This window comes from Arthrobacter sp. MW3 TE3886 (assembly GCF_041262145.1).
Classification (GTDB): Bacteria; Actinomycetota; Actinomycetes; order Actinomycetales; family Micrococcaceae; genus Arthrobacter.
The window spans coordinates 3,147,855-3,259,916 of sequence record NZ_JBGCAN010000001.1 but is presented as its reverse complement, the minus strand read 5'-3'; the positions used below and the strand labels follow the sequence as shown (position 1 = coordinate 3,259,916).

Here is a 112,062-nt window from a genome sequence, read left to right as displayed (position 1 = left end):
GCTGGAACTGCTGGGTCTGGGACTTGTACGCGAACCCCGGCACCGTGGCGCGCTTGGCGAGGGGCGTGGGCTCGGTCTTGGCGCCGTCGATGACGGTCTGGTTCTCGGCTGAGTAGCTGGGGCCGCTGAGCTGGGTCATGGTCCCGGTGACCGGTTTGCCCGGCAGGTTCAGGGTGACGGAAGTCTGCGCGGCCTTTTCGGGGTCGTTTTCGTTGATGATCACCACGCTGGTGCTGCCGTCCGCGTTCTGCAGCGCGTAGCTGAACGCCGGGCCCCCTCCGGAGCTGTTCACTTTCATGAACTTGCCGGCCTCGAGCTCGGCCACCATGGAGATCCCGAAGAAGTTGGCCCGGCCGGACATCTGGCCGTTGCCGAACGGGTAGGCCCCGGCGCTGCAGATGGCGGACAGGGGCGGGCCGCCCTTGCACGTCAGCAACGAGCTGTGGAAGCCGATTCGGGTGATGCCCAGCTGGGCGGCGGTGAGGGCATAGTCTGCCGCCCACAGCGCAGATGCGTGGGTACGGGAGGTCTCATTGGAACCGGGGCACGCCGAGATCCCGGTTTCCGGAATCCAGGTTTCCAGGCCCGCGGCCTGACCCACCGCGAGGGCCGCCTTCTGGTAGTTGACGCCACGGTCGTGCATCGTTCGGCTCATCGCGTTTGCCAACGTAGGCGAGTCCTGGGGCACGCCGCCGTCACAGTTGGAGAGCGGGTAGTGGTGGAACGTCAGGATCTTCTTCTGAGGGAGGTCCGCGTCGACGAACGGCTGCCACCACTTCTGGTCGTAGGCGCCCGGGCCGGAGATGGGCACGTTGGGCGCCACTGCATAGATTGCGGCCGCGTAGTCCTTCAGTTCCCGGACGTACTGCTCCAGGCTGTAGCCGTTGCCGGCCTTGACGTCGTTGAACACGAAGCCGTTGGGCTCATTGCCCACGGTGATGCTCAGCAGCCGGTTGCCGAGGATCGCCGAGGCGTTCTTGGCCATGTCCGCTGCCCGGGCCGGATTGTAGTGGCCCAGGTCCACGGTGAGGCTGACCGCGGCATCCCCTGCCTCCAGCAGGGTCTTGAGCCGGACCAGGTCTGCCGGGCCCACGGCCTTGACCGGGTGCGTCTTGTCGCCCTTGTAGTCGGCGGGGACGGCCTCGCCGCTGGATGTCCAGAAAAAGCGCCGGTCCACGGCGTTGCCGCCGAAACGCAGGACCGGCTGGTCGATCTCCTGGAGCAGCTTAACCATCGACGCGTTGTCGCTGCTGAGGTCGGGATCGGCCAGATCCGTGGCCTCCAGGGAAATTCCCGTCATGCCCTTGTTCAGGGAGGTGCCCACGAGGTCGTTGGAGACATCGACCTTGAGGGGCTCAACCTTTTCCAGCGGCGACCCGGCCGGCGGACCCGGCTGTGCGTAATAGGTGACGGGCGGTCCCGCCTCGGCAGGGGCGAGCGCCGGTGCCGACGGGGCGGGGGAAGAAGCGGCCGGCGGTGCCGGCGTCGGGTTTCCGAGGGCGAGGGGAATCAGTACAGCTGCGGCGACGGCGACAATTCCGGCGCCGGTGATCAACCCTGCGCGCTTCCTGTTTCCCGCGCTCTTAGCGGCGTTGGCGGGTTGGGCAGGGTCGGGGCTTTCGGCTTTCCCGGGGGAAGAGTCGAATTTGGCCATGGGGGATTACCTCCGGAAGTTTGTGGCACGTGCCCCCAGCTTAGCCAAGGGCGGAGGCCGCCGCTGACCGGCAGGCCCAGGACGACGTCCTGTGCAGGGTCCCGGACAGGGTTCCGGTGGAGGCATTGCCCGGAGCCGACCAGTGGCGGCAACGCCGCAGGTCAGGCGCGGTCGGGCGCCGGCCGGCGGAACGTTTCGCGGGCCGGCAACCACACGGCGGCGGCGGCCAACAGGATGCCGCCGGTGACCCCAAAGGCCCAGCCGTAGCCCAGCCGGTCCGCCAGCAGCCCGGCCACCACCGGTCCGACGATCGCGCCGCTGTCGGAGGCCATCTGGAACACGGCCAGGACGCGGCCGCCCGAGCGCTCGTTGCCGATCACGTCGGCGATGGCGGCCTGCTGGGCCGGTCCCAGCAGCCCGGAGCCGATCCCGGCGCAGGCGGAGGCGAGCAGAAACCAGGGCAGCTGGTGCGTGAACCCGATGGCCGCGGTGGCGGTGCCGGTGACCAGCAGTCCGGCCAGCAGGAGCGGCTTGCGGCCGAGGCTGTCCGCGAGCCGGCCGGAAAACGTCAGCGCCACCGCGTTGCCGCCGGCAAACACCGCCAGGGCCCAGCCGGCGGATTCCGGCCCGGCGCCGAGCGCCACGACGGCGAAGAGCGGCACTGTGGCCATCCGCACCCCAAAGGTGGCCCAGCCGTTGGCGAAGCTCGAAAACAGGCCGGCCCGGTAGGCGCTGTCCCGCAGCGCGTCCTTCAGTGCCATCGCCGGGGCCGCTGCGCCGGGCTGCCGCGAGGCGGCAGGGACATGGCTGAGCTGGGTCTGCACCACGACGGCGGCCAGCACCAGGGCCGCCGCGTAGGCCAGGAACGGCACCCGCAAACCGAAGCTGGCAAGCATCCCGCCGACGATTGGGCCGCAGACGTTGCCGATCAGGAAGGCGGAGGCATAGGCCCCGGAGACCCGGCCGCGGCTTTCCGGCGGCGCGAGCCGGACCACGAGCGCCATGGACGCCACCGTGAACATCACCGAACCGGCCCCGCCCAGGCCGCGGAAGACCAGCAGCTGCCAGTAGTCCTGGGCGAAGGCGCAGGCCGCCGTGGACGCCGCGACGATCAGCAGCCCCGCCACGTAGACCGGCCGTTCGCCGAGCTTCACGATCAGGGCGCCGCCGGCCGGGGCGAAGACGAGCCGCATGAACGCAAAGATGCTCACGATCACGGCCGCCGCGGTCGCCCCGACGTCGAACGTGGTGGCGAACTGGGGCAGAACCGGTGCCACGAGGCCAAAACCGATCGCAATCAGGAAGGCCGCCACCAGCATCACCTTGATGTCCCGGGGCAGCCGGGAGCGGCCCGGGGCCCGGGAGGGCACCTTGGCTGCGGCGTCGCCGGCGGGGCGGGAGGTCTTGCTCATAATGCGTTCGTCCTTGGGAAGATGCGGGGCCGGCTGGCGGCGGGTCCAACGTGTGCGGAAATGATCCGCTGAAACATAACCGTAACAAGTGTGAGATGCACCATTTACGTCCGGGAGGTTCTTGTAACAACCCGGCAATGTAAATCCTCCGCCAGCGAAACACTGCCCCGCGAAACTCTTTCTAGAACGCAAATAAATGCGTTGGGACCGGCGGACTACTCCGCACCTAATAGCAAGAGAGGACGTAGACCATGGAACTCACCGCAGGTCTCGTTTGGCTCCTGGTCGCCGCGGCACTCGTGCTGTTCATGACCCCGGGCCTGGCATTCTTCTACGGCGGCATGACCCGCGCCAAGTCGGCTTTGAACATGATGATGATGAGCTTCGTCGCCATTGGAACCGTCAGCATCATGTGGATCCTGTGGGGCGCTTCGATGGCTACGAGCAACGAAGACAACTTCTACCAGATCTTCGCCAACCCGTTCAGCCACTTCGGCCTGCACGGCTTCACCGAACCGGCTGACCTGCTCAAGGTCGGCTACGCGGCAACCTTCGCGATCATCACGGTGGCCCTGATCTCCGGTGCGGTCGCCGACCGCGCCAAGTTCTCCGCCTGGGTGGTCTTCACGCCCATCTGGGCCACCCTGGTCTACGCGCCGCTGGCCTTCATGGTCTGGGGTGGAGGACTCTTCTCCGCCAGTGGCTGGTTCGGCCAGACGTTCGCGCCGGTCATCGACTTCGCCGGCGGCACCGTGGTCCACATCAACGCCGGCGTCGCCGGCCTGATCCTGGTCCTGATCATCGGCAACCGCAAGGGCTTCGGCAAGGACCCGAACCACCGCCCGCACAACATTCCGTTCGTCATGCTCGGCGCCGCCATCCTGTGGTTCGGCTGGTTCGGCTTCAACGCCGGTGCCGCCGCCACTGTCGAGCAGGCCGGCCTGATCTGGATCAACACCCTGGCCGCCCCGGCCGCCGCCATGCTTGGCTGGCTCGCCGTGGAGCGCTTCCGCGACGGTCACCCGACCTCCCTCGGTGCCGCCTCCGGCGTGGTCGCCGGCCTGGTCGCCATCACCCCGGCCTGCGCCAACGTCTCCCCGCTGGGTGCAATCGCCCTCGGCGTCGCAGCCGGTGTGGCCTCGGCGCTCGCCGTCGGCCTGAAGTTCAAGTTCGGCTACGACGACTCGCTCGACGTCGTGGGTGTCCACCTCGTTTCCGGTGTTGTCGGCACGGTCGCAATCGGCTTCCTGGCCACCCCGACCCAGGGCACCGCCGGCCTGTTCTACGGCGGCGGCACCACGCAGCTGGTCGCCCAGAGCCTCGCGGCACTGATGGCCATCGTCTTCACCGCCGTGATGACCTTCATCATCGCCTTCCCGATTCACAAGCTCATGGGCTTCCGGGTTTCCCAGGAACAGGAAGTTGTCGGTGTGGACCTGAGCCTGCACGCAGAGACCGCCTACGAGTTCGGCGTCGGAGGGCACGGCGGCAGCTTCCAGCCGCTGCACGAACTGATCACGGGCAAGCCGATGAGTGAAGAGGCAGCCGCCGAAGTGCCGGTGGACGCCGAGTCCAACGGCAAGCAGAACGCAACAGGCAAGGAAAGTGTGGGGGCATGAAACTGATCACAGCAATCGTCCGACCGGAAAAGCTTGAGGCTATTCGCGAAGGCCTGGAAGCCTACGGCGTGCAGGGCCTCACGGTCAGCGCAGCCAGCGGCTACGGCCGGCAGCGCGGTTACACCGAGGTGTACCGCGGGGCCGAGTACAACGTGGACCTGCTGCCCAAGATCCGGGTGGAAGTCCTGGCCACCGACGAACAGGCGGATGACATCCTCGATGTCATCATCGCCAGTTCCAACACGGGCCGGGCCGGCGACGGCAAAGTCTGGACGATGGATGTGTTCGAAGCTGTCAGGGTCCGCACCGGAGAGCGCGGTGCGGCAGCGATCTAGCTGCTCCCCGCTCGACTCCCTGACCGGGAGACGGACACGGCACTGACACAGCACTGACACAGCGGGCCGGATACCTGGGAAGGTATCCGGCCCGTTGTGTCGTCTCCGGGTGCGGCCTGGTCGCATCTGCACGGGGGCTCGGGCTCAGGCGCCCGCGCCCTGCGCCGGATCTGCGCGGGCGCTGCTGCGACGGAACTAGGCCGGCCAGCCCTCCGGCCCCGGTGTCCCGGCCGGATATTCCTCCAGCGGGACATGACCGGCGGTCCAGGATTTCAGCACCGGCGCCAGGATGCGCCAGCAGTCCTCGGCCGTGTCCGCCCGCACCGAGAGCAGCGGATCGCCGGTCAGCACGCCCTCGAGCACTTCACCGTAGGGGAGGAGCTCGGAGGCGCTCAGTTCGGCCCGCAGTGTGGTCCGGTCCAGGCTCAGGACATTGCCGGGGCCGTTCACGTCGACGTCGAACTGCAGCGTGTCCGGGCCAAAGCCGATCCGCAGCTGGTTGGGGGCGTCCACACCGGTGAACCCCTTGGGAAGGTGCGGCACCGGCCGGAAGGTCACCACAGCCTCCTTGCGTTTTTGGCCCAGTGCCTTGCCTGAGCGCAGGATGAACGGCACGCCCTGCCAGCGCCAGTTGTCGATCCCCACCTGCACCTCGGCGAGGGTTTCGGTGCCCCTGGACGCGTCCACGCCCTCCTCCCGGGCATAGTCCGGAATGTCCCGGCCGTTGATCGAACCCGCCGTGTACCGGGCCCGGCGGCTGCTTTGGCGGTAGGGGGCCTTGATGCTGCTGGCCCGCAGCACGGTGGCCACGGCATCGCGAAGGTCGCGTTCGTCCACGGATGCCGGCGGCTCGATCGCCATGAGGGCCATGATCTGCAGCAGGTGGCTCTGGATCATGTCGCGGAGCGCTCCGGCGCCGTCGTAGTAGCGGGCGCGGCCTTCGAGGGCCAGGTCCTCGTCGAATATGATCTCGACCTTTTCGATGTTTTGCCGGTTCCACACCGGCTCCAGGAACGTGTTCGCGAAGCGCAGGCCAAGGATGTTCAGGACCGTTGCCTTGCCGAGGAAGTGGTCCACGCGGTGGATGTGGTCCTCCGGGACCAGCGCGGCCAGCGTCGTGTTCAGGTGCCGCGCCGACTGCTCGTCGGAACCGAACGGCTTCTCCATGACCAGCCGGGTGCCGGCGGGCACGTCCGCCGGCGCCAGGGCCTCGCAGGCGAGCTGGCTGACGCGCGGCGGCAGGGCGAAGTAGACGCCCACGGGCCCCTCCAGCTGCGCCAGCAGCCCGGCGAGCTGGCCCTCGGCGGTCACGTCGAGCTGGTGGTACGTGCTCTCCTGGCGGACCCGCTTGAGCTCGCGCCTGCCGCGGGCGTCGGCCGTGGAGCCCTCGTCCGCGAACGACTCCTCGATCCGGCCAAGCCACTGCTCCGGCGTCCAGGGGTCCGATCCCGCTCCCGCCAGGGTGAGGCCGTCGGCGCGGCCCCGGGCCACCAGGCGGGCAAGCCCCGGTAGCAGGAGCCTTCCGGTGAGATCGCCGGAAGCGCCCAGAATGAGCAGGGTTTTTACAGTTGTTTGGCTGGTCACCTACGCCAGCATGCCATCTTGAAGGCGCATCTTGGTACCCTAGATAGTCGAGTCCTGTTGTCGAGGCGGTTCGTCCAGGCGAATACCAGTCGCGACGCTGGCGTGCCGCACCGGCCGCCACCTGTAGATCCACTGAAAGAAGTGCACGGCGCGTGTTCAATTCACTCTCTGACCGGTTGACAGCAACCTTCAAGAATCTGCGTGGCAAGGGCCGCCTGACCGAGGCGGACGTTGACGCCACAGTCCGCGAGATCCGGCGTGCCCTCCTGGACGCCGACGTCGCCGTGCCCGTGGTCCGGGAGTTCACCGGCCGCGTGCGCGAGCGTGCCCTCGGCGCCGAGGTCTCCGGGGCGCTGAACCCGAGCCAGCAGATCGTGAAGATCGTCAACGAGGAACTCGTCGAGATCCTCGGTGGCGAGACCCGCCGGATCCGCCTGGCCAAGACCGGACCCACCATCATCATGCTGGCCGGTCTCCAAGGCGCCGGCAAGACCACCCTGGCCGGCAAGCTGTCCAAGTGGCTCAAGTCCCAGGGCCACAGCCCGATGCTGGTGGCCTGTGACCTCCAGCGCCCCAACGCCGTCACCCAGCTGCAGGTGGTCGGCCAGCGCGCCGGCGTGCCCGTCTTTGCCCCGCACCCGGGCGCCACGTCAACCGAATTGGACCACCCGGCCGGCGACCCTGTCGCCGTTGCCCGCGCCGGCGTCGAGGAAGCCAAGCGCACCCTCCACGACGTCGTGATCGTGGACACCGCCGGCCGTCTCGGCGTCGACGCCGACATGATGGAGCAGGCGCGCCAGATCCGCCGCGCGATCGTGCCGAACGAAGTCCTGTTCGTGATCGACTCCATGATCGGCCAGGACGCCGTCAACACGGCCCTGGCCTTCGACGAGGGCGTCAACTTCACCGGCATCGTGCTCTCCAAGCTCGACGGCGACGCCCGCGGCGGTGCCGCGCTCTCCGTCGCGTCGGTGACCGGCAAACCGGTCATGTTCGCCTCCACCGGCGAAGGCGTGGACGACTTCGAGCTCTTCCACCCGGACCGCATGGCCTCGCGCATCCTGGACATGGGTGACGTTCTCACCCTGATCGAGCAGGCCGAGAAGTCTTGGGACAAGGATGAAGCCGCCCGGATGGCGAAGAAGTTCGCCGACCAGGAAGACTTCACCCTCGATGACTTCCTCGCCCAGATGCAGCAGATCCGCAACATGGGCTCCATGAAGAAAATGCTCATGATGATGCCCGGTGCGCAGAACATCCGCCAGCAGCTGGAGCAGTTCGACGAGCGCGAGATCGACCGCGTCGAGGCCATTGTCCGCTCGATGACCCCGCACGAGCGCGTGGCTCCGAAGATCATTAACGGCTCCCGCCGGGCCCGTATTGCCCGCGGTTCCGGCGTGCACGTCTCCGAGGTCAACGGACTGCTGGAACGCTTTGCCCAGGCCCAGAAGATGATGAAGAAGATGGCCGCCGGCGGCGGGATGCCCGGCATGCCGGGGATGCCGGGCATGGGCGGCGGGGCTCGCAAGGGCGCCAAGCCCGCGCCCAAGAAGAAGGCCCGCTCCGGCAACCCGGCCAAGGCGGCGCAGGAACTGCGCGACGCCGAGGCCAGGCGTGCCGCCGGTCCGAAGGCCCTGCCCACCGGAGCGTCGTTCGGCCAGCAGGGCGGCGACTTCGACCCGTCCCAGCTGAACCTGCCCAAGGGCTTCGACAAGTTCCTCGGCGGCAGCAAGTAGCCGCAGGTGCTGACGGCCGCCGGCACTGTGTCGCCGGCGGCATCAGCACTGAAGTGCCATAGGGTTAGACAATGTTCAAGCAGCGCGTAGTCTTCGTCCACGGGGACGGCAGCTTCGGCGCCGCCGCGTGGCCAAAACAGCACGGAATGGCGCTGGACTACGACGCCCTGTTCCTGCGGCGGCACGGGTTTGACGCCGTCGCCGAACCGCTCGAATCCAACTTCGCCGCCGACGCCGCCATCGTGCTCGCATCGCTGGCCGACGACGGCCGCGGCGAGGCCGGCGGCCACGTGGTGGCCCACTCGCAGGGCGCGATCGCCGCGATGATGGCCGCCGTCGAGCGGCCCGACCTCGTCCAGTCGCTGACCCTGGTGGAACCTGCCTGCTTGTCCCTGACCGCGGAACTCCCGGCCACCGCCGCGCACCGGGCCCTCATGCAGCCGCTCTTCGACGTCCGGCACAACCTCAGCGACGACGACTTCCAGCGGGAGTTCATCCGCCGCGCGTTCGCGGCGGACGCCCCCGGGGCCACGACGCCGGAGGCCCTCCGGGCGGCGCGCCGGCTCCGCCTGCAGGCGCCGCCTTGGGAAGCCCCGCTGCAGATCGTGCCGGGCGTGCCGACCCTGGTCCTGACCGGCGGCTGGGAACCGCTGTACGAGGAAATCGCCGGCTACCTGCGCGAGACCGGCGCCCTGCACCGCACCGCCCCGGGAGGGCACCGGCCCCAGGATTCAGCCGAAGGGGACCGGGCCATCCGCTCCTACATCGCCGAGGTCAGCCGGCGCCAGCACGCCCGGGCCTCCTAGGAAGCTGCGGGCCCTCCCACCGAGGGCTGCGGCAGGTAGACCTTGCCGCCCGAGGCGAGGAACTCGTTGCTCTTCGCCCGCATTCCGGCCGCCCTCTCTGAAAGGGCGGCCTGCTGTTCCGCCGAACCAGGATCCGCCGAAGCGGAGTCCGCCACACCATAGTTGCCGGTGCCGTATTCGTCCCGGATGTCCTGGCTGATCCGCATGGAGCAGAACTTCGGACCGCACATCGAGCAGAAGTGGGCCGTCTTGGCCGGCTCGGCGGGAAGCGTCTCATCGTGGAAGGCCTCTGCCGTCACCGGGTCCAGGGACAGCGCGAACTGGTCCCGCCAGCGGAACTCGAACCTTGCCTTGGACAGGGCATCGTCGCGTTCGTGCGCGCCGGGGTGGCCCTTGGCGAGGTCCGCGGCATGGGCCGCGATCTTGTAGGTGATTACGCCCGTCTTCACGTCGTCCTTGTTCGGCAGCCCGAGGTGTTCCTTGGGCGTGACGTAGCAGAGCATGGCGGTGCCGTAGCGGGCGATCTCGGTGGCGCCGATCGCCGAGGTGATGTGGTCATATCCCGGTGCGATATCCGTGACCAGCGGCCCGAGTGTGTAGAACGGGGCGCCCTTGCAGAGTTCCTGCTGGCGCTCCACGTTTTCCCGGACGAGGTGGAAGGGCACATGCCCGGGACCCTCCACCATGACCTGCACATCGAATTCCCAGGCCCGCTGCGTGAGCTCAGCCAGGGTGTCCAGTTCGGCGAACTGTGCCGCGTCGTTGGCATCCGCCGTCGCGCCCGGCCGCAGCCCGTCGCCCAGGGAGAAGGCGACGTCGTACCGCGCGAAGATCTCGCACAGCTCGTCGAAGTGGGTGTACAGGAAGTTCTCCCGATGGTGCGCCAGGCACCAGCCGGCCATGATGGAACCGCCCCGGGACACGATGCCGGTGACCCGGTTGGCCGTCAGGGGCACATACCGCAGCAGGACCCCGGCGTGGATGGTCATGTAGTCCACGCCCTGCTCGCACTGCTCGATCACGGTGTCCCGGAAGATCTCCCAGGTCAGGGCGTTCGCCTCGCCGTTGACCTTCTCCAGCGCCTGGTAGATCGGGACCGTGCCGATGGGGACGGGGGAGTTGCGGATGATCCACTCGCGCGTGGTGTGGATGTCGTCCCCGGTGGAGAGGTCCATGACGGTGTCCGCGCCCCACTGCGTGGCCCACTGGAGTTTGTCGACCTCCTCTGCGATGGAGCTGGTCACGGCGGAATTGCCGATATTGGCGTTGATTTTCACCAGGAACGCCTTGCCGATGATCATCGGCTCGGATTCGGGGTGGTTGACGTTGTTGGGAATGATCGCCCGGCCCGCGGCCACCTCGCTGCGCACCAGCTCCACATCGCAGTTCTCGCGCAGCGCGACGAACCGCATTTCCTGGGTGATGACACCGTCCCGGGCGTACCGCATCTGCGTGACGGTCCTGCCCTCAACGGCCCGGCGCGGCACCGGCCGGCCGCCCCGCCACTCGGCCGACGCCGCACCCCGGCGCACCGCCGACTTGCCGTCGTCGAGCAGCTCCCGTTCCCTGCCGGCGTAGGGTTCGGTGTCCGCCCTGGCCTCAATCCAGGGCGTGCGGAACGGCTCCAGCCCGCGGACCGGATCGCTGCCTGGTCCTGCCGTGCGGTACACCCGGAACGGCGGGTTCCGGACGCCACCCGGCGAGGGTTCCAGGGCGATTTCGGTCACCGGGACACGGATGCCGTGGTCCGGGTCCGTGGTAAAGGCCAGCGAGTGGGACTTCAGCGACTGTGTGGGGGCCGCAGGCTGGTTGTGGACAGGGCTGTGCTGTGTCAGTTGGGTGTTCACGGAAATACTCACTTCCTTCGCCGGCATTACCCGGACAGGTTCAACGGTCGCAGGCTGCGTCAGCCCGATCTCAGCCCCTGCAGGGGCACCCGTGTGGTCGTAGACGAAGCTACCACGCGCCTCCGGCCGGCCGTCGAGTGTGACGCGGACGGTAGGACCGCGTTGTTAGCGTGGCACTGTGACCCCGCCCAAGGCCGTGCCCCGCATCAGGATGGCGGCGCCGGAAGATATCCAAGCGCTGCCGGCTATCGAGGCCGCGGCAGACGGCGTCCTGATAAAGGAACTGGGGAACCGGGCGCTCCCGGCTCCGGAGTTGACGACACCGGTCGAGCCGCTGTTCATACTGGTCGCCGGAACTCCGCCCGTAGGCTTTGCCCGCGTTGACGCACTCGGCGGCCAGGCCCATCTGGAGCAACTCTCCGTGCAGCCGGACTTCGGCAGGCGGGGGATCGGACGGTCCCTGGTGGAGGCGGCCCTCGACGCTGCCCGGAGTCGTGGCTATCCCTGGATGACGCTTTGCACTTTCGCAGCCGTTCCGTTCAATGCCCCGTTTTACGCGAGCTGCGGGTTCGAGGAAGTCGCCCGGCCGGGGCCCGCGCTGGCTGCCCTGCGGATCCACGAAGCGCAGCTGGGACTCGATGATCTGGGCGCGAGGATTGTCATGCGGATTAGGCTTTAGGCCATGACCAGCATCATCGAGTTCAGCGGCCCCATCCTCACGGCGGCGGACCAGGTCCGCCACGGGCTGTGGTCGGTGGAGGGCCGGTTGACCTTCCACCGGCCCGCGGCCGCGCCGGAGCTCGTGCTCGACGGCTGGGTCATTCCCGGCCTCGTGGACGCGCACTGCCACATCGGCCTCGGCCCGGGCGGGGACGTTACCGAGGACACCGCGGAATCCCAGGCCCTGGCGGACCGCAACGCCGGGACGCTGCTGGTCCGTGACGCCGGCGCCGTCCACGACACCCGCTGGCTCCAGCAACGCGCGGACCTTCCCCGGATCCTCCGCTCCGGCCGGCACCTCGCCAGGACCCGGCGCTACCTGCCGGGCCTGGCCGTCGAGGTCGAGCCGGAGGATCTTGTCGAGGCCGTGCGGAAGCAGGCCCGCGCGGGCGACGGCTGGGTCAAGCTCGTGGGGGACTGGATCGACCGCGACGCCGGCGATCTCGCCGCCAGCTTTCCCGCCAGGACGGTCAAGGACGCCGTGCAGGCCGCCCATGATGAGGGGGCCCGCGTCACCGCCCACTGCTTCGCCGAGGACACCCTCGATGACATGCTCGATGCCGGGATCGACTGCATCGAGCACGCCACCGGGCTGTTGCCGCGGCATCTGCCGCGCTTCCTCGAACAGGGCGTCCCGATCGTGCCCACCCTGATCAACATCGCCACGTTCCCGGACATCGCGGCCCGGGCGGAGGCCAAGTTCCCCCGCTACGCCGCCCACATGCGCTCGCTGTGGGAGCGGCGGGCGGAGCGGATCCTCGAAGCCCACGAGGCCGGGGTGGCGATCTACGCCGGTACCGACGCCGGCAGCGTGATCAGCCACGGCAGGATCGTCGACGAGATCCAGGCCCTGCACGCCGCCGGCCTTCCCGCCGCGGCCGCCCTCGACGCCGCGGCCTGGTCCGCGCGGACCTGGCTCGGCGCTGAGTCCATCGGTGAAGGGGCCAGCGCCGATGTCCTGCTCTGCGCCGAGGATCCGCGGAGCAATCCGGCCACGCTCAGGGAACTAAAGCACATTGTGCTTCGGGGTCATCCCATCCGGTAGGAATAAATTGAAGCTTCAAGTAATTTAGTCTTATGCAAGGGTCACCGAAAGCCGGTGGCTACAGAATCCACGGAGCGTTGCAATGACCGCAGAAGCCAGCACCCAGGACCTCCTTCCTGCCGAACTCACCATGGGCACCGTGATGCTCAAGGTCGGCGACATGAAGCTCATGACCGACTACTACCAGCGCGCCCTAGGCCTGGAGACTGTGGCCGAACAGGACGGCGGGCTCTACCTTGGGCGCCAGCAGAAGCCGCTGGTCCATCTGGCGCCCGCCCCGGGCCTGAATCTTCCCTCCCGCGGCGAGGCCGGACTCTTCCACACCGCCCTCCTCTTCGAGGACCAGCACTCCCTGGCGGCCACCATTGCCAGCGCGGCCCAGTACGAGCCCCAGTCCTTCACCGGCAGCGCGGACCACCTCGTCAGCGAGGCGTTCTACTTCAACGACCCCGAGGGCAACGGCATCGAGCTGTACTGGGACCGGCCGCGGGAGGCGTGGTCCTGGGAGGGCAAGAACGTCGTCATGGACAGCCTCGCCCTGCCGCCGCAGCGCTACCTGCAGCAATACTTGACCGAGGAGTCCGTGACCGGCCAGCGCCAGGCCGCCGCCGGCGTCGGGCACGTCCACCTGCAGGTCGGCGACGTCCAGTCGGCGCACGATTTCTATGTCGGCACGCTCGGCTTCGAGAAGACCGCGGGCTGGCACGGCCAGGCGCTGTTTGTCTCGGCCGGCGGCTACCACCACCACATGGCCATGAACGTGTGGAACAGCCGCGGCGCAGGCCCCCGGCGCGACACGCTGGGGCTGGGTGAAGTCCTCATTGAAGTGCCCTCCGGCGACGACGTCGCGGCCCTGGCCGACCGGCTCAAGGTCGCCGGCGTCGAATCCCACCACACCGGCGCCGAGCTGCGCTTCGAAGATCCGTGGCGCAACCGCATCCGCGTCGCCGTGCGCTAGAAGTTCTGCCCAGGCAAGCTGTTCGCTGGACATGCCCAGTGTGCACAGCTTCCCGCTGGACATGCCCACTGTTCGCTGACGGGACGGCTGGACATGTCCATTGGTCGCGGCCGGGAATGAGCACAGCTGCCATATGTCCAGTGCTGACGGCCGGGGGAGGGCATGCCCGCGGGCGGGCCCGGGTTTCCCCGGGCCAGCGAAGGGCATGTCCACTGTTCGCCGACGGGACGGCCGGGCATGTCCACCGGTCGTGGCCGGGAATGGACACTGCTCCCATATGTCCAGTGCTCACGGTCAGGGGAGGGCATGTCCGCGGGCGGGGCCGGGTTTCCCCGGGCCAGCGAAGGGCATGTCCACTGTTCGCTTACGGGACGGCTGGACATGTCCACCGGTCGCAGCCGGGAATGGACATAGTTGTCATATGTCCATTGCTCGCGGCCTGGGGAGGGCATGTCCGCGGGCGGGGCCGGAGCCGGGGCCGGGAGGGCCGGGTTTCCACGTACCAGCACACAACATGCCCACTGTTCGCTGACGGGACTTCGGAACAGTTCGGAACATGTCCAACGGTCGCAGCCGGGAATAGACACTCCTGCCATATGTCCATTGCTCACGGTCGGGGGAGGGCATGTCCACACGCAAGGGCGGCGAGCTTCGGCCCGTCGCGGAGGGCATGTCCAGTAGCCGGGGCGTCGCCGCGCGCCGAAGCGACTAGGCTGAAGCGACGTCGAAAACAGCGGTCAGCGGACCGCCGAACCCTAAGGACCAGCTGCATGGGATTCACCGAACTCTTTGTGTCCACCCACGAAGAAGCCCTCAAGCGCGCCGGCGCACTGGAAGGCGGCGCCCCGGCCGCGCAGGGGGCCGTCCGCATCCCGGAGATCAGTGACTTCGAGGTGGAGCGGCTGGGCGACCTCGCCGGCGTCGCCGTGCACGCCCCGGGCGCGGACTATGAACTGGCCATGGTTGACGTGGCCAGCGACTCGTTGCTCGGCGTCCCGGCGGCAATGGTCCGCACGCTGGCGGAACTGCTCAGCTATGAAACGGAAGGGGAGGGCGACGTCCTGGAGGATGTCGCCGCCAACTGGGCCGCCGAAGAGGACATGCCCTTCGGTCCGGACGAGGCCCGGGGCTACGTCCGCCGGATCGCCGAGCTCGCCGCCGCCGTCGACCCCGCCGCCAAGTCCGGCCTCTACGTCTGGACGTCCTGACCGGCCCCCAAGGCCGCTGCCAGGACGCGCGCCGGTGCGCCGGGTCCGTGTCAAGTCGAAATCCTGCCGGTGATCTGGCACAATGAACAGGTACTCGATCTGCGTGGCCCCTCTCTCCGCGTCTGGATCTTGTCCTTTAGAACCCCCAAGTACGGCCCGCCCCACGGGTGCAGAACGCCGGGCTCGACCCCGTTTCAGAAACAGGAGTGACCACAAAAGTGGCCGTAAAGATTCGCCTTAAGCGCTTCGGCAAGATGCGCGCACCGTACTACCGCATCGTCGTCATGGACTCACGCTCCAAGCGTGATGGCCGTGCTATCGAAGAGATCGGCAAGTACCACCCGACCGAAGAGCCCTCGTACATCGAGGTCGACACGGACCGTGCCCAGTACTGGCTCGGCGTCGGCGCACAGCCGTCCGAGCAGGTCGCCGCGATCCTGAAGATCACCGGTGACTGGCAGAAGTTCAAGGGTCTCCCCGGCCAGGAGGGAACCTTGAAGACCAAGGCTCCCAAGGCTGCCTTCGTTACCCCGGAAAAGGGTTCCGTGATCATCCCGGAAGCCATCACCAAGAAGGCTAAGAAGGACGAAGCTGCCGAGGCTCCCGCCGACGCCGCCGAAGCAGAGACCACCGAGGCTGAGTAAATTGCTGGCAGAAGCGCTCGAACACCTGGTCCGCGGGATTGTTGACAGCCCCGAGGACGTCAAGGTCAGTGCGAAGAACAACCGCCGCGGGGAAACCCTCGAGGTGCGCGTTCATCAGGACGACCTCGGACGGGTGATCGGCCGGCAGGGCCGGACCGCACGTGCTTTGCGCACTGTGGTTGCGGCGCTGGCGGACGGCGAGCCGGTCAGGGTCGACGTCGTCGACACCGACCGCCGCCGGTAACGCTTTCAGCACTACTTGTCTTGAGTCCGGCCCCTTCACCAGATAATGGTGGAGGGGCCGGACTGTTTTCCCGCATTTCCGCACCAGAGAACACAGAATCACCAACCCCGAACAGAGGAACAGATGCAGCTCCAGGTGGCACGAATCGGCAAGCCCCACGGCATCCGCGGCGAAGTGACCGTCCAGGTGCTCACCGACGCGCCCGGCGACCGTTTTGTCCCCGGCACGCAGTTCATCGTGGAACCCGCCTCGGCCGGGCCGCTGACGGTGTTCAGCGCCCGCTGGAACAAGGACATCCTGCTGCTGGCCTTCGATGAGATCGAGACCCGCAACGAGGCCGAGACCCTGCGCGGCGCCAAGCTGTTCATCGAGACCGAAGACATCGGCGCCGAGGACGACGACGAGGGCTGGTACGAGCACGAGCTCGTGGGCCTGGAGGTCCGGGTGGGCGGCAACGTGGTCGGCAAGGTCTCGGCGCTGCACACGCTGCCGGTCCAGGACCTGCTGGTGGTCACCACGGACGACGGCAAGGAAGTCCTGATCCCGTTCGTCGAGCAGATTGTGCCTGAGGTCAACGTGGCTGAAAAGTACGTCCTCGTCACCCCGCCGCCTGGACTGTTCGAGGTCAACACGGACGAGGCGCCCGAAACCCAGGCGCCCGAAACCCAGGACCCCGAAGCCCAGGGCACCGCCGCCGGAGGCAACGCGTAGATGCGAATCGACGTCGTCAGCATCTTTCCGGAATACCTGGCCCCGCTGGAGCTGTCCCTGATCGGCAAGGCCCGCCAGGACGGCCTGCTGGACCTCAAGGTCCATGACCTGCGGGACTTCACCACCGACCGGCATCGGACGGTCGATGACACCCCCTACGGCGGCGGCGCCGGCATGGTCATGAAGCCCGAACCCTGGGCGCAGGCCCTCACCGCCGTGGCCGCCGGGCGGTCCGAGGACGCCGGGGACGCAACCGACGCCGGCGCAGCGGGCACTCCCGGGTCTGCCGGCAAACCCGTGCTGATCGTCCCGTCGCCGGCGGGGGAGCGCTTCACCCAGGCCACCGCGCACGAACTGGCGGAGGAAGACCAGCTGGTGTTCGCATGCGGGCGCTATGAAGGCATCGACGAACGGGTCCTGGAATGGGCCGCGGAGCACTTCACGGTGCGCCCGATGAGCCTGGGAGACTACGTCCTCAACGGCGGCGAAGTCGCCGTGCTGGCCATGGTCGAAGCCATCGGACGGCTGCTGCCCGGCGTCGTCGGCAACCCCGAGTCCCTCGTGGAGGAGTCCCACTCGGACGGGCTGCTCGAGTACCCCGTCTACACCAAGCCCTCCAGCTGGCGGGACCGGGACGTCCCGGCCGTGCTGCTGAGCGGCAACCACGGCAAGATCGCCCAATGGCGCCGGCATGAGCAGTACCGGCGCACCGCCGAACGCCGCCCCGACCTCCTCATGGAGTTCGACGCCGGGAAGCTGCCGCGCGCGGACCGCACGGCCTTCTCCGACCTGGGGTACGACGTCGTCGACGGCCGCCTGCTACGCCGTCCCGACGCCTAAGCGCCGGGATTGGGCTAACCCGCACAAAATGTGGCAAAATTAGTCCTTGTGCCTGCTGGGTTGCGAACCTGCCACAGGGGGAGCGCTACCAACAGCCCGGCACCCCGGCCCCGTCTACTCCTGACAGGGCCGGATTGACAAACTTTCGGCGGAAATTTCCGGGCGGCGCATGCCACCGGGCTTGGCCGCCGTAACCCAACGTGAGTGACCTGTGGCGTTCACCAGGAGTGGATCAATGCATATCCTCGATTCCGTAGATGCAGCCTCGCTGCGCACCGATGTTCCCGAGTTCCGCGCGGGTGACACCATCAAGGTTCACGTGAACATCATCGAAGGCAAGAACTCCCGCGTCCAGGTCTTCCAGGGCTTCGTCCTTGGCCGCCAGGGCGATGGCGTCCGCGAAACCTTCACCGTCCGCAAGGTCTCCTTCGGTGTCGGCGTAGAGCGTACCTTCCCGGTGCACTCCCCGATCATCGACAAGGTCGAGCTCGTCTCCAAGGGTGACGTGCGCCGCGCCAAGCTTTACTACATGCGTAACCTGCGTGGTAAGGCCGCGAAGATCAAGGAAAAGCGCGACTTCCAGACCGCCAAGTAAGTCTTCCCAGACTTCCAACGCAGTCTTTCACCGCGGATCCACGGACCGTACCCGGTGCGTCAGCTAGTGCGGCGCCGGAGCTATCCGCAACAGCGCACATTAGTTCACGACAGCGCCAGGGGATACGGAACATGGAACAGCCAAAACGCCAGCCCAGGAAACCGGGCTGGCGTTTTGCGTTGCTGGCCCTGGTGCTCGCCGTGGCCATCAGTGCCGTAGTCCGCTCCCTGTGGGTGGACATCTTCTTCATCCCGTCCGCCTCCATGGAGCCGCTCCTGCACACGGGGGACCGGATCGTGGTGGCGCGGGCCGGCTTCCAGGCTGAGCCCCTGGGCCGGGGCGACGTCGTCGTCTTTGACGGGCGCGGCTCCTTCGCCCCGCTCAACAGCGGCAACGGCCCCGTGGTGGATGCCCTCGCCGAAGCCGGACGGTGGCTTGGCCTGGCAGGCAGCGACACCACGTATGTCAAGCGCGTCATCGGACTGCCCGGCGACCGCGTGGTCTGCTGCGATGCCGGCGGCCGGCTCACAGTCAACGGCCAGCAAGTTGCGGAACCGTATGTGTATCCGGGGGACACTCCGAGCGACGTGAAGTTCGCCGTCCAGGTGCCCGCCGGGCGGCTCTGGCTCATGGGCGACCACCGCTCCGTGTCGGCCGATTCCCGGAGCCTGCTGGGCGCCCCCGGCGGGGGCATGGTGCCGCTGGAACGCGTCATTGGCCGGCCGGTACAGATCATCTGGCCGCTTGATAGATTTGCAGCAGTAGCGCGGCCCGAACCGGCTGCGACAACGACGACGACGAACGGACAGTAGATGCCCGAGACCGAACCGCGCACTCCTGATCCGCAGGGCCAGGACCGACCCCGGGTTACCGCCTCGGCGATCCCGGCGGACGACCCGGCGGATCCACCGGCTGGTGCGCCGGCTCCGGCTCCGGCGTCGGCTTCTGCGTCGGCGTTGCAGGACGACAGCGCCGGAGCGCAGCGCGCTGACGGGAGCGAGGCTGACCGTATCCGTGGTGCGCGGACGGAGGCTGCCAGGACGGACCGGGCCGGGGCCGAGGGGGCGGAGCGGGACCGGGCCGACGGCCCCGCCCACGCCGGCCCGACGTCCCGCCGGGCCAGGAAGGCCAAGGCCCGTGAAGGGCGCAGCCCGCTCTTCCTGTGGCTGAAGGAGGTCGCCACGGTGGTCATCGTGGCGATCGTGCTGTCCTTCCTGATCAAGACCTTCCTGTTCCGGGCCTTCTACATCCCGTCCGAATCCATGGTCAACACCCTCGATGTGAACGACCGCATCTTCGTGAACCTCCTCGTGCCCGAGCCCATGGCGCTCCAGCGCGGGGACGTAGTGGTGTTCCGGGACAGCCAGGGCTGGCTCGCCCCCGCGGCCGAGAAGACGAAGGGCCCGTTTACCTGGGTGCAGGACGGGCTGACGTTCGTCGGTTTGCTGCCGGACAACTCCGAACAGCACCTGGTCAAGCGCGTCATCGGGCTCCCGGGCGACCACGTGGTCTGCTGCGACGCCGGCGGACAGCTCACCGTCAACGGCGTGCCGCTGGACGAGAAATACATCAATTCCGCGGAGATTCCCCAGGTCCGCGACTTCGACGTCGTCGTGCCCGCGGGGAAGGTCTGGGTCATGGGCGACAACCGCAACCACTCCGCGGATTCCCGCGCCCATATGGACGCCAACGGCGGCTTCGTCAACGAATCCGACATAGAAGGCAAGGCCGCCGTCATCGCGTGGCCGCTGAACCGGATGTCGGCCCTGGACAACTACCCGGACGTCTTCCGCAGCGTGCCCGCCCCGGCCGGGAAGTAAGCCGCCCGTCATGTCAGCAGCCCCCACCCTCGACTACGAACGCCGCTTCCGCAGCTCCGGCGCACGGCTCCTCGCGGGCATCGACGAGGTCGGCCGCGGCGCCCTCGCCGGTCCCGTCAGCGTGGGGATCGCCGTCGTGGACCTGCAGCAGCAGAAACTCCTGGCCGATGTCCGGGACAGCAAGCTCCTCAAGGTCGCGGACCGGGAGCGGCTGGTGCCGCTGGTCCGGGACTGGAGCGTCGCCTCCGCCGTAGGGCATGCGTCCGCGACCGAGATCGACGAACTCGGGATCATCGCAGCGCTCCGGCTTGCCGGGAACCGGGCCTGGTTTGCCGTGCTCGCCGCCGGTGTCAGGCCCGAGGTTGTCCTGCTGGACGGCAGCCACAACTGGCTCTCGCCGGATCTGCAGCCCTCCTTGTTTGACGATGCCCCCGCCGAACCCGGCTGCGACGCCCCGGTGCACACACTGGTCAAAGCCGACATGCAGTGCCTCAGCGTCGCCGCGGCCAGCATCATCGCGAAGGTCGAGCGCGATGCGATGATGTGCGAGCTGCACACCCAATACCCGGCGTACGGCTGGGACGTGAACAAGGGCTACGGCACCGCAGCGCACAAGGAAGCGCTCCGGGCCGGCGGTCCCACGCCGTACCACCGGGTCAGCTGGCAGCTGCTCTAGCCGCTCCGGCGTGGGGGTGCCGCCCGCCGGTGGCGCGCGGCCGGCACGTCGTGTGGCGCGCGGCCGGCGCCGGATGGTGCAAGATGGAACCATGAGTGCCGAGGACCTTGAAAACTATGAGACCGACATGGAGCTACAGCTCTACCGCGAATACCGCGACGTCGTCGGGCTGTTCAGCTATGTGGTCGAGACCGAACGGCGTTTCTACCTTGCCAACCACGTTGACCTGCAGGCCCGCAGCGCCGACGGCGAGGTCTACTTCGACCTGACCCTGCAGGACGCCTGGGTATGGGACGTCTACCGCTCCGCCCGGTTCGTCAAGAGCGTCCGCGTCATCACGTTCAAGGACGTCAACGTCGAGGAACTGCCGCGCAGCGAGGAACTCGCCCTGCCCAAGGTCGAGGACCTGGGCAACTGATCCACGATTCTTAACCCCTGGGCGGCGCAGGGTTCCCGTTGCTGTCCAGGGCAATGCCCTGCTGCCGCAGCAGGTCCAGCACGCTCTCCGGATACGAAACGCAGCCATCCGGGGTTGCGGCTCCCCGCTCGGCGGCGTGGTCGGCCGCTGTGTCGCCGACGCCGATGGTTGCGACGGCCGCCTTCCATCCGCCGAGCCCTTCGATCTGCAGGGGGACCCACACGTTGGCCGCACCGTTGACGTAGTCCCACACTTTGGGGTGGACACCCGGGCCCAGATAGATGCCGCCTTCCGCCGCGCGGGTGACGAGGGTGGGCAGTGGCAGAACCCCCATCAATTGCGCGGCCTGGTACTCGGACATGTTCCACGGCGGTTCGTCGAAGTAGTACCAGCTCGCCGCACAGATTCCGTACAGGTTTGGACCGAACTGCGCGTAGTTCAGATAAAGCTCCATGATCCGTTGCGGGGTCAGCGTGAGGCTGAACTCGGTCGCGAGGCCCGCCTCCAGGCCCTTCCTCAGGGCATTCGGGTCAGGCCACAGGAAGATGTTCTTCACGAGCTGTTGCGGGACCGTGGACCCGCTCGGGTCATCCTTGCCCTGCAGGTAGGCGACGGCCCTGTCCCGGAAATCATCAACGGAGAACGCGCCCACACGTGTTCCCAGCTGTTGGTCCTCGTGGGCGACGGCCGCGGCAATGACATAGCGGCTGACGTGGTTCAGGGATACGTACTGGTAGGCGATTGGGCCGCCGGTCTGCAGCATGAAGGCAGTACGCGGGGGAGCGAACCAGATGAAGGAGACGGCGGCCAGCTCTGTGATGACCACCATGGCGAGGACGAGCTTGAAGACCCTTGCGAGGAGCCGCCGCAGCCGGTGCGTGCGTTTTGCCGCCGGCTGCTCAGGCTCAGGCTTAGGTCCGGGCGCGGGGCCGTACCCGGGCTCAAGCCGCGCTGGTGGGGGCACGGGCTCAAGCCGCGCTGCTGGGGGCACGGGCTCAAGCCGCGCTGGTGGGGGCCAGCCGGGGCCAGCCTGCCCGCCGGGCGGACCCGGTTCCGTAAGCTGCTGCGTCTCCAGCGGTTGGGCCGCTCGATATTCCATACGCCGATCCTTCGGCCGATCCTCAGGAGAGAATACGGGCGCCCCGCGGAATTCGAGGGGGTTGGGAAAGAGCCTAGGTGGGCCGTGCGGACATTGGCTACGTTTCGTTGCCTGACAATCGCCTCAACACGTCCTGTCAATGCCGCCACGGATTTGATCGCCGGTAGGGCCTGCCGGGATCCGCCCGGATCCCGGGCCTTCGGCAGGCGCTTCGGCGAAGTTTCCCAACGTGGTAGCTGTTCACTCATGGGGTATCTCCTCTGTTTAGAAATTCGGTTACCTGCTGCGCAACCTCGTCGGTGATTCCCGTTTGCCAGCTCGTTTTGAACAAGGGCTGATCGGCATAGAAGTCAGTGTCATCGTCGACGATGGCATACCGCGTGACTTCCGGATGCCGGTCCAGCCACATCTTCACCTCCTCGCCACGAAAACCTGTGTCTGCAGTCGGAGTAACGTCAAAGGTCTTGTAGACGTGCCGGTCGACTTCTTCACGGCCGCCTTGGAAATGCCGCCATGTGGACGTAAGAACAACGGCTGCGTCAGTGTCGAGGATGATCCGGCCGACCTTGGACGCCAGGAAAGGATCGATGCCCGTGAAGCCGCGATAGCGCTGTCTCGTACCCACGCGGTTGACGACCCCATCAATATCGAGGAAAAGTACTTTCATTCCTGTTCCTCCTGCAGCTCTTTTCGTTCTGCCTTGATTATGCGATCGGCAGCGCTGAACGCGCTGCGGATACTCGTCTCATCAGGCTTGTGCGCTTGCAGCCCGGCGACGTTTTCCACATAGCCGAAGTGTGCCCTGTGTTCGTCCGCGGCGGCGCTTCACGCTGGAGGCATGAGAGCTAAGGATGTGCTCGGCCGGCGCGGGGAAGAGCTCGCCGCCGATTTCCTTCAGGCCCACGGCATGCGGATCGTGGAGCGGAACTGGCGCTGCCCCGAGGGCGAGATCGATATTGTCGCGCTCGACGGCGACGCGCTGGTCATCGCCGAGGTGAAAACCCGCAAATCCCTAGCGTACGGCCATCCCTTCGAGGCTGTCGGCGCGGACAAGCTCGCCCGGCTTCACCGGCTGGCAGCGGCGTGGTGCCATGCCCAGGGGCTGCGGATGCCGCTGTGCCGCGTGGACGTGATCGCCGTGGTCGACGACGGCATCGGCGAGCCCGCCCTCGAGCACCTCAAGGGGGTGGGGTAGATGGCCCTGGGCCGGACCTACTCCGTCGCCCTCGTGGGCCTCAACGGCTACATCGTGGAGGTCGAAGCCGACATCGGCCAGACCCTGCCGGCGTTCGTGATCCTGGGCCTGCCGGACGCCTCACTGAACGAGGCCAAGGAACGGATCCGCTCAGCGGCCCAGAACTCGGGCATCCCACTGAGCCGCCGGAAGATCACGGCCAACCTCATCCCGGCATCCCTGCCCAAACGCGGTTCGGGATTCGACCTCGCCATCGCCATGGCCGTACTGCTGGCGGCGAACGACATCCGGCCCACCGGCCGCACGGTCTTCATCGCCGAACTCGGCCTGGACGGCCGGCTGCGGCCCGTGCGCGGCATCCTCCCGGCCGTGATGGCCGCGGTCCGGGCCGGCTACCCCGAGGTCGTCGTGGCCCGGGCCAACGTGGCCGAGGCCGAGCTCGTCCCCGGCGCGCAAGTTCGGGGCTACGCCACACTGGCCCGGCTCGCGTTTGACTGCGGCGCGGACCCGCAGGACCTCGCCCTCGACTTCGAACCCGAGACCGAGGACTCCGACCACGCCGACCCCGGCACAGGTCCCGCCCTGGCGCCGGACATGTGCGATGTCTCCGGCCAGGCGGCGGCGCGGAGGGCCCTGGAAGTGGCCGCAGCCGGTGCCCACCACCTGCTGCTGACCGGACCGCCAGGCGCCGGGAAAACGATGCTCGCCGAGCGGCTGCCCGGGCTGCTGCCGGACCTGGGCGACACCGAGGCCATGGAGGTGACCGCCATTCACTCGCTGTGTTCGCTGCCGTCGGGCTCCGTGCAGCTGCTGCGCCGCCCGCCCTACGAGAACCCACACCACACCGCGACGGCTGTGGCCATCATCGGTGGCGGGTCCGGGCTGCCGCGGCCAGGGGCAGCGTCCCGTGCGCACCGCGGCGTGCTCTTCCTGGACGAGGCCCCGGAATACAACCGCGGCGTCCTGGACGCCCTGCGGCAGCCGCTGGAAAGCGGTGAGCTGGTCATCCACCGCTCGGCCGGGTCCGCGGCCTATCCCGCCCGATTCCAGCTGGTCCTTGCCGCCAACCCCTGTCCCTGCGGCAAGGCGACGGGCAAAGGAGTGGACTGCATCTGCACGCCCACGATGCGCCGCCGGTACCAGGCCCGGATGTCCGGGCCGCTGCTGGACAGGGTCGATATCCAGCTCGAAGTCGAGCGGGTCTCGCTCGCGGGCTTCGGCCAGCCTGCGGCCGAGGAGGGTACCGCCAGCATCGCGGAAAGGGTCCGGGCGGCCCGGACCCGCCAGCTGGACCGGCTGCTGCCATTCGGGTTGGAAACCAACGCGCAGGTGCCGGGGCGGCTGCTGCGCGGGGCCCTCCGGCTCGATGCCCCCACCACCCGCATCCTGGACTACGCGCTGGAGCGCGGAGTGCTGACAGCCCGCGGCTACGACCGCGTGCTGCGCCTGGCCTGGACCATTGCGGACCTGTCCCGGCACGACGCCCCGGACGCAGACGACATCGGGCAGGCGCTGGGTCTCCGCCAGGCCGCCGCGGTCTCACCCTGAGCCGGCCCGGACGAAGCCCACCCCAGCCCCGCGAAAGGAACCACCATGATCGATGACGAACGAACAGCCCGGGCAGCCCTGTCCCGCCTGTTCGAGCCGCAGGACGCGGCGGCGCTGGCACTGGTCCACGCGGCGGGAGCGCAGGACGCCCTGCGGATTGCCAGCGGCGCTCTGGCCGCCGGTCCCGGGCTCGAACAGGAGGTCACCGGAATCCTGGCGGACAGCGGCTCCGGCAGCGGCTGGTCCGGCCTCAGCGAGGGGCTGAAGCGTTGGGCCCCGCGCGCGCCCGACCTCGCACCGGAGCGGGATTTGTCCACCATGCAGCGGCTCGGCGGACGGCTCATCATTCCCACGGATGACCTGTGGCCGCGGCAGCTGGCGGACCTCGGACTGCAGGAGCCCCTCTGCCTGTGGTGGCGCGGCGTGGAACAGGAGCTGCCCCCGGCGGCCCGGTCCATAGCCCTCGTGGGCTCCCGGGACAGCACCAGCTACGGGGCATCGGTGACCGGCGACCTCGCCTACTCGCTGGCCCAGCGTGGCTTCACCATCGTCTCCGGCGGTGCCTACGGGATTGATGCCCATGCCCACAGGGCGGCCCTGGCCGGAAGCGCGGGCGGTGTGCCCACCATTGCCGTCATGGCCGGGGGAGTGGACCGCTTCTACCCAGCCGGCAATGAGGACCTGCTCCGGGCGGTGGCGGACCAGGGCGCAGTCCTGGCCGAGGTCCCGCCCGGCTCCGCCCCCACCCGCTACCGTTTCCTGCAGCGCAACCGCCTCATTGCCGCGTTGGCCTCCGTCACGGTCGTCATCGAGGCCCGGTGGCGCTCCGGCGCCCTCAACACGGCGCACCATGCCGAAAGCCTGGGCAGGGCCGTGGGCGCCGTGCCCGGATCCATCCACAGCGCCAACTCCGCCGGCTGCCACCGGCTTCTGCGTGAAGGCGGCGCGGTGTGCGTCACGGATGCCGGGGAGATCGCCGAGCTCGCCTCCCCGAGCGGCGAGGCGATGCCCCCGGACAAGGCAGACCGGTCCCAGGCCCACGATGGCCTGACCCTGGAGGACCTGATCCTGCTCGATGCCCTGCCGCTGCGGACCACCACCTCGGTGGAGAAGCTGGCCACGGTCGCCGGGCTGAGCCCGGACTCGGTCCGCGCAGGCCTTGGCCGGCTCGGGCTGCTGGGGCTGGCCGAATCCCGGCACGGCGGCTGGAAACGCTCAGGGAAGGCGGACTGAGATGGCTGGCTTCACCGGGAAGAAGCGGCTCGCCGACCGGCTCCTTGAATGCCGGGGGAATACTGCCAGAGTAAGAGGGTGTCTACACAGGATCCCCCCGCTGCCCCGCCTGCCGCGCCCGACGGCGATATGCAGATCGCCGTCGTACGCTTCGGCCGCTACCTGGAAGCCGAGCGGGGCCGGTCCGCCCATACAGTGCGGGCCTATCTCTCCGACGTCGAAAGCCTGCTGGCGCACGCCGCAACCGAGGGGGTCCGCGACCTTGCCGGGCTGGAGCTCGGGACGCTGCGGCGCTGGCTTGGCGCCCAGAGCGAGTCCGGGAAGTCCCGCGCCACCCTGGCCCGCCGCGCCGCTACCGCCAGGGCCTTCACCGCCTGGGCTGTCCGCGAGGAGCTGATCGAAGCCGACCCCGCCCTGCGGCTCAAGGCCCCCAAGCGGGAGAAGTCCCTGCCCGGCGTGCTGCACCAGCAACAGGTCCGGCGGCTCGTCGACGACGCCGAATCCGCCTCGGCCGAGGGGGATCCGCTGGCCCTGCGCAACCGCGCCATGGTGGAGCTGCTCTATGCCACCGGCGTCCGGGTCGGCGAGCTCGCCGGCATGGACGTCGACGACCTCGACCCGGACCGCAGGACCCTCCGGGTGCTTGGCAAGGGCAACAAGGAACGCACGGTGCCCTACGGACTGCCGGCGGCGCTCGCCGTCGACGACTGGCTCCGCCGCGGCCGGCCGGCCCTCGCAACCGGGACCAGCGGCCCGGCGCTCTTCCTGGGCGCGCGCGGCGGACGGGTGGACCAGCGCCAGGTCCGCAGCGTGGTCAAGGAGATGCTGGAACGGCTCGGAGACACCGCCGCCACCGGGCCGCACGCGCTGCGGCACTCCGCAGCGACCCACCTGCTCGACGGCGGGGCAGACCTGCGCGCCGTGCAGGAAATCCTCGGGCACAGCAGCCTGGCCACCACCCAGATCTACACCCACGTGTCCGTCGAGAGACTGCGGCAGAGCTACCAGCAGGCGCACCCCCGGGCCTGAGGATCGCTGGCGCGGCGCGTCCGGGCAGCCGGAGAGGCCCACAATCCGGCGCGGATTCCTGCCCGGGATTCCGCCCGCAAACGGGCCCGGCACCAAGCGGACCAGGGTCCGTCTACAGGTCTGCTGAACGGGGCACGGCGCGCCGCAAAAGACGCGCCGAATCGCACTGGCGTAATTAGGAGGGGTAGGGCAGAATGAAACTCACGCCCGGGAAGTTTCAAGTTGAACTTGAAGCTGGAATGCAACACGTCCCAGCTTTGAACCCGGTTGTATATTAGTAGTCTGGCAGGGACCGCCGGCACAATTTCGGATCCGCGCAACAGACAGACATCCAGGCACAGGTCGTTGGGGAAGACGTACCTACAGCTATGGAGGATGGAATGTCTGTTGCACTGACCCGCGGTGTGTTGTTCGTTCACTCGGCCCCGACTGCCTTGTGCCCCCACGTCGAGTGGGCCATAGGGTCTGTCGTGGACAAGCGGACGGACCTGGAGTGGACCGCTCAGCCTGCCGCGCCCGGAATGTTCCGGGCCGAGCTGTCGTGGACCGGAACGCCGGGCACGGGGGCTCAATTGGCGTCCGCTCTGCGAGGCTGGGCGCACCTGCGCTATGAAGTCACTGAGGAACCCAGCCAGGGGGTGGACGGCGGCCGCTGGTCGCACACCCCGGAGCTGGGGATCTTCCACGCCACCACCGACGTCCACGGCAACATCATGGTGTCAGAGGACCGCATCCGCTACGCCTACGAATCCGGCGCCGGCGACCCCTCGGCCGTCTACCACGAGCTCTCGCTCGCCCTGGGCGAGGCCTGGGACGAGGAACTCGAGCCGTTCCGGCACGCCGCCGAAGGCGCCCCAGTGCGCTGGCTCCACCAGGTCGGCTAGGGCTTCACCGGGCGCACCACCGCAGCAATTCCATAGCTAGGCGCCAAACGAGCGATGGCGGCAATGTTCATGAAGAACATTGCCGCCATCTGCGTTCCGGGCGGGGGAGCGGGCAGGAGCAGCTACACGCTGCGTACCGCGATCACGGCGTTGTGGCCGCCGAAGCCGAACGAGTTGCTCAGCGCGGCGATGCTGCCGGCCGGCAGGTCGCGGGCCGACGTGACGACGTCGAGCGGGATTTCCGGATCCTGGTTCTCGAGGTTGATCGTCACGGGCGCCTTGCGGTCGTAGATGGCCATGACGGTCAGCACGGCTTCCACGGCACCGGAGGCGCCGAGCAGGTGCCCCATCTGGGACTTGGTGGCCGAGACCGCGACGGAGTCCACGTGCTTGCCCAGGGCGGCCTTGAGGGCCGCGTACTCGGGCTTGTCGCCGACCGGGGTGGAGGTGGCGTGCGCGTTGACGTGCACGATGTCTTCGGGCTGGATGCGGCCGTCGAACATGGCAGCCTTCAGCGCGCGGGTGGCGCCCAGGCCCTGGGGGTCCGGGGCGGTGATGTGGTAGGCGTCGGCGGTGACCGACGTGCCGGCCAGCTCGGCGTAGATCCGGGCGCCGCGGGCCAGAGCGTGTTCCTCGGCCTCGAGCACCAGGGCACCGGCGCCTTCGCCCATGACGAAGCCGTCGCGGTCAAGGTCGTAGGGGCGTGAGGCGTGCTCGGGATCGTCGTTGCGGCGCGAGAGGGCCTGCATGGAGGCAAAGGCGGCGATCGGCATCGGGTGGATGGCGGCTTCGGCGCCGCCGCAGACGACGACGTCGGCCTTGCCGGCGCGGATCAGGTCCAGGCCCACGTGCACGGCCTCGGTGCCGGACGCGCAAGCGGAGACGGGGGTGTGGGCGCCGGCGCGGGCGCCCAGGTCCAGGCTGACCGCCGCGGCGGGGCCGTTGGGCATCAGCATGGGCACGGTCATGGGCAGGACGCGGCGGGGACCCTTTTCGCGCAGGGTGTCCCAGGCATCCAGCAGCGTCCAGACGCCGCCGATGCCGGTCGCGAAGGCAACTGCCAGGCGGTCGTGGTCGATTTCGGTGATGCCGGAGTCTGCCCACGCCTCGCGGGATGCGACCACGGCGAACTGGGTGGACGGGTCCATGCGCTTGGCCTCGACCCGGGTCAGGACGTCCAGGGCAGGGGTGGAGGCGCGTGCGGCGAAGTGGACAGGCAGCTCGTACTTGGCCACCCAGTCGTCTTCAAGCGTGTGCGCGCCGGAGACGCCCTTGAGCGCGTTCTTCCACATTGTGGGGACATCGCCGCCGATGGGTGTGGTGGCACCCAGACCGGTAATGACTACTTTGCGTGCCATGGGATCACTCTCTGTCGGTGCGCCTGCCGTATCCGGAACCGCGAAGGGGATGGCCGGGGCCTGCGAGGGGAAAACGTTGGGGTCGTTCTATTGCTGGTGGTCCGGTCCGGGCGCTGCTGCAGCGCCCGGACCGGCACCGGGGTCCGCCGTTGCCGGCGGAAGCCAGACTAGGCCTGGGCGTTGGAGATGAAGCTGACGGCGTCGCCGACGGTCTTGAGGTTCTTGACCTCTTCGTCCGGGATGCGGACGCCGAACTTCTCTTCGGCGTTGACCACGATCGTCATCATCGAGATGGAGTCGATGTCCAGGTCCTCGGTGAAGGACTTGTCCATTTCGACAGCCTCCGTGGCCAGGCCGGTCTCTTCGTTGACGATTTCAGCCAGGCCGGCCAGGATTTCTTCGTTGCTAGCCATTGATGGCTCCTTTTCTGGTTATTGCCCTCGGCTGCCGGCGAAATGCCGGCAGCCTAAGGGCGGAAATGATTCAAACCGAGGGTTCGGCTTGGTGCGGGAATGCTTGCGAGCACAGCATGCGGGCGAGCCCTGAAAGAAGGACATGCGGTGCAAGGGTGAAACGGGTGAAACGTATTTAGTTCGGAAAAGCGGTGGCTGCCTAAGGAAGCACGACCACCTGGGCGCCGAAGACCAGACCGGCTCCGAAGCCGATCTGCAGCGCCAGCCCGCCGCTGAGCTCGGGGTTTTCCTTAAGCAGGCGGTGGGTGGCCAGGGGGATGGACGCCGCCGACGTATTTCCGGCGTCGGCGATGTCGCGGGCGATCTTGACGGTCTCGGGCAGCTGCAGCTTCTTGGCCATCTCATCGATGATGCGCATGTTGGCCTGGTGCGGGATGAACGCGGCGAGGTCCTCGGACCGGATGCCGGCGGCATCCAGGGCCTGCTGGGCCACCTTGGCCATCTCCCACACGGCCCAGCGGAAGACAGTCTGGCCGTCCTGGCGCAGGGTCGGCCACAGGGACGCGTCGGTCACGGCCGCTTCCTCATCGCTGACAGCGGCGCCGTGCTTGCCGGTCAGGGCGAGCTCGCGGATGTCCAGCATGGAGTGGGTCATGCCGATGGCATCCCACTTGCTGCCGTCCGAACCCCACACCGAGGGGCCGATGCCCGGGGTGTCGGAGGGGCCGATCACGACGGCGCCCGCGCCGTCGCCAAGCAGGAAGGAAATGGTCCGTTCCGTGTTGTCGATGACGTCGGAGAGCTTTTCGGCACCGACCACCAGGACGTAGGAGGCCGCGCCGGAGCGCACCAGGGCGTCGCCCTGGGCGATACCGTAGCAGTAGCCGGCGCATGCCGCCGAGATGTCGAAGGCCGGGGCCGGCGTCGCGCCGAGGCGGTCGGCGAGGCTCGCTGCAGCGGACGGGGTCGCATACGGGTGGGTGACCGTGGAGACGATCACGGCGCCGAGCTGGGAGGCCTCGATGCCGGCCTTCTGCAGGGCTTCACGTGCGGCGCCCTCGGCCATGTCAATAACGCTGACATCGGCGGGTGCGCGGTGCCGGGTGATGATGCCCGTGCGCTGGCGGATCCATTCATCCGAGGAGTCGATCCACTGGCACACGTCCTCGTTGGTCACGATCACGCTGGGCCGGTAGGCGCCGATACCCATGATGCGGGTGTTTGCCTGCACGGGTGCCTGCTTCAGAGTGGGAACGCTCATGCCCCTCCCTCCAGTTCTGCAAATAGGGCCAGGGCCGCGGAAAGGTCGTCCGGGGTCTTGACGGTGACTGTCTTGACGCCGGGCATGCCGCGCTTGGCCAGGCCGGCCAGTGTCCCGGCGGGAGCCAGCTCGATCACGCCGGTCACCCCGCGCTGCACCATCGTCTCCATGCACAGGTCCCAGCGGACCGGTCGGGAGACCTGGGCGATCAGGCTGTCGACGGCGGCGGCGCCGTCGGTGACTTCCGCGCCGTCGAAGTTGGACAGCAGCGGTACCTGCGGGTCCTTCGGGTGCAGCGACGGACGCAGGGCCTGCAGGGCCGCGCCGGCGGGGGCCATGTGCGAGGTGTGGAACGCGCCCGCGACCTTCAGCGGAATGACCCGGGCCTTGGCCGGCGGGTTCTCCGCCAGGGCCTTCAGCTGCTCCAGGGTGCCGGCGGCGACGGTCTGGCCCGCCCCGTTGACGTTGGCGGCCGTGGCCCCCGCGGCGCCAATGGCTGCCAGGACCTCGGCGGGGTCGCCGCCCACGACGGCACTCATGCCGGTCGGGGTGGCGGCAGCAGCGGCCGCCATGCTGTTGGCGCGTTCGCGGACAAACGTCATCGCTTCGGATTCCGACAGGACACCGGCGAGCGAAGCCGCGGTGATTTCGCCGACGGAGTGGCCGGCGAGGATGACGGGAAGTGTGCCGAGTTCGACGTCGAACAGCGACTTTGCGGTCACCAGGCCCGCAGCGACGATCAGGGGCTGCGCGACCGCGGTGTCCTTGATGGTCTCCTCATCGGAGGTGGTGCCGTGCGCGGTGAGGTCGATGCCTGCTATTTCGCTGAGGGAGGCCAGGAGGCCTGCGACGGGTGGCAGTTCCAGCCAGGGGGCCAGAAAACCAGGGGTCTGGGAGCCCTGTCCAGGGCAAACGATTGCAAGCACGTAACCAGCTTTCCAAATTACCGCGTGAACATTCGTGTTTTCATGCACCAAGCTCACTGGGTCAGTTTGTAGGAAGTCTACAACGGTTCAGGAGCCGTTGCGGGGAGGCTGCCGCTCGATGGGGGCCTTCGGCGGGGCGGAAAGCCGGCCCACGACGAGGGCGGTCTGGAGCACGAACGCCTCCCGCGGCAGCAGCGGATCCCAGCCGGTGACGTCGCAGACGCGCTTGAGCCGGTAGCGCACCGTGTTGGCGTGGACGAAGAGTTCCCGGGCCGTGGCTTCGAGTGAATGGCCCAGTTCGAGGTACGTGCCGAGGGTCTCCACCAGCCCGTTGGAGGCGGCGAGCAGGGGGCGGTAGATGTTCTTGACCAGCGAGCGGCGGGCGGCGTCGTCGCCGGAGATCACCCGCTCGGGGAGCAGGTCATCGGCCGCCACCGGGCGCGGCGCGGACGGCCATGCGCGGGCCGCGGTGAGGCCGGCAAAGGCCGACTGGGCGGAGCCGCTGGCCTCGAGGAGGGACCCGGCCTCCGGGCCGTAGACCACCGGGCCGGGGGCAAAGAGTTCGCTGAGCTTCAGGTACGCGGTCTCCCGGTCGTGGACCCCGCCGAGGATCAGGATGAGCCGGTCGCCCTGGATCCCCACGAGGGCGTCCTCGGCGAAGCGCCCGGCGGTGCGCCGCAGTTCGCTGACGTAGCTGGCGCTTGGTTCAGAGGGGGAATTCCCGACCATGACGGTGAAGCGCTCCTGTGCTTTCCAGCCCAGGGCCGCGATCCTGGACCGCAGCGCGTCGGTGTTTTCGCCGCGGAGGATGGCATCGACGATCAGGGCCTCCAGCCGGGTATCCCAGGAGCCGCGGGATTCCGCGGCGCGGGCGTAAACGTCGGCGGCCGCGAACGCGACCTCCCGCGAGTAGCGCAGCACGGCTTCCCGGAGGGCCCCCTGGTCCGCTTCCGGGGCGATCACCGGGACCTGGTCCTCGACGACTTCGACCACGATCCGGATCAGCTGGAGCGCCTTCTGCAGGCTGATGGAGCGGGTCAGTTCGGTGGGGGCGGTGCCGAAGACGTCGGAGAGGATCCACGACGGCGAACTCGGCCGCTCGTACCAGGTGACGAAAGCCGCGATGCCGTTCTGCGCCACCATGCCCAGGGCGGAACGTTCATCCGAGTTCAGCCGGCCGTACCACGGCAGGGACTTCTCCAACTGGCGCAGCGTCGTCGTCGACAGCTGGCCCACGCTGGCCCGGAGCTTCTTGAGGGTTTCGGCTTTCTCCGGAGTCATCGCCCTCGAGCTCGGCTTGCGTTTTTCGGGAGTGGTGATCGGCTCTGCCATGCATTGAGCATACGGGGCGGGCCGCCCAAGCTCCATTTGTGCGAAGGCTACAACTGCCCTTGTCCTGCATCACAGCGTCCCGCAGCAATCCAAAGCGCGCCCAACAAGGGAGGCCGGAGGGAGGCGGGAGGGGAGATGGAAAGGGAGAAGGAGGCAGGCGGGGCGGTTAAACGCCCGACGGCGGCTCCCACCTTTCGGTGGGAGCCGCCGTCGAACATTCGCTCTTGCGCCGGAGCGCGGTTAGGAGTCGCCGCCCGCGTTGCCGGTGGTGCCGGCGTTCACGTTCAGCAGACGGTACTTCTCGATCGCCTGGGCCGGCGCCTGGGCGTCGACCTCGCCGCGGCGGGCCAGCATCTGCAGGGAACGGACCACGATCGAGTGGATGTCGTTCTTGAAGAAGCGGCGTGCCGCGGCACGGGTGTCGGAGAAGCCGAAGCCGTCCGCGCCGAGCGAGGCGAACTCGTTCGGGAGGAACTGCCGGATCTGGTCCGGCACGGCCTTCATGTAGTCGGTGACCGCAACGATCGGCCCGGTGGCACCGGCGAGCTGCTGGGTGACGAACGGGACGCGGGCGGGCTGGCCGGGGTTGAGGAAGGAATCTTCCTCGGCGGCCATGGCGTCGCGGCGCAGTTCGGTCCAGGAGGTCACGGACCAGACGTCCGCTGAGACGCCCCAGTCCTCGGCGAGGACCCGCTGGGCTTCGAGGGCCCAGGGAACAGACACGCCCGAGGCAAGGATCTGCGTGCGCGGGCCGTCAATCTTGGCCGGCGCCAGCAGGTAGATGCCCTTGATGATGCCCTCGACGTCGAGTTCCGCCGGTGCCGGCGGCTGCACGATCGGCTCGTTGTAGACCGTGATGTAGTACATCACGTTCCGCGACGGGTCGTTGTCGTCAGGGCCGGGACCGTACATCCGGTTCAGGCCGTCACGCATGATGACGCCCATCTCGTAACCGTATGCCGGGTCGTAGGTGACGACCGCGGGGTTGGTTGCCGCCAGCATGGGGGAGTGCCCGTCGGCGTGCTGCAGGCCTTCGCCGGTCAGCGTGGTGCGCCCTGCCGTGGCGCCGATGATGAACCCGCGGGTCATCTGGTCGGCGGCTGCCCAGAAGGAATCGCCCGTGCGCTGGAACCCGAACATCGAGTAGAAGACGTAGACCGGGATGAGCGGCTCGCCGTGCGTGGCGTAGGACGTGCCGGCGGCGGTGAAGGCTGCCACGGACCCGGCCTCGTTGATGCCGGCGTGCACGATCTGGCCGGAGATGGACTCCTTGTACGCCAGGACGAGCTCGCGGTCCACGGAGAGGTAGTTCTGGCCGTTCGGGTTGTAGATCTTCGCCGTCGGGAAGAACGCGTCCATGCCGAACGTGCGGGCCTCGTCGGGGATGATCGGCACAATCCGCTTGCCGAACTCCTTGTCCCGCATGAGGTCCTTGAGCAGCCGGACAAATGCCATGGTGGTGGCGGCGTGCTGCTTGCCGGAGCCGCGGTTGGCGACTTCGTAGACCTTCTCATCCGGGAGGGTGACGTCGGCGTGCTTGGAGCGCCGCTCGGGGACGAAGCCGCCGAGCTGCTTGCGGCGGTCCATCAGGTACTGGATCTCCGGGGAGTCCATGCCGGGGTGGTAGTACGGCGGCCGGTAGAGGTCCGCTTCGAGCTGCTCGTCCGTGATCGGGATGCGCAGGTGGTCGCGGAAGGCCTTGAGGTCCGCAAGCGTGAGCTTCTTCATCTGGTGGGTCGCGTTGCGGCCCTCGAAGTGGGTGCCCAGGCCGTAGCCCTTGACCGTGTGCGCCAGGATGACCGTGGGCTTGCCCTTGAACTCGGTGGCGGCCTTGTACGCGGCGTAGACCTTGTTGTAGTCGTGCCCGCCGCGCTTGAGGTTCCAGATCTGGTCGTCGGTCAGGTCCTGGACCATTTCCTTGGTCTGCGGGGTCTTGCCGAAGAAATGCTCGCGGACGAACGCGCCGGATTCGGCCTTGTACGTCTGGTAATCGCCGTCGACGGTCTCGTTCATGATCTTGACGAGCGAGCCGTCCTCGTCCTTGGCCAGCAGGTCATCCCACTCGCGGCCCCAGACGACCTTGATGACGTTCCAGCCGGCACCGCGGAAGAACGCTTCGAGTTCCTGCATGATCTTGCCGTTGCCGCGGACGGGACCGTCGAGGCGCTGGAGGTTGCAGTTGATGACGAAATTGAGGTTGTCGAGCTTGTCGTTGGCCGCGAGCTGCAGCAGGCCGCGGGACTCGGGCTCGTCCATTTCGCCGTCGCCCAGGAATGCCCAGACCTGCTGGTCCGAGGTGTCCTTGATGCCGCGGTTGTGCAGGTACCGGTTGGACTGGGCCTGGTAGATGGCGTTCATCGGGCCGATGCCCATCGAGACGGTGGGGAATTCCCAGAACTCCGGCATCAGGCGCGGGTGCGGATAGGAGGACAGTGCGTGCCCTTCCTTGGACTTCTCCTGGCGGAAGCCGTCCAGGTCCTCCTCGGAGAGCCGGCCCTCCATGAAGGCGCGGGCGTACATGCCGGGGGAGGCGTGGCCCTGGAAGAAGACCTGGTCGCCGCCGCCGGGGTGGTCCTTGCCGCGGAAGAAGTGGTTGAAACCGACCTCGTACAGGGTCGCGGCACCGGCGTAGGTGGAGATGTGGCCGCCGACGCCGATGTCCGCCCGCTGTGCCCGGTGCACCATCACGGCGGCATTCCAGCGCAGCCAGGCACGGTACTTGCGTTCGATCTCTTCATCGCCAGGGAATGCCGCTTCCTGGTCGACCGGGATGGTGTTGACGTAGTCCGTGGTGGTGACCATCGGAACACCCACGCTCTGCGCGCCGGCCCGCTGGAGCAGGCTGCGCATAATGTACTGGGCACGTTCGGTGCCTTGTTCCTGAATCAGGGTATCCAGGGACTCCAGCCATTCGGCGGTCTCTTCCGGATCACGATCAGGCAGCTGGTTTGTCAACCCGCTGAGGATATGGGAGGTATCTTCTCCTGCAGCCACGTCCAACCTCTCTTTGAGCGCATCTATCGGCACCCTCAGCTCCGGGCAGGGTGACTGCCTGGCGTGAACGCGACGTGTGCGACATATCGGTTACAACAGCCCGGTCGTATGCGCCGGGCAAGGTCCAATCACGGTACGCCTGCCTGTATCAGCCGGGCGGTTGCCCGCGCAGGCGTAGTCGTCATCAGCCACTCTAGCCGTGCGGACTGGTGGATGCGTAGCCGCCCTATGGACCCGCCGCCGTATTTCACGGGCATACTGGTTGTGTGACGAAGCGCTGCCCTGCAGCCTCCGGATCGCCTCGTGTGACGCAGAATATGGCGGATCGCGGTGCCAACAGCTTGAAGCGAGAGCTCAAAGGGTGTTGGCTTGGAGTAATGGAAATCACTAGTGCCATTGAAAACATGAAGCAATTCAAAAAGCATAGGAGCAACACGTGAGCGAGGCCGACGCCGCCACTTCGGTAAATGTGGCGGAGAAACTGGGTTTCAAAGACGGGGACCTGATTCAGGAATTCGGTTATGACGACGATGTCGACTTCGACTTGCGGGACGATATCGAAGATCTCACGGGCTCTGAGCTTCTCGATGAGGACGATCACGAGGTGGTCGACGCCGCCATTCTCTGGTGGCGGGCAGGTGACGGAGACCTTGTGGACACGCTGGTCGACTCGCTGACCACTCTCACCGAGGGTGGCGTGGTCTGGGTCCTGACTCCCAAGTCCGGCCGGGACGGCTACGTCTCGCCCGCGGACATCCAGGACGCCGCGCCCACCGCAGGTCTTCACTACACCACCTCCGCCGGCGTCTCGAAGGACTGGAGCGCCACCCGGTTGGTCACGCGGAAGAACAAGTGACCCAGGCGGTCCAGCACGAGGCCTCTGCGGTGTCTGCCGCTGCGCTGCCCGCCGTAATGAGTCCTGTTCCCGGCGGGGTACCCGGCGTCGGCGATGCCGCACCGGATTTCGAGCTCGCCAATCAATTCGGCGAACCGGTGCGCCTCTCGGACTTCCGCGGCCGCAATGTCGTCATAGTCTTCTACCCGTTCGCCTTCTCCGGCATCTGTACCGGGGAACTGTGCGAAATCCGGGACAACCTGGCACTGTTCGAGGCTTCCGATGCCGTCGTGCTGGCGGTCTCGGTGGACAGCAAGTTCGCCCAGCGGGCCTATGCCGAAAAGGAAGGCTACGGCTTCGACCTGCTCGCCGACTTCTGGCCGCACGGCGCCGTGGCCTCGGCTTATGGCGTGTTCGACCCTGACAGCGGCATGGCGCTGCGCGGCACCTTCATCATTGACGCGGCGGGAATTGTCCGCTACGTCGTGGTGAATCCCCGCGGCCAGGCACGGGACTTCGCCGAATACCGGGCTGCCCTCGCGGGACTCGGCGGGAACTGACCCGGTGAGGCAGCGGCGGCCAGGAATCGGCATGACCGGGTTTGCCAGTCTCCCGCCGGTCACGGCCGCCGGGACCGCCGCGGAGCTCCAGCGCACCGAACTCGAGACCCTGCAGGACATCCACGGACTCCTGTCTGGGGGCCAGTTTGCCGTGCTGACCGGCGCCGGCCTGAGTACGGATTCAGGGATCCCGGACTACCGCGGGCCCGGCGCCGCGCCGCGGACCCCCATGACCTACCAGGAATTCATCGGCGAGCCGGGAAACCGGCAGCGCTACTGGGCCCGCAACCACATCGGCTGGTCACACCTGCGCAGGGCGGATCCCAACGCGGGCCACGCCGCGGTAGCCCGGCTGGAGCAGCAGGGGCTGCTCACCGGACTCATCACCCAGAACGTGGACCGGCTCCACGAGGACGCCGGCAGCGTCAACGTGGTGGACCTGCACGGCCGGTTCGACCAGGTCGTGTGCCTGGACTGCCACCGGCGGTTCAGCCGCCGGATGCTGGCCGGTGTCCTGGAGGAACTCAACCCCGGGTTCCTCGAACGGGCGCAGGCCGCCGGGGTGGTTGAAATGGCGCCGGACGCCGATGCCGCCGTCGAGGACACGCGACTGATTGAATCGTTCGTCGTCGCCCGCTGCCCCGCCTGCGGCGGCACCCTGAAACCGGACTTCGTGTACTTCGGGGAAAACGTGCCCAAGGACCGGGTGGAACGCTCCTACGCCATGGTCGACGCCGCCCGGGCGCTCCTGGTGGCCGGCTCCTCACTCACCGTGATGAGCGGCCTGCGTTTTGTCCGCCACGCGGCGAAGCAGGGCAAAGCCGTCGTCATCATCAACAGAGGACCGACCCGCGGCGATGGCCTAGCCACCATCAAGCTGGAGGCAGGCGTCAGCGGGGCCTTGACTTGGCTCGCCGCCGAGCTGCCGCCGTTGTAGCGACGGCCGGCCCGATTGGCGCTGGGCCGGTGACATCCGGTACAGTAACTGTTCGTTGGTTGAAGCGCTGAAGCGCGGAAACCGCGGTTTGGGTCTTTAGCTCAGCTGGTAGAGCGCCACGTTTACACCGTGGATGTCATCGGTTCGATCCCGGTAGGACCCACCACAGAAAACCCCGCCTTTGCGGACCATGGGTCCGGAACGGCGGGGTTTTGTGCGTCTCGGTTAATCCGTTCAGGCGCTTTTCGGGGCCGATTCGTTGGGGCCGCTGATGGGCGCTACGGTCCCTTCGAGGAGGGCGTAGGCGTTGGCCAGCCGCTGCACAGCCTGCGACTGATTGGTCGACACGCCGCCCTTTACGATCGAATCCAGCACAACGGCCTTCGCCTTTTCCAGTTTCTGAGCGTTTGATTCAGCCATCTTGGATTCCCCTTGGTCGTTGCCGGGGCGCCCTGTGCGCCCCGGCACGCGTCGAACCTACCACCTGCCGTGGGCCAAGCGGCAAATCTACGTCATTATTGACGCCGCATCACCGGCCGGACACAATGCGGTTCGGAAGAAGACCGGCGCATACAGTTAGATGGAGGACTCAGCACCGCAACACTGGGGGTTCAACATGTTTTACGGCGTCACGCGCTACAGCCTCTTCTCTCCCGGATCGCACTCTTGGAAAACGTCGCGCTCCGGCGTCTTCAAGACCCCGGAGGACTACATGCAGTACTTGTTCTCGGAAAAGCGCCTTAGTCTTCGAGCTGAGATGTTCTTCGAGAAGGCCGTGCCTGCCCTTTCCGCGATGGCGGAAAACCATGACTACAAACACTTCGTGATGTATTCCGAGTTGCTCCCGAAGCGGCATCAGGAAATTTTGTTCGCGGCGGCGGCCAGGTACCCGTTCCTGGTTCCGGTGGAATGGAACGACGTCGTCCGGGGAACAGGCATCGAAGAAGTCAAGCCCCTGATTGAGCAGGACCTCGCCAGCAAGTTTGACGCCGACGCCGGCGTGCAGCCGGTCGCGTGGTTCCGTCTCGATGACGACGACCTGCTCGCCGCCGACTATCTGACCCATCTTGAGGTGTACCGGACGCTGAACCACGTGGGGATGGCCATTTCATTCGGACTCGGCCTGACGGCCTACAAGGGCGAACATGACTTGGTGAACCTCCGGGAGTTCTACCACCCGAAGTCCGCCCAGGGGATGGCCTTCGTGTCAGCGTTCGACCCGCGCCAGCGCAGCCTCTCGATCGTCACGCCCGGACCGCACCACGGTGTAGACCAGGTGATGCCGACCATCCTTGACTCCCGGGAACACATGTTCTTCCAGGTCCGTCACAGCGATCAGGACTCGACGTTGAACGAAACCCCGCACGAGCGCGTCGCAGCCTCTCTGGCGCGGCTGGACAAGCTTCCGGCGGTGCGGTCGGCCGACATTTCGGCGGAAAAATGGCCGAGTCTCATCGAGGACATCGTCCGCGGCGAACCTACACCGCATGAGCTGTTCCTGCCCGATGCGGGACCCCTGCGCCTGACCACGGAGACCGCGCTGGTGTTTCCCCTGGAACCGGAGGTTGCCGAAGGGATGCTCGAGTTCGAGTTCGAGTTCGAGTCGGCCCAGGAGCTCACTGGGGCCTTCGCCGTAGTCTCGTACGAGCTCAATGCTGAAGACGGCGTTGACGTCGAGGAACTCGGTCTCAGCCTTGGGCTGCAGAAGAGCCCCTTCTATGGGATGTACCGGCTGGCGTGGTCGAAGAGTACGCACGGCGTCATGCGCCAGAACCTTCTGCTGCCCGAGGGTGTCAGCGTCTCCGGCATCACACTGCGGGGCAAGAAGCGTCAGCCGGCAGACGTTTACATCCGCTTGCGCGAGCCTCGTTTCGTGGCCGTGCACGGCGCCGACTGAAGAATCGGGCCTGACGCTGGTCCCGGGACCAGCGCCGGTCGGTCCGGCCTCGAAAATGTCAGGGCTCCGCCCTACTGTGACGGGCATGGAGCACGTGATGGTGAAAACAGGCCCGGACGGGCGGCCCCTGGCCGTGGTCCGCGGCGGCAGGGAATGGTTGATCGGGGCCGAGCCCGTGCGCTGGTTCGAGCGGGTCAGCTGGTGGGAAGCCGAGCGCCGGATGCCCAAGGGCCTGAGTCGCGTGGACGTCGAGGTGTGGCAGGTTCAGGCAAGGCTCGGCCGCAACCGCGGTTCGGCCCTGACCACCATGGAACTGATCCGGGACGGCCTCGGCGGGGGCTGGCGGCTGCGGGGGGCCGTTGCGGATGCCGCGTAGGTGCCGGCGCGGGCATCGATCGGCGAATCCGGCCCGCTCATAATGGGGCCCCGGACACTGGAATCACCCGGGCATTGGAAAAGCCTTCCACCGCGACTATTGGGGGATGCCGCGGTGGAAGGCTTGTAATGAATATACCGTGAACGATTGGAAATGTGAAACACCGGCGGCGTTTCTGTGCGCAAGAATTACGCCAGTCGATGGCCTAATCGAGGGCTCCGGAACCTCGCCGCCTAGGATGTTTTCATGACCGCCACGAGTGCCCGCCGAATCGCCAGAGTCCGCCCCCTTTCCCCTGCTGCCGGGGACGAATACTTCTTCGTCGCCAACGACGCAGCGGACTTTGACAGTGCGGCCGGCAAAGTGTGGACGGTGACCACCTCTCCATTCCCCGGTTCTGCTGCCAATGCCGGCAGCCTGCCCCGCAGCGGTTGGGAAGTCGGCGCGACGGTGGAGGAATCGTCCTTCACGTTCCTCGCGCCCTGTGTCCCGGCCAACGTCCTGGGCATGGCGCACAATACGGGTGCCGCGGGCCGCGGACTTCCGCCGCAGGCCTTCCACAAGGCGGCCACCAGCGTGGTCGGCCCGGGGGACGCCGTTGAACTCCGGCCGGGTGTGGGCCGCGTCGAGCCGGAGGCTGAACTGACAATCGTCATCGGAAGCAGGGCCCGCGCACTGACGCCCGGCAATGCCATGGGCGCAGTCCTGGGCTACACGATCGGAAACGACGTCTCCGCCAGGAACCTCCAGGATTCCGACGAGCTGTGGATCAGCGCCAAGAGCCAGGACACGTTCACGCCCGTGGGGCCTTGGATCGTCACAGACCTGAAGGGTGAAGACCTGGCGATCGGCATCAGACACAACGGTCAGGATCTCCAGGCAGCCAGCTCCGCCGACCTTGGCTGGAAGGTGGAGGAAATCCTCACCTACCTCACCTCCTTCATGACCCTTCACCCGGGCGACCTGGTGCTGACGGGTTTCCCCGCTGAGTGCGCGCCGATCGTTCCCGGCGACTCCGTCACGTGCCACATCGCCGGCATCGGCGAGCTGACGAATCCAGTGGTGTCTGCCGCCTGACGGACTGGCGGTCCCCGGCGAGGACCGCTGACAGGGGAGCATAGCGGGCGCGTGCGCGGGCACCGCCGGGTCCCGGGTCACAGCGCCAGACATTATGATGGTTACTGTTCAGCTGACTGGACGGCATTCGAACGAGTGGCGCGGCGACTGGCGCGCGATACCTGAAGGAGAATCATGGCCGATTCCCGAGTTTCCCGACCCTCCGACGGATTGGGGAGCGCGTCACCCGCACCGGCTGTCACCCGTGCCGCCGCCGTGCTGGACGCCTTGGCGGCTTCCGCGACGGGACGGCTCACGCTCAGTGATCTGGCCAGGGAACTGGGAATCCCGAAGTCCTCCACCTCCAACCTCCTGCTCGCGCTCGAGGAGGCGAGGCTGATCAACCGCCAGGGTGCGGAGTTCACCCTCGGCCGGAAATTGGTTGAGCTCGGCGCTGCCTACCTCAGCCGGCTCGACGAGGTCCAGGAGTTCTACCGTTTTTGTGAACAGGCCCCGACGCTCTCGGGGGAAACGGTCCGGATCGCCATGCTGGACGGAACCAATGTCATCTACCTCGCCCGCTACGAAGGGCACCCGGCGGTTCGCCTGACGTCCAACATCGGCGACAAGATGCCCGTTTCCCTCTGTGCCGTGGGCAAGGCCCTGATCGCGCGGCTGCATGACCATGACGTCGACGAGATGTTTCCTGACGACGCTGCCCTTCCGGTCCTGACGCCGAAGTCGCTGCGCACGGGAGCCGAACTGAAGGCGCAGCTCACGCTCATCCGGGAGCAGGGGTACGCGTTCGAGGACGAGGAATCCACCACCGGCGTCGTGTGCCTGGCCGTTGCCGTCCCGACCCGGGGCGCACACGGGCCCAGCCTCGGCCTTTCGGTCACCGCGCTGAAGGCGACTTACTCGAACGAGCAGGGCGCCATGATGGTCAAGGAACTCCAGGATCTTGCCCGGTCCCTCGGCAATCCCATGGGTTAGGGGTCCTGTCGCGGGACGGTCCTGCACACCCCGGGAATAAATCTGATTATTCATTGGCTACTCGATCACTATGCTGTACTCTGTTCAGCATAGTGATCGACTCCTTTGGGGGTTGCTCACACCCACCAGACCAACGGGGGTCTGGAGTGTTCTTGAGGGAGTGCTTGTGACAACTAGTACTAATACACCGCTCGCTGAAGCGGACGGCGCCGTCGTCGATCCGGAACAGCTGCGACGGGCAACGCTTGCCAGCTCCGTGGGCTCCGCGCTGGAGTACTACGACTTCTACATCTACGGCCTGGCCTCGGCCCTGATCTTCGGCCCGCTGTTCTTCAAGCCGCTCGGCGAGGACGGGGCCCTGATCGCATCCTTCGCCACGTACGGCGTGGGCTTCGCGGCCCGGCCCTTCGGCGGGATGGTCTTCGGTTACATCGGCGACCGGTTCGGTCGCAAAATGGTCCTGATCCTCACCATCGGCCTGATGGGGACCGCCAGCTTCGCCATCGGCCTGCTGCCGACGTACGAACAGGCTGGCATGCTGGGCGCCGTGCTCCTGGTGACGCTGCGCATCCTGCAGGGACTGGGTGCCGGCGCCGAACAGGCCGGTGCCACCACGCTGATCTCCGAAGTCGCGCCGCGCCGCCGTCGTGGCTTCTTCGCTTCGCTCCCGTTCGTCGGCATCCAGCTGGGCACCCTGCTCGGCGCCGGAACGTTTGCGCTGATTGCCATGGCCGACAAGGCCGTCCTGGAAGGCTGGCTGTGGCGGGTGCCCTTCCTGGCCAGCGTGCTCCTGGTTGTGGTGGCCATCTTCATTCGGCTCCGCCTCAAGGAAACGCCCGTCTTCCAGGAACTGGAAAAGCACAAGAATGTGGTCAAGAACCCCATCGGCCAGCTGTGGAAGCACTCGAAGAAGAACGTGCTGATCGGCATCGGCCTGCGGATGGGCGAAAACGGCAATTCCTCGATCTACTCCGCCCTGCTCATCGCGTTCCTGGCGGCCAAGGACGGCGTTTTTCCCGGCGACAAGTTCATCGGTCCGGTCGGCCTGCTCATCGCCGCGGGCTTCGCCGCCGTCATGGTGATCACGTTCGGCGCGCTGTCCGACCGGTTCGGCCGGGTGCCCGTCTACCGCTACGGTGCGCTGTTCCAGGCGCTCATCGCGCTGCCGGCGTTCTACCTGGTGACGCTGGGCAATGTCACGCTGGTCTGGATTGTCATGGTGGTGGGCATCGCCCTCGGCGTCCAGTCCATGCTCGGACCGCAGTGCCCGCTGCTGCCTGAACTCTTCGGCTCGCAGTACCGCTTCACCGGCGTGGCCATGAGCCGGGAGCTCTCCGCCGTCGTGGCCGGCGGGCTGGTCCCGCTGGTCGGCGCCGCGCTGCTGGCCGCCACGGACCATTCCTGGCTGGTGCTCGCCATCTACTCGCTGGTCCTGGCGCTGATCTCATTCGTCACCACCTTCTTCACGCCCGAGACGGTGGGACGCGACCTTCTCCTGACGGAGGATGCGCACTAGCCGGCATCCGGGTGCAGACCCGCCGTCCGCGGCACCTCAGGCCGTGGCCCCTTCCACCAGGAAGGGGCCACGGCCGTTTCTGGGACACCGGTAGCGCCCGGCGATATACGCGTCGCCGAGCCGAACCCGCGTCGCCCAACGCAAAGGGCGGCCCAGCCGTTTCCGGCGGGACCGCCCTGGTGTGCGCTGCGGCGCTGGCCGCAGTGCGGGGTGGACTCAGTAGAAGTGCACCGTGTCCACCAGATGGGGGAGTTCGCCGCCGTTGAGGTAGGTCCGCAGGTTGCTGCAGAAGCGTTCGGTGATCAGCCGGTTTTCGGCGGCACTGAGCGCCGAGGTGTGCGGGGACACCATCACCCTGGGGTGGGTCCACAGCGGGCTGTCCTGCGGCAGTGGCTCTACGGCGAAGACGTCCAGGCAGGCATAGGAGACCTGGCCGTTGCCCAGTGCCTCCAGGAGCGCCTCTTCATCCACCACTGTGCCGCGGCCCACGTTGACCAAGACCGTTCCGGGCTTCATGGCGGCGAAGACGTCGCGGCTGAAGAGTTTCTCGGTGTACGGCGTGCCGGGCAGGGTATTGACGACGGCGTCTGCGCTGCCCAGCAGGCCGGCGAGGCCGTCGTTGTCCGTGACGGTCTCGATCCCGTCGATGGCCTCCACGGTGCGCTTGGTTCCGCTGACGCTCATGCCCAGGGCGCGGGCGATCCGTGCGGTCTCGAGCCCGATTTCGCCCAGTCCGGTGACCACCAGGCGGGAGCCGTTGACCAGGCGGGTGGGGGTGCGGAGCTCGGGCCAGTGCTTGGCCGCCTGGTCCTGGGCCAGCTCGGCGCTGCGCTTGAAGCCGTTGAGGATGCCCAGGGCGGCGAACTCGGCGAGCGGCAGGGCGTGCACCCCGGCCGAGGTGGTGACCTTGAACTTCTGCAGCGTCGCGGCGTCCAGCCCCGATGCCTTCACGGCACCGCCGGCGCCGGCCGCCATGGCATGGATCCACTCAAGCCGGGGATTGCTGCCGGCGATCCGGGCGAGGCCTGCCGGGCTTTCGTTGGGGAGCCCGTACAGGACCTGGGCTTTGTTGAGCATGTCCCAGTACCGCTCTTCCTGCTCCGGCGTCCGGCGGAAATCCGGGTCACCCGAATGGTCGGCGGGAAAACGTTCCGGCGGCAAGAGCTCGGGGTCGTAGAGGACGGTCACGGACGGATCTACGGCGCGGATGCGGTCCACCAGCTCTGCTTCGAGCGGGACGGCGATCGCGACGGTGGTTTTGGTCGTCATAGTGTTCATCATACTGAATGGAGGCTAGGATGCTGAACAGAATTCCTAGATTAACCACGACGAAGTGAGGCAACGCATGGAGCTGGACCGCAGGGAGGCCGGGTTTGTCGGCCTCGGACTGATGGGCGCGCCGATGGCCGCCAACCTCCTCGCGGCAGGATGGACCGTCACCGCCTGGAACCGTTCGCCGGCGGCGCTGGACGCCTTCGAGGCCCTGGGCGGCTCGCGCGTGGCCCGGGTCGAGGCGCTCCGCGACCAGCCCGTCATTGTCTTCATGCTGCCGGATCTGTCCGACATTGAGGACGCCAGTGCCGCGCTCCTGGCCGGCTGGGGCGCCAGCCCGCCCGCGCCCGGAACCGCCGTCGTGGTCATGAGCAGCGTCTCGCCGTCCGGGGTGCGGGACTTCGGGGCGCGGGTCGCGGAGGCAAGCGGAGGCAACGCCGTCGTCGTCGATGCGCCCGTCAGCGGCGGCACCCAGGGCGCGGCGGACGGGACCCTCGCCATCATGGCGGGCGCCAGCGAAGATGACTTCCGCCGGCTCCTGCCGCTCTTCGGCGCGATGGGCAGCACCGTGCGGCGGCTCGGACCGCTGGGATCGGGGTCACTCGCCAAGGCATGCAACCAGCTGATCGTGGGAACGACGACGGCGGCGCTCGCCGAGGCCGCGGAGCTCGCCGAACGTTCCGGCATGGAAGTGCCGGCCCTTTACGAGGTGCTCGCCGGAGGACTGGCCGGCAGCCGGGTCCTGGACATCGTGGGGCCACGGCTCGCCGCCAAGGACTACGAGCCCACCGGACCCGCCAAGTTCATGCACAAGGACCTGTCCTTCGTGCTCGAAAGCGCCGCAGCGGCCGGTGCCGCGGTACCGATGGCGGCCGCCGGCGTCGAGCTCTACGCGGAACTCAAGCGCCAGGGGCTGGGGGACCGGGACCTCGCCGTGGTACGGCAGGCCATCGCTAATCTCAGCGGCACCGGCAGCGGGAGCGCCACCATGACAGGCAACACCACAACCAGCACAACAGCCATTCCAGCAGCAAAGACCAAATGAGGATCAGTGAACCATGAGTGGACTTTTTGACCTGACCGGGCGTGTGGCCCTGGTGACCGGTTCGAGCCGGGGGATCGGCAACGCCCTGGCCCGGGCGCTGGCCGACGCCGGCGCCACCGTGGTGCTCAACGGCATCAACCCCGAGCGGCTCAAGGCCGCCGAGTCCGCGATGGCCGCGGACTACGCGCCGGGCCGGGTGCACAGCTGCGCCTTCGACGTCACCAGCGACACCGGAGCCGCCCGGGGGATCGCCTGGGTTGAGGAGAACGTGGGCCCGCTGGCCATCCTGGTCAACAACGCCGGCATCCAGCACCGGGTCCCGATGCTTGAGCTCGACGTGGCCGACTGGGAGCGGGTCATCTCCACGGACCTGACCAGCGCGTTCCTGGTGGGGCGGGAAGCGGCCCGGCACATGATCCCGCGAGGCCGGGGCAAGATCATCAACATCTGCTCGGTCCAGACCGACCTCGCCCGGCCCACGATCGCCCCCTACATTGCGGCGAAGGGCGGACTGCGGAACCTGACCCGGGCCATGACCGCGGAATGGGCCGCCTCGGGCCTGCAGATCAACGGGATCGCGCCCGGCTACATCCACACCGAGATGACGCAAAACCTCGTCGACGATGAGCAGTTCAACGCCTGGATCCTGGGCCGGACCCCCGCGCACCGCTGGGGGACCGTGCAGGACCTGGCCGGACCCGCCGTGTGGCTGGCCTCCGACGGGTCGGACTTCGTCAACGGCCAGACCATCTTCATCGACGGCGGAATGACGGTGGTGGTCTGATGGGCGCCGTGGCAGAACTTCCGGCCACGGCCGCGGCGGTGGTGGCCCACGCGGCGGGCGACCTGCGGATCGAGGACATCCCCGTGCCCGCACCGGCGCCCGATGAAGCCGTCGTCGACGTGGCCTTCGGCGGCATCTGCGGCTCCGACCTGCACTACTGGCTGCACGGCGCCGCGGGCGAATCCGTCCTCAAGGCTCCCATGGTCCTGGGCCACGAGATCGTGGGGAGCGTGATCCGCGCGGCCGCTGACGGCTCGGGGCCCGCGCCCGGCATGGCCGTCGCGGTGCATCCCGCCACGCCGGGCCCGGGCGGCGCCCGGTACCCGGCAGAGCGTCCCAACCTGTCACCGGGCTGCACCTACCTGGGCAGCGCCGCACGGTTTCCCCACACGGACGGGGCGTTCAGCCGCTTCGCCGCGCTGCCGGCCCGGATGCTCCGGCCGCTGCCGGCCGGGCTGGAGCTGCGGACCGCGGCCCTGGCGGAGCCGGCCAGCGTCGCCTGGCACGCCGTCTCGCGCGCCGGGGACGTGGCGGGAAAGACGGCGCTGGTGATCGGCAGTGGCCCCATCGGGGCCCTCGCCGTCGCCGTCCTCAAACGCGCCGGCGCCGGCCGGATCGTGGCCGTGGACATGCACGAGCGGCCCCTGGAGATAGCCCGTGCCGTGGGAGCCGACATGGTTCTAAAGGGGGACGACGCCGGGGCGATCGCCGCGGTTGAGGCGGACGTCGTCATCGAGTCCTCGGGCAGCCACCACGGCCTGGCCTCGGCCATCCAGGGCGCGGTCCGTGGCGGCAGGGTGGTCATGGTGGGCCTGCTGCCTTCGGGCCCGCAGCCGGTCCTGATCTCCCTGGCCATCACGCGCGAGCTGGAGCTGCTGGGCTCCTTCCGCTTCAATGACGAAATCGACGACGTCCTAGCGGCGCTCGCCGACGGCTCCCTGCGGGTGGATCCCGTGGTGACCCACACCTTTGGGCTGGACCGCGGACTGGAAGCGTTCGAGGTCGCCAGGAACGCGGCCGTTTCCGGGAAGGTGCTGCTGGACTTCAGGCCGGTCCCTGCGTGAGGGGCGCCGCCGCCGGCGCCCGGACGGCCAGTGGCTTAGCGGCGCTCGACCGGGACAAACACCCGCGGCTGGTTCTTCCAGCTCGGCTCCATCTCCGAGATGGTCTCGCGCATGATCCGGTTCGAGGCCTCGCGGGCGGCGGCGGCATCCCCGGCGGCGATGGCCTCGGCGACCTCGACATGCCACCGCAGCGCGGTCTCGCGCGGGTGGTCCGGCATCAGGCCGTGAATGGTGCGGCCGGTCAGCGTCTCGGTCACCTGGCCCACCATGTTGGCGAACATCTCGTTGCCGGAACCGGTCAGCAGCAGGGAATGGAACAGGATGTCCAGCTCGAGGAACCGGGGCACGTCCCCGGCCTGTCCGGCGTCGCGCATGGCGTGCGAGATCTCCACGAGTTCGCGGCGGAGCTCCTCGGGGGCGTTGGCCGCGGCCAGCTCGGCGGCCACCGGCTCGACGGCGGTGCGGAGCTCGGCCAGGGAGCGCAGCTGGGCGCCGCGGCCCTCGCCGGCCAGCCGCCAGCGGATCACGAGCGGGTCGAAGGGGTTCCACCGGTTCGAGGGCAGCACACGGATGCCGACGCGCTTGATGGTTTCCACCAGGCCCAGGGACTGGAGGACCCGGACCGCCTCCCGGACCACCGAGCGGGAGACCTTGAGTTCGTCCTCAAGGTGCTCGGCGAGCATGACGTGCCCGGGCGGAAGCTCGCCGGCCACGATCCGGGTCCCGAGGTGCTCAATGGCACGGTGGTGGAGGCTGGTTGACATAGTCGTAAGCATAATGCGGTGGGCCTGGTCCGGGCTGACCGGAGGGGCGGACGCCGGTGATCATAGACTGTTTATGACGCGCAGTATTCCGCTCCGTGGGCGCGGCTTTCCCGCAGCCCGCGGAAATACATATGGTTTAAGGACAGCCACAATCCTTAAGAGCGGGTTCCGCCCTCCGCGGCGCGACCTGCCGGGTCCTAGATGAACGTCTGAGACGAATCGCCGTACATCCCTGGTGTACAGAAATGAATTGGAGTTTTGATGTCAGCACACATCGGTGTTACCGGCCTCGCGGTGATGGGGGCCAACCTCGCACGCAACCTGGCCCGGAACGGCTTCACCGTTGCCCTGCACAACCGGTCCGTGGAAAAGACAGACACCCTGCTCGCCAAGTACGGCGATGAGGGCGACTTCGTCCGCACCGAGACCCTCCAGGAACTCGTTGATTCGCTGGAGAAGCCGCGCCGCGTGCTGATCATGGTCAAGGCCGGCAAGCCGGTCGACTCCGTGATTGAGCAGCTCGAGCCGCTGCTGGAAGCGGGCGACATCATCATCGACGCCGGCAACTCGCACTACGAGGACACCCGCCGCCGCGAGGCTGCGCTCGCCAAGAAGGACCTGCACTTCGTCGGCATCGGCGTCTCCGGTGGCGAGGAAGGCGCCCTCAACGGCCCCTCGATCATGCCGGGCGGTTCCAAGGAGTCCTACGACGCCCTCGGCCCGCTGCTGGAAAAGATCGCCGCCCACGTCGACGGCCAGCCCTGCTGCGCCTGGATCGGCACCGACGGCGCCGGCCACTTCGTCAAGATGGTCCACAACGGCATCGAATACGCCGACATGCAGGTCATCGGCGAGGCCTTCGACCTCCTGCGCTCCGGCGCCGGGATCGAACCGGCCGAGCAGGCCAAGATCTTCGAAGAGTGGAACAAGGGCGACCTCGCTTCCTTCCTGATCGAAATCTCCGCCGAGGTCCTCGGCCACGTCGACGCGAAGACCGGCAAGCCGTTCGTCGACGTCGTGGTGGATGCCGCCGGCCAGAAGGGCACTGGCCGCTGGACGGTCATCTCCGCGCTCGAACTCGGCTCGCCGACGTCGGGCATCGCCGAGTCCGTCTTCGCCCGGGCCCTGTCCTCCCAGGCCGAGCAGCGCGTGCTGGCCCAGGAGCTGCTGGCCGGCGGCGAGGCCGCCGCCGAGGTCCCCGAGAGCTTCGTCGAGGACGTCCGCCAGGCGCTCTACGCCTCCAAGCTGGTCTCCTACGCCCAGGGCCTGGACATGCTCACCTCCGCGGCCAAGGAATACGGCTGGGACCTGAAGCTGGATGAAATCGCGTCGCTGTGGCGCGGCGGCTGCATCATCCGCGCGGAGCTGCTCAAGGAGATCACCAAGGCCTACGCCGCTGCGGAGAAGCCGGCCAACCTGCTCTTCGCCCCGGCGTTCACCAAGGCGATCGCCGAGGTCCTCCCGGCCTGGCGCCGCGTGGTCTCCACCGCGGTGCAGCTCGGCATCCCGGTTCCGGTGTTCTCCTCCTCGCTGGCCTACTACGACGGCCTGCGCCGCAAGCGCCTGCCGGCCGCCGTCATCCAGGGCCAGCGCGACCTCTTCGGGGCGCACACCTACGGCCGTGTCGACGCCGAGGGCACGTTCCACACCCTCTGGGGCGAGGACAAGTCCGAGATCGAGGCAGTCGACACCCACTGACCCACCCCGGTTCCGACGCGACGGCCGGCACTTTCCAGTTACTCTGGGAGGCGCCGGCCGCCCGTGTTTCCGGCTGCTCCTGCCCCAGGAGTTCAGCGCCCGAGGAGTTCAGCCCATGCCCCAGCCCGTAGCGTTTGTCACCGGTGCCTCCACCGGGATCGGTTTCGAAACCGCGAAAAAGCTTGCCTCGGCCGGTTTTACCGTCTATGCCGGGGCCCGCCGGGTGGAGCTAATGGAACCGCTGAAGGCATCCGGGGTCAAGGTGGTGGCCCTGGACGTGACCGATGAGGCCTCGATGAGCGCCGCCGTCGGGGACGTGCTGGCCGCGCACGGCCGGATCGACGTCCTCGTCAACAACGCCGGCTACGGGACGTACGGTTCGCTCGAGGAGGTGGAGCTGGCCGAGGGGCGGCGGCAGTTCGACGTGAACGTCTTCGGCCTGGCGCGCATGACGCAGCTCGTGATCCCCGCCATGCGGGCCGCACGCGCGGGCCGGATCATCAACATCTCATCCATCGGCGGCAAAATGTACGAGCCGCTGGGCGCCTGGTACCACGCGACCAAGTTCGCCGTGGAAGGCCTGAGCGATTCGCTGCGGATCGAGCTCAAGCCGCACGGCATCGATGTGGCCATCATCGAGCCGGCCGGGACGCAGTCCGAGTGGGGTGCCATTGCGGCGCAGGGGCTGCTGGCCAGCTCCGGGAACGGCCCCTACGCAGCCCAGGCCAAGGTGGTGGCGGCGGCGCTGGGCACCACGGACAACGCCGCAACGTCGTCGCGGCCCGAGCTTGCGGCCGAGGCGATCCTGCACGCCGCGACCGCCCGGCGGCCCAGGACCCGGTACCCGGTGGGTGCCAGCGCCCGCGGGATCCTGCTGCTGCGCCACCTGCTGCCGGACCGGGCGTTCGACGCCGTCCTGTGGAACATCTACAAGCGGTTCCCCGGCTAGGACCGCCTAGGCCGGGTATTAGTTTTAGATGTGGTAATCGATCAGGTATTCGGCCGGGTCGACGGCGGGCTTGGTCTCGCGCTGCGCGTCGCGGTGCCGCCAGGTGGCCGGCACGCCGGTGACGATTGATTCGGCCGGGGCGTCCTTGACCACCACGGCGTTGGCGCCGACGGCGCTGTCCCGGCCGATGGTGATGGGGCCCAGGATCTTGGCGCCCGCGCCGATCACCACGCGGTCCTCGATGGTGGGGTGGCGTTTGATCTTGGCGAGCGAGCGGCCGCCGAGGGTCACGCCGTGGTAGATCATGACGTCCTCGCCGATCTCCGCCGTCTCGCCGATGACCACGCCCATGCCGTGGTCGATGAAGAAGCGCCGGCCGATGGTCGCGCCGGGGTGGATCTCGATGCCGGTCAGGAACCGGGCGAGCTGGGAGATGAGCCGCGCCGGGAAGCGCAGGGCGGGGTTTTGCCACAGCCGGTGCGTCAGGCGATGGAACCAGATCGCGTGCAGGCCGGAATAGGCGAAGAAGTTCTCAAAAGAACCTCGAGCCGCCGGGTCGTGGGACCGGGCGGCGTCGAGGTCTTCCTTCAGTCTTGCGAAGAAGCTCACAAAGACCTTTCTGGGCAATCGTGGGTCAGCGGACTTAGCCGCGGATGTCGTCGTACAGCACGGTGGAGATGTAGCGCTCACCAAAGTCGCACACCACGGCAACAATGAGTTTACCGGCGTTCTCCGGCCGCTTGGCGAGCTCCAGGGCCGCCCAAACGATGGCGCCGGAGGAGATGCCGCCCAGGATGCCTTCCTTGATGCCGAGATCGCGTGCCACCCGGACGGAATCTTCCAGCGTGGCGTCGATGACCTCGTCGTAGACGTTGGTGTCCAGGATGTCGGGAATGAAGTTCGCGCCGAGGCCCTGGATCTTGTGCGGGCCCGGCGCGCCGCCGTTGAGGATGGCGGAGTCCTTCGGCTCGACGGCGACGATCTGGACCTCCGGCTTGCGTTCCTTCAGGACCTGCCCGACGCCGGTGACGGTGCCGCCGGTGCCGACGCCGGCGACGAAGATGTCCACCTTGCCGTTGGTGTCGGCCCAGACTTCCTCGGCCGTGGTGCGGCGGTGGATCTCCGGGTTGGCCTCGTTGGCGAACTGCTGGGCCCAGATGGAGTTCTCCGTGTTGGCCACGATCTCCTGGGCCTTCTCCACGGCGCCGCGCATGCCCTCGGAGCCGGGGGTCAGGACAATCTCGGCGCCGTACGCGCGCAGCATGACCCGGCGCTCGGTGGACATGGTCTCCGGCATGGTCAGGATGACCTTGTAGCCGCGGGCCGCGCCCACCATGGCCAGGGCGATTCCGGTGTTGCCGGACGTGCCTTCGACGATGGTGCCGCCGGGCTTGAGGGCACCGGACTTCTCGGCAGCGTCAACAATCGCGACGCCGATCCGGTCCTTGACGCTGTTGGCCGGGTTGTAGAACTCCAGCTTGACGGCCACGGTGGCGTCAAGGCCTTCGGTCAGCCGGTTCAGCCGGACCAGCGGAGTTCCGCCTACCAGCGCGGTTACATCGTCATAGATCGGTGCCATGTATGTATGCCTGTCTTTGAAGAGGGTTGACTGAGGTCAGCCTAACGAGCGCCTACAGGCGCTAGCTAAGCATTAAGCCATGCAGAGTAATATTTCCTCGCCTTGGCCAGCTTCGGGTTAATGATGACCTGGCAGTAGCCCTGTTCCGGGTATTTGGCGAAGTAGTCCTGGTGGATTTCCTCGGCCACATGGAACTGCGGCAGCCGGCTGACCTCGGTGACGATCGGGTGCCGCCAGAGGGGCTGGTTCCGCTCGATCGCCTCCTCGAACATGATCTTCTCCTCGGTGGTCTCGTAGAACATCGAGGAACGGTACTGGGTCCCGACGTCGTAGCCCTGCCGGTTCAACGTGGTGGGGTCGTGGAGGGCGAAGAACATGTCCAGGATGACCTCGGCGGGAATGATGTCCTCGTCGAACGTCACCGCCACCACCTCGGCGTGGCCTGTGGTCCCGGAGCACACAGAGTAGTAGTCGGGGCTGCGGTCATGGCCTCCGGTGTAGCCGGACACGACCGAGCTGACACCCTTGGTTTTCTGGTAGACGGCGTCGAGGCACCAAAAGCAGCCTCCGCCGAGGACAAAAGTTTTCATGATCTCTTCAATGGTTCGAGGGCCCCGATGATTCCCCACCCACCTTACGAGAGTGTTACGAGTGACCGGGCCGCCCGCGGATAGGGTAAAAATGGGGGTATGGAACCTGTGAACACCGATGTTTCAGCGGAATCCGACCGCCCTGCTGCCGCCGTCGACGGCGATGGCAGCACCGGGGAGGCCACGGGCGCCGCGACGCTGGGCCTGATCCAGCTGGCAGTGGAGGAGCTCTGGCCCGAATCCCTCGCCGAGGACTGGGACGAGGTGGGCCTGGTGGCCGGCCACCCGAACGCCGAGGTGCACCGGGTGATGTTCGCGGTCGATCCGACCCTTGACGTGATCGAGGAGGCCATCGACTTCGGTGCCGAGCTGCTCATCACGCACCATCCGCTGCTGCTCAAGGGCGTGACGTCCGTTGCCGCGAACACGGCCAAGGGCAAGGCCGTGCACCGCCTCATCGAGTCCGGGACCGCGCTGCTGACCGTACACACCAACGGTGATTCCGCCGTCGGGGGAGTTTCCGACGTCCTGGCCGACGCGCTGGGCCTGCAGAACGTGGCCCCGCTGACGCCCGCGGCGAACGGGCTCCCCGAGGAAGGCATCGGCCGCGTCGGCGACCTTGAAGAGGTCCTGACGCTGGGTGATTTCGCGGCCCGCGTGTACGGCATCCTGCCCTCGGTGGCCGGCGGCGTCCGGGTCTCGGGGGACCGGGACGGGCTGATCCGGCGGGTGGCTGTCTGCGGCGGCGCCGGCGATTCCCTGTTCGGCGAGGTGCGGGCCAGCAACGCGGACGTCTACGTCACGGCGGACCTGCGGCACCACCCGGCATCGGAAGCCCGGGAGGCGGCGGTCAACGACCGGCCGTACCTGATCGACGTTTCCCACTTCGCCAGCGAATGGCTGTGGCTGCCTGCGGCCGCCGAAGCGCTGGGCAATGTGCTCGCCGACCAGGGCCACGACGTCGAGATCCGGGTCAGTGCCACCAACAGCGACCCGTGGGACTTCATTCTGACTCCGGGCTAAGCCTGGCGTGCGAGGGGCCCCGGGTGAGCGTAGCGAGGCCGGGGAGTACGCTAGGCGCTAGAGTCTAAGGAGCGCCGGGACGGTGCCCGGCTTCGGCCGGATTGGATTTAGCGGAGGTAAATAGTGGCCAAGGCAGCACCGGCGGAACAGTTGAAGTTGCTCGAGTTGCAGGGACTCGATGCCAAGCTCAAGTCCTTGTCCAACCGCCGGCGAAGCCTTGAAAGCGATTCCCGCATCACGGACCTGGAAGCCGCCCTCAGCGTGGCCAACGGTGAGCTCGGTGCCGCCAAGGTGGCCGTCCACGACGCTGAATTGGAACTCAAGCGCTCAGAGGCCGACGTCGAGCAGGTTGCCTCCCGGATCGAACGCGATGAGGCCAGGCTCAACAGCGGCACGGGGTTGTCCAAGGACCTCGTCGCCCTGCAGCGGGACCTCGTCTCCCTGAACAAGCGCCGCTCGGACCTCGAGGACGTCGAGCTCGAAGTCCTCGAACGGCTCGACTCGCTCCGCGCCCGCCAGGCGGCCCAGCAGCAGATCGTGGACGACATCCAGGGCTCCTTCGGCTCCATCCGTGCCGAGCTGGACGAGCAGCTGGCCGAGATCGCCGCCGAAGCCACGGTGGTGCGCGGGCAGCGTGCCGAGTTCGCCGCCGGACTCGACGCCGGAATGCTCGCCGTCTATGAGAAGACCCTGGCCAAGCGTGGCGTCGGCGCCGCCCGGCTCTTCCACGGCACCTCGGAAGGCTCGGGCATGCACCTGAGCCCGGGCGACCTGGCCGAGATCAAGGCCGCGGCCGAGGACGACATCGTGTTCTGCCCCGACTCCGGTTGCATCCTGGTCCGCTCGGCCGACTGGGCCTGAGCAGTTCCTAGCCCGGCAGGATGATGTTCAGGGTGTGCGGCCTCCGGGCCGTGCCCGCAACAAGTTCGGCAACCCATTTCTCCGCCGCCGCCTTCTGCAGCTGTGCGGGGGTTTGGGGTGCCTTGCCCCGGCGGCTGAGCAAATGGCGTGCCAGCTCGCCCCGGGTGTGCTTGGCAAAGTGGCTGACCACCTTGCGCACCCCGGCGGTCTCGGTGAAGACGTTCACGGCCACCGTCTGTTCCGGCGGGGGAGCCCAGGCCGCGGCATAGGTGCTGGACCGGCAGTCCACCAGCAGCTGGCCCGCGGCGGCCGCGGCCAGCGCGTCGCCCAGTTGCGGCTTCCAGAAGGAGGCGAGCCGTCCGACGTCGGGCAGCGAGGTCCCCATCGACAGCCGGTAGGCGGGCACACGGTCCGCGAAGCGGATGGCGCCCCACAGGGCGGAGACCACCAGCACCGATTCGTCGGCCTTCTTTCGCTGAGCCGGGGTCAGCGAGTTGTAGCCGAGGGCGTCAAAGAGCACCCCGGAATACACCTGGTGGGCCGGGGCGGCAGGTTCTGCGTGCAGCCGCGTGTTGCGTTCGACGTCGGCACTCAGGGAAGCGCCGACGCCCAGCAGCGCCAGGGCGTCCTCGTGGGCGCTGACAGTACCGAGCGCCTCCAGGACCTTGGCGCGGGAGCTGTTGAGGGCGGGAAAGCTCAACGCGGTCCAGTCGGCGGCGTCCCCGCCGGTCGCGGGAGTCTTGCCCTCGGAGGGCGGCAGCAGAATTAGCACCGTACGATCTTACCGGCGGCTGCCTTCCCGGGACCGCCGTCCAGGGCCCGGGGGCCGGCGATTGGCGGCGGTTCAGGCGAGGTTGTAGCCGAGAAAGGACACGACGCCGGGCAGGATTGTGCGCCAGTAGCCGTAGTCGTGGCCGCCTGGCTGGAAGCCGCCCTCGATTTCGCCCGTGAGTCCCGCCCGGTAGTGGCGAACAGTGGCGGCAAGCTCGTCCCCGGTGCCGCAGTCGATCCGTTTGGGCAGCGCTGCGAGCCGGGGCCGGAGTGCGAAAACGTCGTGGGCGGCGAAGTCTTCCGGGCCGTCGAACGCGGTATCCTGGCGCGGGTCGTAATGGTCCCAGACCGCAGGACTCATGGCCGCGACGGCCCGGACCCCGGGTAGCCGGCCCTGCGAGGCGAGCAGCAGGGCACCGAAACCCCCCATCGAGAGGCCGACGAGGCCGATCCTGCCAAGGTCGAAGCCCTGGCCGCCGAGGAACGGTACAAATTCCTTCACCAGCATCGACTGCGTGTCACTGCCGTCGGCGCGCGGGTGCCACCAGGCGTTTCCGCCGTCCACGGCCGCGATCGCGAAGGGCGCGCCGCCGGCGTCGAGGTGCCGTTGCAGGGCCTCGTGGGCCTCCAGGTCCTCCAGCAGAGCCGTGTGGCTGCCGCCCAGTCCGTGAAGAAACACGGCCAGGGGCAGTTCGGGCGGCGCGCCGCCGGGCGGCAGTTCCGGCGTTGCCAGCGACCAGTGGCTCGCGGTCCCCGGGCGGTAAGCCGAGACGAACGAACCCGTGCTGGTACGGACCGTCAGCGGGCCGGCGGGGGCCGGCGGTGCCGTCGTCGTCGGGCTCGTTGGCGCGGGGCTTGCCGGCCGGGACGTTTCGGTGGGCGCGAGCCCGCCCGTGCACGCCGCGAGGGCGGAGGCGCCCAAACCGATCCCTGCCAGCCCCAGCAGGCGGCGCCGGGTCAGGGCAGACTCGTCCATCCCTCGATAATAGGCGCGCCGGTCCCGGGTGCTACTCCCAGGTTCACGCGCTACGCGGCCTTGATCGGTGACGCCGGTGATTCCGCCGGTGATTCCGTCGGTGTCGCTGCGGGTGCGGCCGCCGACATCGTTGTCCTGGCCGCATGGTCCTCGCGGGCCAGGAAGGCGGCCAGTTCGGCGATGGTGCTCATCAGGGGCGCCGGGAAGACGACGGTTGAGTTCTTGTCCACCCCAATCTCCACGAGGGACTGGAGATTCCGCAGCTGCAGGGCGACCGGGTGGGCCATCATGGTGTCTGATGCCGCGCCGAGCGCCACGGCGGCGATCGCCTCTCCTTCGGCCGCGATGATCTTGGCCCGCTTCTCCCGCTCGGCCTCCGCCTGGCGGGCCATCGCCCGCTTCATGCTCTCCGGAAGCTGGATGTCCTTGAGTTCAACGAGGGTTACTTCGACACCCCACTCGAGGGTCAGGGCGTCCAGGATTTTCCGGATGTCACTGTTGATGTGCTCGGTCTCGGACAGCGTCTGGTCCAAGCTGTGCCGGCCCACGACCTTGCGCAGGGTGGTCTGGGCGATTTGGTTGATGGCCGCCGCTACGTCTTCGATTGCCACAACGGACTTCACGGCGTCGATCACCCGGTAATAGGCCACTGCCGAGATGTCGACGCTGACGTTGTCCTGGGTGATGATGCCCTGCGACTGGATCGGCATCGTCACGATCCGCAGGCTCACCAGCTGAAGCCGGTCCACCACCGGGATGATGAACCGCAACCCGGGGATCCGGACCGCGACCACCCGGCCCAGTCGGAACAGGACGCCTAGTTCGTACTGGCGCACAATCTTGATCGACATCTTGGCGATAATCACCACCAGGATGATCGCGAGCAGCCAGATGATGATGGCGATCCAGTTCATTGGGATCTCTTCCTTGACTAGCAGGAATCCTGCTCCAATTCTCCCACGGGCCGCCCCAAAAGGCCGTGGTGCGGACGTGTCACTGGATGCGTTCGCCGTGACCGTAGAATGGACAACGGATGGGTTGACCAGGCGGCCGCGCGTCACGCAAGTGGCTCGAGGAACGTCCGGGCTCCGCAGAGCAGGGTGGTGGGTAACGCCCACTCGGGGTAACCCGCAGGCCAGTGCCACAGAGAACAGACCGCCTGCGTGCGGCGTGTGCTTGCACAGGCTGCAGGGCAGGTAAGGGTGAAACGGTGGTGTAAGAGACCACCAGCTTCCCGGGTGACCGGGAAGGCTAGGTAAACCCCACCCGGAGCAAGGCCAGACAGGACACGTTTGAGGGCTGCTCGCCCGAGTGTCCGGGTAGGCCGCTGGAGGGCGTCGGCAACGGCGTCCGTAGATGGATGGCCGCTACTCCCGCGCCGGCAACAGCGCGGGAACACAGAACCCGGCGTATCGGTCAACCCATCCACCCAAACCGCCGGGTTACCCTGTCCTGCCCGGAGCAGGATCCGGCCGTCACAGGGTGCCGGCCGCGGTGCGCGTGCGTGCACGGTTGCAAGCTTGGGAAAACCTTGAGGCATGCTTGACATCATCCCGGCGGGCCCCGACACTTCAATGAACGCTTCAGGTAACGGTGCATGCGATGGTTGAGGAGTCATAGTGCCGGATGACGCAGCATACGACTATGTCATCGCCGGTGGTGGCACGGGCGGCAGCGTCCTGGCCGGCAGACTTAGCGAGGACCCTTCGATACGCGTGCTCCTGCTCGAGGCAGGAAGATCCGACCGCCATCCGTTCATTCACATGCCCGCGGGCTTCCCGAGACTCAAGGGGGGCCCGTATCAGTGGGCGTACAACAGCGTTCCGCAAAAACACAGCAACGGCCGCAGGATCGCGCTTCCTCAGGGCCGGGGACTCGGCGGCGGCGGCTCCATCAACTCCCAGGTCTTCACCCGGGGCGTGGCTGGGGACTACGACGGGTGGGCCGCGGACTACGGATGCGAGGGCTGGTCCGCCGCCGAGGTGTCCAAGTATTTCATCCGCTCGGAATCAAACTCCCGACTCTCAGGACCGCACCATGGAACCCAGGGGCCCCTCGGCGTCTCTGACCTCCGGCGTCCGCACACGCTCTCGGCGGCCTTCGTGCAGGCTGGCCAGGAGTTCGGGCTGCCCTACAACAGCGATTTTAACGGGGCGAAGCAGCTCGGCGTTGGCTTCTACCAGACCACCACCAGGAACGGCCGCCGGTGCAGCGCAGCCGTCGCCTATTTGAAACCCGCCCGCAAGCGGCCCAATCTCACGGTGCGCGTCAACGTGACCGTCTCCAAGGTGGTCATCAAGAACGGCCGCGCCGTCGGCATCCAGACGATTGAAGGCGGAGTCGCGCGGACCTACGGTGCCCGGCGCGAGGTGCTGATCGCCAGCGGAGCGTTTGGCTCGCCCAAGTTGTTGCAGCTTTCAGGCATTGGCGACCCGGCAGACCTTGCTGCCGCCGGCATCGACGTGATCCACGCCCTGCCCGGGGTCGGGAAGAACCTGCAGGACCACCTTGACCTTGACATCATCTACGAACTCACCGATGACCACAGCCTGGACCGGTTCAATCGGGTACGCCCGGCGACCGTCCTGGCGGGCCTCGAGTATCTGGCTTTCCGTTCGGGACCGTTCGCATCCAACCTCGTCGAAGCGGGTGGCTTCAGCTACGCCAACACAGCTGAGAAATCCCCGGACCTGCAGTTCCACTTCCTGCCCGCAGCGAGGTCGGAGCCGGGCATAGCGTCGCTGCAGCCCGGGTTCGGCATGACGCTGAACTCCTATTTCCTGCGCCCCCGCAGCCGGGGAACAGTCCGGGTCGCATCCTCAGACCCCACACAGTCGCCGCTCATCGATCCGAATTTCCTCGCGGACGACTATGACCTGGAGATGACGATCGCCGGCGTGCAGCAGAGCCGGCAGATCATGGAGCAGTCATCGATGGCGGCGTTCATCAAGAAGGAGCACATCGGCGACGGCTCCCGCGTGGCAACCCGCGACGAATACGTGAATTTCGTGCGCTCCTACGGACGGACCTCCTACCACCCGGTCGGCACGTGCGCCATGGGGACCACCGACGATTCGGTCGTCTCGCCCCGGCTGAAGGTCTACGGGCTGGAGGGGCTGAGGGTTGTTGACTCCTCGGTCATGCCCCGCCTGGTCAGTGCCAACACGCAGGCGCCGACCATCATGATCGCGGAAAAGGCCGTCGACATGATCCTGGAGGACGCAGCCCGGCTGGCGCCCGGAGTGAGTGGTTTGGCCGGCTCCTCCTTGGCCCCGGACGGTGTGTGAGTCAATTCACGCGCAACAGGCACCCCACCTGGCCTGGCCGCCCGTAGAATTGGTGGTGAACGTAGAAGTTCTGCCGCCGGGTCTGCGTTCGCAGCCGGCGGTTTTTCTTTGCGCTCGATGAGGCGCCCGGGGTGGACCGAATCCCCGCCGGTGCCCGGTACCGGACACCCTCCGGCGGCCGACTTCCCCCTACGAGGACGTAGGGGGTGGATTCTAGGAAGGTAGTTCTGTGAGCCAGACGTCAGATTCTTGTCTTGATACGTGGATGGGCCGTGAGGCGCTCGCCGAGGCGATGATCCCCGTGATCGGCCGGCTGTACCGCGAGAACAATGTGGTGACCTCAATCCACGGACGCAGCCTGATCAACAAGTCCACCATGAATATCCTCAAGGCCCACCGCTTCGCCCGCCGGATGAGCAAGGAAGAACTGCGCCTCGAGGAGACGGCCCCGCTGCTGGAGGCCCTGACCAAGCTGGACCTCGGCGCCGCGGCGATCGACATTGCCCGCCTCACCGAGAAGTACCGCGCCGAGGGCGACGGCGCCAGCCTGGATGAGTTCCTCCGCGCCGAACTGGCCGAGGTTGTCGGCAAACGCGGCGGCGACGACCGCACCAGCACCGACGTCGTCCTCTACGGCTTCGGCCGTATCGGCCGGCTCCTGGCCCGGCTCCTGATCGAAAAGGCGGGCGGCGGCCACGGCCTGCGCCTGCGCGCCATCGTGGTCCGCCGCGGTTCCGATAACGACCTCAGCAAGCGCGCGAGCCTGTTGCGCCGCGACTCCGTCCACGGCTCGTTCGAAGGCACCATCAAGGTTGACCTCGAAAACGACACCATCACGGCCAACGGCGTCCAGATCCAGGTCATCTACTCGGACAACCCCTCCACGGTGGACTACACCGCCTACGGCATCCACGACGCGCTCGTCGTGGACAACACGGGCCGCTGGCGCGACGCCGAGGGCCTGTCCCAGCACCTGCTGAGCAAGGGTGTTGCCCGCGTTCTCCTCACCGCACCGGGCAAGGGCGATCTGAAGAACATTGTGCACGGCATCAACCACGGCACCATCGCCGACTCGGACACGATCGTCTCGGCGGCGTCCTGCACCACGAACGCCATCACCCCTGTGCTCAAGGCGATCAACGACCGCTACGGCGTGGTCCACGGTCACGTGGAGACGGTCCACTCCTTCACGAACGACCAGAACCTGATCGACAACTTCCACAAGGGTGACCGTCGTGGACGCTCTGCCGCGCTGAACATGGTGATCACCGAGACAGGTGCCGCCAAGGCCGTCGCCAAGGCTTTGCCGGAACTGCTCGGCAAGCTCACGGGCAGCTCCATCCGCGTCCCCACCCCGGACGTCTCGCTGGCCATCCTGAACCTGAACCTGGAGAACGGCACCACCAAGGACGAGGTCAACGACTACCTGCGGGAAATGTCGCTGCACTCCGAGCTGCGCAAGCAGATCGACTACATCGATTCGCCCGAGGTTGTCTCCACGGACTTCGTCGGCTCACGCCGGGCTGGCATCGTCGACGGACTGGCCACGATCTCCAACGACAAGAACCTCGTCCTGTACGTCTGGTACGACAACGAGTTCGGCTACAGCTGCCAGGTGGTCCGCGTCATGGAGGAAATGGCCGGGGTCAACCCGCCGTCCTTCCCCGCCAAGGACGCCGCTTCCATCCTCGAGGCCGCCGGGCTGCCCGTCGAGGTCTAACCAGGGCCAAGGTCCCTGACCGGGACTGGTTCCTCCTTTCCCGGCCGATGCACTGGAATCGGCCGGGAAAGGGACCCACAATGGAGCCATGGAACCGAACCCGGCTGTTGAACACGAGACCACCCTGGAACACGCGCTGGATGTCGCGCGGAGCAACGCGAAAGAAGCGAAGCGGCTGCTGGACGACGCCCTGGTCAAACGCCAGTCCGGTGAAGTCAACGAGGACCGGGTGACCCAGCTCCAGGGCCTGCTGGATCTGGCCAACGAAGACTTGAAACGGGTCACGCGGGAGCAATAGGCCCCGGCGTTCCGCCACCGGTCCCCAACACTGTGGACAACCGCCCCGGTGGTGGACCGTCCGCTTAGGCTCAGGGCGTGCAGCCAGAACGCCGCGAGCGGCCGCCCCTATGACCATCACCTGGATGGAATTCCGCCGCGCCCGCCGCCACTCCCGCCAGGCCTGGATTCTCCTGGCCGCAGCCGGCCTGGCCGTCCTTGGCGGCCTCGCCTGGTTCTTCACGGCCGGCCAGTTTGTTGCCGCGGAGCCGCAGATCGCCGGCCCCAGCGAGGCCCCCGTGGTCGCCGCCGGGTGGATGAACGCAGTGGAGGCCGTCCGGGCCGTGCCGGAGGGAAGCGCTGCCGGAGTGCTCGACACCCTCGCGGTCAAGGGACGGGCGGCAAAGAACAACTATGACCGGGGCGCCTTCGGCCAGGCGTGGCTCGACGTCGACCGCAACGGCTGCGATACGCGCAACGACATCCTCCGCCGCGACCTGGCGGCCGCCGAATTCGCCAGCGGCTCCCGGTGCCAGGTGGCCGGCGGCACGTTCCAGGAACCGTACACCGGCCGCATGATCGCGTTCCGGCGCGGCGCCGAAACCAGTGCCGCGGTGCAGATCGACCACGTCGTGGCGCTGGGGGACGCGTGGCAAAAGGGCGCCCAGCAGCTCACAGCGCAGCAGCGCGAACACCTGGCCAACGATCCCCTCAACCTGATCGCCGTCGACGGTCCCGCCAACCAGGACAAGAGCGCCTCTGACGCCGCCACCTGGCTGCCGCCGAACAAGGCTTTCCGCTGCCACTATGTGGCCCGCCAAATCTCGGTCAAGGCGGCCTACCGGCTGTGGGTCACTGCCGCAGAGAAGGAGGCGATGAAACGGATCCTGACCTTGTGCCCCGGGCAGCAGACGATTGTGCCGCGGTGAGGACCCGTCGCTGCTTCCGGGCTGGAGGGCCCTTGCAGCCGTTCTCCTGCCCGGCGAGAATGGGCGCGGCGGGACAAACCGCGCGCCGGAATGCTGGAACGGAAACCATGGCACATCGCACGGACGATTCAGGCAAGGGGCATGCCGGCCACAAGGCCGGGCACAAGAAGGGCTCTGCACGGCGGCCGGCGCGGCTCGACGCCGGAATCTACGAGGCCGAGCTTCTGCGGCTCCAGGCAGAACTGGTTGCGCTCCAGGAGTGGGTCCAGAGCACCGGGGCGCGGGTCCTCATCATCTTCGAGGGGCGGGATGCAGCGGGCAAGGGGAGTGCGATCAAAAGGGTCACCGAGTTCCTGAATCCGCGGTTTGCCCGGATAGTCGCATTGCCGGCGCCGACGGAACGCGAACGTGGTGAATGGTACTTCCAGCGCTATGTGGCGCATCTGCCCGCCGCCGGGGAAATCGTCCTGATGGACCGCTCCTGGTACAACCGTGCCGGCGTCGAACACGTGATGGGCTTTTGCACCCCGGCGGAGCACAAACGCTTCATGGCCCAGTGCCCGGTTTTTGAACGCCTCCTCATCCAGGACGGGATCCTGCTCTTCAAGTACTGGTTCTCGATCAGCCATGCGGAACAGGAACGGCGGTTCAAATCCCGACTGGATGATCCCATGCGGCAATGGAAGCTCTCGCCGATGGACCGGGAGGCAATCCTGCGGTGGGAAGACTACTCGCGGGCCAAGGACGACATGTTCGTGCAGACGGACACAGCGGAATCACCCTGGTATGTGGTGGAAGCCGAAGATAAACGCCGGGCAAGGATCAACCTCATCGCCCACCTGCTCTCCAGCATCGACTACCAAGAAGTACGGACAGAGCCGGTGACCTTGCCGGAGCGGCCGAAAGCCGTCAACTACACGCGTCCGCCGCGGGAACTGTTCCGCTATGTCCCGGATTTCGCGGCAAGCCTGGAAAAGCCGCCGGAGGACTGACGGTGAGAGCCCGCAGGAAGGCCTGTTGCTCCTGGCTGGCGGGGCGTCCGACGCGGATCCCGCCACCGCGGTGTGGGCGGACTCCTGGCACACGGGCAAGGCGCTGATGCAGTTTTCCGGCACGGTGGGCGCCGACGGTGTCCTCCGGCTCAACGGCTCCTATCCGGCGCCGCCCGGCCCGGACTGGGGCTGGCAGATCCACCTGCACCCGGCGGACGGCCCGGGCGGACGCATCACCATGCACAACCTCGTCCCGGGCGAGGACTCCTATCAGGTGGTGGAGCTGGAACTCCACCGGTAGGGTACCGGCATGGACATCATCCTCGTACCCGGATTCTGGTTGGACGCCTCGTCGTGGGCGGACGTCACCCCGCCGCTGACCGCGGCCGGGCACAAGGTCTACCCGCTGACCTTGCCGGGCCTGGAGTCGGCCGATGCGCCGCGCGCCGGCATCGGCCTGCGCACCCACATCGACGCCGTCGTGGCGAAGATCGATTCCTTCGACGCACCGGTGGTCCTGGTGGGCCACTCCGGCGGCGGAGCCATCATCCACGGCGCCGTCGATGCCCGCCCGGACCGGGTGGCCCGGGCAATCTACGTGGACAGCGGACCACTGGGGGAGGGCGGGGTCATCAATGACGAACTTCCGGCCGGCGGCGACGACGTGCCGCTGCCGGCGTGGGAGCTCTTCGAGGACGAGGACCTCACCGACCTGACCGACGAGCTGCGCGCCATGTTCCGTGCCCGTGCCATCCCGCAGCCCCGCGGCGTGGCCCAGGACCGGCAGCAGCTCACGGATGTACGCCGCTACGAGGTCCCGGTCACCGTCATCGCCTGCGAATTCCCGTCCGCGATGCTGACGGAAATGATTGCCGGCGGCCACCCGTACGTGGCCGAGCTCGGACGGATCCGCGAGGTCGACTATGTGGACCTGCCCACCGGCCACTGGCCGCAGTTCACCAGGCCGGCCGAGCTAGGCGCCGCCATCCTGGCCGCCGTCGACCGGACCCCCGGGGAGCTGACCCGGCCGGGCGCCAGCCCGCCGGTCTTCCACCTGCCCCGCCAGCATCCACCAGCCGTCAGTGGCCGAACGGGTCCGGGTCCACTCCCGGCATCCAGGTCAGGCCGGGAACGCCCCAGCCGCTGCGCTTGGCCTGCTTCATGGCCCGGCGCGCATAGCGGTCAATCAGCCGGTTGACGTAGAGCTTGCCGTCGAGGTGGTCGTACTCATGCTGGATGACCCGGGCGAACCAGCCGGTCGCCTCGAATTCCACCGGCTTCCCGTCCCCGTCGAAGCCCTGGACCCTCGCCCATTCGGCCCGCTTGAGCGGATACTGGCCACCGGGGAAGGACAGGCAGCCCTCCTCTTCCTCGTCGGGGTCCGGCAGGGCTCCGGAGACCTTGGAAAGTGTCAGGACAGGGTTGACCACGACGCCGGTGGGCGGGGCGCCGTCGTCGTTGTCGTACTTGTACACGAAGAGCCGCTTGCCGACCCCCACCTGGGGGGCCGCCAGCCCGACGCCGTTGGCGGCGTCGTTGGTCTCGAACATGTCGGCGATCAGGGTGCGGAGCTCGTCGTCGAAGACTTCGACTTCCGCGGCCCGGCGGTGCAGCACGGGCTCGCCCCAGATCGTGATGGGCAGAACGGTCATATCAGAAAAGTTCCTCGGGTGCTGGTGGAGTCGCGGCCGGTCAGCCGGCGATGGTGCGGCCGACGACGTCGCGCATGATTTCGTTGGTGCCGCCGAAGATCGTCAGCAGCCGGGCGGCGAGGTAGGCCTGGGCCACCGGGTATTCCATGATGTAGCCGTAGCCGCCGTGCAGCTGCAGGCAGCGGTCCGTGACGGACTTGGCGCGCTCGGACGCCCACAGTTTGGCACGGGCAGCGCCTGCGGCGTCGAGCTCTCCGGCGTTGAACGCCAGGATGGCCTGGTCCACGTACGCTTCGGTGACCTCGACCTCCGTGAGGATGTCGGCAAGTTCGAAGCGGCTGTTCTGGAAATCGATGATCCGCTCGCCGAACGCGTTGCGGTCCTTCGTGTAGCGGACAGTCGCTTCGTAGGTGGCGCGCACGACGGCGGAGCTTGCCACGGCGATGGCCAGCCGGCCCTGGGGGAGCTGTTCGGCCGCGTACTGCAGGCCCTTGCCCTCCTCGCCGACGAGGTCGGCGTGCGGGACACGGACGTTGTCGAAGAACAGCTCGGCCGTGTCGGAGGCTTTGAGGCCCATCTTGTCCAGCTGCTTGCCGGTGTTGTAGCCCTCACCCTTCTGGACCATGAAAAGCGAGAACGAGTCGCGGTTTCCGCGTCCGGTGCCGCCGTCGGTGCGGGCCAGGACCAGGGAGGCGTCGCCGGAGATGCCGTTGCCGATGAACGTTTTCTGGCCGGTGATCAGCCAGTCGTCGCCGTCGCGGCCTGCCTTGGTGCGGATGCCGCGCAGGTCGGAACCGGCCCCCGGTTCGGTCCAGGCGACCGAGGTGACCTTTTCGCCGGAGACCATGCCCGGGAGCCAGCGGGCCTTGAGGTCATCGGAGCCGTACGCCAGCAGGTGGGGGAGGACCATGTCATCGTGCAGGTGGAAGGCCAGGCCGACCGCGAGGTGGTTGCTCCTGGCGAATTCTTCGTCGAGCACTGTCCGGAAGCGGTAGTCGGACATCCCCATGCCGCCGAACTCTTCCGGCACGGCCAGGCCCAGCAGGCCCTGCTCGCCGGCCGCGGACCACAGTTCCCGGGACATCATGTGGTCCTCGTCCCACTGGGTGTAGTGGGGAGCGACGGCGCGCGCGTTGAACTCGGCGGCCATCTCACGGAACATCTCGTGGTCTTCTTCAAAGAGCTTGCGCTTCACTGCGATTCCTTCCCATACAGACAACAAAGGCCGCACCGGATAACCGGTGCGGCCTTTGGAAAAGGTCGGACAATCACTGCCGTCCTTCATGAGGGTGAGCGACGGGGGTTGAACCCGCGACCTCCTGGACCACAACCAGGCGCTCTGCCAACTGAGCTACGCCCACCATGTGCCATATCAGGCCCTCCGGCGAACCGGCTGGCTGCAAAGGCAACGACAAATAGCTTACCTGCTGTTTGGGGGTGGTTTTGCCACTTTTGCGATTTTCGCCAAAATTTCCGCGAAACGTGGCGCAGATTACTTCTCTGCGCCACGTCCCCGGCGACGTTTCATCGGCCCCGCAGCGAGGGGGAGGGTGTGCGGCCCCTACCCCGCCGGGGTGGGCTCGGCTGCTTCCCCGCCCATGACGCGCTTGGCGATCCGCTGCGCCGTGGCACTGTCCGGGCCCGGCGCGGGGACAAACACGGCCTCGCGGTAATACCGGAGTTCGTCGATGGAGTCCTTGATGTCGCCGAGCGCCCGGTGGCCGCCCAGCTTGGCGGGGGACTGGAAGTAGGCCCGGGCAAACCAGCGGCGGGAGAGTTCCTTGATGGTGCTGACGTCGATCACCCGGTAGTGCAGGTGCTCCACCACGTCGGGCATGTCGCGGACAAGGAACACGCGGTCGGTGCCCACCGAGTTGCCGCCGAGCGGGGCCTTCCGCGGGTCCGGCACCCATTTCTTGATGTAGGCGAGCACGGCTGCCTGCGCTTCGGCCATCGTCTTGCCGTGCGGAAGCTCCGCCAGCAGGCCGGAGCGCGTGTGCATGTCGCGGACAAAGTCGTTCATCTGGGCCAGCGCGGCGTCGTCGGGCTTGATCACGACGTCGACCCCGTCTCCCAGGATGTTGAGCTCCGAATCGGTGACCAGGGCGGCCACCTCGATCAGGGCATCATTCTTGGTGTCCAGGCCGGTCATTTCGCAGTCGATCCAGACGATGCGTTCGTTAGTAATAGGCACCCGCCCAGCCTACCGTTCCGACGCCACAGAGCCGTCCGGTGCTAGGATTTCGAATACGCGGCCGCCGAATTAATTCGGCACTTCTTTCTTCAACGCGGCGCCCCGGGCCGGACGATGCGGCCGGCTGTGGGCGGAATTGTGGCCCACAACAGATTGGACGATCCTGACATGACGGCGCCTGTGCCTGCGGCGGGGGAAACGGCTGCCGGTACGTCCAGCCCGTCCACGTCCCGCCCCTCTGTGTCTGCCCGCACTGCGCTCACCCGGACTGCGGCCTCCCCTGAGGGGGAAGGGGCCGTCGGCGACGTCGACAACCCGCGGTCCCCGATCCTTGCCGGGTTCCTGGGCTCCCTGTTCATGACGATCGGCTCGATCGGCGTCGGGTGGCTTGCCCCCGCGTCCGAACTCCGCCGCGTCCCGCTGTTTATCTGGATGCGCACCGAGGCCTTGGGCGTCGCCCTCTGCATTGTCCTGCTGGCCTTCGGCGGCATGCTGCTGGTCCGCGCCTGGCTGCGGCTCGGCCAGCGCGTCCGGGTCTGGGGGGCCGGTGCCCGCAAGGCCACGCTCCAGGCGACGGTGGCGTGGGGGCTGCCGCTGATGTTCTCTGTGCCGCTGTTCAGCCGCGACGTCTACGCGTACATCGGCCAGGGCCGGCTCATGGTGGAGGGCTTCAACCCCTACGAAAACGGCATTTCGGCGCTGTCCAACTACTTCCAGCTGGGCGCCGACAGAATGTGGACCGAGGCCCCCGTCCCGTACGGGCAGCTGTTCCTATGGATCGAACAGTTCGTGGTCTGGGCCACCAACGTGCACCCCGAAGGCAGCATCATGCTGTTCAGGATCGCGGCCCTGGTGGGCGTGGTCCTCTGCGTGATCTACGTGCCCAAACTGGCCGAGCTGCACGGCGTGAACCCGAACCGGGCCCTGTGGCTGACGGCGGCCAACCCGCTGTTCCTCACCAACTTCATCGCCAGCGTCCACAACGACGCCCTCATGATCGGCCTGGCCCTGGCCGGCCTCTATTACTGCGCCACCCGCCGGGTCATCCTCGGAATCGTGCTGGTCACACTCTCCATCTCCGTCAAACCCATCACGGTGGTCTTCCTGCCGTTCATTGGCCTGCTCTGGGCGGGCAAGGGTGCCAGCTGGCCGCGCAAGTTCGTCTTCTGGGCCCTCACGGCCGGCCTCAGCCTGGCCCTGCTGTATCTCATGAGCCGGGTCAATGGCTTCGGTTTCGGCTGGATCAACGGGCTGTCCGCCCCGGGCAGCATCTGGATCTGGTACGCGCCCGTCGGCCTGGTGGGCCTGATCGTGGCCTCCATCTCCAACGCCTTCGGGCTCGACGGCTGGGGGCTGGCCAAGTGGGCGTTCGACGCCGGCAAGCTGCTCGCCGTCGGGATCGTCGCCTGGCAGATCTTCCGCGGCGACTACGACCGCCTGATGCGCCGGCTCACCCTGGCGTTCGCCGCCGTCGTGCTGCTGTCCCCGATGATCCAGTCCTGGTACATCGTCTGGCTCATCCCGCTTTTCGCCGTCACGGGTATCCGCGACGACTGGCAGGTCAAGGCGCTCTACTTCATCGTGTCCTTCTTCATGGTCTACGCGATCTCGGACCAGCTCGATGTCTTCCCGTACCTGCAGACCGCGGACCTGGGCCTGGCCCTGGCGCTGGCCCGCAACGCCGCGGCGATCATCGCGTTGCTGTTCGCGCTGTACCTGATCTTCCTGGACCCAAAGACCAAGCTGCTGTTCACCAAGTCGGACGAGCCGGTCACCACGCGGCCGATCATCTAGGCCGGCAGGTTCCTGAGCGCTTCCTTGCGCGAGAGCGCACTGAGCTCGTCGGCATGCCGCCGCACAAACGCCCGCACCCAGGCCGGATCCGTCCTGGCGTACTGGCGCAGCGCCCACCCGATCGCCTTGCGGATGAAGAACTCCCGGTCGTCGAGGTTGGCCTCGATCACAACGGCCAGGAGGGCCGTGTCCGTGGCGTCCTTCGCCCCCAGCTGTGCGGTGATCGCGGCCCGCCGGACCCAGAAGTCCTCATCCCGGCTCCAGCGTTCCAGCACCGGCGTCAGTTCCGCCCGGTGGGCCTGCAGCAGGGCGCCCAACCGGTGCGCCACCCCGTCCACCAGGTCCCACCAGGCTCCGGTGCGGATGATTTCCTCATAAATGGCCAGCATGCTCAGTTCCCCGGCAGCGGGCTTGAGCCCCGTGAGCTCGATCGCGGCGTAGCGTTCCTCACGGTGGCCGGCGTTGCGCCACAGCGCGAGCACCGTGGACTGCAGTTCCGCCAGGCTGGCCGGCGGGTGGTCCGCGGCCGCGGCCCTGACTATGCTGCGGACCACGGGAACCCTCACACCCAGGGACGGCATCTGCGATTTCATGTAAGCCTGTGCCCCCGCGGCCCGGCCAGGATCGGCAGCGGTTTGCAGGCTGCCGCGGATCGCGTCAATCAGTTCCGTGGTGGTCATGAGGCCACTGTAGACATGCCGCGGCGGGCTTTAGAGTTGAAGCCAGCAAGCCGCGGCTCCGCGTCGGAAGGGAAAGCCATGTCCATGATCAAGAGTCCCGAAGAGATCGCACTGATGCGCGAGGCCGGCCGGGTGGTCGCCACCACCCTCGCCCGGGTCCGGGAGGCGGCCGCCGTCGGCGTTTCGCTCAAGGAGCTGGACGATGTCGCCGCAGCGTCAATCGCCGACGCCGGAGCCACCCCGGCGTTCCTGAACTACCGGCCGCGCTGGGCATCAGTGCCGTTTCCCGGGGTCATCTGCACGTCCGTCAACGACGCCGTCGTGCACGGCATCCCCAACGAGTACCGGCTCCAGGACGGGGACCTCCTGAGCGTGGACTGCGGCGCCTTCCTGGCCGGGTGGTGCGGCGATGCGGCCATCAGCTTCATCGTGGGGACCGCGGACCCGGTGGACCAGGCTCTCATCGACGCCACGGACGCCGCCCTGGCGAGGGGGATCGACGCGGCAAGGATCGGGAACAAGATGGGCGACCTCGCCTACGCGATCGGCGGGGCGGCGCGCCGGGCAGGCTACGGGCTGCTCGCCGACCACGGCGGCCACGGCATCGGCCGGACCATGCACGCCGAGCCGCCCGTGCCCAACGACGGACGTCCCGGCCGCGGCATCAAACTGACGGAGGGCCTGGTTATCGCCATCGAGCCGATGCTGATTCTCGGCCGCAAGGACGACTACTACCATGACGACGACGAATGGACCCTCCGCTCAGCGAACGGCCGCCGCGCCGCGCACAGCGAGCACACTGTGGCCATCACCGCCGACGGGCCGGTGATCCTGACCCTGCCCTAGTGCCCGCGGTCCCCGCCGGGCGGGGGCACCGTCAGGCGGACGACGGCGCGTCCCGGCACCGCGTTGCTGACCACTGGATTGCTGACCACTGTGAAGCCGGCCGCCAAGAAGAGCCCCAGGGTGCCGTGGTAGAGATCCGCCGGGCCGGCCTTGGGCCGTTGCGCGGGGTCGACCGGATATGCCTCCACTACGGTTGCGCCGTGCGCGAGGGCGTGTTCGACGGCGGCGGCAAGCAGCGCTCGCGCCACGCCGGTCCGCCGGTGGCCGGGGGAGACCACAAAGCAACTGACGGACCATACCTGGTGGCCGCCGGGATCCTTGGCGGCGTCGGCGGCCGACGCCAGCACCTTCGAGCGCAGGATCCTTGGGTAGCACCCGCGGGGCTCGACGGCGCACCAGCCCACGGGATTCCCGTCGCGGAAGGCCAAGACCCCTGGCTCCGGCTGGCCGCCGCCGAACTTTTCCCGTAACTGGCTCTTCCGCTCATCCGGGGTGGACGCGGACCACTGGGGGCCGGTCAAGGCGAAGAACCGGCACCAGCAGCGTGAGGGTTCGCCGCGGACGCCGAAGAGACGCTCGACGTTGGGCCAGTCCGCCGCGGCGGTGGTGACGGCTGCCTGGGTCCGGAGTTCTGCTTCGCGCATGGAAAAGAGGGTAGCGCCTGGCGGCGTCAGCGTCAGCGTCAGCGCGTGCGGGTGCGTCAGCGCGTGCGGGTGCCCGGGCTCGCCTGGCGGCGGACACGGTGCGCGGCGAGCCGGAGCTGGATGATGCGGGCGGCTCCGGCGATGGCGACCAGCACTCCGCCGCCGACTGCCGCGATGAACAACGCGATGCCGAGCGGGACCGCGCCTTCGAGGCCAAAGAACTTCACCTGCACGTATTCCTGGTTCTGCAGGATGAACGCGATCAGCAGGATCAGCACCACCAGTGCGCAGGCAACCGCGGCCCAGACCATTCCGGCACGGGTGACCTGGCGCGTTTCCGGTGCGGGGGCGGGAGCCGGCTCCGTGGGTGCCTCGGCACGGGAGGGTTCGGCACGTCCCGCCGTCGTGGCGGCCACCTCGGTGCTGCCCGCCGGGCCACCGGCGCCGGGGACCTGCTCGGCGGACCCGGGGCCGGTTGTGGCGTCAGCTGCCTCCGCGTACTGGGTGGTGGGGGCGTCGTCTGGATTGGTGGGGTCGAATCTGCGGGGTGTTTCGGTCATGGCGGCCGTACCTTTCGATTGCGGGCAGGGTGCACAGGCTTTCGCTGCCGGCCTGCCCGTCAACTCAATACTAAGCGTGCTGAGGGCTGGCGGGGCTCCGGGTAGTGGGCGGCACGGTCCGGGCGCCCCCCACGCCAACAACTTTGCTGTCGTGGTCTTCGGCGGCCGCCGGTGGGCGGCAATCTTTCCGGGGTTCTTCCCGGCAACCTTTCCGGAAAAGCAGCGGCGGTCGCGGGGCAGTGCAGGCTGTTGGCACCGGCCCGGGGACGGTATAACGTCACAGCAAAGCGAATGCCTTGAAGAGGAGGCGCGGCCGTGACGATCATTGACAACGCCGTCTATGTGGACGGCCACCGGACCGCCGACCCGGAAGGGCTCGAGGAGACGTACTTTCTGCTGCGGCAGCGCCAGGGCATGGCCTGGATTGGGCTCTACCGGCCCGAAGCCGAGGAGCTGCGCTCAGTGGCCGAGGAATTTGACCTGAGCCACCTGGCCGTGGAGGACGCGCTCGCCGGCCACCAGCGGGCCAAGCTTGAGCACTATGGCGAGACGTTGTTCCTGGTGCTGCGGCCCGCGCGGTACCTGGACGATGTGGAGAAGGTCGAGTTCGGCGAGATCCATGTGTTCTCCGGCCCGGACTTTGTGGTGACTGTCCGCCGGGCGGAGTCTCCCGACCTGGCCCGGGTGCGCCGGCGGATGGAGTCCGAGCCGGAGTTCCTGGCGCTCGGGCCGGATGCGGTGTTGTACGCGATTCTGGACCAGGTGGTGGATGAGTACGAGCCGGTGGCCGCGGGCCTGGAAAACGACATCGATGAAATCGAAGACGACCTGTTCGCTGCCGATCCCGGCGTATCGCGCAGGATCTATGAACTCTCCCGCCAGGTCATCACGTTCCAGCGTGCCACGGCCCCGCTGGCCGGAATCCTGCAGAGCCTTATGGGCAGCGGACCGGACGGGGTGCCGGACCCCGAACTGCAGGACCATTTCCGCGACGTCCTGGACCACGCCATCCGGCTGGGGGAGCGGGTATCTGCCTTCCGGGCGCTGCTGCAGAATGCGCTGGCCGTCAACGCAGCCCTGGTAGCCCAGCGGCAGAACGACGAAATGCGGCTCCTGACGGAGTCGAGCTTCGCCCAAAACGAGCAGGTCAAGCGGATCTCGTCGTGGGCTGCCATCCTGTTCGCGCCAACGTTGATCGCGTCGATTTACGGCATGAACTTCCGCGACATGCCAGAACTCGACTGGATCTTCGGCTACCCGATGGCACTCGCGCTCATGATCGGCATGGGCGGGATCCTGTTCCTGACGTTCAAACACAACAAGTGGATCTGACGCTCTGTTTGAAATATGAGTCGAAACAAGAAGCGGCCCTGACCGTGCGTTGTCGCAGGTCAGGGCCGCTCTCTTGTGCCCCAGGAGGGAATCGAACCCCCGACCGGCGGATTAGAAGGCCGCTGCTCTATCCCCTGAGCTACTGGGGCGCGCTGGTACCCACCGGCTGCTGCCGGTGGCGCCTCAAAAAGTTTACAGTGCCGGACGGCCGGTGCGGGTCAACGGCGGCCGGTGGCCGGTCCTGCCGGACCGGACTAGTCCCCAACACGGCCCCCACGCCGTTGCCGGCCGCCGGTTTTCCACATGGCACAGCCGGGCACTCCCCGGCCGTGGCCGGCGGCGGGATGCTGGAACTGCCCGGCTGGGCACGACAATTCGAGACAGGACATGAGAATGAGCGACAACATTACGGTCCGTGGCTTCGTCGCCTCGGAGATCAGAAGCGCGACAACGCCCGGCGGCGTGGCCACGGCGTCCTTCCGGCTCGGCGCCACCGAGCGCCGCTACGACCGCGGCTCCAGCACTTGGGTGGATGGCAACACCAACTGGTTCACCGTCCAGGGATACCGGCAACTGGCCGGCAACATCGGCTGCAGCATCAAGAAGGGCCAGCGGGTCATCGTGGTTGGCAGGCTGAAGATGCGGAGCTGGGAGAAGGACGGCAGGGTCTACCACGACGCCGAGATTAATGCGGAGTCAGTTGGCCACGACCTCATGTGGGGCTCTGCCAACTTCACCCGCTCAGCCGCAGCCGGCAGCCAGACGACTGCCGGACCAGGTTCCCCAGGTGCGCCTGGCATTGGGGACGGGGACGGCGGCGGACCGCAGAGCCAGCCAGAGGATGCCGGCGCGGACGGCGACGGCGGCGCCGACCTGCACGCGACATTCATCGTTGACGAGAGCGGTGAGGAAGAGGAGGTGGACCAGGAAACCGGAGAACTGAAAGGCGCCGCAGCCTGAATGCCGCAGGACCGGCGGGCAACGCCGTGGAGGCCGGGACCGGGCACCGGAACGCCGGAACGGGGCACTCCCGCGTGGCAGAATTGCCCGATGCAACAGGCCAGGATCACCGCGGGACGGGCGGCGCCCACTCCCGCCGGGGGAGGGGCAGCACGTCGCGGCGGCTGGACCGTTCCGACCGCCGCAACCTTGGTGCTCCTGCTGTCGGCCTCCGCCTGTGCGACGCCGGACGGCAGCAGCGGGGCCCGAGCCGCTGGAGCTGCGGATTCTGAAGGCACACCTTCCGCGGTGTCCCGGGCACCCGCAGTGTCCCCGGACCTGGTTGGGCCGACCGCCGGCGGGGCCGGGACAGCCAGCCCCGATATGAAACCCGGCATGAAACCCGACAGGGAATCCGCCACTAAATCCACGGTCGAGACGGCCCTGAACGCCGTGGTCCGCGGCGGGGGCCGGCCCGAAACGGCGGACATCCGCGCGTCGTTGGTTAACGCAGGGATTCCGGCCGACGCCGTGGAAGTCACCGCCGGGCGGACGCCCACCGGCCTGGCTGCCGACGCCGTCGAGGCCGCCGTGCGCGACGGCAGCAACTGCATCGTGGCCCAGATCCGCACCGGCACCGTCGCCGTCACTGTGCTGCCGGGCCTGGACTCCGGCGGCTGCCTCGTGGGCGTCCGGGGCTGAGCAGAACCGTCGACGGCCGCCAGGGCGGCCGTCAAGTGGCCGATCCGGGCTCACGGAATGTGAGTTATCCCGGCCGAACCACTAGATTTGTAGGCATGGCGGAATTTATCTACACAATGACCAAGGCCCGTAAGGCTGTCGGCGAAAAACTCATCCTCGATGACGTGAGCATGTCCTTCTTCCCGGGGGCCAAGATTGGCGTTGTCGGCCCGAATGGTGCCGGTAAGTCCACCATTCTCAAGATCATGGCTGGCCTGGACACTCCCTCCAACGGTGAGGCCCGGCTGAGCCCCGGCTACACGGTAGGCATCCTGTTGCAGGAGCCGCCGCTGAACGAGGACAAAACCGTCCTGGGCAACGTCCAGGAAGGCGTTGGCGAAATCTACGGCAAGATCCAGCGCTTCAACGCGATCTCCGAGGAAATGGCCAGCCCCGACGCTGACTACGATGCCCTCCTCGAGGAAATGGGACAGCTGCAGGAAGCGATCGACGCGGCCGACGCCTGGGACATCGACTCCCAGCTGGAACAGGCCATGGACGCACTGCGCTGCCCGCCCGCCGACGCCGACGTCACCCTGCTTTCCGGTGGCGAGCGCCGCCGCGTCGCGCTGTGCAAGCTCCTGCTGCAGAAGCCGGACCTGCTCCTGCTCGACGAGCCCACCAACCACCTTGACGCCGAGAGCGTGCTGTGGCTGGAACAGCACCTCTCCAGCTACTCCGGCGCCGTCCTTGCCGTCACCCACGACCGGTACTTCCTCGACCACGTGGCCGAGTGGATCGCCGAAGTGGACCGCGGCCACCTGTACCCGTACGAGGGCAACTACTCCACGTACCTGGAAAAGAAGCGCGCCCGCCTGGAAGTCCAGGGCAAGAAGGACGCCAAGCAGGCCAAGCGCCTGACCGAGGAACTCGAATGGGTCCGGTCCAACGCCAAGGGGCGCCAGACCAAGTCGAAGGCCCGCCTGGCCCGCTACGAGGAAATGGCCGCCGAGGCGGACCGCACCCGCAAGCTCGACTTTGAAGAGATCCAGATCCCGCCGGGACCGCGCCTGGGCGGGCTCGTGCTGGAGGCCAAGGGCCTCCAGAAGGGCTTCGATGACCGCACCCTGATCGACGGACTGTCCTTCAGCCTGCCCCGCAACGGCATCGTCGGCGTCATCGGCCCCAACGGCGTCGGCAAGTCCACGCTCTTCAAGACCATCGTGGGCCTGGAACCGCTCGACGGCGGCGAACTGAAGATCGGCGATTCCGTCAAGATCTCCTACGCTGACCAGAGCCGTGGCGGCATCGACCCGAACAAGACCCTGTGGGAAGTCGTGTCCGACGGCCTCGACTACATCCAGGTCGGCCACGTCGAAATGCCGTCCCGCGCCTACGTGGCCGCCTTCGGCTTCAAGGGCCCGGACCAGCAGAAGAAGGCCGGGGTGCTCTCCGGCGGTGAGCGCAACCGCCTCAACCTTGCACTGACCCTCAAACAGGGTGGCAACCTGCTGCTCCTCGACGAACCGACTAACGACCTCGACGTCGAAACCCTCAGCAGCCTCGAAAACGCCCTGCTCGAATTCCCGGGCTGCGCCGTCGTCGTCTCGCACGACCGCTGGTTCCTGGACCGGGTGGCCACCCACATCCTCGCCTACGAAGGCGACGAGGAGAACCCCTCCAAGTGGTACTGGTTCGAGGGCAACTTCGAGTCCTACGAGGAGAACAAGGTGGAGCGCCTGGGCCCGGACGCGGCCAAGCCGCACCGGGTAACCCACCGCCGCCTCACCCGCGACTAAGCCCGCAAGGCTTACAGCGCCACGAAAAAAGCCGGCTCCCCCCTGAACCAGTTCAAGGGGAGCCGGCTTTTTTGTGTGCCGGGGACGATGTGGGCCGTGGGCGCGGTATGCCGCCCGCCGGGAGGGGAGTGCCAGCAGCCCCCGGCCTCGCGGAGCTCGTGCTGCACCGCCCTCGATTAGACGGCGGCCTGCACGCCGCCCTTCTGCGTGTTCTTGAGGCCGGTGTTCTTGAGGCCGGTGTCCGAGAAGTCGTTCGGGACGCGGATCATGCCTTCCTGGGCCACCGTCGCCACGTGCCGGCCGTCCCGGCTGAAGATCCGGCCCGTCGCCAGGCCCCGTGCGCCCTGCGCGCTGGGCGATTCCTGGACGTACAGGAGCCATTCGTCGACCCTGACCGGCCGGTGCCACCACATGGCGTGGTCCAGGCTTGCCACGGACATCCCCGGCGTAATCCAGCTCATCCCGTGCTTGCGGAGGATGGATTCGAGCAGGGTGTAGTCGCTCGCGTAGGCCAGCGCGGCCCGGTGCAGGCCGGCGTCGTCGGGCATCGCACCGAAGGTCTTCATCCACACGGCGTTCCGGGCTTCCCGGGGTCCGTTGGCCGAGACATACAGCGCCGGATCGACGTGGCGGATGTCGAACGGCCGCTCGTAGGCCCAGTGCCGGGCCACGGGGTGGTCGAACTTGCCCAGCAGGTCGGCGGTGCTGGGCAGCGATTCGGGGTCCGGGATCCCGGCGGGCATCTCGGACTGGTGCTCGATCCCTTCGTCCTCGGCCTGGAAGGACGCGATCATCGACAGGATGGGCATGCCCTCCTGATAGGCGTGGACCCGGCGGGCCGAGAAGGACCGGCCGTCGCGCAGGCGCTGCACGCCGAAGGTGATCGGCTTGTTGGCGTCTCCGGGCCGAAGGAAGTAACCGTGCATGGAGTGCACGCTGCGGTCCGGATCGACGGTGCGGCTGCCTGCTATCAGGGACTGCGCCAGCACCTGGCCGCCAAAGACGCGCTGCTGGGGCTGCTGCTGGGAGGGACCCATGAAGATGTCCTCGTCCGTCCGGGCGCCCTCGAGCTCGCCGAGGTTGAGGAGTTGGATGAGCGAGGAGGTGGGGTCCTGGGTCGGGAGCCCCAACAGTCCGGCTTCGGCTTCAGTCATGGTTTGACTCTAGACGGCGCCCGGCGCCGCTCCAAAGAAGCGCAGCCGGTAGAGTCAGTAGTGTGTCTGATGTCCTAACCCAGCCCCTGCAGTTCACCGATCCCCGCGACCTCGACGATCTGCGCACCTTCGCCACCCGCGCCAAGTCCATTGACGACGGCGCCATCCGGCTTCAGGCCACGGGCCCGGTCCTGGCCGCCTACGTCTGCGTGCTGCGGCCCCGGCTCCTGGGCGAATCCACCCCCACCATCCTGGGCCTGCGGACCATGGCGCTGGCACAGCCGGCGGACACTGACGTGACGGTGCCGCTTTCCGCGGTGCTGGACCGTTTGGCGCGGGCGGGGGAGGACGACGTCGAACTTCCCGTCCCGCCGGTGACCGTCAGCGAGTCGTGGGCCGGGATCGGCGCGCCGCGGGCCGGCTGGGAATTGCTCGGTACCGTCGAGGACGCCGCCCTGCGGACCGCAGCCGAGGCCGGCATCAGGGAGATCGCCGCGATCATCCCGGACAGGCCCGGCGCGCTGATCGTCAACAACGCCAGGGCAACGGTCTGGGGCCGGGAACTGCCCGACGCCGGCGGCCTGCCGGCCGGGGCCGCGTTCGCCGCGCTCACCCTGGGCTTCCTGGCAGAGGGCGAGCAACGGCTCTACCGGGCCGGGCGCTGGTACCGGCTCAGCGGCACCCGCGGCCACGTGCTGGTCCGGACCGGTACCGGCCTCTAGGACGCTTCCGGCACCCTCCGCGCCCAGTCCTCCGCGCTCAGGCCTCCGACGGGCTGTTCACCATGGACAGGGCGGCCCGCTCCATGTAGTCCCAGAGCGTCCCCTCGTACAACGGCGGCAGCTCCAGGGCATCCACCGCGGCGCGCATGTGGAACAGCCAGCGTTCCTTGGCCTCCGGCGTCACCCGGAACGGCATGTGGCGCATCCGCAGCCGCGGATGCCCGCGCTCCTCGCCGTACGTCGTCGGCCCGCCCCAGTACTGTTCCAGGAACATCAGGAAGCGGCGCTTGGCCGGGCCAAGGTCCTCTTCCGGGTACATGGCGCGCAACAGCGGATCTGTTGCGACGCCGTCGTAGAAGACGTCGATGAGCTTCACAAAAGTCTCGTGGCCGCCCACGGCGTCATAGAAGTTGTCCGTGTAGCCGGGCTGGCTGAACGGATCGTTCTGCAGCAGCTGCCTGGGCTGGCTGGGTTCGCTGGCGCTGGGAATCGTCATTTCACTATTCTCCGGCCTTCTGCTGGGGTGCGCTGTCGGACTCGTCCGCCGGGGACGTCACGGGCGGAATGTAGGTGCCCTGGGAGCGGTTGCCCACGCGCAGGATTTCGCCGTTGCGCAGGTACCAGATGGTGCCGTCGTCGGCCCGGACCCGGGTGATCCGCAGGTTCATGGCCTCGACCGTGCCCACCACCTCGGAAGTCTCGATGATGTCGCCAATGCCGTACTGGTCCTCGAAGGTAATGAAGATGCCGGCGAGGAAGTCGCGGATCAACTGCTGGGCGCCAAAGCCGATGGCCACACCGAGGATCCCGACGCTCGTCAGGATGGGTGCCACGTCCACGTTCAGGTACTTGAGCACGTACACGATGGTGAGGACGGCGATCAGGACGCCGACCACGCTGCGGAGCAGTGCACCGATGGTCTCTGCCCGCTGGACGCGGCGTTCGTGGTCCAGGGCGCGGAACGCCGGAGCCACCCAGCGGAAGTGTGACTTCTTGAAAAGTGTGCTGCCCGCCGCAACCCGTTTGGTGATTCCGGTGATCACGAAGGATGCCACCAGCCACACGGCGACGCCGATGCCCAGGCTGATGAGGCCACCTGGCAGGTTGACGGCCGAGATATCCGGCGCGGTGATGGGTTCGATGGTGGTCAGGCTGATCATCGGCGGGGGAAACTCCTTGTTTACTGCGTCCCTGCTGCCGGGCGGCAGCAGGGCTGGTCGTCCGGCAAGGCGCCCGGCGTTCGCCGGGCGCATAACACTCTGGTCTACTTCAACATTAGCGCCGTAGCGTGGCCCCATGCGCATCCTGGTCCTCGGCGGGACGGTCTTCCTGTCAGCAGAAATAGCCCGGCAGGCCCTGGCCGCCGGCCACGACGTCACCTGCCTGGCCCGCGGCACCGCGTCCGCACCGCCCGACGGCGCCACCTGGCTGCGCGCTGACCGCTCGCAGGGGAAGGCCGCCTACGAGGCAGCCGCCGAAGGCGGCCGGTGGGACGCCGTCGTCGACGTCTCGCGGGACCCTGACCAGGCACGGGAGGCCCTCGAGGCGCTGGCCGGCTCGGCCCGGCATTGGACCTTCATCTCCAGCTGTTCGGTCTACGCGGACCATTCCGTGGCCGGCGAGGCCGAGGACGCCCAGGTGCTCCCGCCGCTGGCTCCGGGCACGGAGCTGACCATGGAAAACTATGGCGAAGCCAAGTCCGCGATTGAAGACCTGACCCGGGAACTGGCAGGGGACAAGGCGCACCTCTGCCGCGCCGGCCTGATCGGCGGACCCGGGGACGGCTCCGACCGCTACGGGTACTGGCCGGCCCGTTTTGCCCGCGACGATGATCCCGTCCTTGTCCCGGACATCCCCGCCGACGCCACCCAGGTCATCGATGTCCGCGACCTCGCAGCCTGGATCCTCACCGCCGCTGAAAACGGCACCACCGGGGCGCTGAACGCCGTCGGTGAGCCGGCGCCGTTTGCCGCCTACCTGGGGGAAGCACGCCAGCTCGCCGACGCCGACTCCGAGGTTGTTGTCGCCCCCGAGGACTGGCTGGCGTCGCACGGCGCGAACTACTGGGCCGGCCCGGACTCGCTGCCGCTGTGGCTGCCGCCCGGCCACGAGGGCTTCGCGACCCGCAGCAATGACGCCGCCCGTACCGCCGGGCTGCGGCTGCGGCCCTGGATGGACACCCTGCGGGACACCCTGGCGGATGAACGCCGCCGCGGACTTGGCCGTGAACGCAAGGCCGGGATGAGCCCGGAGGCGGAGCGCCGGATCGTATCCGCGTACCGGTCAGGGGCCTCGTCCGGCCCGGCTGACGGCGCCGCCTGAATTATTCAGTCCGCCTGGCCCTCCACCACAGCCGTCGGCTCGTGCAGCACCGGGAAGTTGACGCTGCGGGCGATGAAACAGACCTTGTTGGCCTCGACGTGGAGTTCCTCGAGAACGTCCGGTGCCGCCGGTTCCGCCACCGTCACCTGGGGCTTCAGCGTGACGGATTCGAACTGCCCGCTGCCGTCCCGGTTGGTCCGCATCAGGCCCTCGGCCCGGTCCTCGTACGCCGTCACCACGACGCCGTGCTTCACGGCCACGTGCAGGAAGGAAAGCATGTGGCACTGCGAGAGGGCGGCCAGGAGCAGCTGTTCGGGGTTGTAACGCCCGCGGTCCCCGTGGAAGGTCGGATCGGCCGAGCCGCGCAACACCGGCAAGCCGGGGATCTCGACGTCGTGGTCGCGTGAGTAACCGCGGTACGTGGACGTCCCGGCCCCGAGGTTCCCGGTCCAGCGGACGGTCAGCGCATAGCGGTGTTCGTCAAGGTGCATGACTCCAGCCTAGAACGACGGATCCCCGGCGCCGCACAGGGGCGGTGCCGGGGTTCCAGGCTGGCCGGGGGTCAGGTGCCGGTCGTTAGCCGACGTCGGCCTGGCGGGCCCGCAGGGCACGGGCAACGCCGTCACGGTTCTCCAGCATCATCCGGCGCAGCGCCGAACTGCCCTCGGGCAGCGAGGCCAGGAACTCATCGGTGCGGTCCACAGTGGCCTGCGTGGTGAGCTGGGCCGGGTAGAGCCCGACGACGATCTGCGAGGCCAGCGCGTGGGTGCGGCTGGCCATGATGCCCGGGACGGCCTCGAAGTACTTCTCGGCGTACGGCTCGAGCAGGGACGTGTCCAGGACACGGGTGAAACCGGTCACCGCGGAGCCCTGCAGGGCATTGGAGAGATCGCCCTTGACCACAATCGATTCCCAGGCCTCGGCCTTGGCCTCCGGGGTGGGGATGGCGGCCTTGGCCAGGGCCGCCGCGTTCTGGCCGTTGGAGGTGTTGTCGTGCTCCAGTTCCTCGTCGATCCGCTCCTGCCCGGCGCGGCCGCCTGCCACGAGGGAGGCCAGCAGCTCCCACCGCAGGTCCTGGTCCACGCTCAGCCCGTCGAGGGTGAGCGAGCCGTCCAGCAGCCCGGACACCGTGTCCAGCTGCCCGGCGCTGCGGGCCAGCAGGGCGTAGGACTTCACGAACTGCAGCTGGGCGTCCGAGCCGGCAGGCACCGCCGAGGCGAGCTCCCAGAGCTTGTCGGCAGCGGCCACGGCCGTGGCCTCCTGGTGTTCCTCGGCCACGTAGAAGGTCAGCGTGGTGGCCAGCTGCCGGAGCTGGACCAGGATCACGGAGGAATCGGATTCCTCGGCGATGTTGGCGAGGATCAGCTCCACGTACCCGCGCGCCGGGGACTCGCCGTCGCGCGCCGCGTCCCACGCTGAGCCCCACACGAGCGTGCGGGGGAGGCTCTGGCTGAAGTCCTTCAGGTGCGCCGTTGCGGTGGCGAGGGACTTCGGATCCAGGCGGACCTTGGCATAGGCGAGGTCGTCGTCGTTGAGCAGGATCAGGTCAGGCTGGGCAAGGCCGGCCAGGGCCGGGACCACAGTGCGCTCGCCGTCGACGTCGAGCTCCTCGCGGTGCACCCGCTCCAGCTTGCCGGCGCCGTTGAGGTTGTAGAAGCCGACGGCGAGGCGGTGCGGGCGCAGGGTCGGCTCGCTCTCGATCGCCGACTGCACGATGGCGAACGACTCGATGGTGCCGTCCGCGGCCGCCGAGATTTCCGGTGTCAGGGTGTTGACGCCGGCGGTCTCCAGCCAGAGCTGCCCCCACCGTTCCAGGTCGCGGCCGCTGGCCTTCTCGAGTTCGGCCATGAGGTCGCTGAGCTCGGTGTTCTGCCAGGCGTGCTTGCTGAAGTATTCCCGCACCCCGGACATGAATTGCTGCGGGCCCACCCAGGCGACGAGCTGGCGCAGCACGGAGGCGCCCTTGGCGTAGGTGATCCCGTCGAAGTTCACCTCGACGTCCTGGAGGTCGTTGATCTCGGCGAAGATCGGGTGCGTGGTGGGCAGCTGGTCCTGCCGGTAGGCCCAGGACTTCTCCACGGAGGCGAACGTGGTCCAGGCGTGGCCGAACTCGGTGTTCTCCACGGCGGCCAGGTGGGACATGTATTCGGCGAAGGACTCGTTGAGCCAGAGGTCGTTCCACCAGCGCATGGTGACGAGGTCGCCGAACCACATGTGCGCGAGCTCGTGCAGCACGGTGATGGCGCGGCGTTCCACCTGGGCGTCGGTGACTTTGCCGCGGAAGACGTAGCCTTCCAGGATGGTGACGGCCCCGGCGTTCTCCATGGCGCCGGCGTTGAACTCCGGCACGAAGAGCTGGTCGTACTTCTCGAACGGGTACGGGCAGCCGAACTGGGCCTCGAAGAACTCGAAGCCCTGTCGGGTGAGCTCGAAGATGTTGTCCGCGTCGAGGTACTGCATGAGCGACTTGCGGGCGAAGATGCCCAGCGGGGTGACCTGGCCCGCCGCCGACGTGACCTCGCTGCGCACCGCCTGGTACGGCCCGGCGATCAGTGCGGTGACATAGGAGGACAGCCGCGGAGTCGGAGTGAACTCCCAGACGGAGCGGGCGCCCCCATCCGCGCCGGGGATGGTCTCCACCGGCACCGGGGTGGGGGAGTTGGACACGACGTCCCAGTGCGAGGGGGCGGTGACGGTGAACGTGAAGCTGGCCTTCAGGTCGGGCTGTTCGAAGACGGCGAACATGCGCCGCGAATCCGGGACCTCGAACTGGGTGTACAGGTAGACCTCGTTGTCCACCGGATCCACGAAGCGGTGCAGGCCTTCGCCGGTGTTCATGTACGGGGCGTCGGCGACCACGATCAGGTGGTTCTCGGCCGCCAGGTCCGGGAGCTGGATCCGGACGCCGTCGGAGACCTCGGCCGGATCCAGTTCGCGGCCGTTGAGGCTCACGCTCTGCACGGCGTGGGTCACGGCGTCGATGAAGGTCGACGAGCCGGGCTTGGCACGGAACTTCACGGCCGTGGTGGAGCCGAAGACCTTCTCGCCGCGGGTCAGGTCCAGGCTGACCTCATAGGAGTCGACGTCGATCAGGGCGGCGCGCTCGCGGGCTTCGGCGCGGGTCAGGTTCATACCGGGCAAAGGGGCCTCCAGAAGAAGATGGATACTGCCGGCCGGCCGCAGCCGCCGGCGATACTGTGAAATTATTCTTTCACGTCAGCCGCCCTTGGCAAGTTAGCCCGATCACAATGTCCGGCCCAAGGCCTCCGCACCCAGTCCACGATTTGCCACGAATGGCCCCTAACCCGATGCCCTTAGCGGCCATTCGTGTCAGATGGGTGCGGTTGGGGCGGCCACGTCCTGACCTGCGCGCACGTCCCCACATCCCTCAAGGTGCGTCCGCGGTAGCGTTGGAGCATGGGAAAGATCCGTGACTCAGTCGATGCCAGGGCGCTGCGCTTTGCCATCGGTTTCCCCCTGATGCTGGCGGCAGGATTCGTGGTGTGTGCGCTTCTGGTGCGCCGGGATCTGCCCGAGCCGCTCGCCGTCCGCTGGACCGCCGCCGGTGCCGCCGACTTCGCGCCGTTCGGCACGGTCGTGGGAGCCGGGGCCTCGCTGATCGTGGTAATCGGCTGGGCCGTGCTGCTGCAGGCCGTGCCGCTGTCCCGCCCCGCAATGATGCGCCGCATCATGATGGGCGCCGGCCTGTCGATGAGCCTCTTCGTCACCACGGTCCTCGCCGCCGTGCTCGTGGGCCAGCTGGGCCTGCCCGATGCTCGGGGATCGCATGTGGACGCCTCGGTCCTGGCCCTCGGCAGCGGCGCGGCCCTCGGCCTGGGCATCGTCATGGGTTTCGTCTTCAAAGCCGACGAGCGCTGGTCCGTCGATGACGACCTCGCCGTCCGGCAGGCGCTCGAGCGCGAACAGGATCCTGATTTGGCCCGGGACCGGGTCAGCCTCTGGGTCCACGCCCGCAGCTCGATCTTCGTCATGCTCGGCATCGCAACGCTTCTGCCGGCCGCCCTCCTGACCATTGCCGTGCCGTGGCTGTCAGTCCTCCTGGTGGCGGCGGCCCTGGTGGCCGCGGCGTTCCTGGTGGCCCGGATCCGGGTTGACCGCGGCGGCCTGCACGTCTTCGCGGCAGGGTTCGTCCGGGTCATGGAGGTTCCGGCCGCGGCCATCGACGCCGCCACGCCCAGGGACGTCACGGCGGCGGACTATGGCGGGTGGGGCTACCGGATCCACGGCAACACCACGGCGATGCTGGTCAGCAGCGGCCCCGCGGTGGTCATCGACCGCTCGGACGGGCGCCGGCTGGCGGTCAGCGGCGGGAGCGCCACAGCGGCCGACAACATCGCCCAAACACTGTCCCGGGTGGCGGACAGGGCCCGGCGGAACGGCGGGACCCCCGCGGTGTAGCACGGCGGTGTCGCTCCGCGGTGTAGATCAACGGTGGAGCACGACAGTGGAGTGCGACGGCGTGACGGGCCTGTGTAACACGACCGCCCAGTGCGGCGTCCGGCCGGCTGCAGCACCGTCCCGGAAGACCCGGCCTAGTACGCTTGGACCAGACCCCAACCGCCCCGGCCGCCGCCCGGCGCCGCAACCGAACGGAACAGCCGTGACCATTTCTGACCTGCCCCGCGTGCACATTGCCACCGACCACGCCGGAATGGAGCTCAGCGCCCACCTGGTCAGCCACCTCAGCGCCAAGGGCTACGAGGTGGTGGACCATGGACCCAAGGTCTACGACGCCCTGGATGACTACCCGTCGTTCTGCATCAACGCCGCCCTCGCCGTCGTCGCGGACCAGGAAGCCGGAACCCACGCCCTCGGCATCGTCCTCGGCGGCTCGGGCAACGGCGAGCAGATCGCCGCCAACAAGGTCAAGGGCGTCCGTGCCGCGCTGGCCTGGAACCTGTCCACCGCCCAGCTGGCGCGCGAGCACAACGACGCCAACGTCGTAGCCGTCGGCGGCCGCCAGCACAGCGTCGACGAGGCCACGGAAATCATCGAGGCGTTCCTGGCCGAACCCTTCAGCAACGATGAGCGCCACGTCCGCCGGATCGGCAAGATCGCCACGTACGAGCGCACCGGCGAGGTTATCGACTAGTGCCGGAGGGGCATTCCGTCCACCGGCTGGCCCGCCAGTTCGGGGACGTTTTCGCGGGGGAGCGGCTCGCGGTTTCCAGTCCGCAGGGCCGGTTTGCCCAGGGTGCGGCACTGCTGGACGGCCACACCCTCGTCGGTTCCGTGGCGCACGGGAAGCACCTCTTCCTGGAGTTCGGGCACGGGCTTCTCCTGCACGTCCACCTGGGGCTCTACGGCGCCTGGGATTTCGGCGGCGACGACACCTTCCGCGGCGCGTCCAGCATCGGCGCGCCCCGGAAGGTGGGGGAGCGGGAAGTCTACGACGACGGTGATGCGGCGGGTCCCGCCGCGTACGTGGGACCGCCCGCGCCGGTCGGTGCCGTCCGCGTCCGGCTCGCCGGCGTGCACGGCTGGGCCGATCTCCGCGGTGCGACCACCTGCGAGGCGATCACGGACGTGGAAGCGGCGGCCGTACTGGCGCGGCTCGGCCCGGACCCGTTGCGGAACCTTCCGGGCGACCGGGACGCCTTCACCGCCGCCGTGGCGGGCAAACGTACACCGCTGGCTGCCCTGCTGATGGACCAAAAGGTGATCGCCGGCGTCGGGAACGTCTACCGGGCCGAACTGCTGTTCCGGCAGCGGCTCAACCCCTGGCTGCCCGGCGCCGAACTGTCACCGGACGCGGCCCGCCGGCTCTGGGACGACACCGCGGCCATGATGTCCGACGGCGTCCGGGACGGACGGATCATCACCACGACGCCGCAGTACTGGAACGGGGCCGGAGCCGGCGAAGCCCGCGGCGTGCTGCCCGCCCCGGAGGAGGCGCACTTCGTCTACCGGCGGCACGGACTCGACTGCCGCGACTGCGGAACGCCGGTGGCGCTGACCGAGCTCGGCGCCCGGAAGCTTTACTGGTGCCCCGCCTGCCAGCAGGCCTGAGCCGGTACGCCTGTCCAGCCGCATCCATTGCTCCGCAACAGCCCTTTTGAGCCTCCAGAAGGGCAGCTGTGGAGCAATCGACGGCCGAGGGCATGAAAAAAGCCCCTCCGCGGAGGGGCTTTGTTTCGTCATATTTCCGAGGGGACGACGGGAATCGAACCCGCGTAATCAGTTTGGAAGACTGAGGCTTTACCATTAAGCTACGTCCCCGGGATCTCACTGGAACTCCAGTAAAACTTCCGGGCGGCTGTTCAAGCCGGATACAACTAAACCCAATTCAGGGCCCCGGTGTCAAATGTGCAAATCAGCACAGTATGACCGTAGACTGTTCTGTGCACTTACGGGGTGTAGCTCAGCTTGGCTAGAGCGCCTGCTTTGGGAGCAGGAAGTCGCAGGTTCAAATCCTGTCACCCCGACTCTGCAAGCACTGCCAGCACATGGCAATGCAGAACCCCATACCCCCCACACCAGGAGTACTTAGACTGTGAAGAGCGCTGTCGAGAACCTCACCCCCACGCGGGTCAAGCTCAATGTTGAGGTCCCTTTTGAGGAATTGAAGCCCAGCATCGCAGAGGCATACAAGACTGTTGCTTCGCAGATCCAGGTCCCCGGTTTCCGCAAGGGCAAGGTCCCCTCCAAGCTCATTGACCAGCGCGTTGGCCGCGGCTACGTCCTGGAGACGGCCATCAACGAAGGCCTCAACGGCTGGTACCAGGCCGCCGTGCAGGAAACCGGCATCCGCCCCCTGAGCCGTCCCGAGGTCGAGATCACCGAGGTTCCGGACCCGTCCGCCACCGACGGCGAACTCAAGTTCCACGCCGAGGTTGACATCCGCCCCGAGATCGAACTGCCCGACTACGCGGGCATCAAGGTTGAGGTCGCTGCCGCCGAGTCTTCGGACGCCGACGTCGACAAGGCCCTGGACGAGCTCCGCGGCCGCTTCGGCACGCTGAAGTCCGTGGACCGCCCGGCCGCCGACGGCGACTTCCTGACCATCGACATCGCAGCCGCGATCGACGGCGCCGATGTTGACTCCGCCTCCGGCCTGTCCTACCAGGTCGGCGCCGGCACTATGCTCGAAGGCCTCGACGAGGCCGTCACCGGCCTCAGCGCCGACGAAGACGCCATCTTTGACACCACGCTGGTCGGCGGCGAGCACGCCGGCGAGTCTGCCCAGGTCAAGGTCACCGTCAAAGCCGTCAAGGAGCGCGAGCTTCCCGTCGCCGACGACGACTTCGCCCAGCTCGCCAGCGAATTCGACACCCTGGCCGAACTCCGTGAGGACCTTGCCAAGCAGGCTGCCGAGTCCAAGGTTGTTGACCAGGGCGTCGAGGCCCGCGACAAGGTCCTGGACAAGCTCGTTGAGCTCGTCGAGGTTCCCGTCCCGGCGTCGATCGTCGAAGAGCAGCTTGAGCAGCACTTCAACGCCGAAAACGCCCACGGTGAAGGCGAGCACGACACCGAGGAACACCGCGCCGAGGTCAAGGCCAACACCGAGCGCGCCTTCCAGAACGAGATCATCCTCGACGCCATCGCTGAGAAGGAAGAAGTCAACGTCAGCCAGAATGAGCTGATCGACTACATTGTCACCACCGCCAGCCAGTACGGCATGGACCCGAACCAGTTCGCCCAGATCATCGATCAGAGCGGCCAGGTGCCCATGATGGTTTCCGAGGTCCGCCGCCGCAAGGCACTGGCCGTTGTGCTGGGCCAGGCCGAGGTCACCGACTCCGAGGGCAACAAGGTTGACCTGAGCGACTTCGTCCGCCCCGGCGACGAGGCCGCCCCGGCCGCCGAGACCGTTGAGGACGAAGCAGCTTCGGAAGAAGCCACCACCGAGGCCACGCCGAGCGATGACCCCGCAGCAGTGAAGTTCTAGCAGTCCCTGAGACTTGGAACAGTCGGCCCCCGGATCACCGATCCGGGGGCCGACCGCTTTAAGTCCCCGCCTGCGGCCATGCCCGGCCGGCACGGTTGCTTCGGGGGCCACAAACGCCCCATATCCGGGACCCGGCGCGAGGGGTTCCGGCAATCGTGCGCCGTCAGCGAACAGCCCGGCGCCAGCGAACAAAGCGGGCGTGAAAACGGTTAGTGTCGCTGTAGGAAAGTTCAGTGATGTCGTCCAGTGGCGTCACCGTCGCCAGCGAGAGGTAAGTACATATGTCACAGCAAGCAGGGGCACCCCGGATGGCCACGGTCGATCCGGCAGCCCAGGATAACTACATTTACAACCGCCTGCTGAAAGAGCGCATCATCTGGCTCGGCTCCGAGGTCCGCGACGATAACGCCAACGCGATCTGCTCCCAGCTGCTGCTGCTCTCGGCGGAGAATCCTGAAAGGGACATCTACCTTTACATCAACTCACCCGGCGGCTCCGTCACCGCCGGCATGGCCATCTACGACACCATGCAGTTCATCCCGAACGATGTTGTCACGGTTGCCACCGGCCTGGCCGCGTCCATGGGCCAGTTCCTGCTCTCCTCCGGCACCAAGGGCAAGCGCTACGCCACCCCCAACGCCCGCATCCTCATGCACCAGCCTTCCGGCGGCATCGGCGGCACGGCGTCGGACATCAAGATCCAGGCCGAGCTGATCCTGCACATGAAGAAGGTCATGGCTGAATTGACCGCCGACCAGACCGGGCAGACCGTGGAAACCATCCTCAAGGACAACGACCGCGACAAGTGGTTCACGGCCCCGGAGGCCCTCGAATACGGCTTCTTCGACAAGATCGCCGCGCACGCCGGATCCGTGGCCGGCGGCGGCGGAACAAACGCCAACGGCTCCGGCAACAGCGGCGGCGCTGCGACAGCCACCGAGAACTGACCGGCAGGTAGACAGCAATGAATTCAGGAGCAATGAACATGAACTACAACTTCGGTTCGACTGCCGGCAACCTGCCGAGCAGCCGCTACGTGCTGCCCCAGTTCGAAGAGCGCACCCCCTACGGCTTCAAGCGCCAGGACCCGTACACCAAGCTGTTCGAGGACCGCATCATCTTCCTCGGCGTGCAGGTCGACGACGCCTCGGCCGACGACGTCATGGCCCAGCTGCTGGTGCTCGAGTCCACCGACCCGGACCGCGACATCACGCTCTACATCAACTCCCCGGGCGGTTCCTTCACCGCCATGACCGCGATCTACGACACCATGACGTACATCCGGCCTGAGATCCAGACCGTCTGCCTCGGCCAGGCGGCCAGCGCCGCCGCCGTGCTGCTCGCGGCCGGCACGCCGGGCAAGCGCCTCGCGCTGCCGAACGCCCGCGTACTGATCCACCAGCCCTCACTGTCCGGCGGACAGGGCGGGCAGGCCTCGGACCTGGAGATCCAGGCCGCCGAGGTCATGCGCATGCGCTCCTGGCTCGAGGACACGCTTGCCAAGCACTCCGGCCGCACGCCGGAGCAGGTCAACAACGACATCGAGCGGGACAAGATCCTCACGGCCGCCGAGGCCATGCAGTACGGCCTCATTGACCAGGTCCTGGATTCCCGCAAGATCAAGCCCCAGGCAATCGCGCGCTAATCAGCAATCCGCGGCGCCGGTGCGGCATTTTTACTTGGCCGCACCGGCGTCCGCTTTCCACCCAACGGGCCCAAAGTGACCTAGAGTGGAACATGTCACAGCCAGCAGCAAGCTACTAAAGGGGTTCACACATGGCTCGGATTGGCGAGAGCACAGATCTGCTGAAGTGTTCTTTCTGCGGAAAGAGCCAGAAGCAGGTCCGCAAGCTCATTGCCGGGCCCGGCGTCTACATCTGCGACGAGTGCATCGAACTCTGCAACGAGATCATCGAGGAAGAACTCGCGGAAGTAGCTGACCTGGGCAGTTTCGAGTTGCCCAAGCCCCGCGAAATCTTTGATTTCCTGCAGGAATATGTGATTGGCCAGGAACCGGCCAAGCGATCGCTCGCCGTCGCGGTGTACAACCACTACAAACGGATCCAGGCCGGCCACGCGCCGAAGAGCGGCAACCTCGCCGACGGCGTGCACCACGACGACGTCGAGATCGCCAAGTCCAACATCCTGCTGATCGGCCCCACCGGCTGCGGCAAGACCTACCTGGCCCAAACCCTCGCCCGCCGCCTCAACGTCCCGTTCGCCGTCGCCGACGCCACGGCCCTGACGGAGGCCGGTTACGTCGGGGAGGACGTGGAGAACATCCTCCTCAAGCTCATCCAGGCCGCCGACTACGACGTCAAAAAGGCCGAGCAGGGCATCATCTACATCGATGAGATCGACAAGATTTCACGCAAGAGCGAAAATCCGTCCATCACCCGGGACGTCTCGGGAGAGGGCGTGCAGCAGGCACTGCTGAAAATCCTCGAGGGCACAGTGGCCTCGGTCCCGCCGCAGGGCGGACGCAAGCACCCGCACCAGGAATTCATCCAGATCGACACCACCAACGTGCTGTTCATCGTCGCCGGCGCGTTCGCCGGGCTCGAGGACATCATCGGTTCGCGGTCCGGGCGCAAGGGCATCGGCTTCGGCGCCCCGCTCAACGAGGTCAAGAACACCACGGATTCCTACGGCGAGGTCATGCCGGAAGACCTGCTCAAGTTCGGGCTGATCCCGGAATTCATCGGCCGGCTGCCCGTCATCACGACCGTCTCGAACCTGGACCGCGCCGCCCTCATCCAGATCCTGTCCACGCCGAAGAATGCCCTCGTCAAGCAGTACCAGAAGATGTTCCAGCTCGACGGCGTCGAGCTCATCTTCGAGGACGAGGCCCTCAACACCATTGCCGACCAGGCGCTGGAGCGGGGCACCGGAGCCCGGGGACTCCGCGCCATCATGGAGGAAGTCCTGCTCCCGGTCATGTTCGACCTCCCCAGCCGCGACGACGTCGCCAGCGTCGTGATCACGGAAGAGGTCGTGACCAAGAAGGCCGCGCCCACGATGATCGCCCACGACGAGGTCAAGCGCCGCAAGTCGGCCTGATCCGGAATATAAACGCGGCCAACGTCGCTGTAATCTTCAGTGCGCCGTGTGTGTGATCTGCCCCGGCGCTGTCCCAAGCAGACTCTTTAAGGAGAACACCTGTGTCTGAAACCATGACCAACAAAGCCGACTTCTGGTTCGACCCGATGTGCCCCTTCGCCTGGGTCACCTCCCGCTGGATCGGCGAAGTCGAAGAAGTCCGCGACATCAAGACCGAGTGGCATGTGATGAGCCTCGCCGTGCTCAATGAGGGCCGCGAGGAACTGCCCGAGCAGTACCGCGAGTTCATGAAGAAGGCGTGGGCTCCGGTCCGCGTCATCACCGCCGCCGCTGAACAGCATGGTGCGGAATACATCAAGGCGCTCTATGACTCCATGGGCACCAAGATCCACAACGAAGGCATCAAGGATATCGACGAGGTCATCGCCAAGTCGCTGGCAGAGGCGGGATTGCCGGCCGAGCTTGCGGCCGCGGGCCAGGGCGACGAATTCGACGCTCAGCTGCGCGCCAGCCACGAGGCAGGCATCTCGCTGGTCGGACAGGACGTGGGGACGCCCGTCGTCGCCTTCAACGGCACGGCCTTCTTCGGCCCGGTCCTGACGCGCATCCCGCGCGGCGAAGAAGCCGGCCAGATCTGGGACGCCACGGTGACCCTGGCATCCTTCCCCTACTTCTTCGAAATCAAGCGCAGCCGCACCGAAAGCCCGGTGTTCAACTAGGCCTGAACACGCCGGGCCGGGCCCCCTGCCCAGCCTGCCTGGAGCCCCGGCAGAACTACTCCGATGTAGTTCTGCCGGGGCTCTTGTGCACGGCGGGCCGGGGGACAACAATAGAACTTACCCACTTCGAAAGAAGAGGGACGCAGGAACCAAAGATTCAGTGACACTCATCCGACGCAGCCTTCGGCAAAGTCAGATGATGGCTACCAGTGACGAGGTAGGAAGACCTGAAAGTCTAAGGATCCCGCCAGATTGTCTAAGACGTCACGTGACAATCGAAAAGTCGAAGCCCCACCAACGGCTAACGCTGATGGGGCTTCCCCTTTGCCCAAAAACAGGGTGACTTGTGCAGGTGCGCATCACCCGGGACGGGTCATGCGCACCTGCACGTGCCCGGGGCTGGCTCCGTGGGGTCAGCCGCGGGTGTTAATCGCGGCGGTCTTCCCGGCGGTCGCCGCGGTCGTCCCGGCGGTCGTCCCGGCGGTCGTCCCGCCGGTCGTGGCGACGGTTGATCCCGTGGGCGACCACAACGGCCCCGCCGACGGCGGCGGCGGTCCTGCGTCTGCGTCGTGCTGCCAGTGGCATGTCAGGCTCCTTCTGTCGTTTGTTCGGCCTCGGCGTCGGCCTGGAAGGCGGCGATGACGGCCTGGGTCGGGATCCGGCCGCTGGCCACGAGTTGGCCGCCGGCCTTGCGGACTGCCGTGCCGAACGGGGCCGCCCACAGGTTCTCCCAGACGAGCACCGCGGCGGAGTGGCCGGGCGCGATCGTCTCGGCCAGGTCCATGACGTCCTGCTCAGAGAGCACCATGGCCAGGTCGGCTTCGGCCGTGCGCACCTCGCCGAGCTCGCTCGGGTCGAGGTCGGAGATCTCCGCCGTCTCGAGTGTGCCGTCCTCCGTCTTCCTCAGGAACACCATGTCGAGCACCCTGACGAGGTCACGCTGGACCAGGTCCTCCAGGAACGGGGCGATCTGGCCCTTGCCGAAGTCGGGTCCGGGGAATTCAACGACGATCCAGTCGACCGGCCCCAGTTCATCGAGTGTCTCAGTCATGCGTATGACCTCCGCTTCTTCTTGGGGTTCAAGGCGATCCGACGGACCGCTGCATCTCATTCTGTGCCCCCGGTGAGGTGCGGCGCCTCACCCGTGCCGGGTGACCTCACGCGCCCGGGCAGGGCCCGCGGTCCTGTTCCGTCTGTTCGGCGGTGGTGACGGGAAGGTTGCCCGGGCAGTGGGACTGCCCGGCGGCCCAGCGGAGGTAGGCCTCGGCGTGGATCGCTTCTGACCCTGAGGACGAGCGAGGGCGCCGCGCCGGGTTTCCCCGGCACGGCGCCCTCGTCAGTCTTCGGAGGCCAGACCCAAACGTCTGCCCCCGGACGGGCCGCGCAGGCCTTACGCCTGGACGGCCGGCTCGGCCGGTGCCAGCACCACGTCGCTGACGGCCAGTTCACCCTCGCCGGCGACAAGCGCCAGTTCACGGGCGTTGGCCGCGGCCTTGAGGTCGGCGAGGCCGGCCTTGAGCTGGGTCGTGAGGGATTCCGAGGCCGTGATCGTCGCGGACAGCACCTCGGTGCGCTGCTTGACCTTGGCCTCGGACTTCGCCTTGCGGATGCCGCTGAGCGCGGTGCCCACCGTGGCCAGGAGGGTTGTGTCGCCGTCGACCGCGATGGCGGAGGGCCACTGGGCGCGGTGCACGGAACCGGTGCGCCACCAGCTCCAGACTTCCTCCGTGGCGAACGGCAGGAACGGCGCGAAGAGCCGCAGGAGGGTGTCCAGGCTCGTCGCGAGGGCGGCCAACACGGACGCCTGCTGCTCCTCGCCGGCCGCACCGTAGGCGCGGTCCTTGATGAGCTCCACGTAGTCGTCGGTGAAGTTCCAGAAGAAGCTCTCGGTGATCTGCAGCGCCCTGGCGTAGTCGTAGCCCTCGAACGCCTTGGTCGCCTGCTCGACGACGTCGGCGAGCTGGGCCAGGACGGCCCGGTCCAGCGGGTTGCTCAGCACGGACAGGTCACCGGAGACGACCGAGTCCTCGGTGGCGCCCAGGTTCAGGACGAACTTGGAGGCGTTGAGCAGCTTGATCGCCAGGCGGCGGCCGATCTTCATCTGCGCGATCTCGTAGGCGGTGTCCGCGCCGAGCTTGGCCGAGGCAGCCCAGTAGCGCACGGCGTCGGAGCCGTACTCCTCCAGCACATCCGTGGGCACAATGACGTTGCCCTTGGATTTGGACATCTTCTTCCGGTCCGGGTCCAGGATCCAGCCGGAAATGGCCGCGTGCTTCCACGGTGCGGTCTTCTGCAGCGCGTCGGCGCGGACGGCGGAGGAGAACAGCCAGGTCCGGATGATGTCATGACCCTGCGGGCGCACGTCGAAGGGGAAGACCTTGGCGAAGAGCGCCTTGTCGGTGCTCCAGCCGCCCACAATCTGCGGGGTCAGCGAGGACGTGGCCCAGGTATCGAGGACGTCCGCGTCGCCGGTGAAGCCGCCCGGCACGTCGCGCTGGGCTTCCTCGTAGCCGGGGGCCGCATCCGCCGCGGGATCCACGGGCAGCTGCGCGTCGGACGGAACGATCGGCGCGTCGTACTCGGGGTTGCCGTCGGCATCGAGCGGGTACCAGACCGGTACCGGCACGCCGAAGAAGCGCTGGCGGGACACGAGCCAGTCGCCGTTGAGCCCCGAAATCCAGTTCTCGTAGCGGGAGCGCATGAACGCCGGGTGGAACTCGATCTCGTTGCCGCGGCCAATCAGCCGTTCGCGGCGGTCTTCGTCGCGGCCGCCGTTGCGGATGTACCACTGGCGCGAGGTGACGACCTCGAGAGGCTTGTCACCCTTCTCGAAGAAGTTCACCGGGTGCATGATCTTCTTGGGCTCGCCGTCGAGCAGGTCCGCGGCGGCCAGGAGCTCCACCACGGACTCCTTGGCACTGAACACCGTCTTGCCGGCGATGGCCGCGAAGTTGGCGCGGCCTTCTTCGGTGGTGATCCACTCCGGGGTCTCGCCGATGATGCGGCCGTCGCGGCCCACGATCGCGCGGGTGGGCAGCTGCAGCTCGCGCCACCAGGTGACGTCGGTGAGGTCGCCGAAGGTGCAGACCATGGCGACGCCGGAGCCCTTGTCCGCCTTGGCCAGCGGGTGGGCCTTGACCTCCACCTCTACGCCGAACAGCGGTGAGGTGACCTTCTTGCCGAACAGCGGCTTGTAGCGCTCGTCGTCGGGGTTGGCCACGAGCGCGGCGCAGGCGGCCAGCAGCTCGGGGCGGGTGGTCTCGATGAAGATCTTCTCGCCGTCTTCGGTGAAGAACGGGTAGCGGTAGTAGGCGCCAGCGACCTCGCGGTCCTCAAGCTCGGCTTGGGCCACCGCGGTGCGGAACGTGACATCCCACAGGGTGGGGGCCTCGGCCATGTACGCGTCGCCGGCGGCCAGGTTGGCCAGGAAGGCCCGCTGCGAGATGGCGCGGGACTTGTCATCGATGGTCCGGTAGGTCAGGTCCCAGTCCACGGACAGGCCCAGGGTCTGGAAGAGGTGCTCGAAGACCTTCTCGTCCTCGACCGCGAGCTCTTCGCACAGCTCGATGAAGTTCTTGCGGGAGATGACGTCGAAGTCGCGCTGGTTCTTGGCGGGCTCGGCCGGGGGGCGGTAGCCGGCGTCGTAGGCGATCGCCGGATCGCAGCGCACGCCGTAGTAGTTCTGCACGCGGCGCTCGGTGGGCAGGCCGTTGTCGTCCCAGCCCATGGGGTAGAAGACGTTTTTGCCGGTCATGCGCTGGTAGCGCGCCAGGACGTCGGTCTGGGTGTAGGAGAACATGTGTCCGACGTGGAGGGATCCCGACGCGGTGGGCGGGGGTGTGTCGATCGAGTAGACCTGTTCCCGGGTGGTGTCCTGGGTGAACTTGTAGGTCCCTTCCTCAAGCCAGCGCCGCGTGAGCGCCTCTTCCAGCCCCTCCAGGGCGGGCTTGTCCGGAACGTTGATGGGGGCGGTGGTGGGCGTGTCTGTACCCTGATTGTCTTCAGCCATGGGCCAATTCTTCCACTAACTGCCATCCCCTTATGTACCGGAACGCACCGGCGGCGGGTTCTTCGGGTGCGGGAGCCGCCGAAGTAACGTGAAGTAGCATGCGCAGATGGGCAATTCTGAGGAAAATTCTGCCGGAACCTTCGCGATCAAGCGCGTCTATGCGGACCCTTCCGACGACGACGGCTGCCGGGTCCTGGTGGACCGGCTCTGGCCGCGGGGAGTCAGCAAGGAACGGGCCCAACTGGAGCTCTGGCTCAAGGATGTGGCGCCGTCACCGCCGCTGCGCAAGGAATTCGCGCACATGCAGGAGCGGTTCGCGCAGTTCCGGGCGGCCTATGAAGCGGAGCTGGAAACCAACCCCGCGGTGCAGACGCTGTACGGACTCGCGGCGGAGCACGGGAAAGTGACGCTGCTCTTCGGCGCCCGGGACCCGGAGACCAACCATGCCCGGGTGCTTCAGGAGTTCCTGGAGCGAGGCCGCAACAGCAGGAAATGAGCCCGGCATTGCCGTTAGGGTGGTGCCATGACTGAGGGAATCGACAACAACACACAAGAATTCACGACACAGGAATTCAATGCAGCAGTGGCCAAAGCGGCAGTGGTCACCGGCGCCAGCACCGGAATCGGCGAGGCCACGGTGCGTGCGCTCCGCAAGGAAGGCTGGACCGTGTTCGCCGTCGCCCGCCGTGCCGACCGGCTCGAAGCGCTCGCCGCCGAAACCGGCGCCGTCGCCCTTCCCGCCGATGTGACCGACGACGCCGATGTGGCCCGGCTGCTCGATGAAGTGACCCGCGCCGGCGGCATCGACACGCTGATCAACATCGCGGGCGGTGCCCGTGGCGCCGACAAGGTTGCCGGGGCCAAGACCGAGGACTGGGAATGGATGTTCCAGGTCAACGTGCTGGGCAGCATGAAGCTGATTCGCGCGTTCCTGCCCATGCTGCGTGCCTGCGGCGAGGGCACCGTGCTGAACCTGACCTCCACCGCCGGGCTCGCGGCCTATGAGGGCGGCGGCGGCTACAACGCGGCCAAGTTCGCCCAGCACGCCTTGACCGGCGCCCTGCGGCTCGAAGAGGCCGAGCACAACCTCCGCGTGATCGAGGTGGCCCCCGGGCTGGTGCAGACCGAGGAGTTCGCCCTGAACCGCCTCGGCGACCAGGACGCGGCAGCCAAGGTGTACCAGGGAGTCGAGAAGCCGCTGACCGCCGAGGACGTGGCCGATGTGGTCCGCTACGCCGTCGTAGCGCCGCACCACATCAACCTGGACCAGATCGTGATCCGACCGGTAGCGCAGGCGGCCAACTACAAGCTGATCCGCAAGAACCAGTAGGGCGGCGGGCCGGGGGCAGGGGCCGGGCGCGGGGGACGGGACGTCCGGCGGCGACACCGGACGTTCACCGCCGCGTGGGGCGGAGGTCAGGCATTGCTGGTCCGTAGTTGGCCGGGGTTGGGCAAGGTGGCGCATGCAACTGCACACCACCAGAGTGGAGATCTTTCCCATGCGAACCCCGACGAAGCTCGGCGCTGCCGTACTCAGCGCAGCCCTGCTCCTCACCGCCGCCGCCCAGGCAAACGCTGCCGACACAAACCCCAACGGCCAGGACAACCACTTTGACCTCGAGGCCCATCGAGGCGGCATCGGCTTGAGCGTCGAGTCAACCCTGGCGTCGTTCGCGAAGGGGATCGAAACCGGCGTCTCCACCCTTGAGCTTGACCTCCAGATCACCAGGGACGGCCGCGAGGTCATCACCCACGACCGCAAGATCAGCGGCCAGAAGTGCCTGGACACGGCTCCTGTCACGCCGAACGACCCCCAGTTCCCCTACGTGGGCAAATACATCAAGGACCTGACGTTCGCGCAGGTCCGGAGCCTGGACTGCGGGAGCCTCACGCTGCCCCAGTTCCCGGGCCAGGTGGCCTCGCCGGGCGCCAAAATGCCCACGCTGGCCGAGGTCTTCGCGTTGGCGGACTCCCGCCGCGCCAGCCGGGTGAAGTTCAATATCGAAACCAAGGTGGAGGCAGGTGCGCCGCAGGAAACCGCGCCGCGCGAGCAGTTCGTCGACGTCGCCCTCCGCGAAATCAAGGCCGCCCACATGCAGAGCCGTGTCTCAATCCAGAGCTTCGACTGGGGTTCGCTGCGCCTGGTGCAGCAGCAGGATCCCCAGATCCGCACCGTGGCCCTGACCAACAAGGACTTCCTCCAGGCAGGCCAGCCGGGCAAGTCGCCGTGGCTGGGCGGCATCGACGCCGATGACTTCGGCGGTGACCTCGTCGCCGCAGCCTCCTCCCTGGGCTTCGATGCCATCTCACCGGTGCACGGCACGCCGCAGAACGGCGCCGTGACGGATCCGGGCTATGTTCCCTACGTCACCGCCGACATGGTCCGCCGTGCCCACGCGGCCGGCATGCAGGTCATTCCGTGGACCGTTGATGACAAGCCCACCATGCGGGCGCTCATCGGTGCCGGCGTGGACGGGCTGATCACGGATTACCCGGACCGGCTCCGGGACGTGATGGCCGAGTCCGGCATGAAACTGCCGCGCAGCTAGTCCGCCGCCGGGACGGACAACTTGGCCAGGACCGCCGCGTGGTCCGTCCCGGCCATCGGCAGCACGGCATAGCCGCTGCTGCGCACCCGCGGGCCGGTCACGATGTGGTCGATCACCACGCCCGGCAGCGGGGGCCCGTCCATGGGCCAGGTCGGCACCAGCCGCGCCAGGGCGGCGGCGCCGGCGTCGACGCGGGTGCCATCGGGCCCGGTACCGTCCGGTCCCTGAAGGATCTGGCGGAACTCCGCGTGGTCGAGGGTGGCGTTGAAGTCGCCCAGCAGCAGCATGTTGCCGGGACGGGCGGCAAGGCGGCCCAGGGCAGCCAATTCGCTCCGCCACTGCCCGGCCCGGCCCCACACCGGTGCCTTGGTGTGCACGTTGGTGACGGTGAGGGGTGCCGGCCGGCCGCCGGCGTCGAGCTCCAACTGCACCGTGGGCATGTGGAAGGCTGAACCGTCCACGGAGTCCACCGGAATCATCGGGCGGGTGGAGTACATGGCGCCGCCGCCCGCACCGTCCCTCGAACGGCTGATCCGGTGCGGAAGCAGCGCGCCCAGCCCCTCTGCGTCCAGCCGTTTTTCCAGGGCCGGCGAGAGTTCCTGGACGGCAAGGAACGCGACGCCGTTTTCACGCACCAGCCGGACCACTTCCGCGGCGTCCGCCTGGCCTTTCCAGGCGTTGAGGCTCATGACCGTCAGTTCCGCCGCCGGCCGCTGTCCCGTGTCCCGTGCCGTGTCCTGTTCCTGCCCCTGTAAGGGGTCCGCCTCCCGGGCCAGGAATCGGTCCGCCACCCGGTCCGGCGGGAACAGCCACAGCAGCTGGAGGGCCAGGAGGGCGCCGGCGGGGAGGACCGCCCAGGGACGCCGGCCCGGCAGCGCGAGCAGGAGGGCCGCGCCCGCGGGGAGCACGAACCAGGGCGTGAAGGCCACGAGCTGGACCACAGGGGCCGGCCACGGCGCCGGGACCGCCCGGAATATGGAGACCACCGCAACGGGCGCGGCGCAGAGGGCAGAGGACACGTGCCACCGCCGGCTGGCGCTGCGGCGCTTCACGGGTAGGCCCGGGGCGGCCGGGGGACGGTCATGGCAAGAGTCTATGCAGTCGGACCGCCGGCGTCGCCCCCCCTCACAGCGGAGTTTGCCGCGCTGTAAAACGGAGGGTCACTGCCTGTCACTGCCTGTCACTGCGTTGGGCCAGTGATTTGCAGTAACATCGACGTAGCAGCTTTGACCCGGCCATCACCGGTGAGCTTCCGGAAGAAAACCCCCGCATGCAGTGGAGACTCAGTCGCCACAGTGCGTGCTTGGGCCAGTAGAACCGGACGGGTAAGCCCGTCACAGCAGTAATGAGCGGCCGACGCCGGTGCAGACCCTTTCCCGGAAGGGTGGGAACCGGTGGCGGTAAGTGAGGTGGTACCGCGGAGCCGGTGCTGTCGAAAGACAGTGCAGGGGCCGTCCTCGCATCCTGAATGAATACATGTGTTCGCCGCTCAACCCAGGATGTCGAGATGACTTACTACCCCAAGGCCTCCGCCGCACCCGCAGGCGCCGGTTCCACCGCTGCTTCCAACACTTCTGCCTCCACCACCTCAGGCGTGTCCGCCTCCGTGAAGTTCCCGGAGATCGAAGAGCGCATCCTCAAGTACTGGGACCAGGACGGTACCTTCCAGGCCAGCATCGACCAGCGCGATGCCGGCAAAGACGGCAGCAACGAATTCGTCTTCTACGACGGCCCGCCCTTCGCCAACGGCCTGCCGCACTACGGCCACCTCCTGACCGGCTACGCCAAGGACCTCGTGGGCCGCTACCAGACCCAGCGCGGCCGCCGGGTGGAGCGCCGCTTCGGCTGGGACACGCACGGACTTCCCGCCGAGCTGGAAGCCATGAAGCAGCTCGGCATGACGGACAAGACCCAGATCGAGGCCATGGGCATCGACAAGTTCAACGACGCCTGCCGCGCCTCCGTCATGAAGTACGCCGACGAGTGGAAGAGCTACGTCACCCGCCAGGCGCGCTGGGTGGACTTCGAGAACGACTACAAGACGCTCAACGTCGAATACATGGAGTCCGTGCTGTGGGCCTTCAAGCAGCTGCACGAAAAGGGCCTGACCTACAACGGCTACCGTGTCCTGCCGTACTGCTGGAAGGACGAGACGCCGCTGTCCAACCATGAGCTGCGCATGGACGACGACGTCTACAAGAACCGCCAGGACCAGACCGTCACGGTCACGTTCCCCATCACGGCGGGGGAGTCGGAGCTGTCCAGGCAGCTCGCCGGGGTGCAGGCGCTCGCCTGGACCACCACGCCGTGGACGCTGCCCACCAACCTGGCGCTCGCCGTCGGGCCCGCCATCACCTACGTGGTCCTGCCGGCCGGCCCGCACGGGATCAAGGCCGCGGCAGCCGAGGCCCCAGTCACGGGCAGCTTCCTGCTCGCCGCTGACCTTCTGGGCGCCTACGCCAAGGACCTCGGCTACGGTGACGGGGCCGAGGGCGCTGCCGCCGCGGAGGCCGCCATCACCTCCCGCCACACCGGCGCCGAGCTGGACGGCCTGAGCTACGAGCCGCTCTGGGACTATTTCCACGACGCCGAAAAGTACGGCACCGAGAACGCCTGGCGCTTCCTCGAGGCCGACTACGTCACCACCACCGACGGCACCGGCATCGTCCACCAGGCCCCCGCCTACGGCGAGGACGACCAGAAAATCTGTGAAGAAGCCGGCATCCCGGTGGTCCTCTCGGTCGACGAAGGCGCAAAGTTCCTGCCGCTCTTCGGCCACGGCGACCTCGCCGAAATCGCCGGACTGCAGGTGTTCGAGGCCAACAAGCCCATCACCCAGGTGCTCCGCGCCCAGGGCCGCCTGGTCCGCCAGGCCAGCTACGAGCACAGCTACCCGCACTGCTGGCGCTGCCGCAACCCGCTGATCTACCGCGCCGTGTCCTCCTGGTACGTCGAGGTCACCAAGTTCAAGGACCGCATGTCCGAGCTGAACCAGGACATCAACTGGATCCCGGGCAACGTCAAGGACGGCCAGTTCGGCAAGTGGCTCGCCAACGCCCGCGACTGGTCCATCAGCCGCAACCGCTACTGGGGCAGCCCCATCCCCGTCTGGCAGTCCACGGACCCGGACTACCCGCGCACCGACGTCTACGGCTCCCTGGCCGAGATCGAGGCCGACTTCGGCCGCCTGCCGCTGAACAACGACGGCCAGGTGGACCTGCACCGGCCGTTCATCGACGAGCTCACCCGCCCGAACCCGGATGACCCCCGCACCCCGGAAGAGGGCCAGTCCGTGATGCGCCGCGTCGAGGACGTCCTGGACGTCTGGTTCGACTCCGGCTCCATGCCCTACGGCCAGGTCCACTACCCGTTCCAGAACGAGGAATGGTTCGACACCCACAACCCGGCGGACTTCATCGTCGAGTACATCGGCCAGACCCGCGGCTGGTTCTACATGCTCCACATCCTCTCCACCGCGCTGTTCGACCGCCCGGCCTTCCGCAACGTCATCAGCCACGGCATCGTGCTGGGTTCGGACGGGCAGAAGATGTCCAAGAGCCTGCGCAACTACCCGGACGTCTCCGAAGTCCTGGACCGCGACGGCTCCGACGCCATGCGCTGGTTCCTGATGTCCAGCCCGATCCTGCGCGGCGGCAACCTCGTGGTCACCGAACAGGGCATCCGCGACGGCGTCCGCCAGGTCATCCTGCCGCTGTGGAACGTGTACAGCTTCTTCACGCTGTATACCAACGCAGCCGATGGCGGGCGCGGGTACGACGCGAAGCTCCGCTACGACGGCTACGCCGACACACTGGACCAGTACCTCATGGCCAACACCGGGGACCTGGTCCGGAACATGACCGCCCAGCTGGACAGCTACGACATCTCCGGCGCCTGCGACGAGCTGCGCAGCTACCTGGACATGCTCACCAACTGGTACGTCCGCCGCAGCCGCCAGCGCTTCTTCGACGAGAGCGTGGACGCCTTCGACGCGCTCTACACCGCGCTGGAAACCGTCACCCGCGTGGCCGCGTCCCTGCTGCCGCTGATCTCCGAGGAAATCTGGCGCGGCCTCACCGGCGGGCGCTCCGTGCACCTGGCCGACTGGCCGGATGCCGGACTGTTCCCGGCCAACCCGGGCCTGGTCGAGGCGATGGACCGCGTGCAGCAGATCTGCTCCACCGGCTCCTCGCTGCGCAAGGCCGCGAACCTGCGCGTGCGCCTGCCGCTGCAGGAACTCACGGTCGTGGCACCGGGCGCGGACGCGCTGGGCGGCTTCGCCGCCGTCGTCGCCGATGAACTGAACCTGCGCTCGGTCCGCCTGCTCGACGCCGAGAACGCCTCCCCGGAGGAGTTCGGCATCGAGCAGAAGCTCGTGGTCAACGCCCGGGCCGCCGGCCCGCGCCTGGGCAAGAACGTCCAGCAGGCCATCAAGGGCTCCAAGTCCGGCGACTGGTCCGTCAGCGACGCCGGGGTGGTCACCGCCGGCGGCCTTGAGCTCGAGCCGCAGGAATACACCCTGGAAACCGTCGTGGCCGAAGCCGCGGAGGGAGCAGGATCCCGCGCCGCGGCAGTCCTTCCCGGCGGCGGGTTCGTGGTCCTCAACACCGAGGTCACCCCGGAGCTGGAGGCTGAAGGTATGGCACGTGACATGGTCCGCGCCATCCAGCAGGCCCGCAAGGACGCCGGACTCAATGTCAGCGACCGGATCAGCACGTCCGTAACGGCGAAGCAGGACGTCGTCGAGGCCCTGCTGGCCAACGCGGAGCTGGTCAAGACCGAAACCCTGACCGTCGAGCTGGAAACCCTGGCGGCCGACGTCAAGGACCCGCAGGTCAGCGTCGCCAAGAAAGTTGGAGCCTAAGCCATGACCGACGAATTCTCCGTGGAAAGCGTCTACGCCGAGCTCCTGGGCCGGGCGCCGGAAAACAAAATGGAGCCGCGGCTCGCCCCGCTGCACCGGGCGATGGAAATTCTGGGGGAGCCGAACAAGGCGTTCCCGATCATCCACGTCACCGGCACCAACGGCAAGACCTCCACGGCCCGGATGATCGAGGCAGGGCTGCGCGCCCACGGCCTGAGCACCGGCCGCTACACGAGCCCGCACCTGTCCAAGGTCACCGAGCGGATCAGCATCGACGGCGCCCCGGTGCCGGATGAGACGTTCGTCCGGATCTGGGACGAGATCCGGCCCTACCTGCAGATCGTGGACGGCGAACTCGAGGCGGCGGGCCAGCCCCGGCTGACCTACTTCGAGTGCCTGACCATCCTGGGCTTCGCGGTCTTCGCGGACCAGCCGGTCAACGTCGCAGTCATGGAAGTGGGCCTGGGCGGCATCACCGACGCCACGAACGTCGGCGACGGCCAGGTGGCCGTGATCACCCCGATCTCCCTGGACCACACCGATTTGCTGGGCGACACCACCGGGGACATCGCCTATGAGAAAGCCGGCATCATCAAGCCCGGCGGCTTCCTCATCAGCGCGGCGCAGCCGGTCGACGCGGCCCAGGTCCTGCTGGAGAAGGCCAAGGAGGTCAACGTGCCGTTCCGCTTCGAGGGCGTGGAGTTCGGCGTTGAATCCCGCACCGTCGCGGTGGGCGGCCAGATGGTGACCATCCAGGGCATCGCGGGCCGCTACGAGGACCTGCTGGTACCGCTGCACGGCGCGCACCAGGCGGAGAACGCCGCCGTCGCCATTGCGGCGCTGGAGGCGTTCTTCGGCGGGGAAAAGGCGATCGACACCGAGATCCTGCAGGAGGCCTTCGCCTCCGTCACCTCCCCGGGCCGGCTCGAGGTGGTCCGCACCGCGCCGACCATCATCGTGGACGCCGCCCACAACCCGGAGGGCATCCGGGTCTCCGCCGAGGCCATCCACGAGGCCTTCAACTTCACCAAGCTGGTGGTGGTGGTGGGAGTCCTGCGGGAAAAGGACGCCGAGGAGATCCTGCGCCAGCTCAAGGAATCCCTGGGCGGGCTCGCCACCGAATACTGCTTCACCCAGTCCAACTCGCCCCGGGCCGTCCCGGCCGAGGACCTGGCCGAGATCGCGGTTGACCTGGGCTTCGGCGAGGAGAACATCCACGTCGCCGAGAAGCTCGACGACGCCCTTGAATGGGCCGTGGAACGTGCCGAAGCCGACGACGAGCTCGCCGGCGGGGTCCTCGTGACCGGCTCGATCACGCTCGTCGCGGACGCCCGGATCCTGCTCGGAAAGGCGGACGCGTAGGCGATGGCGAAACTCACCAAAGCCCAGCGCGAATGGCGCCCGGGTATGCCCAAGAAACGACGTTCAACGAAGGTCATGTTCGCCTCCACGGTCCTGTTGCTGGAAGCGTTCGTGGTGCTCTTCGGGACACTGGCCGTTTTTGGACTGCACCGGAACGAGTACCCTGCGGCCCTGGTCTTCTCGGTCGGGATCGGCCTGTGCCTGGTCTTCGTCTTCACCTGCGCGGTCCTCTCGAAGCCGTGGGGAGTGGCCCTGGGCTGGATCCTGCAGCTCGTGCTGATCCTGGGCGGCATCGTGGAACCGGCCATGTACCTCGTCGGCGCGCTCTTCGCCGTGGCGTGGTGGTACGGGATCCGCACCGGCATCCGGATTGACCGCGAAGCCGCCCAGCGGGAGCGCGAGCAGGCTGACTGGGATGCCGCCCACCCCCAGGGCCCCGCGCCCGGAAACAACGCCTGAACGTCCATCCCGGGCACCTGGCCCGAACCCCGTAGACTTGACCCGAATCCCACCCCAACACATTGGAGCAGCTGTGAGCATTGAGCGCACCCTCGTCCTGATCAAGCCCGACGGCGTCGCCCGCAACCTGTCCGGCGCCATCCTGAGCCGGATCGAAGCCAAGGGCTACACCCTGGCCGAGCTCAAGAAAGTCGATGCGAGCCGCGAACTGCTGGAGCAGCACTACGAGGAGCACGTCGGCAAGCCGTTCTACGAGCCGCTGGTTGAGTTCATGCTCAGCGGCCCCGTGGTCGCCGCGATCTTCGAGGGCCACCGCGTGATCGAGGGCTTCCGCACCCTCGCCGGCACCACGGACCCGACGACGGCGGCGCCCGGCACCATCCGCGGCGACTTCGGCCGCGACTGGGGCCTGAAGGTACAGCAGAACCTGGTCCACGGCTCGGATTCGGCGGAATCCGCCGAGCGCGAGATCAAGATCTGGTTCTAGCCAAGGTTTCGGGACACCCTCAGCACCGAGGGGACAGTTAAGGCCAATGAACGCACGCGTTCATTGGCCTTAACTGTCCCCTCGCGATCTGGCACCTCGCGGCGGAGGGGTTCGCTGCGTGCTCCGGGCCTTCCGGCCCCGGTGCCTTCTCAACGGCTGGCGAGGCGCACCAGATTCGAGAACTGACGGGTCTGCATGACCCAGTGCGCGGGCTCCAGCATGGCAATGCTCATGATGGGTTGCAGCCATTGTGGCCGTAGCGACCAGTACCCGCTGACTACCAGCCGGGTGCGCTCACCCGGGGCCTCCCGCAACTCGAATCCCCAGAGCGAGTCGGTGTAATAGCGGGGCCGGGTTCGTGCCGGGTCGAATGGACGCCCGCGGAGATCGACCGACATCCGCAGGCCCAGGAACCTCTCGGGTTCAAGCGCCGCGACCGCCCACCACTCGCTGCCGTCGGGCTTCGCCGCCAGACGGTCACCGATGGCGATGTCCTGCCACTCCGGATGGATGCTCTCTGCGCTGCGGCGCCCGAAATTATCGAGACGGTCCCAGCTGTACCAGCCGGCGCGATCCGTTCCCATCTGCACCAGCCAGGGCCACACGCGGGAAGGGGGCGCATCGACGGTCACCGCCATGGTCGCGCTTCGGGTGCTGCCCGGAATCAACCCGGCGCCAGGGTAAGGTCCCCGCGCTTCGTCAACGGTCGCACCCCAGCGAAGCAGGCGTGGCCGCACAACGGCCAGGTAGCCGGTGGTGAAAACGGCCACGGCACCGGCTGCCGGCAGGGACCCCCTCGGTGCAGGGTGCATCATCGCGCTTCCCCCTCAAGGGTCAGGTGTTCCCGGAAGAAGCCGAGGATGCGCACGCGCGCGTCCTCGGCGGAGGGCTCGTGATAACCGGCAGCGACCAGCTTCGCGAGCAACTTGTCCCCGAACGTGAGGTCCGACGGGCCATGTCTGTTGAGGAAGCCGTGACCGGCGTCGGGATAGACCTTGATGTCATGGTCTATTCCGGCCTCGGCGAGCAGCGGCTCCAGACGGTCCGGGACCTTGCGCACTCCGGGCCAGCGGTCCCTGCCGCCGTAGCTGCCAACGATGGGGCAGGCGCGGGGAATTGCGCGGGCGGTTTCGTCATCGAGTCCGCCGTAGTTGACGCTTGCCGCGGCGAAGTCATGGTCCGGGGCCAGCATGAGGGCGAACCCGCCGCCCATGCAGAAGCCGATCACGCCGATCCGGCCGGTGCAGCCGTCCTGTCCCGCCAGCCAGGCGCGGGTGACGTCCAGGTCGCCGAGGGGCCGCCAGCCGCGGATGAGGGACCACAGGCAAGTCGCCCTGCTGCCCCAGTAAAACAAGTCGGGCGCCACGGCGAGGAACCCCTCGCTGGCCAGCCAGTCGGCCTGGTCCCTGGTGTCACGGCTCAGCCCGAGTGCGTCATGGATGACGACGACCCCGGGCCACGGACCGGCACCGGCCGGCGTCGCCGCGTAGGCAGGCATGTCCCCTCGTTCGGTGCGAATGCTCACAACCGTCATGGGGCCTCCCGGGCACGCTCCACCCCGCCAGGCGGCAGGGCCGGACTGTGCAGTCTCGATGGCATTATCCTGTGATGCTGCCTGAAGATGTGGACGAAGCAGGTTTAGCGAGTTGGTCCGTAATCTGATCTGTCCAGTCATCGACAGCCGCCCAGTCCCGCAAATCCCCGAAACGGCCGCCGACTAGCCGGAACACCATCCGGAGCGGTGCCGGCATCTGGCCGGCCTGGTAGACGCCGGATAGGATTTTGTGGCCCCGCAGCGGAACTTCCTCGTTCAGGACTTCGGCCAGACGTTCCTGTTGCAGGGCCGCGCCCCGACGGCGAAACGGCTTGGGCAACGCATCCGCCATGCCTACGCTGAAGGCCCAGACGGGTCGATTGGCCAGCTCGCGGGCATGGTGTTCGAAGAACAGCAAAGCCGGGGGCAGCCAGGCCTGGTTGTGGATGGCGCTGCCGACGACGACAGCCTCATAGCGGGAGACAGCCTCGACTTCCTCCACGGACCGGCACTCTACCTCGCCCAGTGCACCCGCCATCCGGTATGCCATATGTTGGGCTATCTCCCGCGTGGACCCCAAAGCGCTTGCATAGGCAACAAGAACAGTCACGATGAAGCCTCCTGTCTTCCTTTCTCCAGCCTTGTCCAACCTGTGCGCGCGGGGTCGTGCCATAAGTCCCGACATGGGCCCGGACCATGTCACCGAGGTGACAGTTAAGGCCAATGCTCAGCGGGCAAAGTCAACTGGTCGGTGCAACGCGGGTGTTTAGGCTGCTGTTTGCAGCAGCTGGTTCAGCCGGTTGGCTGGGGTCTGCAGGTTGAGGGTGGGACGGGGCCGGCGGTTGAGTTTCGCTGCGACCTGGCGGAGGTCTTCGGGGGTGTGGACGGAGAGGTCCGAGCCTTTCTCGAACCAGAATCTCAGCAGCCGGTTGGTGTTCTCGTTGGTGCCGCGCTGCCAGGGCGAGTGCGGGTCGCAGAAGTAGAGCGTGGTGTCCAGGGCGGTCTGGATCCGGTCATACTCGGCGAGTTCGGTTCCGCGGTCCCAGGTGATCGAGCGTCGCAGGTGATCCGGGAGGTGGCCCATCTCCCGGATCATCGCGGCAGCGACGGTGTCGGCGGTGTGGTCCCCGGGGAGGTGGAGGAGGATCGTGAACCGGGTCGAGCGTTCCACGAGGGTGCCGATCGCGGTCCCGTTAGAGCCGATGATCAGGTCTCCCTCCCAATGCCCGGGCACGGCCCGGTCCTGGACTTCGGCCGGGCGTTCGCTGATCTTGAAGGCCTCCTTGTAGGGGCTGTTCTTGTGCCGGTCCGCGGCATGCGGGACGCGCTGCTTCCGTTTCAGGCTGAGCTTTTCCGCCAGGTCCGCCCGCAGACTTCCGCGGGTTTGGACGTACAGCGCCTGGTAGATCGTTTCGTGGCTCACCTGCATAGTCTGATCGTCGGCGAAGTAGAAGGCCAACATCTCCGAGATCAGTTTCGGGCTCCACCCGTCATCCATCCATACCCCGATCAGCCGGCACAACGCCTCGTCCTGGACCAGTTTCAGCGGTTTGGGCCGGCGCCTGGCCTGGTGGGCCCTCGTGTGGGCGACCGAGGCGTAATACACCCCGTCGTCGCCGGTGTTGCGGTTGACCTCACGCCAGACCACGGATCTGTCCCGGCCGATCAGCTCGGCGATCTTGGCGTAACTGAGCCCGCTGCGCTGGCCCATCTGGATCATCCCCCGCTCAGCCAGGTCCAGCGCCCGGCCCGGGCCCCCGGGCGAGGGCGCCGGATCCGCCAGGCCCCCGACTGGCCCCATGTCCATAGTCATCATCCGGCCAGACTGGGCCCACCAGTTCCTCCCGGTCCCATGCGTGGCCCCGACACACCGGGCGGCAGCAAGAATCGACCTCCCCGAGCACACCAGATCAAAGAACTCAGTGCGCGCTTCCAGGGAAAATACATTGACCATCAAACGCTCCATCAATGAGAGCGTTGCTACGACCATAAGAATTTGCCGCGCGAGCATTGGCCTTAACTGTCACCTCGGTGCGGTTGGGGGCGCTCAGTAGCCGGAGGTCCCGATGAAGACCTGGATGAAGGCGAAGAAGATCGTCGCGATGACGGCGACGTACAGCAGCGCCGTGATGATCCAGCCGGAGTCGCCGATCACCTTGGTGGGGCCGGCAGGCAGCGCAATCACGCCGTGGGAGACGTTCCGGACGCTCACCCAGACGAACAGCGGGATCATCACGGCCCAGACGATCATGCAGAACGGGCACAGGATGTGGATGGAATACAGGGCCTGGGACCAGAGCCAGACCACGAACGCGAAGCCCAGCGTCACGCCCGCCTGCAGCCCCAGCCAGTACCACCGGGCGAACCGGGCGCCGGCGAGGATACCCATGGCCGTGGTGATGATCACGGCGAAGGCGACGATCCCGATGAACATGTTGGGGAAGCCGAACACGGAACTCTGCGGTGTCTGCATGACCTGCCCGCAGGAGATCCATGGGTTCACGTCGCAGACCGTGACGTGGTTCGGGTCCTTCAGGACCTCCAGCTTCTCCAGCACCAGGGCCCCGGATGCGAGCCAGCCGATGACGCCGGTGATCAGCAGGAGCCAGGCGAACGGGCGGTCGCGGGTCATCGTGGGAAGGGACCGCTCCGCGGGGGCCGGGCCGGAACCCGGTTGGTGCACGGTCGCGTCGCCGGCAGTGCTGGAGATGCTGGGCATGGAAATTGAGTCCTTTTTAGTCGTTTTGACCGGGTGCTTCTTGCCCCGATTGTAACGCCGCAGGCTGAAGAGCGCCGGAGAATGGCCCCGTCCGCCGTGCCCGGCCGCACCTGATGCGCTTCCAGCCCCGCCTACGCCTGCTTTGACGGCTCCTGTGAGACAATGATCGTGGCTGGAA

The 112,062-nt window shown here is 67.6% G+C and carries 108 protein-coding genes, 5 tRNA genes, 1 other RNA gene, 1 pseudogene and 1 riboswitch (1 of these 116 cut by a window edge); of the genes and pseudogenes, 70 read left to right on the top strand and 45 right to left on the bottom strand.

Going from position 1 to position 112,062, the window contains the following annotated elements; translation table 11 throughout:
* Nucleotides 1-1,654 carry the 5' portion of a hypothetical protein gene (locus ABH915_RS14875; protein WP_370122663.1) on the bottom strand. The gene continues 41 nt to the left of window position 1, outside the view, so only the first 1,654 of its 1,695 coding nucleotides appear in the window; it begins with the start codon at nt 1,652-1,654; its stop codon lies beyond the left edge, outside the window.
* Nucleotides 1,655-1,815: 161 nt separating this feature from the next.
* A complete protein-coding gene (locus ABH915_RS14870) occupies nt 1,816-3,066 on the bottom strand; it encodes an MFS transporter (protein WP_370122660.1) in 1,251 nt (416 codons plus the stop codon).
* Between the two features lie 251 nt (nt 3,067-3,317).
* On the opposite strand from ABH915_RS14870, the gene ABH915_RS14865 reads away from it, so the two are divergent.
* A complete protein-coding gene (locus tag ABH915_RS14865; RefSeq protein ID WP_370122658.1) occupies nt 3,318-4,685 on the top strand; it encodes an ammonium transporter in 1,368 nt (455 codons plus the stop codon).
* The gene (locus ABH915_RS14860; RefSeq protein ID WP_018773460.1) at nt 4,682-5,020 is read left to right on the top strand and encodes a P-II family nitrogen regulator; all 339 of its coding nucleotides are present in this window, start codon (nt 4,682-4,684) and stop codon (nt 5,018-5,020) included. Before ABH915_RS14865 ends, ABH915_RS14860 begins: the two co-directional genes overlap by 4 nt.
* Nucleotides 5,021-5,215: 195 nt before the next feature.
* On the opposite strand, the gene ABH915_RS14855 is transcribed toward ABH915_RS14860, so the two are convergent.
* Entirely contained in the window at nt 5,216-6,604 is a 1,389-nt protein-coding gene (locus ABH915_RS14855; RefSeq protein WP_370122654.1) for a glucose-6-phosphate dehydrogenase, read from the bottom strand.
* Nucleotides 6,605-6,756: 152 nt separating this feature from the next.
* On the opposite strand from ABH915_RS14855, the gene ffh reads away from it, so the two are divergent.
* Both ffh and ABH915_RS14845 read left to right on the top strand, forming a co-directional pair.
* Nucleotides 6,757-8,340, top strand: coding sequence for a signal recognition particle protein (gene ffh / locus ABH915_RS14850; protein ID WP_018773458.1), 1,584 nt, complete (start codon nt 6,757-6,759; stop codon nt 8,338-8,340).
* A 71-nt stretch (nt 8,341-8,411) separates the two neighbouring features.
* Nucleotides 8,412-9,146: an alpha/beta fold hydrolase gene (locus ABH915_RS14845; protein WP_018773457.1), complete on the top strand. Its 735-nt coding sequence runs from the start codon at nt 8,412-8,414 to the stop codon at nt 9,144-9,146.
* Here the strand turns inward: ABH915_RS14845 and thiC are convergent.
* Nucleotides 9,143-10,993, bottom strand: coding sequence for a phosphomethylpyrimidine synthase ThiC (thiC, locus tag ABH915_RS14840; protein ID WP_370122649.1), 1,851 nt, complete (start codon nt 10,991-10,993; stop codon nt 9,143-9,145). The genes ABH915_RS14845 and thiC overlap by 4 nt on opposite strands.
* Nucleotides 10,989-11,096, bottom strand: a riboswitch (TPP riboswitch). (Overlaps the previous gene by 5 nt.)
* A gap of 75 nt (nt 11,097-11,171) precedes the next feature.
* On the opposite strand from thiC, the gene ABH915_RS14835 reads away from it, so the two are divergent.
* From ABH915_RS14835 to ABH915_RS14775, 13 genes are all read left to right on the top strand, one after another.
* The gene (locus ABH915_RS14835) at nt 11,172-11,672 is read left to right on the top strand and encodes a GNAT family N-acetyltransferase (RefSeq protein ID WP_370122646.1); all 501 of its coding nucleotides are present in this window, start codon (nt 11,172-11,174) and stop codon (nt 11,670-11,672) included.
* A gap of 3 nt (nt 11,673-11,675) precedes the next feature.
* Nucleotides 11,676-12,758, top strand: a complete 1,083-nt coding sequence (locus tag ABH915_RS14830; protein WP_370122643.1) for an amidohydrolase family protein — start codon at nt 11,676-11,678, stop codon at nt 12,756-12,758.
* 82 nt (nt 12,759-12,840) lie between these two features.
* Complete coding sequence (locus ABH915_RS14825) at nt 12,841-13,716, top strand: VOC family protein (RefSeq protein WP_018773453.1); 876 nt, start codon at nt 12,841-12,843, stop codon at nt 13,714-13,716.
* Nucleotides 13,717-14,486: 770 nt separating this feature from the next.
* On the top strand, nt 14,487-14,924 hold the full coding sequence (locus tag ABH915_RS14820; RefSeq protein WP_370122640.1) for a hypothetical protein: 438 nt from the start codon (nt 14,487-14,489) through the stop codon (nt 14,922-14,924).
* A 218-nt stretch (nt 14,925-15,142) separates the two neighbouring features.
* Nucleotides 15,143-15,568, top strand: coding sequence for a 30S ribosomal protein S16 (gene rpsP, locus ABH915_RS14815; RefSeq protein ID WP_026266438.1), 426 nt, complete (start codon nt 15,143-15,145; stop codon nt 15,566-15,568).
* Between the two features lies 1 nt (nt 15,569).
* The gene (locus ABH915_RS14810; protein WP_018773450.1) at nt 15,570-15,812 is read left to right on the top strand and encodes an RNA-binding protein; all 243 of its coding nucleotides are present in this window, start codon (nt 15,570-15,572) and stop codon (nt 15,810-15,812) included.
* A 123-nt stretch (nt 15,813-15,935) separates the two neighbouring features.
* The gene (gene rimM, locus ABH915_RS14805) at nt 15,936-16,523 is read left to right on the top strand and encodes a ribosome maturation factor RimM (RefSeq protein WP_370122637.1); all 588 of its coding nucleotides are present in this window, start codon (nt 15,936-15,938) and stop codon (nt 16,521-16,523) included.
* Entirely contained in the window at nt 16,524-17,363 is an 840-nt protein-coding gene (trmD, locus tag ABH915_RS14800) for a tRNA (guanosine(37)-N1)-methyltransferase TrmD (RefSeq protein WP_370122635.1), read from the top strand.
* A 235-nt stretch (nt 17,364-17,598) separates the two neighbouring features.
* Nucleotides 17,599-17,958, top strand: a complete 360-nt coding sequence (gene rplS, locus ABH915_RS14795; protein WP_018773447.1) for a 50S ribosomal protein L19 — start codon at nt 17,599-17,601, stop codon at nt 17,956-17,958.
* A gap of 131 nt (nt 17,959-18,089) precedes the next feature.
* Nucleotides 18,090-18,770, top strand: coding sequence for a signal peptidase I (gene lepB, locus ABH915_RS14790; protein WP_370122632.1), 681 nt, complete (start codon nt 18,090-18,092; stop codon nt 18,768-18,770).
* Nucleotides 18,771-19,778 carry a signal peptidase I gene (gene lepB, locus ABH915_RS14785; protein WP_370122630.1) on the top strand — a complete coding sequence of 336 codons (1,008 nt, stop codon included), beginning with the start codon at nt 18,771-18,773 and terminating at the stop codon, nt 19,776-19,778. It begins immediately after the preceding gene.
* A 10-nt stretch (nt 19,779-19,788) separates the two neighbouring features.
* Nucleotides 19,789-20,454, top strand: a complete 666-nt coding sequence (locus ABH915_RS14780; RefSeq protein ID WP_370122627.1) for a ribonuclease HII — start codon at nt 19,789-19,791, stop codon at nt 20,452-20,454.
* Between the two features lie 91 nt (nt 20,455-20,545).
* Entirely contained in the window at nt 20,546-20,872 is a 327-nt protein-coding gene (locus tag ABH915_RS14775) for a DUF2469 domain-containing protein (RefSeq protein WP_018773443.1), read from the top strand.
* A 10-nt stretch (nt 20,873-20,882) separates the two neighbouring features.
* On the opposite strand, the gene ABH915_RS14770 is transcribed toward ABH915_RS14775, so the two are convergent.
* The 3 genes from ABH915_RS14770 to ABH915_RS14760 form a co-directional block, all read right to left on the bottom strand.
* Nucleotides 20,883-21,701 (bottom strand): transglycosylase domain-containing protein, encoded by an 819-nt coding sequence (locus ABH915_RS14770; RefSeq protein ID WP_370122623.1) that lies wholly within the window; start codon nt 21,699-21,701, stop codon nt 20,883-20,885.
* 514 nt (nt 21,702-22,215) lie between these two features.
* Nucleotides 22,216-22,638: an HAD domain-containing protein gene (locus tag ABH915_RS14765; protein WP_370122620.1), complete on the bottom strand. Its 423-nt coding sequence runs from the start codon at nt 22,636-22,638 to the stop codon at nt 22,216-22,218.
* Nucleotides 22,635-22,757 carry a hypothetical protein gene (locus tag ABH915_RS14760; RefSeq protein ID WP_370122617.1) on the bottom strand — a complete coding sequence of 41 codons (123 nt, stop codon included), beginning with the start codon at nt 22,755-22,757 and terminating at the stop codon, nt 22,635-22,637. The genes ABH915_RS14765 and ABH915_RS14760 overlap by 4 nt, the downstream gene beginning before the upstream one ends.
* A gap of 52 nt (nt 22,758-22,809) precedes the next feature.
* On the opposite strand from ABH915_RS14760, the gene ABH915_RS14755 reads away from it, so the two are divergent.
* The 5 genes from ABH915_RS14755 (at nt 22,810) to ABH915_RS14735 (ending at nt 27,860) form a co-directional block, all read left to right on the top strand.
* A complete protein-coding gene (locus ABH915_RS14755) occupies nt 22,810-23,166 on the top strand; it encodes a YraN family protein (protein WP_026266436.1) in 357 nt (118 codons plus the stop codon).
* Nucleotides 23,167-24,714, top strand: a complete 1,548-nt coding sequence (locus ABH915_RS14750) for a YifB family Mg chelatase-like AAA ATPase (protein ID WP_370122614.1) — start codon at nt 23,167-23,169, stop codon at nt 24,712-24,714.
* 45 nt (nt 24,715-24,759) lie between these two features.
* Nucleotides 24,760-25,947: a DNA-processing protein DprA gene (gene dprA / locus ABH915_RS14745; protein ID WP_370122611.1), complete on the top strand. Its 1,188-nt coding sequence runs from the start codon at nt 24,760-24,762 to the stop codon at nt 25,945-25,947.
* Nucleotides 25,948-26,076: 129 nt separating this feature from the next.
* Nucleotides 26,077-26,976 carry a tyrosine recombinase XerC gene (locus ABH915_RS14740; protein ID WP_370125012.1) on the top strand — a complete coding sequence of 300 codons (900 nt, stop codon included), beginning with the start codon at nt 26,077-26,079 and terminating at the stop codon, nt 26,974-26,976.
* Nucleotides 26,977-27,356: 380 nt separating this feature from the next.
* Nucleotides 27,357-27,860 carry a DUF3145 domain-containing protein gene (locus ABH915_RS14735; RefSeq protein ID WP_026266435.1) on the top strand — a complete coding sequence of 168 codons (504 nt, stop codon included), beginning with the start codon at nt 27,357-27,359 and terminating at the stop codon, nt 27,858-27,860.
* 122 nt (nt 27,861-27,982) lie between these two features.
* Here the strand turns inward: ABH915_RS14735 and fabF are convergent, their stop codons facing one another.
* The 6 genes from fabF to aceE form a co-directional block, all read right to left on the bottom strand.
* Nucleotides 27,983-29,218, bottom strand: a complete 1,236-nt coding sequence (gene fabF / locus ABH915_RS14730; RefSeq protein WP_026537070.1) for a beta-ketoacyl-ACP synthase II — start codon at nt 29,216-29,218, stop codon at nt 27,983-27,985.
* 167 nt (nt 29,219-29,385) lie between these two features.
* Nucleotides 29,386-29,631, bottom strand: coding sequence for an acyl carrier protein (locus tag ABH915_RS14725; protein ID WP_079554778.1), 246 nt, complete (start codon nt 29,629-29,631; stop codon nt 29,386-29,388).
* Between the two features lie 199 nt (nt 29,632-29,830).
* Complete coding sequence (locus ABH915_RS14720; protein WP_370122607.1) at nt 29,831-30,892, bottom strand: beta-ketoacyl-ACP synthase III; 1,062 nt, start codon at nt 30,890-30,892, stop codon at nt 29,831-29,833.
* A complete protein-coding gene (locus ABH915_RS14715) occupies nt 30,889-31,818 on the bottom strand; it encodes an ACP S-malonyltransferase (RefSeq protein WP_018773432.1) in 930 nt (309 codons plus the stop codon). The genes ABH915_RS14720 and ABH915_RS14715 overlap by 4 nt, the downstream gene beginning before the upstream one ends.
* A gap of 87 nt (nt 31,819-31,905) precedes the next feature.
* Entirely contained in the window at nt 31,906-33,150 is a 1,245-nt protein-coding gene (locus ABH915_RS14710; RefSeq protein ID WP_370122604.1) for a PucR family transcriptional regulator, read from the bottom strand.
* A 240-nt stretch (nt 33,151-33,390) separates the two neighbouring features.
* Complete coding sequence (aceE, locus tag ABH915_RS14705) at nt 33,391-36,144, bottom strand: pyruvate dehydrogenase (acetyl-transferring), homodimeric type (RefSeq protein ID WP_370122601.1); 2,754 nt, start codon at nt 36,142-36,144, stop codon at nt 33,391-33,393.
* A 436-nt stretch (nt 36,145-36,580) separates the two neighbouring features.
* Here aceE and ABH915_RS14700 point away from each other — a divergent pair, with 436 nt between their 5' ends.
* The 4 genes from ABH915_RS14700 (at nt 36,581) to ABH915_RS14685 (ending at nt 38,642) form a co-directional block, all read left to right on the top strand.
* Nucleotides 36,581-37,000, top strand: coding sequence for a DUF3052 domain-containing protein (locus ABH915_RS14700; RefSeq protein WP_018773429.1), 420 nt, complete (start codon nt 36,581-36,583; stop codon nt 36,998-37,000).
* A gap of 56 nt (nt 37,001-37,056) precedes the next feature.
* Entirely contained in the window at nt 37,057-37,539 is a 483-nt protein-coding gene (locus tag ABH915_RS14695; protein ID WP_370125011.1) for a peroxiredoxin, read from the top strand.
* A gap of 4 nt (nt 37,540-37,543) precedes the next feature.
* Complete coding sequence (locus tag ABH915_RS14690) at nt 37,544-38,476, top strand: NAD-dependent protein deacetylase (RefSeq protein ID WP_370122598.1); 933 nt, start codon at nt 37,544-37,546, stop codon at nt 38,474-38,476.
* A gap of 90 nt (nt 38,477-38,566) precedes the next feature.
* A tRNA-Val gene (locus ABH915_RS14685) sits at nt 38,567-38,642 on the top strand.
* Nucleotides 38,643-38,710: 68 nt separating this feature from the next.
* Here the strand turns inward: ABH915_RS14685 and ABH915_RS14680 are convergent.
* Complete coding sequence (locus ABH915_RS14680) at nt 38,711-38,896, bottom strand: hypothetical protein (RefSeq protein WP_370122595.1); 186 nt, start codon at nt 38,894-38,896, stop codon at nt 38,711-38,713.
* Between the two features lie 160 nt (nt 38,897-39,056).
* Between ABH915_RS14680 and ABH915_RS14675 the strand changes: the two genes are divergently transcribed.
* From ABH915_RS14675 to ABH915_RS14655, 5 genes are all read left to right on the top strand, one after another.
* Nucleotides 39,057-40,373 carry a glycosyltransferase gene (locus ABH915_RS14675; RefSeq protein WP_370122592.1) on the top strand — a complete coding sequence of 439 codons (1,317 nt, stop codon included), beginning with the start codon at nt 39,057-39,059 and terminating at the stop codon, nt 40,371-40,373.
* Between the two features lie 97 nt (nt 40,374-40,470).
* Entirely contained in the window at nt 40,471-40,749 is a 279-nt protein-coding gene (locus ABH915_RS14670; protein ID WP_018773424.1) for a hypothetical protein, read from the top strand.
* 246 nt (nt 40,750-40,995) lie between these two features.
* A complete protein-coding gene (locus ABH915_RS14665; protein WP_370122588.1) occupies nt 40,996-41,826 on the top strand; it encodes a fumarylacetoacetate hydrolase family protein in 831 nt (276 codons plus the stop codon).
* Nucleotides 41,827-42,000: 174 nt separating this feature from the next.
* Complete coding sequence (locus ABH915_RS14660) at nt 42,001-42,798, top strand: IclR family transcriptional regulator (protein WP_370122585.1); 798 nt, start codon at nt 42,001-42,003, stop codon at nt 42,796-42,798.
* 166 nt (nt 42,799-42,964) lie between these two features.
* Nucleotides 42,965-44,314 carry an MFS transporter gene (locus ABH915_RS14655; RefSeq protein ID WP_370122582.1) on the top strand — a complete coding sequence of 450 codons (1,350 nt, stop codon included), beginning with the start codon at nt 42,965-42,967 and terminating at the stop codon, nt 44,312-44,314.
* A gap of 216 nt (nt 44,315-44,530) precedes the next feature.
* Here ABH915_RS14655 and ABH915_RS14650 read toward each other — a convergent pair whose 3' ends face one another.
* Nucleotides 44,531-45,595 (bottom strand): D-2-hydroxyacid dehydrogenase, encoded by a 1,065-nt coding sequence (locus ABH915_RS14650; RefSeq protein WP_370122579.1) that lies wholly within the window; start codon nt 45,593-45,595, stop codon nt 44,531-44,533.
* 64 nt (nt 45,596-45,659) lie between these two features.
* On the opposite strand from ABH915_RS14650, the gene ABH915_RS14645 reads away from it, so the two are divergent.
* From ABH915_RS14645 to ABH915_RS14635, 3 genes are read left to right on the top strand one after another with little or no spacing between them, the layout of a single operon-like run.
* The gene (locus tag ABH915_RS14645; RefSeq protein ID WP_370125010.1) at nt 45,660-46,631 is read left to right on the top strand and encodes an NAD(P)-dependent oxidoreductase; all 972 of its coding nucleotides are present in this window, start codon (nt 45,660-45,662) and stop codon (nt 46,629-46,631) included.
* A 13-nt stretch (nt 46,632-46,644) separates the two neighbouring features.
* Nucleotides 46,645-47,415 (top strand): SDR family oxidoreductase, encoded by a 771-nt coding sequence (locus ABH915_RS14640; protein WP_370122576.1) that lies wholly within the window; start codon nt 46,645-46,647, stop codon nt 47,413-47,415.
* On the top strand, nt 47,415-48,479 hold the full coding sequence (locus ABH915_RS14635) for an L-idonate 5-dehydrogenase (RefSeq protein WP_370122573.1): 1,065 nt from the start codon (nt 47,415-47,417) through the stop codon (nt 48,477-48,479). The genes ABH915_RS14640 and ABH915_RS14635 overlap by 1 nt, the downstream gene beginning before the upstream one ends.
* A 35-nt stretch (nt 48,480-48,514) precedes the next feature.
* On the opposite strand, the gene ABH915_RS14630 is transcribed toward ABH915_RS14635, so the two are convergent.
* Nucleotides 48,515-49,243 carry a FadR/GntR family transcriptional regulator gene (locus ABH915_RS14630; RefSeq protein WP_370122570.1) on the bottom strand — a complete coding sequence of 243 codons (729 nt, stop codon included), beginning with the start codon at nt 49,241-49,243 and terminating at the stop codon, nt 48,515-48,517.
* Nucleotides 49,244-49,504: 261 nt separating this feature from the next.
* On the opposite strand from ABH915_RS14630, the gene gndA reads away from it, so the two are divergent.
* On the top strand, nt 49,505-50,941 hold the full coding sequence (gndA, locus tag ABH915_RS14625; RefSeq protein ID WP_370122567.1) for an NADP-dependent phosphogluconate dehydrogenase: 1,437 nt from the start codon (nt 49,505-49,507) through the stop codon (nt 50,939-50,941).
* A 115-nt stretch (nt 50,942-51,056) separates the two neighbouring features.
* Nucleotides 51,057-51,890 (top strand): oxidoreductase, encoded by an 834-nt coding sequence (locus tag ABH915_RS14620; protein WP_370122564.1) that lies wholly within the window; start codon nt 51,057-51,059, stop codon nt 51,888-51,890.
* A 24-nt stretch (nt 51,891-51,914) separates the two neighbouring features.
* On the opposite strand, the gene epsC is transcribed toward ABH915_RS14620, so the two are convergent.
* The 3 genes from epsC to msrA all read right to left on the bottom strand — a co-directional run bounded on the left by epsC (nt 51,915) and on the right by msrA (nt 54,059).
* Entirely contained in the window at nt 51,915-52,499 is a 585-nt protein-coding gene (epsC, locus tag ABH915_RS14615) for a serine O-acetyltransferase EpsC (RefSeq protein WP_229994476.1), read from the bottom strand.
* Nucleotides 52,500-52,533: 34 nt separating this feature from the next.
* Nucleotides 52,534-53,469, bottom strand: coding sequence for a cysteine synthase A (cysK, locus tag ABH915_RS14610; protein WP_370122561.1), 936 nt, complete (start codon nt 53,467-53,469; stop codon nt 52,534-52,536).
* A gap of 65 nt (nt 53,470-53,534) precedes the next feature.
* Complete coding sequence (gene msrA, locus ABH915_RS14605) at nt 53,535-54,059, bottom strand: peptide-methionine (S)-S-oxide reductase MsrA (RefSeq protein ID WP_370122558.1); 525 nt, start codon at nt 54,057-54,059, stop codon at nt 53,535-53,537.
* A 99-nt stretch (nt 54,060-54,158) separates the two neighbouring features.
* On the opposite strand from msrA, the gene ABH915_RS14600 reads away from it, so the two are divergent.
* Both ABH915_RS14600 and ABH915_RS14595 read left to right on the top strand, forming a co-directional pair.
* The gene (locus ABH915_RS14600) at nt 54,159-55,082 is read left to right on the top strand and encodes a Nif3-like dinuclear metal center hexameric protein (protein ID WP_370122555.1); all 924 of its coding nucleotides are present in this window, start codon (nt 54,159-54,161) and stop codon (nt 55,080-55,082) included.
* A 123-nt stretch (nt 55,083-55,205) separates the two neighbouring features.
* Entirely contained in the window at nt 55,206-55,943 is a 738-nt protein-coding gene (locus tag ABH915_RS14595; protein ID WP_018773409.1) for a zinc ribbon domain-containing protein, read from the top strand.
* Between the two features lie 7 nt (nt 55,944-55,950).
* Here the strand turns inward: ABH915_RS14595 and ABH915_RS14590 are convergent, their stop codons facing one another.
* From ABH915_RS14590 to ABH915_RS14580, 3 genes are all read right to left on the bottom strand, one after another.
* Nucleotides 55,951-56,715 carry a YaaA family protein gene (locus ABH915_RS14590; RefSeq protein ID WP_370122552.1) on the bottom strand — a complete coding sequence of 255 codons (765 nt, stop codon included), beginning with the start codon at nt 56,713-56,715 and terminating at the stop codon, nt 55,951-55,953.
* Between the two features lie 72 nt (nt 56,716-56,787).
* Entirely contained in the window at nt 56,788-57,690 is a 903-nt protein-coding gene (locus tag ABH915_RS14585) for an alpha/beta hydrolase (RefSeq protein ID WP_370122549.1), read from the bottom strand.
* A 50-nt stretch (nt 57,691-57,740) separates the two neighbouring features.
* Nucleotides 57,741-58,604: an SPFH domain-containing protein gene (locus ABH915_RS14580; RefSeq protein ID WP_370122546.1), complete on the bottom strand. Its 864-nt coding sequence runs from the start codon at nt 58,602-58,604 to the stop codon at nt 57,741-57,743.
* 120 nt (nt 58,605-58,724) lie between these two features.
* On the opposite strand from ABH915_RS14580, the gene rnpB reads away from it, so the two are divergent.
* The 8 genes and pseudogenes from rnpB to ABH915_RS14540 all read left to right on the top strand — a co-directional run.
* Nucleotides 58,725-59,118, top strand: an RNA gene (rnpB, locus tag ABH915_RS14575) — RNase P RNA component class A.
* Nucleotides 59,119-59,309: 191 nt separating this feature from the next.
* On the top strand, nt 59,310-60,977 hold the full coding sequence (locus ABH915_RS14570) for a GMC family oxidoreductase (RefSeq protein ID WP_370122543.1): 1,668 nt from the start codon (nt 59,310-59,312) through the stop codon (nt 60,975-60,977).
* Between the two features lie 229 nt (nt 60,978-61,206).
* The gene (locus ABH915_RS14565; RefSeq protein WP_081627256.1) at nt 61,207-62,697 is read left to right on the top strand and encodes a glyceraldehyde-3-phosphate dehydrogenase; all 1,491 of its coding nucleotides are present in this window, start codon (nt 61,207-61,209) and stop codon (nt 62,695-62,697) included.
* Between the two features lie 88 nt (nt 62,698-62,785).
* Nucleotides 62,786-62,995 carry a hypothetical protein gene (locus ABH915_RS14560; protein ID WP_026537093.1) on the top strand — a complete coding sequence of 70 codons (210 nt, stop codon included), beginning with the start codon at nt 62,786-62,788 and terminating at the stop codon, nt 62,993-62,995.
* A 109-nt stretch (nt 62,996-63,104) separates the two neighbouring features.
* Nucleotides 63,105-63,902 (top strand): HNH endonuclease family protein, encoded by a 798-nt coding sequence (locus tag ABH915_RS14555; RefSeq protein WP_370122540.1) that lies wholly within the window; start codon nt 63,105-63,107, stop codon nt 63,900-63,902.
* A gap of 107 nt (nt 63,903-64,009) precedes the next feature.
* Nucleotides 64,010-64,894: a polyphosphate kinase 2 gene (gene ppk2, locus ABH915_RS14550; RefSeq protein ID WP_370122537.1), complete on the top strand. Its 885-nt coding sequence runs from the start codon at nt 64,010-64,012 to the stop codon at nt 64,892-64,894.
* A 25-nt stretch (nt 64,895-64,919) separates the two neighbouring features.
* Nucleotides 64,920-65,195 (top strand): hypothetical protein, encoded by a 276-nt coding sequence (locus ABH915_RS14545; RefSeq protein ID WP_370122534.1) that lies wholly within the window; start codon nt 64,920-64,922, stop codon nt 65,193-65,195.
* Nucleotides 65,196-65,204: 9 nt separating this feature from the next.
* Nucleotides 65,205-65,903: pseudogene (locus ABH915_RS14540) on the top strand (alpha/beta fold hydrolase); the annotation flags it as partial.
* Nucleotides 65,904-65,973: 70 nt separating this feature from the next.
* On the opposite strand, the gene def reads toward ABH915_RS14540, so the two are convergent.
* The 4 genes from def to orn form a co-directional block, all read right to left on the bottom strand.
* Nucleotides 65,974-66,546 (bottom strand): peptide deformylase, encoded by a 573-nt coding sequence (def, locus tag ABH915_RS14535; protein WP_018773398.1) that lies wholly within the window; start codon nt 66,544-66,546, stop codon nt 65,974-65,976.
* Nucleotides 66,547-66,586: 40 nt separating this feature from the next.
* Nucleotides 66,587-67,741 carry an acyl-CoA dehydrogenase family protein gene (locus ABH915_RS14530; protein WP_370122531.1) on the bottom strand — a complete coding sequence of 385 codons (1,155 nt, stop codon included), beginning with the start codon at nt 67,739-67,741 and terminating at the stop codon, nt 66,587-66,589.
* Nucleotides 67,742-67,834: 93 nt separating this feature from the next.
* Nucleotides 67,835-67,907: transfer RNA gene (locus tag ABH915_RS14525), tRNA-His, on the bottom strand.
* 200 nt (nt 67,908-68,107) lie between these two features.
* A complete protein-coding gene (gene orn / locus ABH915_RS14520; protein ID WP_026266426.1) occupies nt 68,108-68,740 on the bottom strand; it encodes an oligoribonuclease in 633 nt (210 codons plus the stop codon).
* Between the two features lie 168 nt (nt 68,741-68,908).
* Between orn and mptB the strand changes: the two genes are divergently transcribed.
* The gene (mptB, locus tag ABH915_RS14515; RefSeq protein ID WP_370122528.1) at nt 68,909-70,534 is read left to right on the top strand and encodes a polyprenol phosphomannose-dependent alpha 1,6 mannosyltransferase MptB; all 1,626 of its coding nucleotides are present in this window, start codon (nt 68,909-68,911) and stop codon (nt 70,532-70,534) included.
* Here the strand turns inward: mptB and ABH915_RS14510 are convergent.
* Nucleotides 70,531-71,214 (bottom strand): DNA alkylation repair protein, encoded by a 684-nt coding sequence (locus ABH915_RS14510; protein WP_370122525.1) that lies wholly within the window; start codon nt 71,212-71,214, stop codon nt 70,531-70,533. The two genes, mptB and ABH915_RS14510, sit on opposite strands and share 4 nt — an antisense overlap.
* 78 nt (nt 71,215-71,292) lie before the next feature.
* On the opposite strand from ABH915_RS14510, the gene map reads away from it, so the two are divergent.
* Nucleotides 71,293-72,060: a type I methionyl aminopeptidase gene (gene map / locus ABH915_RS14505; RefSeq protein ID WP_018773393.1), complete on the top strand. Its 768-nt coding sequence runs from the start codon at nt 71,293-71,295 to the stop codon at nt 72,058-72,060.
* Here map and ABH915_RS14500 read toward each other — a convergent pair.
* On the bottom strand, nt 72,057-72,704 hold the full coding sequence (locus ABH915_RS14500) for a GNAT family N-acetyltransferase (protein WP_370122521.1): 648 nt from the start codon (nt 72,702-72,704) through the stop codon (nt 72,057-72,059). The genes map and ABH915_RS14500 overlap by 4 nt on opposite strands.
* Before the next feature lie 56 nt (nt 72,705-72,760).
* Nucleotides 72,761-73,264 carry a lipopolysaccharide assembly LapA domain-containing protein gene (locus ABH915_RS14495; protein ID WP_370122518.1) on the bottom strand — a complete coding sequence of 168 codons (504 nt, stop codon included), beginning with the start codon at nt 73,262-73,264 and terminating at the stop codon, nt 72,761-72,763.
* A gap of 315 nt (nt 73,265-73,579) precedes the next feature.
* On the opposite strand from ABH915_RS14495, the gene ABH915_RS14490 reads away from it, so the two are divergent.
* Nucleotides 73,580-74,596, top strand: coding sequence for a magnesium and cobalt transport protein CorA (locus ABH915_RS14490; protein WP_370122515.1), 1,017 nt, complete (start codon nt 73,580-73,582; stop codon nt 74,594-74,596).
* Nucleotides 74,597-74,672: 76 nt separating this feature from the next.
* On the opposite strand, the gene ABH915_RS14485 is transcribed toward ABH915_RS14490, so the two are convergent.
* Nucleotides 74,673-74,745: transfer RNA gene (locus ABH915_RS14485), tRNA-Arg, on the bottom strand.
* A gap of 244 nt (nt 74,746-74,989) precedes the next feature.
* Here ABH915_RS14485 and ABH915_RS14480 point away from each other — a divergent pair.
* The 3 genes from ABH915_RS14480 (at nt 74,990) to ettA (ending at nt 78,015) form a co-directional block, all read left to right on the top strand.
* A complete protein-coding gene (locus tag ABH915_RS14480; RefSeq protein ID WP_370122512.1) occupies nt 74,990-75,556 on the top strand; it encodes a single-stranded DNA-binding protein in 567 nt (188 codons plus the stop codon).
* A 375-nt stretch (nt 75,557-75,931) separates the two neighbouring features.
* Entirely contained in the window at nt 75,932-76,237 is a 306-nt protein-coding gene (locus ABH915_RS14475; protein WP_370122509.1) for a hypothetical protein, read from the top strand.
* 95 nt (nt 76,238-76,332) lie between these two features.
* Complete coding sequence (gene ettA, locus ABH915_RS14470) at nt 76,333-78,015, top strand: energy-dependent translational throttle protein EttA (protein WP_026266424.1); 1,683 nt, start codon at nt 76,333-76,335, stop codon at nt 78,013-78,015.
* A gap of 176 nt (nt 78,016-78,191) precedes the next feature.
* On the opposite strand, the gene ABH915_RS14465 is transcribed toward ettA, so the two are convergent.
* Entirely contained in the window at nt 78,192-79,169 is a 978-nt protein-coding gene (locus ABH915_RS14465) for an acyl-CoA thioesterase (RefSeq protein ID WP_370122506.1), read from the bottom strand.
* A 62-nt stretch (nt 79,170-79,231) separates the two neighbouring features.
* Between ABH915_RS14465 and ABH915_RS14460 the strand changes: the two genes are divergently transcribed.
* The gene (locus ABH915_RS14460; protein ID WP_370122503.1) at nt 79,232-79,891 is read left to right on the top strand and encodes a hypothetical protein; all 660 of its coding nucleotides are present in this window, start codon (nt 79,232-79,234) and stop codon (nt 79,889-79,891) included.
* Between the two features lie 37 nt (nt 79,892-79,928).
* Here ABH915_RS14460 and ABH915_RS14455 read toward each other — a convergent pair whose 3' ends face one another.
* Together ABH915_RS14455 and ABH915_RS14450 are read right to left on the bottom strand one after the other, a co-directional pair.
* Nucleotides 79,929-80,387: a globin gene (locus ABH915_RS14455; protein ID WP_079554696.1), complete on the bottom strand. Its 459-nt coding sequence runs from the start codon at nt 80,385-80,387 to the stop codon at nt 79,929-79,931.
* Between the two features lie 4 nt (nt 80,388-80,391).
* A complete protein-coding gene (locus ABH915_RS14450) occupies nt 80,392-81,051 on the bottom strand; it encodes a mechanosensitive ion channel family protein (protein ID WP_370122500.1) in 660 nt (219 codons plus the stop codon).
* A gap of 136 nt (nt 81,052-81,187) precedes the next feature.
* Between ABH915_RS14450 and ABH915_RS14445 the strand changes: the two genes are divergently transcribed.
* Nucleotides 81,188-82,213 (top strand): NAD-dependent epimerase/dehydratase family protein, encoded by a 1,026-nt coding sequence (locus ABH915_RS14445; RefSeq protein WP_370122497.1) that lies wholly within the window; start codon nt 81,188-81,190, stop codon nt 82,211-82,213.
* A gap of 5 nt (nt 82,214-82,218) precedes the next feature.
* Here ABH915_RS14445 and ABH915_RS14440 read toward each other — a convergent pair whose 3' ends face one another.
* Both ABH915_RS14440 and pepN read right to left on the bottom strand, forming a co-directional pair.
* Complete coding sequence (locus ABH915_RS14440; protein ID WP_370122495.1) at nt 82,219-82,704, bottom strand: OsmC family protein; 486 nt, start codon at nt 82,702-82,704, stop codon at nt 82,219-82,221.
* Nucleotides 82,705-82,789: 85 nt separating this feature from the next.
* Nucleotides 82,790-85,345, bottom strand: a complete 2,556-nt coding sequence (gene pepN, locus ABH915_RS14435; RefSeq protein WP_370125009.1) for an aminopeptidase N — start codon at nt 85,343-85,345, stop codon at nt 82,790-82,792.
* Nucleotides 85,346-85,630: 285 nt separating this feature from the next.
* Between pepN and ABH915_RS14430 the strand changes: the two genes are divergently transcribed.
* The 3 genes from ABH915_RS14430 (at nt 85,631) to ABH915_RS14420 (ending at nt 88,243) form a co-directional block, all read left to right on the top strand.
* Nucleotides 85,631-86,632, top strand: a complete 1,002-nt coding sequence (locus ABH915_RS14430) for a hypothetical protein (RefSeq protein WP_018773379.1) — start codon at nt 85,631-85,633, stop codon at nt 86,630-86,632.
* 202 nt (nt 86,633-86,834) lie between these two features.
* Nucleotides 86,835-87,326: a ribose-5-phosphate isomerase gene (locus tag ABH915_RS14425; protein ID WP_018773378.1), complete on the top strand. Its 492-nt coding sequence runs from the start codon at nt 86,835-86,837 to the stop codon at nt 87,324-87,326.
* Complete coding sequence (locus tag ABH915_RS14420) at nt 87,326-88,243, top strand: Fpg/Nei family DNA glycosylase (RefSeq protein WP_370122491.1); 918 nt, start codon at nt 87,326-87,328, stop codon at nt 88,241-88,243. Before ABH915_RS14425 ends, ABH915_RS14420 begins: the two co-directional genes overlap by 1 nt.
* A gap of 139 nt (nt 88,244-88,382) precedes the next feature.
* On the opposite strand, the gene ABH915_RS14415 is transcribed toward ABH915_RS14420, so the two are convergent.
* Nucleotides 88,383-88,453, bottom strand: a tRNA-Gly gene (locus tag ABH915_RS14415).
* Nucleotides 88,454-88,584: 131 nt separating this feature from the next.
* Between ABH915_RS14415 and ABH915_RS14410 the strand changes: the two genes are divergently transcribed.
* The 6 genes from ABH915_RS14410 (at nt 88,585) to ABH915_RS14385 (ending at nt 93,901) form a co-directional block, all read left to right on the top strand.
* Nucleotides 88,585-88,659, top strand: a tRNA-Pro gene (locus ABH915_RS14410).
* A 68-nt stretch (nt 88,660-88,727) separates the two neighbouring features.
* Nucleotides 88,728-90,122 carry a trigger factor gene (tig, locus tag ABH915_RS14405; RefSeq protein WP_370122488.1) on the top strand — a complete coding sequence of 465 codons (1,395 nt, stop codon included), beginning with the start codon at nt 88,728-88,730 and terminating at the stop codon, nt 90,120-90,122.
* A 308-nt stretch (nt 90,123-90,430) separates the two neighbouring features.
* Nucleotides 90,431-91,069 carry an ATP-dependent Clp protease proteolytic subunit gene (locus ABH915_RS14400; protein ID WP_018773375.1) on the top strand — a complete coding sequence of 213 codons (639 nt, stop codon included), beginning with the start codon at nt 90,431-90,433 and terminating at the stop codon, nt 91,067-91,069.
* 38 nt (nt 91,070-91,107) lie between these two features.
* Entirely contained in the window at nt 91,108-91,767 is a 660-nt protein-coding gene (locus ABH915_RS14395; RefSeq protein ID WP_026266422.1) for an ATP-dependent Clp protease proteolytic subunit, read from the top strand.
* 131 nt (nt 91,768-91,898) lie between these two features.
* A complete protein-coding gene (gene clpX, locus ABH915_RS14390; protein ID WP_018773373.1) occupies nt 91,899-93,182 on the top strand; it encodes an ATP-dependent Clp protease ATP-binding subunit ClpX in 1,284 nt (427 codons plus the stop codon).
* 113 nt (nt 93,183-93,295) lie between these two features.
* Nucleotides 93,296-93,901 carry a DsbA family protein gene (locus ABH915_RS14385; protein WP_370125008.1) on the top strand — a complete coding sequence of 202 codons (606 nt, stop codon included), beginning with the start codon at nt 93,296-93,298 and terminating at the stop codon, nt 93,899-93,901.
* A gap of 426 nt (nt 93,902-94,327) precedes the next feature.
* Here the strand turns inward: ABH915_RS14385 and ABH915_RS14380 are convergent, their stop codons facing one another.
* The 3 genes from ABH915_RS14380 to valS all read right to left on the bottom strand — a co-directional run bounded on the left by ABH915_RS14380 (nt 94,328) and on the right by valS (nt 97,910).
* The gene (locus ABH915_RS14380) at nt 94,328-94,486 is read right to left on the bottom strand and encodes a hypothetical protein (RefSeq protein WP_370122484.1); all 159 of its coding nucleotides are present in this window, start codon (nt 94,484-94,486) and stop codon (nt 94,328-94,330) included.
* A gap of 1 nt (nt 94,487) precedes the next feature.
* Complete coding sequence (locus tag ABH915_RS14375) at nt 94,488-94,952, bottom strand: DUF6325 family protein (RefSeq protein WP_018773370.1); 465 nt, start codon at nt 94,950-94,952, stop codon at nt 94,488-94,490.
* 339 nt (nt 94,953-95,291) lie between these two features.
* Nucleotides 95,292-97,910 (bottom strand): valine--tRNA ligase, encoded by a 2,619-nt coding sequence (gene valS / locus ABH915_RS14370; RefSeq protein ID WP_370122481.1) that lies wholly within the window; start codon nt 97,908-97,910, stop codon nt 95,292-95,294.
* A 106-nt stretch (nt 97,911-98,016) separates the two neighbouring features.
* Between valS and ABH915_RS14365 the strand changes: the two genes are divergently transcribed.
* From ABH915_RS14365 to ABH915_RS14355, 3 genes are all read left to right on the top strand, one after another.
* On the top strand, nt 98,017-98,406 hold the full coding sequence (locus ABH915_RS14365; RefSeq protein ID WP_370122478.1) for a DUF488 domain-containing protein: 390 nt from the start codon (nt 98,017-98,019) through the stop codon (nt 98,404-98,406).
* A 27-nt stretch (nt 98,407-98,433) separates the two neighbouring features.
* Nucleotides 98,434-99,240: an SDR family oxidoreductase gene (locus ABH915_RS14360; protein ID WP_370122475.1), complete on the top strand. Its 807-nt coding sequence runs from the start codon at nt 98,434-98,436 to the stop codon at nt 99,238-99,240.
* A 133-nt stretch (nt 99,241-99,373) separates the two neighbouring features.
* Nucleotides 99,374-100,459, top strand: coding sequence for a glycerophosphodiester phosphodiesterase (locus ABH915_RS14355; protein WP_370122473.1), 1,086 nt, complete (start codon nt 99,374-99,376; stop codon nt 100,457-100,459).
* On the opposite strand, the gene ABH915_RS14350 is transcribed toward ABH915_RS14355, so the two are convergent.
* Nucleotides 100,456-101,478 carry an endonuclease/exonuclease/phosphatase family protein gene (locus tag ABH915_RS14350; protein ID WP_370122470.1) on the bottom strand — a complete coding sequence of 341 codons (1,023 nt, stop codon included), beginning with the start codon at nt 101,476-101,478 and terminating at the stop codon, nt 100,456-100,458. The genes ABH915_RS14355 and ABH915_RS14350 overlap by 4 nt on opposite strands.
* 488 nt (nt 101,479-101,966) lie before the next feature.
* On the opposite strand from ABH915_RS14350, the gene ileS reads away from it, so the two are divergent.
* The 4 genes from ileS (at nt 101,967) to ndk (ending at nt 107,631) form a co-directional block, all read left to right on the top strand.
* The gene (gene ileS / locus ABH915_RS14345) at nt 101,967-105,323 is read left to right on the top strand and encodes an isoleucine--tRNA ligase (RefSeq protein ID WP_370122467.1); all 3,357 of its coding nucleotides are present in this window, start codon (nt 101,967-101,969) and stop codon (nt 105,321-105,323) included.
* Nucleotides 105,324-105,326: 3 nt separating this feature from the next.
* Entirely contained in the window at nt 105,327-106,685 is a 1,359-nt protein-coding gene (locus tag ABH915_RS14340; protein ID WP_370122464.1) for a folylpolyglutamate synthase/dihydrofolate synthase family protein, read from the top strand.
* Nucleotides 106,686-106,688: 3 nt separating this feature from the next.
* Nucleotides 106,689-107,144, top strand: a complete 456-nt coding sequence (locus ABH915_RS14335; protein ID WP_026537124.1) for a DUF4233 domain-containing protein — start codon at nt 106,689-106,691, stop codon at nt 107,142-107,144.
* 73 nt (nt 107,145-107,217) lie between these two features.
* The gene (gene ndk, locus ABH915_RS14330; protein ID WP_018773361.1) at nt 107,218-107,631 is read left to right on the top strand and encodes a nucleoside-diphosphate kinase; all 414 of its coding nucleotides are present in this window, start codon (nt 107,218-107,220) and stop codon (nt 107,629-107,631) included.
* A 149-nt stretch (nt 107,632-107,780) separates the two neighbouring features.
* Here ndk and ABH915_RS14325 read toward each other — a convergent pair whose 3' ends face one another.
* From ABH915_RS14325 to ABH915_RS14305, 5 genes are all read right to left on the bottom strand, one after another.
* Nucleotides 107,781-108,401: a hypothetical protein gene (locus ABH915_RS14325; RefSeq protein WP_370122460.1), complete on the bottom strand. Its 621-nt coding sequence runs from the start codon at nt 108,399-108,401 to the stop codon at nt 107,781-107,783.
* A 41-nt stretch (nt 108,402-108,442) separates the two neighbouring features.
* Nucleotides 108,443-109,165 carry a dienelactone hydrolase family protein gene (locus ABH915_RS14320; RefSeq protein WP_370122457.1) on the bottom strand — a complete coding sequence of 241 codons (723 nt, stop codon included), beginning with the start codon at nt 109,163-109,165 and terminating at the stop codon, nt 108,443-108,445.
* A 64-nt stretch (nt 109,166-109,229) separates the two neighbouring features.
* Nucleotides 109,230-109,775 (bottom strand): flavodoxin domain-containing protein, encoded by a 546-nt coding sequence (locus ABH915_RS14315; RefSeq protein WP_370125007.1) that lies wholly within the window; start codon nt 109,773-109,775, stop codon nt 109,230-109,232.
* Nucleotides 109,776-109,931: 156 nt separating this feature from the next.
* Nucleotides 109,932-111,119, bottom strand: a complete 1,188-nt coding sequence (locus tag ABH915_RS14310) for an IS30 family transposase (protein WP_370117672.1) — start codon at nt 111,117-111,119, stop codon at nt 109,932-109,934.
* A gap of 93 nt (nt 111,120-111,212) precedes the next feature.
* Complete coding sequence (locus ABH915_RS14305) at nt 111,213-111,884, bottom strand: vitamin K epoxide reductase family protein (RefSeq protein WP_370122454.1); 672 nt, start codon at nt 111,882-111,884, stop codon at nt 111,213-111,215.
* Nucleotides 111,885-112,062: the final 178 nt, after the last annotated feature.

Excerpts from the sequence above, each read along its gene's own strand:
- ABH915_RS14870 (WP_370122660.1), bottom strand. The coding sequence starts at position 3,066 with ATGAGCAAGACCTCCCGCCCCGCCGGCGACGCCGCAGCCAAGGTGCCC.
- ABH915_RS14865 (WP_370122658.1), top strand. The coding sequence starts at position 3,318 with ATGGAACTCACCGCAGGTCTCGTTTGGCTCCTGGTCGCCGCGGCACTC.
- ABH915_RS14860 (WP_018773460.1), top strand. The coding sequence starts at position 4,682 with ATGAAACTGATCACAGCAATCGTCCGACCGGAAAAGCTTGAGGCTATT.
- ABH915_RS14845 (WP_018773457.1), top strand. The coding sequence starts at position 8,412 with ATGTTCAAGCAGCGCGTAGTCTTCGTCCACGGGGACGGCAGCTTCGGC.
- ABH915_RS14830 (WP_370122643.1), top strand. The coding sequence starts at position 11,676 with ATGACCAGCATCATCGAGTTCAGCGGCCCCATCCTCACGGCGGCGGAC.
- ABH915_RS14825 (WP_018773453.1), top strand. The coding sequence starts at position 12,841 with ATGACCGCAGAAGCCAGCACCCAGGACCTCCTTCCTGCCGAACTCACC.
- ABH915_RS14820 (WP_370122640.1), top strand. The coding sequence starts at position 14,487 with ATGGGATTCACCGAACTCTTTGTGTCCACCCACGAAGAAGCCCTCAAG.
- rimM (WP_370122637.1), top strand. The coding sequence starts at position 15,936 with ATGCAGCTCCAGGTGGCACGAATCGGCAAGCCCCACGGCATCCGCGGC.
- trmD (WP_370122635.1), top strand. The coding sequence starts at position 16,524 with ATGCGAATCGACGTCGTCAGCATCTTTCCGGAATACCTGGCCCCGCTG.
- rplS (WP_018773447.1), top strand. The coding sequence starts at position 17,599 with ATGCATATCCTCGATTCCGTAGATGCAGCCTCGCTGCGCACCGATGTT.
- lepB (WP_370122632.1), top strand. The coding sequence starts at position 18,090 with ATGGAACAGCCAAAACGCCAGCCCAGGAAACCGGGCTGGCGTTTTGCG.
- lepB (WP_370122630.1), top strand. The coding sequence starts at position 18,771 with ATGCCCGAGACCGAACCGCGCACTCCTGATCCGCAGGGCCAGGACCGA.
- ABH915_RS14780 (WP_370122627.1), top strand. The coding sequence starts at position 19,789 with ATGTCAGCAGCCCCCACCCTCGACTACGAACGCCGCTTCCGCAGCTCC.
- ABH915_RS14775 (WP_018773443.1), top strand. The coding sequence starts at position 20,546 with ATGAGTGCCGAGGACCTTGAAAACTATGAGACCGACATGGAGCTACAG.
- ABH915_RS14770 (WP_370122623.1), bottom strand. The coding sequence starts at position 21,701 with ATGGTGGTCATCACAGAGCTGGCCGCCGTCTCCTTCATCTGGTTCGCT.
- ABH915_RS14765 (WP_370122620.1), bottom strand. The coding sequence starts at position 22,638 with ATGAAAGTACTTTTCCTCGATATTGATGGGGTCGTCAACCGCGTGGGT.
- ABH915_RS14755 (WP_026266436.1), top strand. The coding sequence starts at position 22,810 with ATGAGAGCTAAGGATGTGCTCGGCCGGCGCGGGGAAGAGCTCGCCGCC.
- ABH915_RS14750 (WP_370122614.1), top strand. The coding sequence starts at position 23,167 with ATGGCCCTGGGCCGGACCTACTCCGTCGCCCTCGTGGGCCTCAACGGC.
- dprA (WP_370122611.1), top strand. The coding sequence starts at position 24,760 with ATGATCGATGACGAACGAACAGCCCGGGCAGCCCTGTCCCGCCTGTTC.
- ABH915_RS14740 (WP_370125012.1), top strand. The coding sequence starts at position 26,077 with ATGCAGATCGCCGTCGTACGCTTCGGCCGCTACCTGGAAGCCGAGCGG.
- ABH915_RS14735 (WP_026266435.1), top strand. The coding sequence starts at position 27,357 with ATGTCTGTTGCACTGACCCGCGGTGTGTTGTTCGTTCACTCGGCCCCG.
- fabF (WP_026537070.1), bottom strand. The coding sequence starts at position 29,218 with ATGGCACGCAAAGTAGTCATTACCGGTCTGGGTGCCACCACACCCATC.
- ABH915_RS14725 (WP_079554778.1), bottom strand. The coding sequence starts at position 29,631 with ATGGCTAGCAACGAAGAAATCCTGGCCGGCCTGGCTGAAATCGTCAAC.
- ABH915_RS14720 (WP_370122607.1), bottom strand. The coding sequence starts at position 30,892 with ATGAGCGTTCCCACTCTGAAGCAGGCACCCGTGCAGGCAAACACCCGC.
- ABH915_RS14710 (WP_370122604.1), bottom strand. The coding sequence starts at position 33,150 with ATGGCAGAGCCGATCACCACTCCCGAAAAACGCAAGCCGAGCTCGAGG.
- ABH915_RS14695 (WP_370125011.1), top strand. The coding sequence starts at position 37,057 with ATGAGTCCTGTTCCCGGCGGGGTACCCGGCGTCGGCGATGCCGCACCG.
- ABH915_RS14680 (WP_370122595.1), bottom strand. The coding sequence starts at position 38,896 with ATGGCTGAATCAAACGCTCAGAAACTGGAAAAGGCGAAGGCCGTTGTG.
- ABH915_RS14675 (WP_370122592.1), top strand. The coding sequence starts at position 39,057 with ATGGAGGACTCAGCACCGCAACACTGGGGGTTCAACATGTTTTACGGC.
- ABH915_RS14670 (WP_018773424.1), top strand. The coding sequence starts at position 40,471 with ATGGTGAAAACAGGCCCGGACGGGCGGCCCCTGGCCGTGGTCCGCGGC.
- ABH915_RS14665 (WP_370122588.1), top strand. The coding sequence starts at position 40,996 with ATGACCGCCACGAGTGCCCGCCGAATCGCCAGAGTCCGCCCCCTTTCC.
- ABH915_RS14660 (WP_370122585.1), top strand. The coding sequence starts at position 42,001 with ATGGCCGATTCCCGAGTTTCCCGACCCTCCGACGGATTGGGGAGCGCG.
- ABH915_RS14650 (WP_370122579.1), bottom strand. The coding sequence starts at position 45,595 with ATGATGAACACTATGACGACCAAAACCACCGTCGCGATCGCCGTCCCG.
- ABH915_RS14645 (WP_370125010.1), top strand. The coding sequence starts at position 45,660 with ATGGAGCTGGACCGCAGGGAGGCCGGGTTTGTCGGCCTCGGACTGATG.
- ABH915_RS14640 (WP_370122576.1), top strand. The coding sequence starts at position 46,645 with ATGAGTGGACTTTTTGACCTGACCGGGCGTGTGGCCCTGGTGACCGGT.
- ABH915_RS14635 (WP_370122573.1), top strand. The coding sequence starts at position 47,415 with ATGGGCGCCGTGGCAGAACTTCCGGCCACGGCCGCGGCGGTGGTGGCC.
- ABH915_RS14630 (WP_370122570.1), bottom strand. The coding sequence starts at position 49,243 with ATGTCAACCAGCCTCCACCACCGTGCCATTGAGCACCTCGGGACCCGG.
- gndA (WP_370122567.1), top strand. The coding sequence starts at position 49,505 with ATGTCAGCACACATCGGTGTTACCGGCCTCGCGGTGATGGGGGCCAAC.
- ABH915_RS14620 (WP_370122564.1), top strand. The coding sequence starts at position 51,057 with ATGCCCCAGCCCGTAGCGTTTGTCACCGGTGCCTCCACCGGGATCGGT.
- cysK (WP_370122561.1), bottom strand. The coding sequence starts at position 53,469 with ATGGCACCGATCTATGACGATGTAACCGCGCTGGTAGGCGGAACTCCG.
- msrA (WP_370122558.1), bottom strand. The coding sequence starts at position 54,059 with ATGAAAACTTTTGTCCTCGGCGGAGGCTGCTTTTGGTGCCTCGACGCC.
- ABH915_RS14600 (WP_370122555.1), top strand. The coding sequence starts at position 54,159 with ATGGAACCTGTGAACACCGATGTTTCAGCGGAATCCGACCGCCCTGCT.
- ABH915_RS14585 (WP_370122549.1), bottom strand. The coding sequence starts at position 57,690 with ATGGACGAGTCTGCCCTGACCCGGCGCCGCCTGCTGGGGCTGGCAGGG.
- ABH915_RS14580 (WP_370122546.1), bottom strand. The coding sequence starts at position 58,604 with ATGAACTGGATCGCCATCATCATCTGGCTGCTCGCGATCATCCTGGTG.
- ABH915_RS14560 (WP_026537093.1), top strand. The coding sequence starts at position 62,786 with ATGGAACCGAACCCGGCTGTTGAACACGAGACCACCCTGGAACACGCG.
- ABH915_RS14555 (WP_370122540.1), top strand. The coding sequence starts at position 63,105 with ATGACCATCACCTGGATGGAATTCCGCCGCGCCCGCCGCCACTCCCGC.
- ppk2 (WP_370122537.1), top strand. The coding sequence starts at position 64,010 with ATGGCACATCGCACGGACGATTCAGGCAAGGGGCATGCCGGCCACAAG.
- def (WP_018773398.1), bottom strand. The coding sequence starts at position 66,546 with ATGACCGTTCTGCCCATCACGATCTGGGGCGAGCCCGTGCTGCACCGC.
- mptB (WP_370122528.1), top strand. The coding sequence starts at position 68,909 with ATGACGGCGCCTGTGCCTGCGGCGGGGGAAACGGCTGCCGGTACGTCC.
- ABH915_RS14510 (WP_370122525.1), bottom strand. The coding sequence starts at position 71,214 with ATGACCACCACGGAACTGATTGACGCGATCCGCGGCAGCCTGCAAACC.
- map (WP_018773393.1), top strand. The coding sequence starts at position 71,293 with ATGTCCATGATCAAGAGTCCCGAAGAGATCGCACTGATGCGCGAGGCC.
- ABH915_RS14500 (WP_370122521.1), bottom strand. The coding sequence starts at position 72,704 with ATGCGCGAAGCAGAACTCCGGACCCAGGCAGCCGTCACCACCGCCGCG.
- ABH915_RS14495 (WP_370122518.1), bottom strand. The coding sequence starts at position 73,264 with ATGACCGAAACACCCCGCAGATTCGACCCCACCAATCCAGACGACGCC.
- ABH915_RS14480 (WP_370122512.1), top strand. The coding sequence starts at position 74,990 with ATGAGCGACAACATTACGGTCCGTGGCTTCGTCGCCTCGGAGATCAGA.
- ABH915_RS14475 (WP_370122509.1), top strand. The coding sequence starts at position 75,932 with ATGAAACCCGACAGGGAATCCGCCACTAAATCCACGGTCGAGACGGCC.
- ettA (WP_026266424.1), top strand. The coding sequence starts at position 76,333 with ATGGCGGAATTTATCTACACAATGACCAAGGCCCGTAAGGCTGTCGGC.
- ABH915_RS14465 (WP_370122506.1), bottom strand. The coding sequence starts at position 79,169 with ATGACTGAAGCCGAAGCCGGACTGTTGGGGCTCCCGACCCAGGACCCC.
- ABH915_RS14455 (WP_079554696.1), bottom strand. The coding sequence starts at position 80,387 with ATGACGATTCCCAGCGCCAGCGAACCCAGCCAGCCCAGGCAGCTGCTG.
- ABH915_RS14450 (WP_370122500.1), bottom strand. The coding sequence starts at position 81,051 with ATGATCAGCCTGACCACCATCGAACCCATCACCGCGCCGGATATCTCG.
- ABH915_RS14445 (WP_370122497.1), top strand. The coding sequence starts at position 81,188 with ATGCGCATCCTGGTCCTCGGCGGGACGGTCTTCCTGTCAGCAGAAATA.
- ABH915_RS14440 (WP_370122495.1), bottom strand. The coding sequence starts at position 82,704 with ATGCACCTTGACGAACACCGCTATGCGCTGACCGTCCGCTGGACCGGG.
- pepN (WP_370125009.1), bottom strand. The coding sequence starts at position 85,345 with ATGAACCTGACCCGCGCCGAAGCCCGCGAGCGCGCCGCCCTGATCGAC.
- ABH915_RS14430 (WP_018773379.1), top strand. The coding sequence starts at position 85,631 with ATGGGAAAGATCCGTGACTCAGTCGATGCCAGGGCGCTGCGCTTTGCC.
- ABH915_RS14400 (WP_018773375.1), top strand. The coding sequence starts at position 90,431 with ATGGCCACGGTCGATCCGGCAGCCCAGGATAACTACATTTACAACCGC.
- ABH915_RS14395 (WP_026266422.1), top strand. The coding sequence starts at position 91,108 with ATGAACTACAACTTCGGTTCGACTGCCGGCAACCTGCCGAGCAGCCGC.
- clpX (WP_018773373.1), top strand. The coding sequence starts at position 91,899 with ATGGCTCGGATTGGCGAGAGCACAGATCTGCTGAAGTGTTCTTTCTGC.
- ABH915_RS14385 (WP_370125008.1), top strand. The coding sequence starts at position 93,296 with ATGACCAACAAAGCCGACTTCTGGTTCGACCCGATGTGCCCCTTCGCC.
- ABH915_RS14380 (WP_370122484.1), bottom strand. The coding sequence starts at position 94,486 with ATGCCACTGGCAGCACGACGCAGACGCAGGACCGCCGCCGCCGTCGGC.
- ABH915_RS14375 (WP_018773370.1), bottom strand. The coding sequence starts at position 94,952 with ATGACTGAGACACTCGATGAACTGGGGCCGGTCGACTGGATCGTCGTT.
- valS (WP_370122481.1), bottom strand. The coding sequence starts at position 97,910 with ATGGCTGAAGACAATCAGGGTACAGACACGCCCACCACCGCCCCCATC.
- ABH915_RS14365 (WP_370122478.1), top strand. The coding sequence starts at position 98,017 with ATGGGCAATTCTGAGGAAAATTCTGCCGGAACCTTCGCGATCAAGCGC.
- ABH915_RS14360 (WP_370122475.1), top strand. The coding sequence starts at position 98,434 with ATGACTGAGGGAATCGACAACAACACACAAGAATTCACGACACAGGAA.
- ABH915_RS14355 (WP_370122473.1), top strand. The coding sequence starts at position 99,374 with ATGCAACTGCACACCACCAGAGTGGAGATCTTTCCCATGCGAACCCCG.
- ileS (WP_370122467.1), top strand. The coding sequence starts at position 101,967 with ATGACTTACTACCCCAAGGCCTCCGCCGCACCCGCAGGCGCCGGTTCC.
- ABH915_RS14340 (WP_370122464.1), top strand. The coding sequence starts at position 105,327 with ATGACCGACGAATTCTCCGTGGAAAGCGTCTACGCCGAGCTCCTGGGC.
- ABH915_RS14335 (WP_026537124.1), top strand. The coding sequence starts at position 106,689 with ATGGCGAAACTCACCAAAGCCCAGCGCGAATGGCGCCCGGGTATGCCC.
- ABH915_RS14320 (WP_370122457.1), bottom strand. The coding sequence starts at position 109,165 with ATGACGGTTGTGAGCATTCGCACCGAACGAGGGGACATGCCTGCCTAC.
- ABH915_RS14310 (WP_370117672.1), bottom strand. The coding sequence starts at position 111,119 with ATGGTCAATGTATTTTCCCTGGAAGCGCGCACTGAGTTCTTTGATCTG.
- ABH915_RS14305 (WP_370122454.1), bottom strand. The coding sequence starts at position 111,884 with ATGCCCAGCATCTCCAGCACTGCCGGCGACGCGACCGTGCACCAACCG.